This is a genomic window from Hylemonella sp. P2_B10 (genome assembly GCF_056404875.1).
This window is the reverse complement of sequence record NZ_JBFUDE010000001.1, coordinates 1286205-1401547: the sequence shown is the minus strand read 5'-3', so window position 1 is coordinate 1401547 and position 115343 is coordinate 1286205. Positions and strand designations below refer to the sequence as shown.

The 115343-nt window shown below is 66.7% G+C and carries 92 protein-coding genes and 1 tRNA gene (2 of these 93 cut by a window edge); 60 read left to right on the top strand and 33 right to left on the bottom strand.

The features are described 5' to 3' along the window. Positions 1-120: the 3' portion of a DUF1501 domain-containing protein gene (locus AC1DX2_RS06575; protein WP_477195485.1), read on the top strand. It extends 1230 nt beyond the left edge of the window; 120 of the gene's 1350 nt are visible here — the last part of the coding sequence; the start codon falls outside the window, past its left edge; the stop codon is at positions 118-120. Between the two features lie 7 nt (positions 121-127). Beyond that, a complete protein-coding gene (locus AC1DX2_RS06570) occupies positions 128-2782 on the top strand; it encodes an Ig-like domain-containing protein (protein WP_477195484.1) in 2655 nt (884 codons plus the stop codon). A gap of 15 nt (positions 2783-2797) precedes the next feature. On the opposite strand, the gene AC1DX2_RS06565 is transcribed toward AC1DX2_RS06570, so the two are convergent. After that, positions 2798-3391 (bottom strand): DinB family protein, encoded by a 594-nt coding sequence (locus tag AC1DX2_RS06565; RefSeq protein WP_477195483.1) that lies wholly within the window; start codon positions 3389-3391, stop codon positions 2798-2800. A 187-nt stretch (positions 3392-3578) separates the two neighbouring features. Between AC1DX2_RS06565 and AC1DX2_RS06560 the strand changes: the two genes are divergently transcribed. The 5 genes from AC1DX2_RS06560 (at position 3579) to AC1DX2_RS06540 (ending at position 11142) form a co-directional block, all read left to right on the top strand. Further along, positions 3579-4616, top strand: a complete 1038-nt coding sequence (locus AC1DX2_RS06560; protein WP_477195482.1) for an ABC transporter substrate-binding protein — start codon at positions 3579-3581, stop codon at positions 4614-4616. A gap of 14 nt (positions 4617-4630) precedes the next feature. Beyond that, entirely contained in the window at positions 4631-6982 is a 2352-nt protein-coding gene (locus AC1DX2_RS06555; RefSeq protein WP_477195481.1) for a PAS domain-containing protein, read from the top strand. Further along, positions 6979-7965 carry an ABC transporter substrate-binding protein gene (locus AC1DX2_RS06550; RefSeq protein WP_477195480.1) on the top strand — a complete coding sequence of 329 codons (987 nt, stop codon included), beginning with the start codon at positions 6979-6981 and terminating at the stop codon, positions 7963-7965. Before AC1DX2_RS06555 ends, AC1DX2_RS06550 begins: the two co-directional genes overlap by 4 nt. Before the next feature lie 108 nt (positions 7966-8073). Continuing rightward, entirely contained in the window at positions 8074-9912 is a 1839-nt protein-coding gene (locus AC1DX2_RS06545; RefSeq protein ID WP_477195479.1) for a TonB family protein, read from the top strand. Positions 9913-10158: 246 nt separating this feature from the next. Beyond that, on the top strand, positions 10159-11142 hold the full coding sequence (locus AC1DX2_RS06540; RefSeq protein WP_477195478.1) for a hypothetical protein: 984 nt from the start codon (positions 10159-10161) through the stop codon (positions 11140-11142). Here the strand turns inward: AC1DX2_RS06540 and AC1DX2_RS06535 are convergent. Next, entirely contained in the window at positions 11139-12116 is a 978-nt protein-coding gene (locus AC1DX2_RS06535) for an AraC family transcriptional regulator (protein WP_477195477.1), read from the bottom strand. The genes AC1DX2_RS06540 and AC1DX2_RS06535 overlap by 4 nt on opposite strands. Before the next feature lie 237 nt (positions 12117-12353). Here AC1DX2_RS06535 and AC1DX2_RS06530 point away from each other — a divergent pair, with 237 nt between their 5' ends. Further along, a complete protein-coding gene (locus tag AC1DX2_RS06530; protein WP_477195476.1) occupies positions 12354-12728 on the top strand; it encodes a nuclear transport factor 2 family protein in 375 nt (124 codons plus the stop codon). Positions 12729-12752: 24 nt separating this feature from the next. Here the strand turns inward: AC1DX2_RS06530 and AC1DX2_RS06525 are convergent, their stop codons facing one another. Beyond that, a complete protein-coding gene (locus AC1DX2_RS06525; protein ID WP_477195475.1) occupies positions 12753-16490 on the bottom strand; it encodes an ATP-binding cassette domain-containing protein in 3738 nt (1245 codons plus the stop codon). A gap of 54 nt (positions 16491-16544) precedes the next feature. Further along, positions 16545-16931 carry a VOC family protein gene (locus AC1DX2_RS06520; RefSeq protein WP_477195474.1) on the bottom strand — a complete coding sequence of 129 codons (387 nt, stop codon included), beginning with the start codon at positions 16929-16931 and terminating at the stop codon, positions 16545-16547. A 206-nt stretch (positions 16932-17137) separates the two neighbouring features. Here AC1DX2_RS06520 and AC1DX2_RS06515 point away from each other — a divergent pair, with 206 nt between their 5' ends. Genes AC1DX2_RS06515 through AC1DX2_RS06500 form a run of 4 tightly spaced genes read left to right on the top strand, consistent with a single transcriptional unit; the run spans position 17138 to position 19177 of the window. Further along, positions 17138-17704 (top strand): MarR family winged helix-turn-helix transcriptional regulator, encoded by a 567-nt coding sequence (locus AC1DX2_RS06515; protein WP_477195473.1) that lies wholly within the window; start codon positions 17138-17140, stop codon positions 17702-17704. Between the two features lie 57 nt (positions 17705-17761). Continuing rightward, the gene (locus tag AC1DX2_RS06510) at positions 17762-18082 is read left to right on the top strand and encodes a DUF3297 family protein (RefSeq protein WP_477195472.1); all 321 of its coding nucleotides are present in this window, start codon (positions 17762-17764) and stop codon (positions 18080-18082) included. Positions 18083-18110: 28 nt separating this feature from the next. Continuing rightward, positions 18111-18779, top strand: coding sequence for a DUF6151 family protein (locus AC1DX2_RS06505; RefSeq protein WP_477195471.1), 669 nt, complete (start codon positions 18111-18113; stop codon positions 18777-18779). Then, positions 18776-19177, top strand: a complete 402-nt coding sequence (locus AC1DX2_RS06500) for a VOC family protein (RefSeq protein ID WP_477195470.1) — start codon at positions 18776-18778, stop codon at positions 19175-19177. The genes AC1DX2_RS06505 and AC1DX2_RS06500 overlap by 4 nt, the downstream gene beginning before the upstream one ends. Positions 19178-19422: 245 nt before the next feature. Here the strand turns inward: AC1DX2_RS06500 and AC1DX2_RS06495 are convergent, their stop codons facing one another. Together AC1DX2_RS06495 and AC1DX2_RS06490 are read right to left on the bottom strand one after the other, a co-directional pair. Continuing rightward, entirely contained in the window at positions 19423-23613 is a 4191-nt protein-coding gene (locus AC1DX2_RS06495; RefSeq protein ID WP_477195469.1) for a pre-peptidase C-terminal domain-containing protein, read from the bottom strand. A 156-nt stretch (positions 23614-23769) separates the two neighbouring features. After that, positions 23770-26178, bottom strand: coding sequence for an alpha/beta hydrolase fold domain-containing protein (locus tag AC1DX2_RS06490; RefSeq protein WP_477195468.1), 2409 nt, complete (start codon positions 26176-26178; stop codon positions 23770-23772). Positions 26179-26314: 136 nt separating this feature from the next. On the opposite strand from AC1DX2_RS06490, the gene AC1DX2_RS06485 reads away from it, so the two are divergent. Further along, positions 26315-26833, top strand: coding sequence for a hypothetical protein (locus AC1DX2_RS06485; protein ID WP_477195467.1), 519 nt, complete (start codon positions 26315-26317; stop codon positions 26831-26833). A 108-nt stretch (positions 26834-26941) separates the two neighbouring features. On the opposite strand, the gene AC1DX2_RS06480 is transcribed toward AC1DX2_RS06485, so the two are convergent. The 4 genes from AC1DX2_RS06480 to AC1DX2_RS06465 form a co-directional block, all read right to left on the bottom strand. After that, positions 26942-27742, bottom strand: a complete 801-nt coding sequence (locus tag AC1DX2_RS06480) for a substrate-binding periplasmic protein (protein ID WP_477195466.1) — start codon at positions 27740-27742, stop codon at positions 26942-26944. A gap of 53 nt (positions 27743-27795) precedes the next feature. Continuing rightward, positions 27796-28365 carry a hypothetical protein gene (locus AC1DX2_RS06475; protein ID WP_477195465.1) on the bottom strand — a complete coding sequence of 190 codons (570 nt, stop codon included), beginning with the start codon at positions 28363-28365 and terminating at the stop codon, positions 27796-27798. 105 nt (positions 28366-28470) lie between these two features. Then, complete coding sequence (locus AC1DX2_RS06470; protein ID WP_477195464.1) at positions 28471-29856, bottom strand: M28 family peptidase; 1386 nt, start codon at positions 29854-29856, stop codon at positions 28471-28473. Positions 29857-29867: 11 nt separating this feature from the next. Further along, complete coding sequence (locus AC1DX2_RS06465; RefSeq protein WP_477195463.1) at positions 29868-32675, bottom strand: TonB-dependent receptor; 2808 nt, start codon at positions 32673-32675, stop codon at positions 29868-29870. Positions 32676-33082: 407 nt separating this feature from the next. Between AC1DX2_RS06465 and AC1DX2_RS06460 the strand changes: the two genes are divergently transcribed. The 5 genes from AC1DX2_RS06460 to AC1DX2_RS06440 all read left to right on the top strand — a co-directional run bounded on the left by AC1DX2_RS06460 (position 33083) and on the right by AC1DX2_RS06440 (position 39948). Beyond that, complete coding sequence (locus tag AC1DX2_RS06460) at positions 33083-34039, top strand: LysR family transcriptional regulator (protein ID WP_477195462.1); 957 nt, start codon at positions 33083-33085, stop codon at positions 34037-34039. Between the two features lie 128 nt (positions 34040-34167). Further along, entirely contained in the window at positions 34168-34827 is a 660-nt protein-coding gene (locus AC1DX2_RS06455) for a response regulator (protein ID WP_477195461.1), read from the top strand. A 1-nt stretch (position 34828) separates the two neighbouring features. Then, complete coding sequence (locus tag AC1DX2_RS06450; protein ID WP_477195460.1) at positions 34829-36226, top strand: ATP-binding protein; 1398 nt, start codon at positions 34829-34831, stop codon at positions 36224-36226. Between the two features lie 125 nt (positions 36227-36351). Continuing rightward, the gene (locus AC1DX2_RS06445; protein WP_477195459.1) at positions 36352-37974 is read left to right on the top strand and encodes a M20/M25/M40 family metallo-hydrolase; all 1623 of its coding nucleotides are present in this window, start codon (positions 36352-36354) and stop codon (positions 37972-37974) included. Positions 37975-38319: 345 nt separating this feature from the next. After that, entirely contained in the window at positions 38320-39948 is a 1629-nt protein-coding gene (locus tag AC1DX2_RS06440) for a M20/M25/M40 family metallo-hydrolase (protein ID WP_477195458.1), read from the top strand. Between the two features lie 207 nt (positions 39949-40155). Here the strand turns inward: AC1DX2_RS06440 and AC1DX2_RS06435 are convergent, their stop codons facing one another. Further along, positions 40156-40674 (bottom strand): hypothetical protein, encoded by a 519-nt coding sequence (locus AC1DX2_RS06435; protein ID WP_477195457.1) that lies wholly within the window; start codon positions 40672-40674, stop codon positions 40156-40158. 190 nt (positions 40675-40864) lie between these two features. On the opposite strand from AC1DX2_RS06435, the gene AC1DX2_RS06430 reads away from it, so the two are divergent. The 6 genes from AC1DX2_RS06430 (at position 40865) to AC1DX2_RS06405 (ending at position 50363) form a co-directional block, all read left to right on the top strand. Beyond that, positions 40865-42514: a Do family serine endopeptidase gene (locus AC1DX2_RS06430; RefSeq protein ID WP_477195456.1), complete on the top strand. Its 1650-nt coding sequence runs from the start codon at positions 40865-40867 to the stop codon at positions 42512-42514. A gap of 247 nt (positions 42515-42761) precedes the next feature. Next, positions 42762-44471: a methyl-accepting chemotaxis protein gene (locus AC1DX2_RS06425; RefSeq protein WP_477195455.1), complete on the top strand. Its 1710-nt coding sequence runs from the start codon at positions 42762-42764 to the stop codon at positions 44469-44471. Positions 44472-44499: 28 nt separating this feature from the next. Further along, entirely contained in the window at positions 44500-47211 is a 2712-nt protein-coding gene (locus AC1DX2_RS06420; protein ID WP_477195454.1) for a putative bifunctional diguanylate cyclase/phosphodiesterase, read from the top strand. 110 nt (positions 47212-47321) lie between these two features. After that, entirely contained in the window at positions 47322-48821 is a 1500-nt protein-coding gene (gene nirK / locus AC1DX2_RS06415) for a copper-containing nitrite reductase (protein WP_477195453.1), read from the top strand. A gap of 25 nt (positions 48822-48846) precedes the next feature. Next, positions 48847-49647: a formylglycine-generating enzyme family protein gene (locus tag AC1DX2_RS06410; protein ID WP_477195452.1), complete on the top strand. Its 801-nt coding sequence runs from the start codon at positions 48847-48849 to the stop codon at positions 49645-49647. Continuing rightward, positions 49644-50363, top strand: a complete 720-nt coding sequence (locus tag AC1DX2_RS06405) for an SCO family protein (protein WP_477195451.1) — start codon at positions 49644-49646, stop codon at positions 50361-50363. Before AC1DX2_RS06410 ends, AC1DX2_RS06405 begins: the two co-directional genes overlap by 4 nt. A gap of 4 nt (positions 50364-50367) precedes the next feature. On the opposite strand, the gene AC1DX2_RS06400 is transcribed toward AC1DX2_RS06405, so the two are convergent. Both AC1DX2_RS06400 and AC1DX2_RS06395 read right to left on the bottom strand, forming a co-directional pair. Next, the gene (locus AC1DX2_RS06400) at positions 50368-51171 is read right to left on the bottom strand and encodes a 2-keto-4-pentenoate hydratase (protein WP_477195450.1); all 804 of its coding nucleotides are present in this window, start codon (positions 51169-51171) and stop codon (positions 50368-50370) included. Further along, the gene (locus tag AC1DX2_RS06395; RefSeq protein ID WP_477195449.1) at positions 51149-51895 is read right to left on the bottom strand and encodes a hypothetical protein; all 747 of its coding nucleotides are present in this window, start codon (positions 51893-51895) and stop codon (positions 51149-51151) included. Before AC1DX2_RS06395 ends, AC1DX2_RS06400 begins: the two co-directional genes overlap by 23 nt. 319 nt (positions 51896-52214) lie before the next feature. Between AC1DX2_RS06395 and AC1DX2_RS06390 the strand changes: the two genes are divergently transcribed. The 4 genes from AC1DX2_RS06390 (at position 52215) to AC1DX2_RS06375 (ending at position 56794) form a co-directional block, all read left to right on the top strand. Next, complete coding sequence (locus AC1DX2_RS06390; RefSeq protein WP_477195448.1) at positions 52215-53288, top strand: NHL repeat-containing protein; 1074 nt, start codon at positions 52215-52217, stop codon at positions 53286-53288. 48 nt (positions 53289-53336) lie between these two features. Continuing rightward, on the top strand, positions 53337-54182 hold the full coding sequence (locus tag AC1DX2_RS06385) for an SDR family NAD(P)-dependent oxidoreductase (protein WP_477195447.1): 846 nt from the start codon (positions 53337-53339) through the stop codon (positions 54180-54182). A 68-nt stretch (positions 54183-54250) separates the two neighbouring features. Next, positions 54251-55723 (top strand): hypothetical protein, encoded by a 1473-nt coding sequence (locus AC1DX2_RS06380; RefSeq protein ID WP_477195446.1) that lies wholly within the window; start codon positions 54251-54253, stop codon positions 55721-55723. Between the two features lie 168 nt (positions 55724-55891). Next, positions 55892-56794 (top strand): alpha/beta hydrolase, encoded by a 903-nt coding sequence (locus AC1DX2_RS06375; protein ID WP_477195445.1) that lies wholly within the window; start codon positions 55892-55894, stop codon positions 56792-56794. A gap of 14 nt (positions 56795-56808) precedes the next feature. Here AC1DX2_RS06375 and AC1DX2_RS06370 read toward each other — a convergent pair whose 3' ends face one another. The 5 genes from AC1DX2_RS06370 to AC1DX2_RS06350 all read right to left on the bottom strand — a co-directional run bounded on the left by AC1DX2_RS06370 (position 56809) and on the right by AC1DX2_RS06350 (position 61740). Next, entirely contained in the window at positions 56809-58425 is a 1617-nt protein-coding gene (locus AC1DX2_RS06370) for a M56 family metallopeptidase (protein ID WP_477195444.1), read from the bottom strand. Positions 58426-58437: 12 nt separating this feature from the next. After that, positions 58438-59541: a M56 family metallopeptidase gene (locus AC1DX2_RS06365; protein WP_477195443.1), complete on the bottom strand. Its 1104-nt coding sequence runs from the start codon at positions 59539-59541 to the stop codon at positions 58438-58440. A 2-nt stretch (positions 59542-59543) separates the two neighbouring features. Continuing rightward, positions 59544-59933, bottom strand: a complete 390-nt coding sequence (locus AC1DX2_RS06360; protein WP_477195442.1) for a BlaI/MecI/CopY family transcriptional regulator — start codon at positions 59931-59933, stop codon at positions 59544-59546. A gap of 57 nt (positions 59934-59990) precedes the next feature. Beyond that, positions 59991-60740 carry a lysostaphin resistance A-like protein gene (locus AC1DX2_RS06355; RefSeq protein WP_477195441.1) on the bottom strand — a complete coding sequence of 250 codons (750 nt, stop codon included), beginning with the start codon at positions 60738-60740 and terminating at the stop codon, positions 59991-59993. A gap of 130 nt (positions 60741-60870) precedes the next feature. Continuing rightward, on the bottom strand, positions 60871-61740 hold the full coding sequence (locus AC1DX2_RS06350) for a helix-turn-helix transcriptional regulator (RefSeq protein WP_477195440.1): 870 nt from the start codon (positions 61738-61740) through the stop codon (positions 60871-60873). A 132-nt stretch (positions 61741-61872) separates the two neighbouring features. On the opposite strand from AC1DX2_RS06350, the gene AC1DX2_RS06345 reads away from it, so the two are divergent. The 4 genes from AC1DX2_RS06345 (at position 61873) to AC1DX2_RS06330 (ending at position 67453) form a co-directional block, all read left to right on the top strand. Continuing rightward, positions 61873-62253: a VOC family protein gene (locus tag AC1DX2_RS06345; protein WP_477195439.1), complete on the top strand. Its 381-nt coding sequence runs from the start codon at positions 61873-61875 to the stop codon at positions 62251-62253. A gap of 2 nt (positions 62254-62255) precedes the next feature. Then, positions 62256-62663: an SRPBCC family protein gene (locus AC1DX2_RS06340; RefSeq protein WP_477195438.1), complete on the top strand. Its 408-nt coding sequence runs from the start codon at positions 62256-62258 to the stop codon at positions 62661-62663. 284 nt (positions 62664-62947) lie between these two features. Next, positions 62948-66463 (top strand): response regulator, encoded by a 3516-nt coding sequence (locus AC1DX2_RS06335; RefSeq protein ID WP_477195437.1) that lies wholly within the window; start codon positions 62948-62950, stop codon positions 66461-66463. Between the two features lie 150 nt (positions 66464-66613). Next, a complete protein-coding gene (locus AC1DX2_RS06330; RefSeq protein WP_477195436.1) occupies positions 66614-67453 on the top strand; it encodes a universal stress protein in 840 nt (279 codons plus the stop codon). Positions 67454-67554: 101 nt separating this feature from the next. Here the strand turns inward: AC1DX2_RS06330 and AC1DX2_RS06325 are convergent, their stop codons facing one another. From AC1DX2_RS06325 to AC1DX2_RS06305, 5 genes are all read right to left on the bottom strand, one after another. Continuing rightward, entirely contained in the window at positions 67555-67917 is a 363-nt protein-coding gene (locus AC1DX2_RS06325) for a carboxymuconolactone decarboxylase family protein (RefSeq protein ID WP_477195768.1), read from the bottom strand. Between the two features lie 25 nt (positions 67918-67942). Next, the gene (locus AC1DX2_RS06320) at positions 67943-68137 is read right to left on the bottom strand and encodes a YgaP family membrane protein (RefSeq protein WP_477195435.1); all 195 of its coding nucleotides are present in this window, start codon (positions 68135-68137) and stop codon (positions 67943-67945) included. A 336-nt stretch (positions 68138-68473) separates the two neighbouring features. After that, positions 68474-68671, bottom strand: a complete 198-nt coding sequence (locus AC1DX2_RS06315; protein WP_477195434.1) for a hypothetical protein — start codon at positions 68669-68671, stop codon at positions 68474-68476. A 182-nt stretch (positions 68672-68853) separates the two neighbouring features. Continuing rightward, positions 68854-69342, bottom strand: coding sequence for a MerR family transcriptional regulator (locus tag AC1DX2_RS06310; RefSeq protein ID WP_477195433.1), 489 nt, complete (start codon positions 69340-69342; stop codon positions 68854-68856). Positions 69343-69349: 7 nt separating this feature from the next. Next, on the bottom strand, positions 69350-69646 hold the full coding sequence (locus AC1DX2_RS06305) for an SCP2 sterol-binding domain-containing protein (RefSeq protein ID WP_477195432.1): 297 nt from the start codon (positions 69644-69646) through the stop codon (positions 69350-69352). Positions 69647-69837: 191 nt separating this feature from the next. Between AC1DX2_RS06305 and AC1DX2_RS06300 the strand changes: the two genes are divergently transcribed. The 6 genes from AC1DX2_RS06300 to AC1DX2_RS06275 all read left to right on the top strand — a co-directional run bounded on the left by AC1DX2_RS06300 (position 69838) and on the right by AC1DX2_RS06275 (position 78660). Continuing rightward, the gene (locus AC1DX2_RS06300; RefSeq protein WP_477195431.1) at positions 69838-71448 is read left to right on the top strand and encodes an acyl-CoA carboxylase subunit beta; all 1611 of its coding nucleotides are present in this window, start codon (positions 69838-69840) and stop codon (positions 71446-71448) included. A gap of 13 nt (positions 71449-71461) precedes the next feature. Beyond that, positions 71462-73402, top strand: a complete 1941-nt coding sequence (locus AC1DX2_RS06295; protein ID WP_477195430.1) for an acetyl/propionyl/methylcrotonyl-CoA carboxylase subunit alpha — start codon at positions 71462-71464, stop codon at positions 73400-73402. 23 nt (positions 73403-73425) lie between these two features. Next, on the top strand, positions 73426-74313 hold the full coding sequence (locus AC1DX2_RS06290) for a beta-keto acid cleavage family enzyme (protein ID WP_477195429.1): 888 nt from the start codon (positions 73426-73428) through the stop codon (positions 74311-74313). 27 nt (positions 74314-74340) lie between these two features. Beyond that, positions 74341-74417 (top strand) — tRNA-Arg (locus AC1DX2_RS06285). 307 nt (positions 74418-74724) lie between these two features. After that, positions 74725-77274, top strand: a complete 2550-nt coding sequence (locus AC1DX2_RS06280) for a glycoside hydrolase family 3 protein (protein WP_477195428.1) — start codon at positions 74725-74727, stop codon at positions 77272-77274. 324 nt (positions 77275-77598) lie between these two features. Next, complete coding sequence (locus tag AC1DX2_RS06275; protein ID WP_477195427.1) at positions 77599-78660, top strand: LacI family DNA-binding transcriptional regulator; 1062 nt, start codon at positions 77599-77601, stop codon at positions 78658-78660. A gap of 20 nt (positions 78661-78680) precedes the next feature. Here AC1DX2_RS06275 and AC1DX2_RS06270 read toward each other — a convergent pair whose 3' ends face one another. From AC1DX2_RS06270 to AC1DX2_RS06250, 5 genes are read right to left on the bottom strand one after another with little or no spacing between them, the layout of a single operon-like run. Next, positions 78681-79439: an ABC transporter ATP-binding protein gene (locus AC1DX2_RS06270; RefSeq protein ID WP_477195426.1), complete on the bottom strand. Its 759-nt coding sequence runs from the start codon at positions 79437-79439 to the stop codon at positions 78681-78683. Continuing rightward, positions 79429-80196: an ABC transporter permease gene (locus tag AC1DX2_RS06265; protein ID WP_477195425.1), complete on the bottom strand. Its 768-nt coding sequence runs from the start codon at positions 80194-80196 to the stop codon at positions 79429-79431. Before AC1DX2_RS06265 ends, AC1DX2_RS06270 begins: the two co-directional genes overlap by 11 nt. After that, on the bottom strand, positions 80175-80618 hold the full coding sequence (locus AC1DX2_RS06260; RefSeq protein ID WP_477195424.1) for a cupredoxin domain-containing protein: 444 nt from the start codon (positions 80616-80618) through the stop codon (positions 80175-80177). Before AC1DX2_RS06260 ends, AC1DX2_RS06265 begins: the two co-directional genes overlap by 22 nt. A gap of 31 nt (positions 80619-80649) precedes the next feature. Further along, complete coding sequence (locus AC1DX2_RS06255) at positions 80650-81255, bottom strand: SCO family protein (protein WP_477195423.1); 606 nt, start codon at positions 81253-81255, stop codon at positions 80650-80652. A gap of 44 nt (positions 81256-81299) precedes the next feature. Continuing rightward, positions 81300-82352, bottom strand: a complete 1053-nt coding sequence (locus AC1DX2_RS06250; RefSeq protein ID WP_477195422.1) for an ABC transporter substrate-binding protein — start codon at positions 82350-82352, stop codon at positions 81300-81302. Between the two features lie 185 nt (positions 82353-82537). Between AC1DX2_RS06250 and AC1DX2_RS06245 the strand changes: the two genes are divergently transcribed. From AC1DX2_RS06245 to AC1DX2_RS06190, 12 genes are all read left to right on the top strand, one after another. After that, a complete protein-coding gene (locus tag AC1DX2_RS06245) occupies positions 82538-83755 on the top strand; it encodes an ROK family protein (protein ID WP_477195421.1) in 1218 nt (405 codons plus the stop codon). A 299-nt stretch (positions 83756-84054) separates the two neighbouring features. Continuing rightward, positions 84055-85362: a GH1 family beta-glucosidase gene (locus AC1DX2_RS06240; RefSeq protein WP_477195767.1), complete on the top strand. Its 1308-nt coding sequence runs from the start codon at positions 84055-84057 to the stop codon at positions 85360-85362. A 157-nt stretch (positions 85363-85519) separates the two neighbouring features. Next, complete coding sequence (locus AC1DX2_RS06235; RefSeq protein WP_477195766.1) at positions 85520-88543, top strand: TonB-dependent receptor; 3024 nt, start codon at positions 85520-85522, stop codon at positions 88541-88543. A 154-nt stretch (positions 88544-88697) separates the two neighbouring features. Further along, the gene (locus AC1DX2_RS06230; RefSeq protein ID WP_477195420.1) at positions 88698-90233 is read left to right on the top strand and encodes a tryptophan halogenase family protein; all 1536 of its coding nucleotides are present in this window, start codon (positions 88698-88700) and stop codon (positions 90231-90233) included. 17 nt (positions 90234-90250) lie between these two features. Continuing rightward, complete coding sequence (locus AC1DX2_RS06225; RefSeq protein WP_477195419.1) at positions 90251-90946, top strand: SapC family protein; 696 nt, start codon at positions 90251-90253, stop codon at positions 90944-90946. 4 nt (positions 90947-90950) lie between these two features. Next, entirely contained in the window at positions 90951-91946 is a 996-nt protein-coding gene (locus tag AC1DX2_RS06220; protein WP_477195418.1) for a cupin-like domain-containing protein, read from the top strand. A gap of 12 nt (positions 91947-91958) precedes the next feature. Further along, entirely contained in the window at positions 91959-94250 is a 2292-nt protein-coding gene (locus tag AC1DX2_RS06215; RefSeq protein ID WP_477195417.1) for a DUF6445 family protein, read from the top strand. A gap of 31 nt (positions 94251-94281) precedes the next feature. Continuing rightward, positions 94282-95514 carry an ABC transporter substrate-binding protein gene (locus AC1DX2_RS06210; RefSeq protein ID WP_477195416.1) on the top strand — a complete coding sequence of 411 codons (1233 nt, stop codon included), beginning with the start codon at positions 94282-94284 and terminating at the stop codon, positions 95512-95514. A gap of 13 nt (positions 95515-95527) precedes the next feature. Next, the gene (locus AC1DX2_RS06205; protein ID WP_477195415.1) at positions 95528-96424 is read left to right on the top strand and encodes a carbohydrate ABC transporter permease; all 897 of its coding nucleotides are present in this window, start codon (positions 95528-95530) and stop codon (positions 96422-96424) included. Continuing rightward, positions 96421-97314, top strand: coding sequence for a carbohydrate ABC transporter permease (locus AC1DX2_RS06200; protein ID WP_477195414.1), 894 nt, complete (start codon positions 96421-96423; stop codon positions 97312-97314). Before AC1DX2_RS06205 ends, AC1DX2_RS06200 begins: the two co-directional genes overlap by 4 nt. A gap of 3 nt (positions 97315-97317) precedes the next feature. Beyond that, positions 97318-98391 (top strand): ABC transporter ATP-binding protein, encoded by a 1074-nt coding sequence (locus AC1DX2_RS06195; RefSeq protein ID WP_477195413.1) that lies wholly within the window; start codon positions 97318-97320, stop codon positions 98389-98391. A gap of 40 nt (positions 98392-98431) precedes the next feature. Continuing rightward, a complete protein-coding gene (locus AC1DX2_RS06190; protein ID WP_477195412.1) occupies positions 98432-99436 on the top strand; it encodes a Bug family tripartite tricarboxylate transporter substrate binding protein in 1005 nt (334 codons plus the stop codon). 77 nt (positions 99437-99513) lie between these two features. On the opposite strand, the gene AC1DX2_RS06185 is transcribed toward AC1DX2_RS06190, so the two are convergent. From AC1DX2_RS06185 to AC1DX2_RS06175, 3 genes are all read right to left on the bottom strand, one after another. Then, positions 99514-99789: a hypothetical protein gene (locus AC1DX2_RS06185; protein WP_477195411.1), complete on the bottom strand. Its 276-nt coding sequence runs from the start codon at positions 99787-99789 to the stop codon at positions 99514-99516. 124 nt (positions 99790-99913) lie between these two features. Beyond that, entirely contained in the window at positions 99914-100798 is an 885-nt protein-coding gene (locus AC1DX2_RS06180; RefSeq protein WP_477195410.1) for a transglutaminase-like domain-containing protein, read from the bottom strand. A 107-nt stretch (positions 100799-100905) separates the two neighbouring features. Beyond that, the gene (locus AC1DX2_RS06175; RefSeq protein WP_477195409.1) at positions 100906-101127 is read right to left on the bottom strand and encodes a glycine zipper 2TM domain-containing protein; all 222 of its coding nucleotides are present in this window, start codon (positions 101125-101127) and stop codon (positions 100906-100908) included. Positions 101128-101314: 187 nt separating this feature from the next. Here AC1DX2_RS06175 and AC1DX2_RS06170 point away from each other — a divergent pair, with 187 nt between their 5' ends. From AC1DX2_RS06170 to AC1DX2_RS06150, 5 genes are all read left to right on the top strand, one after another. After that, positions 101315-103423 (top strand): response regulator, encoded by a 2109-nt coding sequence (locus AC1DX2_RS06170; protein ID WP_477195408.1) that lies wholly within the window; start codon positions 101315-101317, stop codon positions 103421-103423. Positions 103424-103481: 58 nt separating this feature from the next. Then, entirely contained in the window at positions 103482-104702 is a 1221-nt protein-coding gene (locus tag AC1DX2_RS06165) for a helix-turn-helix domain-containing protein (protein ID WP_477195407.1), read from the top strand. Positions 104703-104747: 45 nt separating this feature from the next. Next, positions 104748-105425, top strand: a complete 678-nt coding sequence (locus AC1DX2_RS06160; RefSeq protein ID WP_477195406.1) for an NHL repeat-containing protein — start codon at positions 104748-104750, stop codon at positions 105423-105425. Positions 105426-105582: 157 nt separating this feature from the next. Continuing rightward, positions 105583-106083 (top strand): SRPBCC family protein, encoded by a 501-nt coding sequence (locus AC1DX2_RS06155; RefSeq protein WP_477195405.1) that lies wholly within the window; start codon positions 105583-105585, stop codon positions 106081-106083. Further along, entirely contained in the window at positions 106080-107087 is a 1008-nt protein-coding gene (locus tag AC1DX2_RS06150) for a zinc-dependent alcohol dehydrogenase family protein (protein WP_477195404.1), read from the top strand. The genes AC1DX2_RS06155 and AC1DX2_RS06150 overlap by 4 nt, the downstream gene beginning before the upstream one ends. 9 nt (positions 107088-107096) lie before the next feature. Here AC1DX2_RS06150 and AC1DX2_RS06145 read toward each other — a convergent pair whose 3' ends face one another. After that, positions 107097-108602: an MBL fold metallo-hydrolase gene (locus AC1DX2_RS06145; RefSeq protein WP_477195403.1), complete on the bottom strand. Its 1506-nt coding sequence runs from the start codon at positions 108600-108602 to the stop codon at positions 107097-107099. A gap of 19 nt (positions 108603-108621) precedes the next feature. Further along, the gene (locus tag AC1DX2_RS06140; RefSeq protein ID WP_477195402.1) at positions 108622-109065 is read right to left on the bottom strand and encodes an SRPBCC family protein; all 444 of its coding nucleotides are present in this window, start codon (positions 109063-109065) and stop codon (positions 108622-108624) included. 166 nt (positions 109066-109231) lie between these two features. On the opposite strand from AC1DX2_RS06140, the gene pdxR reads away from it, so the two are divergent. The 5 genes from pdxR to AC1DX2_RS06115 form a co-directional block, all read left to right on the top strand. After that, positions 109232-110683: a MocR-like pyridoxine biosynthesis transcription factor PdxR gene (gene pdxR / locus AC1DX2_RS06135; RefSeq protein ID WP_477195401.1), complete on the top strand. Its 1452-nt coding sequence runs from the start codon at positions 109232-109234 to the stop codon at positions 110681-110683. Between the two features lie 224 nt (positions 110684-110907). Then, positions 110908-111459 carry a hypothetical protein gene (locus tag AC1DX2_RS06130; protein WP_477195400.1) on the top strand — a complete coding sequence of 184 codons (552 nt, stop codon included), beginning with the start codon at positions 110908-110910 and terminating at the stop codon, positions 111457-111459. A gap of 102 nt (positions 111460-111561) precedes the next feature. Beyond that, the gene (locus AC1DX2_RS06125; RefSeq protein WP_477195399.1) at positions 111562-114447 is read left to right on the top strand and encodes a TonB-dependent receptor; all 2886 of its coding nucleotides are present in this window, start codon (positions 111562-111564) and stop codon (positions 114445-114447) included. A 75-nt stretch (positions 114448-114522) separates the two neighbouring features. After that, complete coding sequence (locus AC1DX2_RS06120; RefSeq protein ID WP_477195398.1) at positions 114523-115317, top strand: cytochrome P460 family protein; 795 nt, start codon at positions 114523-114525, stop codon at positions 115315-115317. Between the two features lie 6 nt (positions 115318-115323). After that, on the top strand, positions 115324-115343 hold the start of the coding sequence (locus AC1DX2_RS06115) for a sensor histidine kinase (RefSeq protein WP_477195397.1). 907 nt of this gene lie beyond the right edge of the window; the window shows 20 of its 927 coding nt (coding positions 1-20); it begins with the start codon at positions 115324-115326; its stop codon lies off the right edge, out of view.

Genomic DNA, 115343 nt, shown 5'->3' with positions numbered 1-115343 from the left:
ACCGACCAGGTGGGCGCCACGGTGATGCAGTGGCTGGGCCTGCCGGCCGCAGCGCGCGCCAGCGTGTTCCCCAATCTGGCCAACTTCCAGGTGAAGAACCTGGGTTTCATGAAGGCCTGAGCCCCGCATGACCGCACCCCAAGTCAACGGCACCGACAAGGTCGACATCTTCGACCAGCGCCAGACCAGCTCACCCAACGACTACATCGACTACCGCGCCCTGGCCGGAGACGACCTCATCACCCTCATCAATGGACAGGTGGTCGGCGGCGCGGGCAACGACACCATCACCAAGGCGGACACCACCAACTGGTGGCAAAAGGTGTCGGTGGCCTACTGGGACGCACCGGCCGGCGTCACCGTAGACCTGCGCGACGGCTATGCGCTGGACGGCTGGGGCACCAAGGACACGCTGGTCAACGTGGACGACGTCAACTCCGGCGGCTTCAACGACACGCTGTACGGCAACGACAAGGACAACCAGTTCTCCCCCGGCGGCGGCAAGGACGTGGTGGACGGCCGGGGTGGCATCGACTCGGTGGTGTTGCCCTGGCTGGGCAACGGGCCGGCCAGCTCGCTGTCCGATATCAACATCACCGTCTCCATTGACGGGCGCAGCGCCGTCATCACCTCTCCCAAGGCCAGCAACTTTCAGCTCACCCTGACCGATGTGGAGCGCTTCAAGCTCGATTGGCCGCTGGACTGGATGAACCTGTCGGATTTCATCAGCCCGCTGGACATGGCGCAAAAAGGCCTGGTGGGTGCTGATGCGCAGCGCTGGAACGCTGGCGCGGCATTGGGCACAACCGCCAAGTTGACGTTCAGCTTTGTCACCACCGCACCCAGCAGCGGCCCGGGCGCCACTGGCTTTCGCGCTTTCACCGATGCTGAGAAGCAGGCGGTGCGCGACATCCTGACCAGCGTCAGCGCGCTTGCCAACATCACATTCACGGAGGTGGCGGACAGCGGCGCCGCCGGCAGCCAGATGCGCTTTGGCGTCAGCCAGCAGGCGGCCACCAAGGGGGTTGCCTACCTGCCCGATGTGTCGAGCAGCAACACCAATGCCGGTGACGTGTGGATGGACGTCGAATCCATGCTGGCCCTCGCCCCCGGCAGCGAGGGCTATGCCGCACTGCTGCACGAGATCGGCCACGCCCTGGGCCTGCGCCACCCCCGCAATGTGGACGCCGGTGACGCCTGGGCCCAGCAGTGGCGCGCGCAGGACGATGTGACCGCCTTCACCGTGATGTCCGAAACCGCCTCCGGTGACGGCCTGTTTCGCGCCGACTGGGGCCCGATGGATGTGGCTGCGTTGCGCTACCTGTATGGCAGCAAGGGCATCAACAGCGGCGACAGCACCTACCGCGTGGGCGGCGCAGACGCCCAGGCCGAGCGCAGCATCGTCGACGATGGCGGCACCGACACCATCGACGCGCAGGACTCCAAGGTAGGCGTCTCCATAGACCTGACCGTCGGCCACCGCAGCAGCGTGGGCGTCACCGCTGCCGGCATCGCGGGTGTCAGCAACCTGGCCATTGCCGTTGGCAGCCAGATCGAGAACGCCGCCGGTTCCAATTTTGACGATGTGCTGCTGGGCAGCGCCACCGACAACCGGCTCGAAGGCCGCCTGGGCAACGACTGGCTGGACGGCGGCGCCGGCACCGACACGGCGGTGTTTGCCGGTGTCCGGGGCGACTACTTCATCACCACCAGTTATGGCAAGGTGTACGTGGCGGCGCGCGACGGCAGCGGTGGTTATGACACGCTGATCAACATCGAGAAATTGGCCTTCGGTGCCACCACGCTGACGCTGGGCAGCAGCGCGCTGGGTGCCGACGCCAACATCGCGCTGGACCAGAACACCCAGACCAGCGGCAACTTGCCAGACCCCAGTGACGAGGCGCGCAGCCTGGTGACCTACAAGCTCATCACCGCGCCGGCCCACGGCACGCTGACGCTGGCCGCCAACGGCAGCTACAGCTACCAGGCCACTGCGGGCTATGTGGGGGCCGACAGTTTCAGCTACACGTTGAGCGATGCCAAGGGCGGGTTCAATAGCTACATGGGCTTCGTCAAGGTGCAGGCGGTGGTGCAGCAACAGGCGCCGACACCGCTGACGCTGGCCGGCACCGCCAATGCCGACAGCCTGACCGGTGGTGACGGCAACGACAAGCTCACCGGCGCCGCCGGCAACGACACACTGGACGGCGGCGATGGCACCGATACAGCCGTCTACACCGGCAAGTTCAGCGACTACAAGCTGGCGGCCGGCAGCTCCACCGCCGCCGCCAGCACGCTGACCGACAATCGCAGCGCCAGCCCCAACGACGGCGTGGACAGGCTGACCAACATCGAGCGCCTGCAGTTCAGCGACGAGGGCCTGGCGCTGGATTTGGGCGTGTCACAGGCCGGCGGCAAGGCGGTGCTGATGATGGCCACGCTGCTGGGCCCCGGCTTCGTGCAAGACAAGGGCTATGCGGGCCTGTTCCTCAAATACTTCGACAGCGGCGCCTCGCTGCAGGACGGTGCCAACCTGCTGATCAGCTTCGGCCTGGTGGCGGCCTTTGCCGGCAGCGCGGACAACGCCAGCTTCGTCAAGTTCATCTACAACAACGTCAACGGCAGTGCGCCCGACGCCGCCACGCTGGCCGCGCTGGTGGCGCCGCTGAATGCCGGCACCACCACGCAAGCCGCCTGGATGGCCAGCATGGCCGCCTCCAGCGTCAACCAGCAGCATGTGCAGTTGACGGGGTATGCGCAGAGCGGGCTGGAGTTCGTCTAGCGCGGCTGCTGCCTTCTAGCCGAACACGGCTTGTTCCGTCAGCCCCAGCGTGGCCAGGTCATCGGCGCGCAGTGGCGCGTCCAGCGCGCAGAAAAAATCGTCCAGCTGCGGCGGCTTCACCGCCGTGCCCGCCAGCATGGCATGCGCCTGGCCGCGGTGGTGGATCTGGTGCTGGAACACATGCGCCAGCAGCCGGGTGCGGGTGTCGCGCTGCGTACGGTCGGGCCCCCGGTTGATCACCACCAGGCGTTCCATGTCCGCATCCACCAGTGCGTCGCAATAGGCCAGCAGCCGGGCGTCCACCGCGCGCTGCGCCTCGTACAGCACGGCGGCACTGGCGCAGGGCTCGCGGTCCTGGAAAAAATTGCGCGGGGCSGGGTGGGGTGGGTCGTCGCGCAGCTCGCGTTCCAGCGCGTCCATGTAGAACCAGTCCACCGTCAGGTTGTGGTTCAGCGTCGCCTTCAGGCTGGGGAAGAAGCTGGTGCGCGTGGCCTCGAAATCGGCCTGGCTGAGCTGAGCGCAGGCGCTGATCAACCGGTGGTTGGCCCACAGGTTGTTGCAGGCCATGGTGTGGAAATGGTGGGCGAGGGGGTTGCGGGTCGTGCTCATGGTGTGGGGCGGGTGGGGCGCAGTGGCCGTCGATTGTGCCCCTTCTTGCCCGCGATGACGTAACAACCGGGTTTCACTTTTCATGGCTTACCCCCTTGGCGCGCGTACGCACCCCAAGGCATACTTGGCGGACTATCCAAAAAACCCCTGCGCGCGCGGCCCCGCAGAGGCAACGGGGAGACAGCCGATGCTTCAACGCCTGATGGATCAAGCACGACAGTTCTGCTACCCCCTGGTTTCTTGCCGCCGCCTGGTGGTGACGCATGCCGCGTGCTGGGCCGTGCTGGCAGCGCTGCTGGCCGGGGTGCCTGCCGCCGGGGCCGCCCCCCTGGTGGTGGCGGTGTCGCGCACCCCTCTGTCGCTGCCGCTGTTCGTGGCGCAGGAAAACGGCTACTTCAAGGCCGAGGGCCTGGACGTGCAGCTGACCGAGTGCGTGGGCGGCCACCGCTGCCTGCGCCAGGTGCTGGACGGCCAGGCCGACCTGGCGACCAGCGGCGACCTGCCGATTGTGGTCAACAGCTTCAGCAACGCGAATTTCACCGTGCTTTGCACCTTCGTCAAGGCGCATGACGATGTGAAGCTCGTCACCCACGCGCGTGCTGCCATCAAGGCCAGCGCCGACCTGAAGGGCAAGCGCATCGGCGTGGTGATGGGCACGGCCGGGCAATACTTCCTGGAGCTGTTCCTGCTGAAGGAAGGGGTGGACTCGCACAGCCTCACGCTCGTGGCCATGCAGCCCGAGGACATGACGGCGGCGCTGCAGTCGGGCAAGGTGGACGCGGTGTCCATCTGGCAGCCCTACGCCCATCTGGCGCAGAAGGCGCTGGGCCCGGCCGGCCATGTGCTGCCCGGCGGCAGCGCCTACATCCAGACCTTCAACCTGGTGGCGCACCGCAAGCTCACCGGAACGCGTGACGCCGAGCTGGCCAAGGTGCTGCGCGCGCTGCAGCGGGCCGAGCGCTTCATCCTCGAGCAGCCGGCCGAAGCCAAGGGCCTGTTGTCGCGCCGGCTGGCGCTGGACGCCGGCTTTGTCGACAACGTGTGGCCGGGACTGAGCTACCGCCTGGGGCTGGACCAGTCGCTGATCGCCACCATGGAAGGCGAGGCGCGCTGGGCCACCCGCGAAGGCCATGTGCAAGGGGGCGTGAAGCCCAACTTCCTGCAGTTGCTGTACCCGGCGCCGCTCAGGAGCGTGAAGCCGGACGCGGTGACGGTGGCGCGTTGACGGACTGAACAAGCATGCGCATACGCACCCTCCTGCTGGCTGCCACCATGGCCTCTGCGGCCCTGGGTCTGGGAGCCGTGGTGGCCGTGGTGCAGGCAGGCCGTGAAGAGTTGCGCACCAACGCCGTGCGCACGCAAGCGCAGGTGATGGCGCATGAGGTCTCCGGCCTGCTGGTGCTGACGCAAGACTACGCCCGCCACGCCGAGCCGCGCGCTGCCGAGCAGTGGCGCCGGCGCCATGCGGCCATTGCCGGCGTGCTCAGCCAGGGGGCCACGGCACCGGACGCCCCCTCGGTGCTCAACGAGTTGCGCAGCGTCAGCAGTGCGTTGCCCGAGCTGTTCAGCGCGTTGGAAAAGGTGCCCACCGATGGCTCGGCGTTCAGCCTGCGCCGCAAGGAGGTGCTGCTGGACCAGTTGCTGACCAGCACCCAGGCCATGAGCGACTATGCCTACCAGTGGTACCAGGACACGTCGCAGGCGCGCCAGCTGGCCGACGAGCGTTTCCAGGTGTATGCCTTTGCTACGGTGACGGGCATGTTGCTGCTGCTGTTGTTGCTCGTGGTGCTGGTCTTCAAGCGCGTGCTGGGGCCGCTGCAGCGTTTGGACGAAGCCACGGTGGCCATCAGCCGGGGTGAATTGCCGCCGCTGCTGCACAGCACCAAACAGGATGAGATGGGTGACCTCAAGCGCCGCTTCGACCAGATGACGCTCAGCCTGGCGCGCAGCAGCCAGCAACTGCAGCAGTCCGAGAAGCGCCTGCGCATGATGGCCGATAACCTGCCCACGCTGATCGCCTACATCGACCGCGAGGGGCGTTACCAGTTCGTCAACGACCAGTTCCACCGCATGTTCGGGCTGGACCCTGCCGCCCTGCAGGGCCGCACGGTGGCCGAGGCCCTGGGCCCAGCAGCCTATGCACCGCTGCAGCAGCGGCTGGAAGCGGCGCTGGCTGGCGAGCGCCAGCGCTTCGAGCGCGTCAGCGAGATCGGCGGGCGCGAACGCTGTCTGTTGACCGACTACATCCCCGACCTGGCCGAAGATGGCAGTGTCAGCGGCATTTTCGCCATGGCGCTGGACATCACCGACCGCAGGCAAGGCGAGCTGCTGCGCGAGCAGAGCGAGCAGCGCCTGCGCGCCATCACCAACAATATCCCCGCGCTGGTTGGGCACTTCGACGCCCAAGAACGCTGCCTGTTCGCCAACGAGACCATCCTGAAGCTGCGCGACATCGCCCCTGAGGACGCCCGCCGGCACACGCTGCACAGCGGCCTGGGCGACGAAAACTACGCGCTGCACGAGCCGTTCGTGCGCCGCGTGCTGCAGGGCGAGGCCTGCGGTTTCGAGGGGCGGGTGCAGCGCGACGGCAAGGACGTGTACTTCCAGGCCCACCTGGTGCCCGACCGCGGCGCCCAGGGCCAGGTGCAGGGTTTCTTCCTGATGTCGTTCGACGTCACCCGCGTGCGCCGGGCCGAGGTGGCCCGCAAGCGCAGCGAGGAGCGGCTGCGCCAGATCACCGACAACCTGCCGGTGCTGATCGGTTATTTCGACAAGGGGCTGCAAGTGGAGTTTGCCAATGCCACTTACGGGGCCTGGATGGGCGCCGATCTCAGCTCCAAGCTGGGCCAGCACGTCAGCGACTTCATCGGGCCGGCGCTGTTTGAGGCCAGGAAGACCTACATCGCCCGGGCCCTGGCCGGTGAGCGGGTGGAGTTCGAGAGCGAGCTGCCCGCTGGTCGCGAAGGCAGTGAGCCCCGGTCCTTGAGCACCGTGTTCATCCCCGATTTCGACGCCGATGGCGCGGTGCAGGGCTTTTATGCGCTGAGCTCGGACATCTCGGCCATCAAATCCTACGAGCGCCAGCTGATGGCCATGGCCCGGGTGGACACCTTGACCGGGCTGCCCAACCGCCTGCAGTTCAATGAGCGCATGGCCGAGACGCTGGAGCGCACCCGGCGCAACGGCGGCGCCTTGGCGCTGATGTTCCTGGACGTGGACCGCTTCAAGTCCATCAACGACACGCTGGGCCACGCGGCCGGCGACATCGTGCTGAAGGAGTTCGCCAAGCGTGTGCGTGGCAGCGTGCGCCAGGTCGACCGGGTGGCACGGCTGGCGGGCGACGAGTTCGTGGTGGTGCTGGAGGGGCTGCATGGCCGCGACGAGGCGTCCGCCGTGGCGCGCAAGATCGTGAATGCCGTGTCCCTGCCCATGGACCTGGACGGCCAGACGCTGCTGGCCACCACCAGCGTGGGCATCGCCTACGTGGAGCCGGGCGCCGCGGCCGTTTCCGCGGCCGAGCTGCTGGGCCGGGCCGACGCGGCGCTGTACGAGGCCAAGCGCGCTGGCCGCAACACCTTTCACCTGGCATGAACCTTTTCTTACCACGCACTCACGTCGCGCGCGCGCTGCTGGCGCTGTTGCTGTTCACTGCGGCGGCAGCGCAATCTCAGCCGCTGAGGCTGGCGGTCTCCAAGGGGCCGGTATCGCTGGCGTTCTATGTCGCCCAGGCCAAGGGCTATTTTCAGCGCGAGTCGGCGGACGTGGTCATCCAGGACTGCAGCAGCGGGCGCAACTGCATGGCTTTGCTGGCTGGTGGCAACGCCGATGTGGCCACCGCCGCCGATGTGCTGACGGCCTTGAGTGGCTTCACCCGCTCGGACCTTCTGGTGATCGCCACCATCAGCACCTCGTCGCATCAGATCAAGCTGGTGGGCCGGCGCAGCGCTGGCCTGGAAGACCCGCAGCAACTGCGCGGCAAGCGTGTGGGAACGGCGCCCGGCACCTCGGCCCACTATTTTCTGGACAGCTGGCTGGTCTTCCAGGCCATCGACCCCAGCGCCGTGACCCTGGTGCCCCTGGCACCCGATGCCCTGCCCGGCGCCTTGCAGCGGCGCGAGGTGAACGCCATTGCCATCTGGGAGCCCTTGGCCAGCAACGCACTGCTGGTGCTGGGCAGCGATGGCCTCATGCTGCCCAACCCGCGCATCTACACCCAGCACTTCAACCTGATCACCAGCCAGGGGGCCACCAAGAACCGCCGGTCCGAGCTCTCCAAAATGCTTCAGGCCCTGCTGCGTGCGCAGCAGTTCATACGCGACGAGCCGGCAGAGGCGGCCCAGATATTGGCCAACCGCATGATCACAGACCTGCCCACCGCCCAGGCGCAGATGAAGGAACATGATTTCCGCCTGCGTCTGGACCAGTCGCTGGCCAGCACGCTGAGCAGCCAGATCCGCTGGGTGTCGCAGTCCGGACTGGTGAAGCAAGGCAGTGCGCCGCCCAATCCGCTGCAACTGGTGGAGCCGGCGTTGCTGCGCGAGGTGTCGCCCAAGTCGGTGGACTTGGTCAAGTAGCGGCTTGCCGCCCGCATCCGCCACCGGTGCGTTGCGGTGAATGAGACAAAATAGGCCGCATGCGGTTTACAAAAATCCCGGGATGCCTGCAGGTCAGGTGGAGCGCCATTGAGCACGGGCGCTGAAGACAGGCGTCTGGCGCTTGGGTTGCTGGTCTCGCTGGTGGTCCATGGGCTGCTGCTGAGCCTGACCTTGGCCGGCCAGGGCTTGGGGCTGCCGAGCTTCGACTTCCTGAGGCAGGACAGGCGGGTGGAGGCGGCTGACCTGCGCGTCGTGCTCGATCCCGTACCCGCGCCAGCGCCGACGTCGGTGCCGGTGCCGGTCCCGGTCCCTGGCCCTGGACCTGCCTCTGTCCAGGTGGCAGAGGTCGCCAAGGAACAGCCGGCAGCGGTCGGTGGGGCCGAGCCCTCCTCCTGGGAGACCCCTGTTTCAACCCCGGGAGAATTCGTCGCAGCGATCTTGCCGCCAGCCGAGTCATCCGAAGAGGTGCCTGCGAAAACAAGCCCTGCCGCCGCTGCGAACCTTGCCGCGGCAGTGGCCCCACAGGCTCTCCCTGTCGCCCGCGCCACACCCGTCACCCCGGTGCGCCCCGCCGCGCCCCCTTTGGGCGCCGAACAGCCTGATGACAAGACGCCTCCCCCCGCGCCGACTGCGGAGGTGATGGCCTTGGCGCAGGTGGATCGGTCGACCTGGGCCGTGCCCGCCACGCCGCCGGCCTCCGCAACCGCCGTAGCGGCAGCGCCAAGCGCCTCGAGCCCGCAGGCCGCAGAGCCGCCGCAGCCTGTGGCCGACGACACTGCACAGGAACGCGCCCAGGAGCTTGCCAGGCGCAACCGCGCCAGAGAGGAAGCGCAACAGCGGCAGGCCCAGCAGCTGGAGGCCGAGCGCCAGGAGGCCGCGCAACAGGCGGCGGCCCAGCAGGCGGCGGTGCAGCAAGAAGCGGCGCGGGCCGAGACCGCCCGGCAGGAAACGGCACGACAGGAAGCGGCACGACAGGAAGCAACGCGTCAGCAGGTGGCCCAGGCTGAGACCGTGCGGCTGGAGTCTGAGCGCCAGGCTGCGGCGCGGCAGGAAGCCGCGCGACAGGAAGCGGCCCGTCAGGCCGCCGCCAAGCAGGAAGCGGCACGGCAAGAGGCCGCACGACAGGAAGTTGCCCGTCAGGCTGCGGCCAAGCAAGAGGCAGCGCGGCAAGAGGCGGCCAGGCAAGAAGCCGCACGGCAAGAGGCTGCGCGACAGGAGGCCGCCCGTCAGGCCGCCGCTAAGCAGGAGGCGGCGCGACAAGAAGCAGCACGGCAGGAAGCAGCACGGCAGGAAGCAGCACGGCAGGAAGCGGTACGGCAAGAAGCCGCGCGACAAGACGCCTCGCGGCAAGAGACGGCGCGCCAGGAGGCGGCGCGTCAAGAAGCAGCACGACAAGAGGCTTCGCGCCAGGAAGCTGCACGGCAGGAGACAGCACGGCAAGAAGCCGCCCGCAAGGCAGCAGCACCCACCGACGAAGAAAAGCGCGAAGCCAGGCTTCAGGCCATAGGCCGGCAGCTGAACGAAGAGGCCGACCGGCGCGACGCGGCCGCGCGCCGCTCACCCCAAGCCAGCGGTGTGCGTCGCGCCCGGCTTTTCGGCCACACCGACCCCAATGCCGACCTCATCCTGTACGCCGAAGCCTGGGCCCGCAAGATCCAGCTGAACATGACGTTCGACATGGCGCGCGAAGCAGCCAAGCAGCCGCACACCGATCCCATCGTCACCGTGGCCGTTCGCAGCGATGGGTCGGTGGAGTCGGTGGTCTTCGTCCGCTCCAGCGGTGTGGCCGCACTGGACGACGCCATACGCCGCATCGTGCAGAGCCAGGCACCTTACGAGGCGTTCCCGCCCGGCCTGCTGCGCGAGTATGACGTGGTCGAGATCCGTCGGACCTGGCACTTCGACATGGCGGTCCGGTTGTTCTGATCACTCCGACGGGGCCTGGTCCCATGCACGGTGCGCACGCCACCCGCCCGATGCGCGGACAGGACTGTGGGACAAGTTATGCGGCTGGCTTGAACAACGCCCCCCGGCCCGCTCTTTGAGAATTGACGCCATGCCCCGTCGTGCTGGATTGAACAGATCCGCATCGGGCGCAACATGGCGTGATGCGGGTCAAGTGCTGCTTCGCGCCACCTCATGACCACTTGACCACTGAAGGGATGTTTAAAAATGACTCAATCTGTTGCCACCCACTCGCCCTACGCCCGGGTGATAGAAAACTCCAAGCGCGTGCGCTGGGACATCGACAAGGACGTGATCCGCGGGCGGCGGTTCAACCTCAACGCCACCTTCCTGCCAGCCGGCCTGTCGCTGGTGAACGAGCTGGATTTCCTCACGCCCGCCGATCGGCGCCTGCTCAGCCAGGTGCAGGGCCGCAGCTATGCCTACATCTTTGGCCTGGTGGAGCGCTTCATCGGTGCCAAGGTGACCGAGATCAGCGCCCAGCACGCGCTGGGTGACCAGGCCGCGTTCGAGGCCCTGGTCCGCATGACCGACGAGGAACTCAAGCACCAGGAGCTGTTCCGTCGCATGGAAGAGATGATGGCCCAGGCCATGCCCAAGGGCTATGTGCCGGCGGCTGAGCCCAATGCGGTGGCCTCCGTGGTGCTGGGCAAGAGCACCTGGGCGGTGCTGGCCCTGACGCTGGACATCGAGCTCTTCACGCTGGCCCACTACCGCGCCAGCATCCAGCCGCAGGATGATCTGTGCGAGCTGTGGAAGGATGTGTTTCTGTTTCACTGGAAGGAAGAATCGCAGCACGCGCTGCTGGACGAGCTGGAATTCCTGCGCGAGGACGCGCGCCTGAGCGCCGACCAGCGCGACGTGGCCGTGGGCGACCTGATCGACCTGGTGGTGGCCGTCGACGGCATCCTGCAGGTTCAGGCCAAGGCCGACGCCCGCTACTTCTGCGCCAACGCCGCACACCCGTATTCGGACGAGCAGCGCACTGCGGTGAGTGACCTGATACTCAAGGCCTACCGCTGGCAGTACATCGTCTCGGGGGTGATGCAGCCGAAGTTCCAGAAGGTGTTGTTTGGCACCCTCAGCGACGCGCAGGCCGAGCGGGTGAAGACGGCGCTGGCCCCGCTGCAGTATGCGGTGCCCCAGGTGCCCACCACCGTGTGCCAGCCGGGCGCTGCTGTCGCCGCTTAGGCCGGCACGGTCGCCGCGGCCTGGTTGTGCTCACGCCGCCAGGCCGCTGGCGGCATGCCGAATTCGCGCTTGAAGGCGCGGCTGAACGCCGCGTCTGTTTCGTAGCCGACTTCCAGCGCGATGTTCAGCATGTTCAGCGAACTGCGGCGCACCAGGTTGGAGGCCAGCGCCATGCGCCACTTGGCCAGGTACTGCATGGGGGTTTGGCCCACATAGTGGGTAAACCTTTCCGCCAGCACGGAGCGCGACGTGCCCACCTCGCGCGCCAGGCCCTCCAGCGTCCAGGGCCGCTCGGGCCTGGCGTGCATCAGGGCCATGCACTTGCCCACGATGCCGTCGCGCAGGCCGGCGAACCAGCCGGTCTGCCCGTCGGTGATCTGCGAGATGTAGCGGCGCAGGGCCTCGACCACCAGCACCTCGGACAGCTTGGCCAGCACGCCCTCACCCCCGGGCGCCGTGGCACCGGCCTCAGCCAGCGCGTAGAGGAAACAGTTCTCCAGCCAGTCGGTCTGGCCACCGCCCCGCGTGCTGACCACCACCACCCGGGGCAGCGCCTCGAGCACGGGCCGGCACAGGATGGGATCGCAGGCTAGGTAGCCGCAGATGAAATGCGTCAACGCCCCGCCGCCGCCCATTTCAAGCTGGCCGGACTTCTCAAGCACCATTTGCTGCACGTTCAGCAGCGAGGCCGGGTCCGCCCACAGCGACGAGCCCATGGTGTGGGCATCACCCTGCGGGAAGAGGATGACATCACCGGCCTTCAACTGCACCGGCGCCATGCCCTCCAGCTGCACCGTGCAGGCGCCCTCCACCAGGAAGTGGTAGACCAGCAGCCGGCTGGAGCCCAGACGCAGCTGCCTGGCGCCCGATGCGGCGTCCGGCGCCGCGAAGCTCCAGGGCGCGGTGAACTTCGCGTTGAAGAAGACGGCGCCGTTCAACTGAACGACTTTCAATACTTCAGACAAGGCATCCATAGCGTTCGCCCGTTCCTGGTTTGTGCAAATGTTACAGGCGGCGCCAGGAATTGAACAGGCGGCCTCGCCACGCCGGCACAGCGCCGGCTCAGGGCGCAGATTGTCGGTGCTGCGGGGCCGCTTGCCTTGACCAACTCACCGGAAAATTTGCCACAGTGTCCGCCCGCCCCGGGCGGGGGGCGTGGCGTGGGGCGTGGCGCAGGCCGGCGCGGTTGGAGACCCCACATAATCGGGGTCATGCCCCAAGACCACCTCACACCCCGCCAGACCGTGCTGGCCTGGCTGGATGCCTTCAACCGCATGGACGTGGAGGCGCTGGCCGCCTTGTACGCGGCCGATGCCGTCAACCACCAGGTGGCCGAGTCACCGGTGACCGGCCGTGAGGCGATACGTCAGATGTTTGCCGACGGCTTCGCCTCGGCCACCATGGTGTGCATCATGGAAAACCTGTTCGAGGACGGCCAGTGGGCCATGCTGGAGTGGCGCGACCCGCTGGGCTTGCGGGGCTGCGGCTTCTTCCAGGTGGTGCAAGGGCAGATCGTGTTCCAGCGAGGCTATTGGGACAAGCTGAGCTTCCTGCGCTCGCAGGGGTTGCCGCTGCCCACGGCCTGAGGCGAGCCGCCGCCGGCAGCCTGCCTAGGCGGTTGCCAGCGCGCGCTCCACCACCACCGTCCTGCCCTGTTCCACCCGCACCCACTGGTCGCACAGCGCCAGCGAGCTGGGCCGGTGGGCGATCAGCAGAATGGTGGTGCCGCGCAGCTGCTGCTGGATGGCGCCACGTATCAGCTGGTCGGTTTCCACGTCCACGCTGGCGGTGGCCTCGTCCATCAGGATGATGCGGGTCCTGGACAGCATGGCGCGCGCCAGGCAGATCAGTTGCCGCTGGCCGGCGCTGATGTTGCGGCCACCTTCTTCCAGCGGTGTGGCCAGGCCCTGCGGCAGGCTGGCGATGAAGCGGCCCAGGCCGATGCGCCCCAGTGCGGCGTGGATGTCGGCGTCGCTGTGCTCGCCCGTCACGTCCAGCGAATCGCGCAGCGGCCCGAGGAACAGCACCGGGTCTTGCGGCACGTAAGCGATCGCCTGGCGCAGCCGCGTGTGCGGCACCTGCTCGATGTCCACGCCGTCGATCAGCACGCGCCCCTGCGACACATGTAGCGTGCGCAGCAGCGCCAGCACCACGGTGGATTTGCCGGCGCCGGTACGGCCCAGCAGCGCCACGTGGCTGCGTGCGGGCACGCTGAAGCTGGCGTCTTCCACGATGGCGGGCAGTTCGGGCGCGTAGCGCAGGCAGGCCTGCTGGAAGTCGATGCGGCCTTGCTGGGGCCAGTCGGCGGGCACGGCCTGCTGCACGGTCTGATGCGAGACGCCTGGTGCGGTGGGCGCGCTTGGTCGATTCCCCGGTTCTTCCGCCGGCAGCTCCGCCCATTGCTGGCAGCGTTCCCAAGGCACCATCACAGTGGCCAGGCCGAAGTAGTCGCGGCACAGCCGCTCGATGCGGCCCATCAGCCCGTACGTCAACGCCAGCAGCAGGCCCAGCGTGCCGGCGCTCATGGCGGGCAGCCAGGCCACCTTGCCGCCCCACACCAGTGGCACCAGCAGGCACACCATGACGCCGCAAGACACCAAGATAAGGCGCGCTGACAGCCAGAAGGCCAGCTCCCAGCGGCGCAGTTCGGTGTTCAGGTTCAGGTGGTTGGCGGCGTCCAGCGCGTGCGCGATGTGCGCCTCGCGGCCAAAGGCGCGCAGCGTGGCGTGGCCGCGCAGGCAGTCGTTGAAGAGCGAAAACACCGGCGAACGCGTCAGCGAGGCCAGCCGCGCCGTCTCGCGCACCGCCGTGCCATACAGCCGGGCCACCTTTACGGCCACCCACGTGGCCACCGTGAAGGGCAGGGCGGCCATCCAGGTCACAGCCACCACGCCCAATGCGCTGGCTGTGGCGGTGCTGGCGCCCTGCACGAAGCGGAAACCCCGGCTGGCCAGTTCCACATCCAGCACCTGGATGTCGGCCGAGAAGCGGTTCATCACCCGCCCTGACGGCGTGGTTTCAAAAAAGCGCAGCGGCGAATGCATCACACCGGCCAGCATGTGGTCATGCGCCTGCTGCGCGGCGTGCGCGCAGGCCTGGCGGAAGGTGGCCTGGGCGATGTAGGAGACGGTCAGTATCACCCCGGTGAGCGCCGCGAAGGCGGCAAAGAAGACGGCCGGCGTCAGCAGGCTGCCACCTTCGACACCGTTGCCGCCCATGCGCGACATCAGCCACTGCTGCCCCAGCGGCAGCACGCTGGCCAGCAGCATCAGGCCAAAGGCCAGCAGCGCGCCGCCCAGCGCGTGGCCGGCCCAAGTGCTGTCGCCCAGCGTGACCAGCATGTTGCGCCACACGGCGCCGCGCACCGCGCCTATGGCCTGCGTTTCGCGGCCGGTCAGCGCTTCTTCCTTGGCGGCCTGCTGCGCACTGGTGGCACCCAACTGGTGCAGCACGGCGTCGTGGTCGGCATGGCCTTCCAGCTCGATGCGCATGAAGTTGGCGAAGCGGGCATTGCCGGCGCGCAGTTCTTCCAAGGTGCCGAACTGCCACTGGCCGTCGGCATCCAGGAACAGGATGCGGTCAAACCGGTGCAGGCTGCCCAGCCGGTGCGTGGCGCAGATGCGTGACGCGCGCTGCCACTGGCCGAACAGCAGGTCATCCGCCACCCGGCGCTCGGTGCCCACGTCCAGCGCGGAGAGCGGGTCGTCCAGCAGCACCACATCGGGCTGGTGCAGCGCGGCCCGCGCCAGGGACAGGCGCTGCTTCTGACCGCCCGACAGGTTCAGCCCGCGCTCGCCGATCTCGGTGTCCAGCCCGGCCGGCCACTGCGCCACCTCGCCAGCCAGGCTGGCCAGGCGCAGCGCGTCATGCACGCGGCTGTCGTCGACGCCCTCGGCATACAGCGTCAGGTTGTCGCGCAGCGTGCCGCTGGCGACGAAGGTCTCCTGCGGGCAATAGGCAAAGCGCGGTGGGCGGCTCCAGCGCACGCTGCCGGCATCGGGCTGGTACTCGGCCAGCAGCAGGCGCAGCAGCACCGTCTTGCCTGCGCCCACGGGGCCGACGATGGCCAGGCTGTGGCCGGCTGCCAGTTCGAATGACAGGTCTTTCAAGATGGCCTGGCCGTGCGCGCCGTGGAAAGACAGGTCTTGCACTTGCAGCGCAGGCGGCGTGTCGCTGTTGCTGGCTGGCGGCGTGGTGAGCGGCTTGTCCTCCTCCTTCAGGTTGAAGAACCCCAGCAGCCGCTCGGCCGACACGCCGGTCTGCGCCAGCACGCCGGCCACGTCGCTGACCACCATGAAGGGAAACTCCAGCCCCTGGAAGATCAGCAGCGTGGGCAGCAGCATGGCCGCGTGCAACTCCCCACCCTGCAGGATGAACAGGCCATAGGTGGCCGTGGCCACCACCAGCCCGGCGCACGAGAACACCAGCGAGGCACGGGTCTGCAGCAGCATCACCGCGATCAGTTTTTCCACCTCGCTGGCGCGCTTGTCGCGCGTACGGGCCAGGAACACGTCCGACCAGCCCGACAGCTTGATCACCTTCACGGCCGACAGGATTTGCGACAGCAGGTCCAGCCGCGCATCGCGCGCCGCCAGCAGTTGGCCTTGCCTTTTGGCGGTTTCGCGCACGATGTACTTCAGCACCGGCACGCTCAGGGCCATCAGCCCCAGGCCAAAGGCGGCGGTGAACCCCAGGTAGCGCCACAGCAGCACGGCGGCGGTGCCAATGTGCACCACCACCATCACGCCGTCCACCACGCGCTCCACCACGTTGCTCACGGCGGGCACGTCCACCTGCATCAGGTTCTGGATGTTGCCCTGTGGCAGTTCGTGGCGCACCCGCGGGTCCAGCCGGAACCACTTGCGCGTGAAGGCCTGCAGCAAGGCGCTGCGTTGCAGCACGTGGGCCTGCATGAAGGCCTTCAGGTAGCGCTGGAAGCAGATGTTGTTCAGGTAGATGACGATGGGAAACAGTGCCAGCAGCAGCACATGCCCTGGCGCCCAGGGGTCGGCGCGTATCGCGTCATAGCGCGTCATGGCCTGCTCGATCAGCAGCGCCGGTGCGGCGGCAGCCAGCGTGGCCACCACCATGTAGATGAGGGTGCGCCAGAACTGCGGCTGCGTGGTGCGCACCAGGCTGGCGATGAAGGGCCAGGGCCCGCGGGTGGTCTCCAGCTTCAGCTGCGCGCGGCCGTGCTGCTCTTCCATTGCCTGCACCGCCGGCGCGATGTCCTGCACCCGCAGCGTGGCCTGCGGGTCGCGCGCCAGGCGCTGCAACTCGGGGGTCAGGTGGGCGTGGAAGTCATCGCGCAGCGAACGCAGCGCGAGTGCGGGAAACCTCAGCAACATTCAAGGGAGTATCGCATCCACGCCCCTCGGAATGGCCAGGGGAGGGCCGCCGCCTCAGTCCGCCGCGTTCCCCACTCGCCGCTGCGCCACATGCCACAGCACGCCCGAGGGGTCGAACACATAGGCCACGCGCAGGCCCCAGGGCTGCATCGCCGGCGGCAGCGGTGCGCGCACGCCGAAGGTTTCCGCCAGGTGCAGCGACTGCAGATGCTGCCACCAGGCGTCCAGGTCGTCCACCATCAGCTGCATCATGCAGTTCTCGGCCCAGCCTTGGTCGTAGTAGCGCTGCAGCACGAAGCTGCTGCTGCCGATGCCGAAGATGGCGACGTCGCCGTCCAGCAGCTTGTTGAAGCCCAGCGCCTCGTAAAAGCGCTTGCTGTTGTCAAAATCCTTGGCCGGCAGGAAGGGGCGCGCCAGTTCGGTGCCTGTGGGGATGTCCATGTCGAAAGCCTCTCAGGGTAAACACGCCGGTGCCAATGCATTTGTCCAAATACAATCATTGTACCGGCGCCGCTTTCTTGAGCGGGGCGGCACCCGGCCAGCGAGAGCAAGCTTCGGCCCTCTGAGCCCCCCTTCATCCCAGAGGCGGGGCTCTTTTTTGTTGCAGGTGTTTACAAGCTGCTTGCAGGGCGCGGCTATCATGGTGCATGGCATCCGCACAGCCCCCCGCGCGCCGCACGCGCGCCAGCGCCAAGCCCACGCCCCGCCTGGCCCGTGCCAGGTCGGTTGAGGTCAGGCCCGCTGCCGCACCAGTGGTTGAACCGGTGGCTCGGGTGCTGCGGCGCTTTCGCGTGGTGTTCAATGCCGTGCGCACGCACTTCAGCCAGGTGGAGAAGACCACCGGCGTTGGCGGCGCCTCGGTCTGGGCGCTGGGGCTGATACAGGCCAGCCCGGACATGGGCATGACGCAGCTGGCGCAGGCCATGGACGTGCACCAGACCACCGTCAGCAACCTGGTCAAGCAACTGGTGGCACGTGGTTTGATCGCCGCCGCGCGCAACGGGCAGGACCGCCGCGTCGTCACGCTGCGCGTCACGCCACAGGGCACGCGCCTGCTGCGCCGCGCGCCCGCCCCCTTCACCGGCGTGCTGCCCGAGGCCCTGGCCGCGCTGGAGCCGCGCGTGCTGGCCCGGCTGGACAAGGACCTGGGCGCGTTGATCGGCATGCTGGACGCCGACGAGCGTGCCGCCGGCATCCCGCTGAGCCAGCTGTAGCCCCTGCCATGGCCCACACCGGCGTATGACCTGCCTGCTTGAGCGACAATCCCCTGCATGACAGAAGCCACCCAAGCTAACCCAATCCCCGAAGCCGGCCCGTCCGCCGACACCGCCGGGGCTGCCGCCACACCGCCGCCGGCCGAGCGCCCGGCGCTGCCCGACCACCTCTCGATCGACCCGCGCAGCCGCTTCTACAACCCCGCCGTGTTCGAGCATGAGGTGGGCATACGCCTGAACGGCAAGCTGCGCGAAGACGTGGTCGAATACTGCATCAGCGAGCGCTGGGTCAAGGTGCCCGCCGGCAAAACACTGGACCGCAAGGGCAACCCGCTGCTGATCACCCTCAAGGGCGGCGTGGAAGCCTTCTACCTGTAACGGCACTCGCGCCGGCAGCGACCCCGCCATGTCCAACTCGGCCCATGCCCCGCTGGGCGCGCACGCCACGCCGGCCTCTGCGCCACGCCACGCCATGCGCTGCAGCTGCGGCAGCTTTCGCGCCGTGTTGCGCCCGCCGCGTGGCACGCGCGCAGTGTGCTACTGCCACGACTGCCAGGCCTTCGCCCACTACCTGGGCCTGCCCCAGGGCATGCTGGACGAGGCGGGCGGCACCCCCATCGTGGCGGTGCGCCCGCGCCATGTGGTGGTGGTGGCCGGCGCCGAGCACCTGGCCTGCATGGCGCTGACCGAGCGCGGCATGCTGCGCTGGTACACCCGCTGTTGCAACACGCCCATAGGCAACACGCCGCGCAGCATGCAGCAGCACCACCTGGGCCTGGTGCACAGCTGTCTGGAAGGCGGCAGCGCCGAGTTGGAGGCCTCTTTCGGCCCGGTGAAAATGCGCGTGAACCGCCAGAGCGCCAAGAGCCCGATTGCCCCGGTGCCAGCGTCCACCTTCGTGCCGGCGCTGCTGCGCTTCATGGCCGCCATGTTGTGGGCGCGCTTGAGCGGCAGGTACAAGTTCAACCCCTTTTTCGACTCCCGCAACGGTGCACCTGTGGTCAAGCCGCGTGTGCTCACGGCCGACGAGCATGCCGGGCTGATGCGTGCGGTAGAGGGTGGCTCGCGCCTATGAGCACCGCCCCGTCCCTGCCTGCACCCTGCGTTGTGCTGTTCGTGCTCGACGTTGCACAGATGGCCCATTTCTATGAGACGGTGGCGCAGATGACGCGGCTGCATGGCGACGCCGACCACGTCGTGCTGGGCACGCAGGGCCTGGAGCTGGTGATCCACGGCATTCCGGCGCATATCGCCGCCGACATCCGCATTGCCACACCCCCTTTGGCGCGCGAGGACACCCCCCTGAAGCTGTGCCTGCCGGTACCCAGCATCGCGCAGGGGCGCGCTGCGGCGTCCAGCCTGGGCGGACAGTTGAATCCGCCGGCCAAAGAGTGGGCCGCGCGCGGTTTTCGCGCTTGTGATGGCACCGACCCCGAGGGCAATGTGTTCCAGTTGCGAGAGTTGGCTGACTGAAATCGCACCGGTGGTGCGCAGGGTCGTGAAGAGTTATGAAAATGGTGCGTTGCAACACCGTTTTGGTGCCGGATTTCCCCTGAAAACCAGGCACGCTATTTGCTCGGTAATGTCAGGTCTCCTCTCGGGGCCGGCATGGTGCGGTTTACCGTGTTCATCATTGCCAGTTGCGAGTTCGCCCAGCCCTTGTGGCTGGGCTTTTCTTTGGGCGTTTGAAAACTGCGGGTGACGGCCTTGGCGCCGGCTCAGACGAACTGCCAGCCGCTGGCTGCAAAGCCCGTCAGCCCCACATGCGTCTGGTTGGTGGCCGATGTGGCCATGTCGGCCAGGAACTGGGCCTGGCTGGTGGTGTTCGCATTCAGCGGCGCCACCAGGCTGGCCAGCGTGGCGGCGTCAGGCGCCTGGCCGTACACGTTGCCGTAGATGAACTTGACGAAGCTGGCGTTGTCGCTGCCGCCGGCAAACGCGGGGATGATGCCAAAGGCCACCAGCAGCGTGGTGCCGTCCAGCACCGAGGCGCCGCCATCGAAATAGTGCATGAAGGCGCCGGCCCAGCCCTTGTCCTGCGTGAAGGCCTTGCCCAACGTGGCGCCCATCACCAGCATGGCCTTGCCGCCAGACTGGCCGGCGGCCATGTCCAGCGCCAGCGAGACGTCGGAGAACTGCAGCCGCTCCACATTGCTGACGGTGTCGGTGCCGTCGTTGGTGGTGATGGTGCGGTTGTCCCGCAGCTGGGTGGTGGCGCCGGTGCTGCTGCCCAGGGTCAGCGTGTAGTCCTTCAGCGCGCCGGTGTAGGCGGCCGTGTCGATGCCGCCGCCGCCGTTGATGACGTCGTTGCCGCCCAGGCCCTTGAGCAGGTTGTTGCCCTCGTTACCCAGCAGCTCGTTGCCCAGCGCGTTGCCGGTGCCCGCCAGGTTGCCGGCACTGCTGGCAATGCTCAGGTTTTCGACGAAATTGGTCAGCGTGTAGTTGATGGAGGCAATCACCTTGTCCACCGAGCGACCCACGGTTTGCGGGTCCACCCCCGGCGGCACGGGGAAGAAGGCCTCGAAGGCGGCGTTGGCGTCGTCCACCTCGGCCACGCTGTCGTCGGCACTGTCGACGTAATACACGTCGCTGCCAAAGCCGCCCGTCATCACGTCGTTGCCGCTGCCGCCGTCCAGCGTGTCGTTGCCGTAGCCGCCGTCCAGGATGTCGGCGCCCGAGCCGCCGTTGGCGTAGTCGTTGCCTATGCCACCGGCAAAGTTGTCCAGGCCCAGGCCCAGGTAGGCGCTGTCGTCGGCGGCACCGCCCAGCACCTTGTCGTTGCCCGGGTTGCTGGCGCTGGCGAAATTCAGGTTCCAGGCGCTGTACTTGGCACCGGGGTCGGCCGAGTTGTACACATGCTCGTACTGCAGCGACTGCCAGTCCACCAGGTTGCCATTGATCACGTTCCAGTCGAAATTGGTCCAGGTGGCCAGGTTCAACCCGGCCCAGTCCAGCTGGTTCCACTTGATGCCGGCGTAGCTGGCGCTGTTGCTCCAGGCCACCTGCGTCACGTCCACCGACTCGGCCGAATACAGGCTGTATTTGCCGGTGGTGGCCTGGTACCCCGTGACCTGGATGAAGTAGTTGCCGGTGCTGGGGGCCACGAACACCATGGTTTCCGGGTCGCCGGCATACCAGCCGTTGTCGGCGAAGCCGTTACCCAGCTTGTCGTACACCGGGTTGCCGTTGGCGTCGAAGATCTGCAGCTGGCCGTCCAGCGTGCCGTCGGTGCTAGTCAGGTAGAACAGGTAGCTGCTGCCCTGGTGCAGGCGGATGCTGAACCAGTCGGCATCGCTGGCCTGGTTGGGCGCCACCTTGTCGATCTGGTTGCTGGTGAAGCCCGGCACCTGCAGCTTCACGGTGGAGCTGGCATTGCCCGGCACATCGCCCACCACCGGGGCGAAGGCGGTCATGGTGAGCGCGTAGCTGCCGGTGGAGCTGGCGTAGCCCTGCACGTCCATGTAATAGGTGCCGCTGGCGGTGGGCGTGTAGAACAGCGTTTCGCCCTGGCCCACGTCACCATAGTCGGCTGAATCGACGTAGATGCCGCCGGGGCCAAACAGCACCAGCTTGGCGTCCAGGCTGTTGGCGCTCAGGTCCCACTGGTAGGTGGTGCCTGCCGTCAGCGCCACGCTGAAGAAGTCCTTGTCGCCGGCGGTGTCCACCGCGCTGCGCGTCGGCGCGCCGCCCGGCGTCAGTTGGTTGGCCGCCGCCGTCTGGTAGGTGCCGCCGATGTTGTCCACCGTGCGCACGATGGGCGTGGCCGACACGTCCAGCAGAAAGTCGCCCACTGACGGGCCATAGCCCGACACGGCGATGTAGTAGGTGCCGGTGGCGCTGGGCGTGAACACCGCCTGCTCGGGCGTGCCGCCACCCCAGTTGTCGTCCACATAGCCCAGCGACTTGCTGTTGGCGTTGAACAGTTCCAGCACGCCGTCCAGCGCTGGTGCGCTGAGCTTGAAGCTGTATTCGGTGTCGGCGCTCAGCGTCACCTTGTACCAGTCCACATCGCCACTGGTGTTGACGGTGCCGCTGACGTGGCCCGGCGCGGTGGGGCTGACCGCCAGCGCCGCCGAGGTGGCCGCTGTCTCGCCCACCGAGTCCGGCCCCGAGTTGCCCGACAGCGCCTGCGCCACCGACAGCTTGAACAAGCCCGTGTAGTAATTGTCGTAACCCGCGACCGTGATGTAGTAGTTTCCGCTGACGGTGGGCGTGTAGTAGAAGTATTCGTCCTCGCCCTGGTAGCCGTCGTCGGCGGTGCCGATCAGCGTCTTGCCGTCGGTGCCCATCAGGCCCAGCACGGCGTCCAGGTCGTCCGACACCTGCAGGTCCACCCGGTAGGTGGCGCCGGCGGTGAAGCGCACGTTGTACCAGTCGGTGTCCGCGCCGCCGTGGTTGCTCTTGATGTCGATCGCGCCCAGCGCACTGCTGGGCACGCTGATCTGCGCGGCGGTGGCGGCGGTGTCGCCCACCGAGTCGCTGGCCAGCGAGGTGTCCGCCGCCACGGCAAGCGTGAAGCCCCCGCGCGTGCCGCCAAAGCCCGCCACGGCGATGTAGTAGGTGCCGTCGGCGTTAGGGGTGTAGCTCAGCGTCTCGGGGTCACCCACGTGCACGCCGTCGTCGGCAAACACCTTCTGGTGGCCGCTGGCGTCAAACAGCGCCATCTGGCCGTCCAGGAAGGGCGAGCTGAGGTCGAACTTGTAGGTGGTGTTGGCCTTCAGGTGCACCTCGTACCAGTCCTGGTCCTCGCTGTCGTTGATGACGCCGTTGACCTGGCCGGGCACGATGATCAGGCTGGCCGTGGCGTCGCTGTCGCCCACCGTGTCGACGCCGCCGCCTATGGTGGGCTGCGTCATCTTCAGCGTGAAGTCGCCAATCGACACGTCGTAACCGGTCACGCCGATGTAGTAGGTGCCGTTTTGCGCCGGCGTGTAGACCAGCGTCTCGCCCTCGGCCTCATAGCCCTCGTCCACGCCGGTGATGTAGTCGCCTGCCGCGTTGTAGATGCTGAGCTGGCCGTCCAGCTTCAGTGCGCTGAGGTCAAACTGGTAGGTGACGTTGCCGGTCAGCGTGACCTTGTACCAGTCGCCAAAATCGGCCGTGCTGTTGATGGTGCCGTTCACCGTGCCACCCACCGCGATGGTGGCGGTGGTGCTGGTGTCATTGGGCACGGTGTCGGTGCCGATCGACGTGCCGGTGACCGGCTTCACCACCAGGCTGAAATTGCCCACCGAGCCGCCGAGGAAGGACGACACGGCCAGGTAAAAGGTGGCGGTGGACGAGGGCGTGTAGCTGAAGGTCTCGCCCTCGTTGGCGTAGCCAGTGTCCACATCATCGCCAAGCTGGGTGCCGGCAGCGTTGTAGAACCGCAGCACACCATCCACCGTGGCCGAGGTGAAGTCGAACTGGTAGGTGTTGCCCAGCGTCAGGGTGACCTTGTACCAGTCCTCGTCAATGCCGCCGGCCTTGTCCACCGGGTCGATGCGGCCCGTCACATTGTTGCCCACGGTGATGGCCACCGCACCGGCCGCACCGGCGGCCATGGTGTCCAGCGGTACCGTGCTGGAGGTCAGCGTGAAGTTGCCGGTGCTGCCCTGGTAGCCCGACACGCCGATGTAGTAGGTGCCGCTGGTGCTGGGGTTGAAGCCCAGAATCTCGGCCTCACCCGTGTCGAAGGTCTCGGCCATGGCCAGCTGGGTGCCGTTGGCGCTGTACAGCGTGAGCCCGCCGTCAAAGCCGCTGGCCGGCGCCAGGTTGAACTGGTAGCCCAGCCCGGCGGTGAGGGTGACCTTGTACCAGTCCGAATCCACGCCCCCGGCCAGGTCTGCCGTTTCGATGGTGCCCGTCAGCGAGCCCGGCACCGCCAGGCTGGCCGTGGTGTTGGTGCCGCCGCGTACGGTATCTGCCATGGTCGAAACGTCTCCTTTGTTGACCGTTGGGTCAGGGTAAAGGGGTCCAGTATGCGGGGTGGGTGCGCCCGGGTCAACCGCCGGGCGGGGCGGGCTGACACAATTGAAACATTGCGCGCCGGGCGTAGTCGTCAACCCGGGTCACATGGCCATGGCTCATCCCATCCGGTAGTCCCGCCCCACGTCCGGCGCACTCACCGCCTTCACATACTCTTTTGTAAAGCCCGGGAACAGCGCCGTGATGCGCCCGTTGTCCGCCCGGTACCAGCTGCGGCACAGGCTCCACACCGAGCCCTGCAGGCGCTGCTGCAGCGCCGCGTTGTGCTGGTGGTGCACCTCTTCGCGCACCTCTATCCAGCGCTGGCCGCTGGCGCGCACTGCCTGCATGCAGGCGATGCTGTGGCGCACCTCGGGCTCGATGTACAGCAGCGTGGAGGTGTGACCGGTGGCGGTGTTGGGCCCCAGCAGCAGGAACATGTTGGGAAAGCCCGGCACGGTGATGCCGTGGTAGGCCTGCGGGCCCTGGGCCCACGCCTGTTGCAGCGTGCGCCCCTGCGTGCCCACCACCGGGGTGTTGGCCAGCAACTGCACGGTCTCGAAACCGGTGGCGCAGACCAGCACGTCCAGCGCATGCGCCTGGCCGTCGGCGGTGGTGATGCCGGTCGGCGTGACGCGCGCTATCCCTTCGGTCACCAGCGCCACGTTGGGCTGGCTCAGCGCCGGGTAGAAGTCGTTGGAATAGATGATTCTTTTGCAGCCCAATGGGTAGTCGGGTCGCAGCCTGGTTTGCAGTATGGCGTCTGGCGCACCGGCCTTGAGGTGCCGCTCGGCCGTGGCCAGCATGATCTTGCGGGCTGCCGTGCCCTCGTCAAAGCCGCGCCGGCCCAGCTCCAGCGCGCGCGCCCAGCACGCCCTGACGATGCGTGGGTACAGTGGTAGGCGGGCCAGCAGCCGGTCCAGCGCGTTGTAAGGCCGGTCCAGCCGCGGCAGCACCCAGTTGGCGGTGCGCTGGAACACCTGCAGTTGGCCGGCCACCTGTGCGATGGGCGGTATCAGTTGCGAGGCGGTGGAGCCGGTGCCTACCACCCCCACGCGTTTGCCGGCCAGGGCCACGCCGTGGTCCCATCGGGCGGAGTGCAGGCGCTGGCCTTGGAACGTCTCCAGGCCCGGCAGGTCTGGCCAGCGCGGCTGGTTCAGCGGACCGGTGCTGCAGACAAAGAAGCGTGAGGTCAGCGTGTCGCCGCCCTCAGTGCGGAAGTGCCAGTGGCCCTCGGCTTCGTCAAAGCGGGCCTCGGTGATGCGGGTGTTCAGCCGGATGTGGCCCAGCAGGTTGAAGCGCTGCGCCAGCTGCTGCATGTAGGCCTGGATCTCGGGCGCGGCGGCAAAGCGCCGCTTCCAGTCGGGGTTGGGCGCGAATGACAGCGAATAGGCCGGCGCCGGCACGTCCACATGCGCGCCGGGGTAGGTGTTGTCCCACCAGGTGCCGCCCAGGCCGGGCTGCTTTTCCAGCAGCACGAAGTTGTGCAGGCCGGCGCGCTGCAACTGCACCGCCATGCACAGGCCGGACATGCCGGCGCCCAGGATCACCACCTCGTGCGAACTGTGGCGCGGGCCGGCCGCGCCAGCCGCCTGCACCAGGGGCTGATCCATGAAGCGCGCGATGCGGGCCAGCGCATCGTCCGCGCTGCGCAGCGCGCCGCCATGCACCTGGAACACATGCCAGCGCTCGGCGGTGATCTCACAGCGCACGGCCACGCCGGCCCGCTGCAAGGCCTGTTCCAGTTGCAGTGCCTGGCCGTGCAGCAGCTCATCCGTGCCGGCCTGGATCAGCACTGGCGGCAAGCCTTTCAACTTCGCCAGCAGCGGCGACACGCCTGACGCACTGGCCGGCGTCTGTTGTGGTGTACCTTGGGCCAGGTAGTGGGCAGCGCAGGCCTGCATCCAGGCCGTGCTGAGCATGGCTTCGCCCGGCGGCTCCGGCGGCAGTGGCTCGGGCGCACGCAGGTCCACCCACGGCGACAACAGCACCAGTGCGGCCGGCGGGGTGGCGCCGGCATCGCGCAGCGCCAGCGCGGTGGCCAGCGCCAGGCCGCCGCCGGCCGAGTCGCCGGCAATCGCCACCGGGCCTAATGCCGCCAGCGCGTGGTAGGCGGCCAATGCATCTTGCAGAGCAGCCGGGTGCGGGTGTTCAGGCGCCAGCCGGTAATGGGCCGCAAAAACCGGCAGCGCCGTAGCCAGCGCCAGCCGCCCGGTCAGCGCACGGTAGCCTTGTGGCGCGCCCACGCAGTAGGCGCCGCCATGCAGGTACAGCAGCGTGCCAGCGCGTGGCGGCTGCGTCATGCCGCGGCGGCGCAGCCATTCCCCGGGCACGCCGCCCACCTGCGCGGGCTCAATCGCCACGCCGCGTGGCGGTAGCGTGGTCTTGCAGATCCAGGCCAGCCAGCGGCGCTGGAAGGGGATGGAAAACCTTGGCGAGAACACCGGCTTGAGCAGCAGCCGCAGCGAGGCGCGCAGAACAGCGGCCACAGTGGCCTCGCGCAGGCCGCGGGGGTGGTAGGTGTGCATGGGGGGACTATAGGGCGAGGGCTCTATCTGCTAACTAGGGACTAGCCCTCGCGCCGCTGGAGGGCTTGCCAAGTGAGCGGGAAATTGCGACCATGCCGCTACGGATCAAGGGAGCGCGCAGAGTGGGTGGTGCGGGTTGAAATTCAAACTGGAACAGGTGCCCGGCTACGACTGGACGCTGGTGCTGCGCTCTGTCGTGGTGGCGGTGGCTTGCTACTTCGGCCTGGTGGCGCTGGGCGAGCGGGACCTGCCGCCGGTGGGCCACGTCTTTGAACGGCTGCCGCCGCTCAAGGGCATTTACCGCTGCTGCGGCAACTGGGCCAGTTGGGCCGGTGGTGAGTATTTTTCTTGCTCACTGCCCAATTACTTTCCATTTGCCTCAAGCCGGGGATCAAGCTGCGGCTTGCGGGAGCTGGAGGACAAGGTGGTCGAAGTGGGGCGTGTCAACTTGCCGGGTTTCAACGGACCGAACAGCGCGGTGTTCAGCATCGCTTCCGGCGGGAAGGTCTACTACAGCCGCAGCGATGAGGAGCTTCGCAGGTTGTGGCATTCAGGCGTGCAATCGGGCGCGTCGTTCTGGGCCTTCCAGGCGTTGTTGCTGACCCAGGGCATTTTGTACCTGCTGAACATCCGCTCGCTCAAAGCAAGGCGGTGAGTATGGACGATAGACCTGGCTTGTCACCAGTCCGTTGATCACTCACTTCTTCATCAAGCAATGACGGCTATTGATCAGCCGCGCAGGCGATGTGAAAACGGGTGACGCTTATCCCCCCGCCAACCCCGCATTCAACTTCTCCACCACCGCCGCCTCCACCTGCCGGCTGCACAGGATGTAGCGTTTCTCCCCCGCCGGCATGTCGGCGAAGCTCAGCAGCTTGAACTGCTGGGCGCTGTAGCCGGCCACCTTGGCGTAGTACTGGGCTTCTTCCAGCGGGAAAAAGGTCAATTGCGCGCGGCCGGCGTAGATCATCTTCACCATCTGGGCGAACTGGCCGTCGGTGGTGGCGCGGCGTGCCTTCATGGTGGCGAATTCACCTTCCAGGAAGGGGCCGTAGTTGACCGCATCGCGCAACAGCACTGTGACCTCGGGATTGGTCAGCAGCCCGTGCACGGTCAGCGTGGCGGTGCCGTTGCTGGTGGTGGGCGCGAAGCTGGTGTTGGCCAGGCCCACCATGGCCTGATCTTGCGACACCGGCTTGGTGTAGCGGGCAAACTGCTCACGCTCGGCCGTCTTGTACAGGCCTGACACGCACACGCGCGGTGTGTTGCGTTTCAACGCCTCCAACTGGCGCTGCAGCGAGGCTTCGTGCAGCTCAAAGCGCAGGCCGGCCTTGGCAAAGGCCTGGGTGACTGGCGTACCCACAATGCCGCTCAGCTTGCCGTCGGGCGTGCGGCTGTTGTAGGGCGGGCGCTCGCTGTACAGCAGCACGATGGGGGCTGGGCCGCTGCCCCCGTCGCCGGCCTTGCCGCTGACCTTGCCGCCGTGCTCCGGTTCGTCGAATAGCTTGGCCACGGCGCCATGGGCCGGCCCGGCTGCGCTGGCCACGGCCAGCAGCAGGGACACCACTCTTGCGGCAAGCGTGAAGGCACGCGGGGAAGGCAGTGGCTGGCCGCGCGTCATTTCAGCGCGGTCATTTCGGTGCTTGCGAAGCCGTCATCCGGGTGGGCGCCCTTGCGCGCGCGCGGGCGCTTGCGGCGGTCCAGGATGTTGGCGGGGGCGCTGCCATCGGCTGGGGCGGTCTCGGCCGGTGGCGCCGTCCAGGCAAACTTGGCCGGCAGCTCGGTGTAGGGGCAGCCGCAGTTGGCGCCGAACTGCCACATGTACTTGTAGCGCGAGTGGTCCACCAGCGGGTCAAACCGGTCCAGCGCGCGGCGCAGCGCCTGCTCCAGTGCCGGGCCGTGGCGCAGCAACTGCTCGTTCCACTGCTGCAATTGCAGTTGCACGGTCACCTCGTCGTCACGCTTGCGGTTGGGCAACACCAGCACTTCGCAGCCCAGCCAGTTGCCGGGGATGCCGTGGGCGCGCAGCAGGTCTTTGAGCACCACGCGCACCAGTTCGCGCTGGATGTCGGTGTGCTGCTGGGTGGCCAGCCGGTCCTGGCGGTGGGTGCCGGCAGGGGCGTGCGAAGACACCGAGGCGGTGCCCTCGGGCTTGCGCTTGCTGGTGCTGCCGAACCACCCGAACATGCTCTACTCCCGTGCGCAGGCTTTTTGCTGCCTTGTCGCGCTACTGTACTCCTTTGGCGGCTTTCTGTGGCGCTTTGCCCCGGCGCCGGGGGCTCAAAGGGCAACTCACCGCACCGGCACGGGGTAGCTCGCCACGCTGACGTTGCCGTCCTTGTCCACCGCCTGCACGCCGAAGAACACGTTGTCCTTGGACATCGGCACCACCACCCGCGTGACATTGCCCGCCCACAGCGACCCCTGCCACAGCGGCGCCGTGGTGTCGCGCCACACCACGCGGTAGCCGGCCAGGTCGGGCTCGGGGTTGGGCTGCCACTGCAGCTCGGTGTCGTTTTGCAGCCGGCTGGCTTTCACCTGCACCTGCTTGGGCGCGGCCGGGGCCAGGGCCAGCGTGGCCAGCGCGGCAGCGTTGACGCGTGCCACCTGGGCGATGTAGTCGGGGTCGATGAACTCGGGCAGGTCGCCGTATTGCAGGCCGTTCTCCTTGCGCACGGTCTGGTGCTGGTGGGCGAAGTTTTCGGCCGGCTCGGTGAAGCGCAACGCGGCGTAGCCCTGGTCCAGGAAGGGGCTGTGGTCGCCGCCGCGCAGGTAGCGGTCGCGCCGGTAGATGATGTTGACCTTGAAGCCGCTGACGTAGCGCTCGCCCATCTCCTTCACGTGGCGGGCCAGCTGGCGGGTGATGGAGTCGTTCTCGCCGCCGGTGCGTATCAGCGTGCGCAGCTCGTCGGGCATGTCCTTCAGCGGCGGCACACCTTCGGCGAACAGGCGCACCTGGCCGTTGTCCTGCTTGCCGGTGTCGCTGTGCGAGCTGCCGATGATGTCGTTGGTGAACATGCCGGCGATGTCCAGGTTGGCCTTGCGTGCCTTTTCAGCCCAATCGCCCGAGCCATACAGGCCCTGTTCCTCGGCCGCTACCGTCATGAAGACTATTGTGGCGTCGAACTTGTACTTGCTCATCACACAGGCCAGCTCCATCACCGCCGAGGTGCCCGAGCCGTCGTCGTTGGAGCCGGGGGCGTCATCGGTGAAGTTCATCACGTCGCCGTTGATGCTGTCGTAGTGGCCGCTGACCACGTACATGCGCTTTTCCGACTCAGCCTGCGTGCCCGGCAGCGTGGCCACCACGTTGACGATCTCGGTCGGCCGCGAGATGCGGTTGGCCACCGGGTGGATGTGGCTTTGGAACGCCACCTGCAGCCGCCCGCCGTTGGCGGCACCACAGCGCTCCAGCTCGGCCTTGATCCAGCGCCGCGCGGCGCCTATGCCGCGCGTTTCCGACACGGTGTCAGACATGGTGTGCCGGGTGCCGAAGCCCACCAGCTTGTCGTTGTAGGCCTTGATGCGCTGGGCCGAGATCTCGCGCATGATCTGGTCGATTTGCGGCTGGTGCGCCTGGGTGTTGGGTTCCGCCGGCTCGGCGGCGAGCGCCGGTGCGGTGGCGAAAAAGGCGGCGGCCAGGGCCGCCGCCAGCGTGCTTGCTTGTTTCAAAGACATGGGTGCTCGGTTCACTTGAAGGTGTAGGTGCCGCTCAGGTAGACGAAGCGGCCGCGCGGGTCAGCGTAGCTGATGTCGTAGCCGCCCAGGAAGTTGGAGGTCAGGTTGGTGTAGGGCGGCGTCACGTTGGTCAGGTTCTTGACGCCCAGCACCAGTTTGAGTGCCTTCACGCCACTGTAGGTGACTTGGCCGTCAAACGTCTGGTAGGCCGGCACGGTGGGCAGCGCGCTGCCCGCCGCCGCGCGGTTGCCGATCACGTCGGTGTAGGCCTTCTGGTAGTTCTGCGAGATGGATGCGCCCCACTCGCCACCCTGCCAGGCCAGGCTGGCGTTGTGCTTCCAGCGCACCGCCACGCCACCGTTGGCGGTCAGCGCGGTGTCCAGTTGGTTGGTGTAGGTGCCGTCGGGGTTCTGGCTGTCGTACTTGTCCAGGTAGGTGCCCGAGAAGTTGATGTTGAACTTGTCGCCGCTGTCCAGGCGCCAGTTGTATTTGGCATCAATGTCCACGCCGCCAACCTGGATCTTGAACAGGTTGGCGTTGGTCTGCTGGATGTTGACGATGGGGCCCACGCCGCTGGCATTGCCGTCCGGCGCGCCGCGCGTGATGAAGGACGCGTATTGCGCCGCCCGCTGCGCGTTGGCCATGAAGTACACATAGCTCAGGCCACCGACGGTGATGGCGTCCTTCAGGTTGACGCGGAAGGCGTCCATGCCGATGGACAGGTTCTTGATCGGCTCCCACACCAGGCCCAGCGTGCCGGACTGCGACTTCTCCGGCTTCAGGTTCGGGTTGCCGCCGGTGACGGTGGTGAACTGGAAGTTGCAGTCCGCCGGCGCGCCGGTGGCAATCACGGGGCAGCGTATCGGGTCGCGTGTGCCGTTGGCGGTGACGCTGGTGGCCTGCGGCGTGTACAGGTCGGTCAGCGAGGGAGCGCGGAAGCCCGTGCCCACCGAGGAGCGCAGCAGCAGCGAATCCAATGGTTGCCAGCGCACGGAGGCCTTGGGGTTCCAGGTGCTGCCCACGCCTTCGTAGTTGTCGTAGCGCAGCGCCAGGTCGAGGTCGAACTTCTTGAACAGCGGCAGGCTGACTTCGGCATAGGCTGAGGTGACGTTGCGCGAGCCCGTCACCGGGAACGAGTTGCCGCCCAGGCCGGCCACGTCACCCGTCTGCAATGCCAGCGAGGGGTTGTACTCGAACTTCTCCTTGCGGTATTCGGCGCCCACCGCCAGTGCGGCGGTGCCGGCGCCCATGGCCCACAGGTCGCGCGAGGCCTTCAGGTCGATGCCGGTGCTGGAGGTCTTGGTGGCAAAGGCCGTGCCGCGGAATTCGCCCGCCACCATGGCGGCCAGTGCGTTGGTGTCGGTGGTGTCGCCAAACGGGTTGATGGCGCCGCTGTTCAGGATCGGCATGATCTTGGAGTATTGCCCCCAGCCGGTCAGCAGGTCGTCGGTGACCTTGCTCTCGGTGTACAGCAGGCCGGCGTCCCAGTCCCAGCCGGCGGCCGTGCCCTTGATGCCGCCCAGCAGGCGCGTGGTGTCGGCGGTGTCGCGCGTGTTGCGCTCGCCGTTGGCGACATCGCGGTAGTTCATGGCCAGCGGCAGGCCGGTCATGTTGTTGGCGGCGGCAAAGGCGGCGGGGTAATAGGGGCTGGTGGGCGGCAGCAGGAAGCCGCCGACGCCGAACATCTTGACGAACGGCGTCAGACCCGGGTACTTGGCCACGTAGTCCTTGAACGCCTGCGCGTACGGGTTGGTGGCGGTGGTGATGGCGTTGTAGGCAATCGGCACCGGCTGCGTGGTGGACGTGGTCTTGGTGCGGGCGAAGCTGCCTTCGGCGTACAGCGTGGTGTCGGCGTCCAGCGCCTTGCGGGCGCCGAACATCATGTTGAACTTTTCGCTGTCGGGCTGGATGGAGTCGAACGGGCTGTTGTCAAAGCTGCAGCGCGTGGTGGCGTAGGGCGACACCAGCGACACCGGGCCGCAGTTAGGCAGCGTGGGGGCCTTCAGCGCGCCGCCGGTGTACACCGTGACGTTGGCCGGGAAGGTGATGGACGAGGTGACGTCGTTCAGGTTTTCCACGCTGATGCGCCGGGCATAGTCGCGGTCGCGGCCGAAGATGGGTTCCACCTTCTGGAAATTGGCGCCGTAGGTGAAGCTGTAGCCGTCCTTGGCGAGGTCGCCCGCGCCACCGTACAGCGAGGCCTTGCGGTCCTTGCCCGGGCCGCTGGTGGGGCTGCCGTAGCTGGCGGTCAGCTCCAGACCAGAGAATTCCTTGCGCAGGATGAAGTTCACTACGCCGGCGATGGCGTCGCTGCCATACACGGCCGAGGCGCCGTCCTTCAGCACCTCGACCCGCTCGATGGCTGACAGCGGGATGCTGTTGATGTCCACCGACGAGCCGGCAATGCCGGCCGAGCCACCGCCATACACCGTCATGCGCCGGCCGTTCACCAGCACCAGCGTGCGCGGGCTGCCCAGGCCGCGCAGCGACACGGTGGCGATCGACCCGGTGGTGGTGCCGGCCGTGGGCGCCACCGTGGTGGTGCTGCCAAAGCTGGTCAGCGAGCTGAGCTGTTTGACCAACTCCTCGGTGGTGGAGGCGCCGATGCGGGCAATGTCCTCGCGCTTGAGGATCTGCACCGGCAGCGCCGTTTCGGCGTCAATGCGCTTGATGGACGAGCCGGTGATCTCCACCCGTTCGAGCTTGCCGCCGTCGGCCGTCTGGCCCAGCGCCAGGCCGGTGGCCAGTGCGGCGGCCAGGGCCACGGCGGACTTCCTGGTCGTCAGGGGTTTCTTGATGGGGTGCGGGTATGCAGACATGGGGACTTTCCTTTGTTGTAAAGCGTGTGGAAGGCGGGAACGGGAATGCAAAAACGGGAGAGAAATGGCAGGCGCGGAAAAGTGGGTGTGTTTTGGCGTGGGCCCAAGCGAATCTGTTGCCGGCGAGCAACTCCTTAGCGCCGGGGTGCCCTGGCGGCCGGCGCGGCAGGCGCACCAACTGCGCGCGAGATCGCCTGTGCAGCGCCCAAGGCAGTGCGCCTTGCACCAGAGGGGCTCAAAGAAACCGGGCAAAGCGCTGCTTTCAGTGCACAACACATGGTCATATTCCGCAGGGTGGAAAAAGCGCCTGCTGCAGGCGCCTCTGAAACCAGTTTTATGGAGCTGTGGTGACCCGGCAAGCCCCTTCCGTTGAAATGATTGTTCAAAGCATTGAATAATCGGCAGCCATGAATGTGGAAAAACTCAACCTGTTGTGGAGCAGCCTGCACTGGCTCACCGTGCTGGACCTGCAAGGCAGCTACACCGCCGCCGCCAAGCGCCTGGGCGTGAGCACGGCGGCCGTGAGCCAGCGCATCAGCGAACTGGAGCGCATGGCCGGCATCCCGCTGGTGCTGCGCACCACCCGCAGCGTGCGGCTGACCGAGGCCGGGCGCCGCCTGGTGGACGACACGCGCGAACCCTTCGAGCGCATCGCCCACAGCTTCTCGCAGGTGCGCGACGAGGCCGGCAGCCCGCGCGGCGTGCTGCGCGTCACCTGCCCGGCGGCCTTTGCGCGCCAGCAACTGGTGCCCCGGCTGTCGACTTTTTTGCAGAAGTACCCCGACATCCATATCGAGCTCGAGATGACCGACCGCTTCCGCTCACTGGAGGTGGACGGGTTCGATCTCGCCATCCGCCACGTGGACACGCCGCCCGACAACTACGTGGCCTGGAGCCTGTGCACCACCCGCAGCGTGCTGGTGGCCAGCCGTGCCTACTTGCGCCGCAAAGGCAAGCCCACGCAGCCGCAGCAACTGGCGGAGCACGACTGCCTGTGCTACCCGCGCACCCAGGGCGCGCAGCTGTGGACGTTTGAGCCCTTGCGCGGCACTGGCGTTGCGCAGCGCCGCGTCACCGTGCCGGTGTCGGGCCTGCTGTCGGTCAACAACAGCGAGGCGCTGCGCGATGCCGCGCTGACCGGCCTGGGCGTGGCCGTGCTGCCCGACTTCACGGCGCAAAAGGCGCTGGACGCCGGCAAGCTGGTGCGCCTGCTGCCGCAGTGGAAGCCCATGGGCTCATTTGCCGAGCAGGTCTTCGCCTTCCGCCCCTACGCGGCCCAGGTGCCGCTGGGGGTGACGCTGTTCATCACCTTCCTGCGCGAATCGTTCGCTGAGGGGTTTGCGCACAAGCCGGTGGCGGCCTGAGCGTCGCCTGCCTGCCTGCCGGCTGGTTGCCAGCGGTGCGGCGGCCAACAGGAACTTGATGGGCATGGGGTGTATCCTTTCCACGTGGCCATACCGTTGCCGCCCGTGTTCCATTCCATTGCCCCACGATGCACCTCCTGCTGGTTGAAGACGACACCATGATCGGCGAGGCCGTGCTTGACGCCCTGCGCGCCGAGCACTACGCGGTGGACTGGGTGAAGAACGGCGACATGGCCGACACCGCGCTGCGCACCCAGGCCTATGACCTGGTGCTGCTGGACCTGGGGCTGCCGGGGCGTGACGGGCTGAGCGTGCTGCGCGAACTGCGCGCGCGCAAGGGTTTGGTGCCGGTGCTGATCACCACCGCGCGCGACGCCGTGCAGCAGCGCATTGCCGGGCTGGACGCCGGCGCCGACGACTATCTGCTCAAACCCTACGATGTGCACGAGCTGCTGGCGCGCATACGGGCGCTGTTGCGCCGCGCCGCCGGCCGCGCCGAGCCGGTGTACGAGCACCTGGGTGTGGCCATCAACCCGGCCACGCGCGAGGTGACGGCGCAGGGCGCGCCGGTGCAGCTCTCGGCACGCGAATGGGCCGTGCTGGAGGCCCTGCTGGCCCGCCCGGGCGTGGTGCTGTCGCGCCAGCAACTGGAAGAAAAGCTCTACAGCTGGAAGGACGAGGTCAGCAGCAACGCGGTGGAGGTGCACATCCACAGCCTGCGCAAGAAGCTGGGCAGCGAGCTGATACAAAACATACGCGGCGTGGGCTACATGGTGCCGCGGCAATAGCATGGACGACACCCCTGCCATCACACCTTCCCACTCGCTGCGCCGCCGCCTGCTGTGGCTGCTGTTGGCGGCCATCCTGACCACGGCACTGGTGCAGGGCGCCATTGCCTACCGCACCGCGCGTGCCGAGGCCGACGACATTTTTGATTACCACATGCAGCAGATCGCGCTGTCCTTGCGCGCCAGCCTGCCGGTGCAGGAGCTGGCTGACGATGTGGGGGTGGACTTCAGCGTGCAGATCTGGACCGAGAACGGCCTGCGCATCTTCCGCAGTCCGCATGCCGACCTGCCGCAGCGCGCGGTGTTGGGTTTCACCACTGTGAAGACTGGCAACAAACAGTACCGGCTGTTTTCGCTGGCCGCGCGCGACCGCGTTATCCAGGTGGCGCAGGACATGGCAGTGCGCCGCCAGATGGCCGGCACGCTGGCGCTGCGCACCGTGCTGCCCACGGCCGCCATGGCGCCGCTGCTGATGCTGCTGGTGTGGTGGGCGGTGAGCATGTCGCTGGCGCCGTTGAAGCGCGTGCGCCAGCAGGTCGCGCAGCGCCAGCCCGACGACCTGAGCGCGGTGGGGGAAGACCACGAGCTGCCCGACGAGGTGCGCCCGCTGGTGCGCGAGCTCAACCTGCTGCTGGGCCGGGTGCGCCGCGCGTTTGACATGCAGGCACGCTTTGTCGCCGACGCCGCGCACGAGCTGCGCACGCCGCTTGCGGCGCTGAAGTTGCAGGCGCAGAACCTGCAGCGCGCGCAGGATGGGGGCGACGATGCCGCGCGCCGCCAGGCGGTCGACAAACTGAGTGCCGGCATAGACCGTGCCAGCCGGCTGGTGGAGCAGCTGCTGGTGCTGGCGCGCCAACAGGCCGCACAACCTGCGGCGCAAGCTGCAGGCAGCAGCAACGGCGCGGCGCTCATGCCCCTGGCCGAGTTGCTGCGCACCGAGCTGGCCGAGCTGACGCCGCTGGCCCAGGCGCGGCGCATCACGTTGGGGCTGGAGGTGGCGGCGTCCGCCGCGCAAGCCGCCACGCCTGGCCAGCCAGAGGCGCTGCGCATCTTGCTTCGCAACCTGGTGGACAACGCCATCAAGTACACGCCCGAGGGTGGCACGGTGGATGTGGCACTGCGTGGGCAGGGCGGGCAGAGTGCCGAGGTGTTGCTGCTCAGCGTGGAAGACAGCGGCCCCGGCATCCCCGAGGACCAGCGCGCGCGCGCCTTCGACCGCTTCTACCGCGTGCCGGGCGCCGAGGCGACCGGCAGCGGGCTGGGGCTGGCCATCGTCAAATCCATTGCCGAGCAGATGGGCGCGCAAGTGCGGCTGGGGGTGTCGCAGCAGCTCGGTGGCTTGCGGGTGGAGGTGGCGTTTGAAGGCGGTTGGCCGCAAGGTATGGCCGTGTCGGCCTGAGCCAGCCTGAGGTGTTCGCGCCGGCTCCAAGGGCCGTGCGGCGAGCGCTGGTGGATGGCCTGCAGAACGATTTGCTGCGTGCTACCATGCGCCGCTTCTCAGCAACCAACCCGGGAGATCCCCTCATGCGTTTGCCCAAGACCGCCATCAGCGGTGCCTGCCTGTTCCTGTTTGCCGCGCTGGGCGCGCCGGCAGCATTTGCCGCCGAGCCCGACACCACCTTGCTGAACCGCATCGCCGACGCCGGCTTGAAGCACGGCGAGGTGGTGGACACCATCGCCCACCTGTCCGACCAGATCGGCGGGCGCATGACCAATTCGCCCGCCATGCGCAAGGCCGAGGCCTGGACGCAGGACAAGTTCAAAGCCTGGGGACTGACCAATGTGCACAAGGAGGGCTTCGAGTTCGGCCGTGGCTGGTGGATTGAGGCGCACCACGCCCGTGTGCTGGCGCCACGCCCGATTGAAGTGAAGTCCATCCCCATTGCCTGGACGCCGGCCACGGCGGGCGCCATCAAGGCGCAGGTCATCGTCGCGCCCATCCACGCCGAGAAGGATCTGGCCGAGTGGAAGGGCAAGCTCAAGGGCAAGATCGTGCTGGTGAGCTGGCCCGCGCCGCCCAAGGACACGGTGGAGCCGCCCATCAAGCGGCTGACCAATGAGGACATCACCAAGCTCGACAAGTACGAGCTGCCCAACTGGAACCCGGAGAACCGACGCGAGATGTTCAAGTGGGTCACCTTTGCCGCCAAGCGCGATGCCTTCCTGGCCGCCGAGGGCGCCGTGGCCTGGGCCCAGATGTCGCGCCTGGAAGGCCGGCTGGTGCACGGCGAAGGCTATGAGTACAAGAAGGGCAAGACGCCCAAGGTGCCCGGCGTGGAGATCGCCGCCGAGGACTACCGCCGCATCGCCCGCCTGGCCAAGGTGGGCGCTGTGACGCTGGAGCTGAACAACAAGGTGCACTTTGACGACAGCGACAGCAAGGCCTACAACGTGTTTGCCGACATCGCAGGCAGCGACGACAAGGCCGGCTTCGTGATGGCCGGTGCCCACCTGGACAGCTGGGTGGCCGGCGACGGCTCGGCTGACAACGGCGCCGGCTCGGCCGTGGTGATGGAGGCCGCGCGCATCCTGCAAAGCCTGGGCGTGAAACCCAAGCGCACCATACGCTTCGCGCTGTGGACCGGCGAAGAGCAGGGCCTGCTGGGCTCGGCCGCCTACATCGAGCAGCACCTGGCCAAGCGCCCGGCCGGCACCGACCCCGAGCTGGCCCAACTGGGCCCCTGGGCGCAAGAGACCTTCCCGGTGCAGACGCTGCCCGGCTTCAAGGACCTGGCGGCCTACTTCAACCTGGACAACGGCTCGGGCAAGATACGCGGCATCTACACCGAGGGCAACTTTGCCGTCGTGCCCACCTTCAAGCAGTGGCTGGCACCCTTTGCCAGCCTGGGCGCAGGCGCCGTGGTGGCCGCACCCACCGGCGGCACCGACCACGTGCTGATGCAGCGCCTGGGCCTGCCGGCCTTCCAGTTCATCCAGGACCCGCTGGACTACGGCACCCGCGTGCACCACACCGACCTGGACACCTTCGATCACCTGCGCATGGATGACCTGCGCCAGGCCGCCGTGGTGATGGCCGCCATGCTGTGGACCGCCGCCAACACGGCTGAGCCGCTGCCGCGCAGCGTGGTGCCCACCGAGCCGCGCGTGACCGACCCGTTCGCCTACCCGGACCCGGCGAAGAAGTAAGTGGCGAAGCCATGCAGCCGGTCGGCCTTGACATCGACCGGCTGCTGATTGTTCACATGGCTGAACAATCTTTTCACCGGCTTGCACGGTAAAAGGTTTGTAAAGCTGGTCCAGTGTTGCTCGGGCCGGCGGGCCTTGCCAGGACCGTCCTACAGAGTGAAGAATCAGCGACAGCGAGGACGCCATCAGGCACGGGCATCAGCTTTTTTCATCCAGGCATAACCCAAGTGACATGCTAGGATGACTCGCGTTTTTTGATAGCACCCCGTCCCCATCTGCCCGCATTCCTAGCCAGTTTCTTCCCCCTTTCTTCCACCATCCCTAACCCCTATCCGGAGTTGTTCGATGCGATTTGCCCGTAGCGCCATCAGCGCCAGTGTCCTGTCCTTGTTCGCGGTGTTCGCCGCCCAGGCCCAGCCCGCTCCGTCGGTAGACACCAATACCATCAACCGCATTGCCGACGCCGGCCTGAAGCATGGCGAGGTGATGGAGACGGTGCAGTACCTCACCGACCAGATCGGCGGGCGCATGACCAACTCGCCAGCCATGCGCAAGGCCGAGAAGTGGAGCATGGAGAAGTTCAAGGCCTGGGGCCTGAGCGACGTGCGCAAGGAGGGCTTCGAGTTTGGCCGTGGCTGGTGGATTGAGTCGTCCCACGTGCGCGTGGTGGCGCCCCGGCCGATCGAGGTCAAGGCCATCCCCATTGCCTGGACACCTGCCACCCCCGGCGTGCTGAAGGCCGCAGTCGCCGTGGCGCCGATGCGCGCCGAGAAGGACTTTGCCGACTACAAGGGCAAGCTCAAGGGCAAGATCGTGCTGATCAGCTGGCCGGCGCCGCCGAAGGACGATACCGACCCGGCCTTCAAGCGCCAGACAGCCGAGGACATCAGCCGCCTGGACCGTTACCGCCTGCCCGAGTACGACCCCGAGGGCATGAAGCAGCGCCGCGAGTTCATGGAGTTCCGCGCCAAGCTGCAGGATTTCCTGGTGGCCGAGGGTGCCGTGGCCTGGGCCAGCATCTCGCGCAGTGAAGGCCGGCTGGTGCACGGCGAGGGCAATGGGTTCCGCGTCGGCAAGACGCCCAAGCTGCCGGCACTGGAAATCGCCGCCGAAGACTACCGCCGCATCGCCCGCCTGGCCAAGGTGGGCGAGGTGCGCATGGAAGTCGAGAACAAGGTGCACTTTGACGACAGCGACACCAAGGGCTACAACGTGCTGGCCGACATTCCTGGCAGCGACCCCAAGGCCGGCTACGTGATGGCCGGCGCCCACCTGGACAGCTGGGTGGCCTCCGACGGCGCCACCGACAACGCCGCCGGCTCCGCCGTGGTGATGGAAGCCGCGCGCATCCTGCAAAGCCTGGGTGTCAAGCCCAAGCGTGGCATCCGCTTCGCGCTGTGGTCCGGCGAAGAGCAGGGCCTGTGGGGCTCGGCCGCCTATGTGGAACGGCACCTGGCCAAGCGCCCGGCGCCTACCGACCCGAAACTGGCCGAGATGGGCCCGTTCGCCACGCAGGACCTGTACCCCATCCAGACGCTGCCCGGCTTTGCCGACATGAAGGCCTACTTCAACCTCGATAACGGCTCGGGCAAGATCCGCGGCATCTACACCGAGGGCAATTTCGCCGTCGTACCTGTGTTCCGCCAGTGGCTGATGCCGTTTGCCAGCCTGGGCGCCAGCGCCGTGGTGGCCGCGCCCACCGGCAGCACGGACCATGTGTTCCTGCAGCGCCTGGGCCTGCCCGCGTTCCAGTTCATCCAGGACCCGCTGGACTATTTCACCCGCACCCACCACACTGACCTGGACGCGTTCGACCACCTGCGCGCCGACGATTTGCGCCAGGCCGCCGTGGTGATGGCCAGCGTGTTGTACCAGGCTGCCAACTCGAACGAACCGCTGGCGCCCAATGTGCTGCCCACGCAGCCGAAGGTGACGGACCCGTTTGCGTACCCGGACCCGGCCAAGAAGCCCTGAAGCTCAGTGTCCCTACGATGACGGCCGCTTTGTGCGGCCGTTTTTCATGGTGATGCCGGGTTCGCAGGATCAGGCCGACGCGGCACTCGGCTCCGCGGCTGTCCCCCGGGCCTTCGGCCCTCCTCCTTGATGCCGCTGCGCCGAATGCCGCATCGACCTGATTTTGCCAATATGGTGGGCGCTCGATCGCCAGTTAACTCGCTTGTCCTACCGCTGCAGCAGCAACGGCAAGAACCACATCGCGCCCATGTAAGCGCTGACCAGCACCTCCACCACGGCTGCGCCAAGCAGCAGTCGACGCGGGGTGGCAAAGCGCGCCAGCACTGCCGCAAGGCCCAGCGCCATGGCACTCAACGGAGATATCAGCAAGCGCAGCACCGAAAAGGCGGCCCAGGCGCCCAGCGTGGTGTGCGTGTCAGCCTGCCGGCCCAGTGTGAACAGCACGGCGGCGGCCACGCCGGTCAGCGCCAGCAGCAGGCCCAGCAGGCTCACCGCATTCCAGAAGCCTTGGTGTTGACGCAGCCAGTACAGGGCGGCACCGGTGGGCACCAGGCTGACGGTGCCGAACACGGCGACGAACAGCAGTGCGTCGCCAAAGGCCTGCATGCCGCCGGAGGCGTCGTTCGGGTCGGTCATGGCCACGTGCGCCGCCACCGCGCCGGTGGCCAGCGCGAGGGCGGCAGCGTAGCCCAGCGCGACCAGGGCGGCTTTGGACGGGCCTTTCATGGCCGCACTATAGCGTCGGCGCATTGCCGCCGGCAGGGTACAGCGCGCGTGCATACGGGCTTGTGTGCGCAATCCGTGCAGATGCGCGCGTCAACGCCGGTAACCGCGTGTAAGAGCGGTCTGCCTTAAGCCCCGTTTAAGTCACCGTCCCCACACTTCTGCTCAACCCATCCTTTTCAGGAGCATTTCAATGAGCAAGAGCACCGTGACAACCACTACGGCCAGCATGACACCCACCCGCCTCTTCGTGGCCCTGATGGCCGCCGGCTTGCTGGGGGGCGCTGGCGCCACCTTCGTGCTGGAGCAGCGCGCCCATGCGGTGAGCTCACCTGGCGTAACGCTGGCCGCCGCTCCGGTTACCAGTACTCCGGCGATTGCCGGTGGCACCAGCCCCACAGGCATCAATGTCGGCGGGCCGGATTTCACGCAGATCACGCAGCGCTATGGCGCAGCGGTGGTCAACATCAGCGTCAGCGGCACCAGGCATGTGTCGGCGAATGGCGAGGAGGCCGATGACGAAGACGACGCACCCGCCCCGGCGCCCCGCCAGCGTGGCCGGGGCAACAGCAGCGGTGGCAATGGCAACGGCGCCATGCCCAACATCCCCGGACTGGACCCCAACGACCCGTTCTTCCAGTTCTTCCGCCGCTTCCAAGGGCCGAATGGTGGTGGCCTGGGCATGCAGCCGCGCGACGTCCCCATGCGCGGCCAGGGCTCGGGCTTCATTGTCAGCGCCGATGGCGTCATCCTTACCAACGCCCATGTGGTGCGCGGCGCCAAGGAGGTGACGGTGAAGCTGACCGACCGGCGCGAGTACGTGGCCAAGGTGCTGGGCGCTGACGCCAAGACCGACATCGCCGTGCTGAAGATCGACGCCAAGAGCCTGCCCACGGTGCCACTGGGCAGCGTGCGCAACCTGCAGGTGGGCGAGTGGGTGTTGGCCATAGGCTCGCCGTTTGGCTTCGAGAACACGGTGACGGCCGGCGTGGTCAGCGCCAAGGGCCGCTCGCTGCCGGACGATGGCTTCGTGCCCTTCATCCAGACAGACGCAGCGGTGAACCCGGGCAACTCCGGCGGCCCGCTGTTCAATTCGCATGGCGAGGTGGTGGGCATCAATTCGCAAATCTACAGCCGCACCGGCGGCTACCAGGGCGTGTCGTTCGCCATCCCCATCGATGTGGCGCTGAAGGTGAAGGACCAGATCGTTGCCACCGGCCGCGCCCAGCACGCGCGCCTCGGTGTGTCGGTGCAGGAGGTCAACCAGGCCTTTGCCGACTCCTTCAAGCTCGACAGGCCTGAGGGCGCGCTGGTCTCCAGCGTGGAGCCCGGCACTGCGGCCGACAAGGCGGGGCTGAAGACGGGCGACGTCATCACCGGTGTCGTCATCGGTGCCAATAGCCAACCCATCGTGGCCTCGGGCGACCTGCCGGCCGTCATCGGCCAGGCGGCGCCGGGCGAGAAGGTCACGCTGCAAATCATCCGCCAGGGCAAGCGCGAGCAGCTCAACGTCACGCTGGGCAATGCCCAGGACAAGGCCCAGGTGGCACAGGCGGATGGTGCTGGCGCGGTGGCCAAGGGCAAGCTGGGCCTGGCGCTGCGTGAACTGGCGCCGCAGGAAAAGCGCGAGTCCGGCGTGCCCCAGGGCCTGCTGGTGGAGCAGGCCGGTGGCGCGGCCGCGCTGGCCGGCGTGCAACCCGGTGACGTGCTGGTGGCCGTGAATGGCACGCCGGTCAAGAGTGTGGAGCAGGTGCGTGATGTGGTGGCGCAGTCGGGCAAGTCGGTGGCGCTGCTGATACAGCGTGATGGCGCCAGGATTTTCGTGCCTGTACGTGTGGGTTAAGCGTGTGGGCTGAGCGCATGCGCTGACTGAAACAGTTGTGGAGTGACACCCCCGTCCGGTGGGGTGTTTTGAGGGCAGGGCTTGTAACAGGGCGCTGCCCTTTTTTCTTGGCAGAACTGTGTCAAGCGTGGCAGCGCGACGTATGCGCGGTTTCTTGCGCCAGATCATGGTTTTGGCTTGACGCTCGTCAAGCATCCTGCACGGTGGCGCACACACACTGGCTGCCATCCACACCCAAGGAGCCGCCATGCGCACAAACCTTCCCGTCTCGCAACAGGAATATCTGTTTCCCGCCGAGCAGACATTGGTGTCCGTCACTGACTTGAAGGGGCGCATCACTTACTGCAACCCGGCCTTTGTTACCGTCAGCGGCTACCAATCCACTGACCTGTTGGGCCAGCCGCACAACATCGTCCGCCATCCCGACATGCCAGAGGAAGCGTTTCGCGACATGTGGGCCACCGTGCAGGCCAGGCGGCCTTGGACCGGCTTGGTGAAGAACCGCCGCAAGAATGGCGACTTCTACTGGGTGCGTGCCAACGCCACGCCCATGGTGGATGGCGACCAGATCACCGGCTACCTGTCGGTGCGCACCTGCCCGGACCGTGCGTCTGTAGATGCTGCGGAGGGCTTGTACGCACGCATGCGCGGCGAAGCGCAGTCCGGTCGCCTCACGCATGTGTTGCGTCAAGGCCAAGTGGTGCGCCAGGACCTGGTGGGTCGCTTGCAGCGCCTGTTCAGGCCTGGGCCGTTGACCCAGCTGGCGTTGGTGCAGTGTCTGCTGCCCTTGCTGCTGCTGGGCGGCGTGGCACTGGCGCTGCCGTGGCCGGTGTTGCTGGTCATGGGCGGCGTCGCCGCCGCAGGGGCCGTGTGGACCATCTGGGCACTGGCGCTGCGCCCGATGCGCAGTGTGTTGGAAGATGCCAACCACCTGGCGGCAGGTGACCTGGCGCATGCGGTGCAGACAGGTGGCGCTGGCGTGGTGGGGCAACTGCAGCAGGCCATGATGCAAATGTCAGTGAACCTGCGCACCGTGGTCAGCGATGTGCGTGACGACCTGGACCAGTTCACGGTGGCTGTGCGTGAGATTGCCGAAGGCAACCAGGACTTGTCCGCCCGTACCGAGGCCCAGGCCAGTAACCTGGAGCAGACCGCCGCCTCCATGGAGCAGATCCACGGTACGGTGCAGCAAAGCGCGCAAGCGGCTGCCCAGGGCTCACGCCTGGCGGGCGAGACCAGTGAGGTTGCGCACCGCTCCAACGACGCCGTGCAGACGGTGGCCCGCACCATGGAGGCCATCGCCCAGTCTTCCGGGAAGATGGGCGAGATCATCCAGGTGATCGAAGGCATCGCGTTCCAGACCAACATCCTGGCGTTGAATGCGGCCGTGGAAGCCGCACGCGCCGGCGACCAGGGCCGTGGTTTCGCCGTCGTGGCCGCCGAGGTGCGGGCGCTGGCTGGCCGCTCCGCCACTGCCGCCAAGGAGATCAAGGGGCTGATCGCCGAGTCGTCCGAACGCGTGGCCAATGGCGGTGCGCAGACGCGTGAGGCACTGTCGCGCATGCAGTCGGCGCAGCAGGCGGTGCACAAGGTGAACAGCGTGCTTGACGAGATCGCCAACACGTCACGCGAACAGACGCTGGGCATCTCGCAGATCAACGATGCCGTCACGCAGATGGATTCCATCACGCAGCAGAACGCCGCCATGGTGGAAGAGTTGGCGGCCACCGCCGGCGCGCTTACCCAGCAAGTTGAGGGCGTGAGCAACGCCATGCGGCTGTTCCGGCTGAGGGCTGGCGAGTCCACCGTCGCCCAGGTGGATGCGGTGGACCTGCGCCGGGCCAGCAAGGCCGGCGCCTTGCATGCGGCTGGCGCGCCGCGTCCTGTGCTGCCGGTTGCCGGTGCTGGTCGACCTATCACCGCCAGTGCGCGGTTGCAATTGGCGCACGCGGCCTGAACTCAAAAAAACAGGGGGAGAACACACCATGCTGCGCAGCCCAAAATTCGGTTTTCACCTGCTGCCAGATACCCCGCGCGCCCGCTTCATCCGGGCCAGCACCGTGGGCTATTTCGTCCTCGCCTTGATCTGGATTTTTGCGTCGGACAAGCTGTTGGAAGGATTCGTCGACGCGCGTTCCATGCGGTGGTTGTCGACCGTCAAAGGCGTGTTCTTCGTGCTCGCCACAACGGCGCTGCTGCACCTCGCGTTGCGGGCGGTGGCCAATCTGCCGGAAGGGAAGGGTCAGGCCCCAGTGCTCAGTTTCGTGGCCCAGGGCGGCAGCACAGCGAGGCGCCCCAGCCTGGACGCCTATCTGTTGGCGCTGGCCTTGGCGCTGAGTGCGCTGCTGTTGCGCCAGGCGTTGGGGACCGAGCAGAAACCTTTGATGATCCTGCTGGTGTTGCCGGTGGTGCTTGCCGCCTTGTTTGGTGGCCTGTTGCCAGGCCTGCTGGCCACGGCTGTGACCACTCTTGGGGCGGGTGCCGCCGTGCTTTATCTGCACAACGTTCAGGCCGCCAATGTGCTGGCATTGACGGCGCTGGCCATCACGGGCGTGGCTGTCAGCCTGGTGACGGAGCTGCGGCGCCAATCGCAGGCCAAGGCCCAGGGCAACCGGGACCTGCTGGACGCGGTGGTGTCCGGGACTTCGGACGCGGTGTTCGTCAAGGACGCGCAGGGCCGCTACCTGATGGTCAACGAAGCCGGAGCGCGCATGATGGGCAAGCCGGCGCGCGAGATCCTGGGCCAGGATGACAGGGCATTGTTCCCGTCGCCCTTTGGCGCCCAATTGATGGAGGCAGACAGCGCCGTCATGCAGCGTGCGCGTATTCAGACGCACGAAGAGGCGCTGACTTTTCATGATGGTGTGGCACGCCATTTCCTGGTCACCAAGGGGCCGGTGCTGGACGACCAAGGGCGGGTCAAGGGGCTTTTTGGTATTTCGCGCGACATCACCGAGCGCCAGCGCGCCGAGTTGGGCTTGCGCGAGGCCGCCACTGTGTTCGACAGCAGCCAGGAAGGCATCATGGTGGTCAGCCCGCAGCAGCGGATCATCAGAACCAATCCGGCCTTTGCCCGCATCACCGGCTACGAACCCCATGAAGTGCTGGGCAACTCCCCGCACATGTTGTCATCGGGCCGGCATGACACTGCCTTTTTCAGTTCCATGTGGTCCTCCATCCAGGACCACGGCTTTTGGCGCGGCGAGATCTGGAACCGGCGCAAGAACGGCGAACTGTACGCCGAGCTGCTGTCGATCTCGGTGGTGCGCGATGCCGCTGGCGCACTACAACACTATGTGGGCATCTTCACCGACATCAGCAAGTACAAGTCGCATGAGGAGGAACTCAACCGCATTGCCCATTACGACCCGCTCACTGGTTTGCCCAACCGCCGCTTGTTGGCCGACCGGCTGACGCAAGCGCTGCTCAGTTGCGCCCGCAACAAGCGCATGATGGCCGTGTGCTTCCTGGACCTGGACGGGTTCAAGGCCATCAACGACCAGCACGGTCACGCTGCCGGTGACGCATTGCTGCTGGGCGTCACCCAGAACCTGCGCAAGGAAATGCGCGGCGATGACACGCTGGCACGCCTGGGCGGCGACGAGTTCGTGTTGTTGCTGACTGACGTGGATTCGCTGGAGGCCTGCGGCCAGGCGCTGGACCGCATCCTGCTGGCGGTGGGCAAGCCGGTGAGACTGGAGCAGCGTGACGTCAGCGTGACGGCCAGCATAGGCGTGACGCTGTTCCCTGAGGACGAGGCTGACGCCGACACCCTGCTGCGCCATGCCGACCAGGCCATGTATGTGGCCAAGGAGTCGGGCCGCAACCGGTATCACCTGTTCGACCACGACAGTGACCAGCGCGCGCAACAGCATCGCCAGATGCTGGATGTGTTGCGCACCGCGCTGCTGTGGCGTGAATTTGTGTTGTTTTACCAACCCAAGGTGGACCTGGTCAGTGGCCAGGTGGTGGGCGCTGAAGCACTGATACGCTGGCACCATCCCGAGCGCGGCCTGTTGGCGCCCGGTGTCTTTCTGCCCCATGTCAACGGCAGCAGCCTGGAGCAACCCTTGGGCCAGTGGGTGATAGAGGCTGCCATGGACCAGGCCGAGCAGTGGCATTCACAAGGGCTGGACTTGCGCGTCAGCGTCAATATCAGCGCCCATCACCTGTTGCATCCTGATTTCTACCTGCAACTGCAAGAGGCTCTGGGCCGACACCCCGGCCTGCCCCCAGGACACTTCGAGCTGGAGGTGCTGGAGACCGCCGCCCTGGACGACATGGAGCAAGCGGTGGCGTTGATGCTCCGCTGCAAGGCGCTGGGCGTGCATTTTTCGCTGGATGACTTTGGCACCGGTTATTCCTCGCTGTCCTACCTGCGCCGTTTGCCGGTGGATGTGCTGAAGATAGACCAGAGTTTCGTGCGCGACATGCTCACGGACGAAGACGGTGGCGGTATCGTGCAAGCGGTGGTGCAACTGGCCGGTGTATTCGGCCGCGAAGTCATCGCTGAGGGTGTGGAGACCATGGAACACGGCGCCGCCCTGCTGGCCGTGGGTTGTCGCCTGGCCCAGGGGTATGGCGTGGCCAAGCCCATGCCGGCGGCTGAATTCAAGCCCTGGATGGTGCGCTGGCAAGCCGATGCGCCGTGGCGGCACATCGCCATTGCGCCAGCGCTCAAGCTGGCCGTTGCCTGAAGCGGGCTCAGCGCCGATCGTGCCACTGCGTGCATTTCCCTTGCGCTGGATCAATGCACACGGCGCACCGGCAAATACCATCGCAGACATCCACAAGACAAGGATCAATCATGAAGATACATTTCAAATGCATATTAAAAGCGTTGCTGGCCACCAGCTTGGCGCTGGCGGCGCCGGCATTGGTGCTGGCCGCACCCGGCGCGAAGGCGCCCTACAAGGACGCGGGCGACTTCGGCCCGCCGCAGGGCGCTCCCATACAGGCCGTGCTGACCAGCCCGCCGCACGTGCCGCCACCCATCACCCGCAAGTACCCTGCCAAGGTCATCGTCAATCTGGAGGTGGTGGAAAAGCAGATGCCGATCTCCGAGGGCGTCAGCTACACCTTCTGGACCTTTGGCGGCACCGTGCCGGGCAGCTTCATCCGTGTGCGCCAGGGTGACACGGTGGAGTTTCACCTGAAGAACCACCCCAGTAGCAAGATGCCGCACAACATCGACCTGCACGGTGTCACCGGCCCGGGCGGCGGCGCCGCGTCGAGCTTCACCGCGCCGGGGCATGCCTCGCAGTTCACCTTCAAGGCGCTCAACGAGGGCATCTACGTCTACCACTGCGCCACCGCACCGGTGGGCATGCACGTGGCCAACGGCATGTACGGGCTGATCCTGGTCGAGCCGCCCGAGGGCCTGTCCAAGGTGGACCATGAGTATTACGTGATGCAGGGCGACTTCTACACCACCGGCAAGTACCGCGAGAAGGGCGAGCAGCCCTTCGACATGGAAAAGGCCATCGACGAGAAGCCCACCTATGTGCTGTTCAACGGTGCCGAAGGTGCGCTGACCGGCGACAAGGCCCTGAAGGCCAAGGTGGGCGAGAAGATTCGCCTGTTCGTCGGCAACGGCGGGCCCAACCTGGTGTCCAGCTTCCACGTCATCGGCGCCATTTTTGAGAAAGTGCGCTTCGAGGGTGGTACCAACTTCCAGACCAACGTGCAGACCACGCTGATCCCGGCCGGCGGCGCCGCCGTGGTGGAATACCGCGCCAAGGTGCCGGGCAGCTACGTGATGGTGGACCACTCCATCTTCCGCGCCTTCAACAAAGGTGCGCTGGCCATCATGAAGGTGGACGGGCCGGAGAACAAGGCCATCTACTCCGGCAAGGAGGTCGACTCGGTCTACCTGGGTGACCGCGACGCGCCCAACATGGCAGCCGTGACCACCGCCACCGCCAACGCCGCCAGCGGCAAGCTCACGCTGGCCGACCAGGTGAACGCCGGCAAGGCGCTGTTCAACGGCACCTGCTCGGTCTGCCACCAGGCCGACGGCAAGGGCCTGCCCGGTGTGTTCCCGCCGCTGGCGCAGTCTGACTTCCTGACCGGTGACCCCGCGCGCAACATCGGCGTGGTGGTGCACGGCCTGTCCGGCAAGGTCAAGGTCAACGGCAAAGACTATGACTCGGTGATGCCGCCCATGAACCAGCTCAACGACGACGAGGTGGCCAACATCCTCACCTATGTGCTCAACAGCTTCGACAACAAGGGCGGCCAGGTGAAGGCGTCTGACGTCAAGACCGAGCGCGCGAAGAAGCCCGCCAACAAGCCGGCCGAGCATTGAAGCCGCAGGCCCACCGGTGACCACCATGCGTACGCCAGTTCGTCCACACACCGGTCGCCGCCCGGCGCTGGCCGCGGTGTGCCTGCTGCTGGCGCTGGCCCATGGCACCGCGTCGGCTGCGGACTATGTGCCCATCCCTGCCGGCACGTTGCAAAGCGTGCTGGCGGCCGGCAGCGGCAATGCCGATGCACCCGTCAAGCTGGGTGCCTTTGCCATGCGCGCCACGCCGGTCACGGTGGCCGAGTTCCAGGCCTTCACGCAGGCCCGCCCGCAGTGGCAACGCGGCCGCGTGCCGGTGGTGTTTGCCGATGCCGGTTACCTGCGCCCAATGGCCAGCAAACCGGCTGCGGCCGCGCCCGTCACCAACGTCAGCTGGTTTGCCGCCCAGGCGTATTGCGAGAGCGAAGGCGCCCGCTTGCCCAGCTGGTACGAGTGGGAGTACGTGGCCGCCGCCGACACCAGCCGCGCCGATGCCCGCAAGGACCCGGCCTGGCGGGCCGCCATCCTGCACTGGTATGCGCTGCCGTCGGGCCAGCCGCTGGCCGCCGTGGGCGGCGCGCCCAACTTCTACGGCGTGCGCGATCTGCACGGCCTGTTGTGGGAATGGGTGGATGATTTCAACGCGCTCTTGGTCAGCGCCGACAGCCGCAACCAGGGCGACCCCGACCAATTGCAGTACTGCGGGGCGGGTGCCATCAGCCTGCAGGACCGCGAAAACTTCGCCGTGCTGATGCGGGTGGCGCTGCTGTCCTCGCTGGGCGGCGCCAACACCACCAACAACCTGGGGTTTCGCTGCGTGCGGCCCCTGCACAAGGAGACACCATGAACCTGATTCCCCACACCCCCCGCCATGACTTCGCGCAGTTGCCGCTGCCGTTGTTGCTGGCGGCGGCCCTGGCCGGCTTGCTTGCGGCCAGTCCTGTCGCGCGGGCGCAGGTACAAGTACAGCCGCAGGCGGCGGCCACCCTGGTGGCGGCGGCCCCCGCCGCCAAGGCGTTGCCCGGCAACTCGGTCTACCAGCTCAGCGCGCAACTGACCGATCAGGACGGCCACGCCTTTGCGCTGGACGCCCGGCGCGGCCAGCCGATGCTGGTCAGCATGTTCTACAACAGCTGCAAGTTTGTCTGCCCCATGCTGATGGACACCATGGTGTTGACCGAAGAGGCGCTCAAGCCGCAGGAGCGGGCCCAACTGTCCATGCTGCTGATCAGCTTCGACCCGGCGCGCGACGACGTGAAGTCGCTCAAGGGCATGGCCGAATCGCGCCAGCTCGACGCCACGCACTGGACGCTGGCGCGCACCGACGAGGCCAGCGTGCGCAAGATCGCCGCCACGCTGGGCATCCAGTACCGCTTGCTGCCCGATGGCGAGTTCAACCACAGCACGGTGCTGGTGTTGCTGGATGGCGAAGGCCGCGTGGTTGGCAGCACCCGCAAGATGGGCGCGCGCGACCCGGCCTTCATCAAGCTGGTGAAAAAGACCTTGCAAACCACCAGCCCGCGCGTCGCGGGCCGATCACTGCCCCAGCGCGCCGCGGGTTGAAGGCTTAGCGGAAGTCCACCTTCAGCGGCCCGTGCTGCCCCAGCGGCCCGCTGAATTGCGCCCGCCAGTGCTCGCCCGGCTGCACGGCCCAGGCGTCGGTCCAGGTGCCGGTGGTCACCACCTCGCCGGGCAGCAGTTCGGCGGCGCCGGGGCACTCGCGCAGCTCGGCCAGGAAATGCTGCAAGGCACGCAACGGGCTGTCCAGCACATTGCTGCCACGGCCTTCGTCTTTCAAATCATCGCCATGGAACAGCTGCACCGTGCTGGCGGCCAGCAGCGCGTCCAGCTCGGCGGCGCTGGCGGCCACCTGGCGCAGCGGGATTTGCCGGCCGACCAACAGGCGACCGTGCAGGCCGCTCTCGGCCGCGCCGTCGTCCACCGTCATCTTCCAGTCCAGGTGGCTTTGCACGATCTCGAAGCCCGGTGCCATCCAGGCGATGGCGTCAAACAGGTCGTCCAGCGTGGCGTTGGGCGCGGGCGTGGCGCGCAGGCCGAACACGCACTCGGGCTCGATGCGCGGCAGGCAGGTGGGGGTCAGGTCCAGCACGCCATGGCCGTCGCAGTAGCGCAGCGTGCTGTCGTACACCGTGCCCCAGATCGGCGCGAACACCTGGTAGCGTTCCCAGATGGTGCGGTTGGTGAAGCCAATCTTGTAGCCGCGCGGCAGCTCACCCCGTGCCAGCCGCAGCGCGCGCACGGCCAGGCCCAGCCGGTAGCCCGCAGCCAAGTCGCCACCGGCCACCCCGCCCTTGGGGCAGTCCCAGGGCTGGCCCGAGTCTATGTGTTCAAGCAGTTGTTGCGGGGTCACGGCGGTGTGCCGGCGCCAACTCGGCGTGACCGGCAAAAACCGCAGTGTACGGCGGTGCGCGCCGTTTGGGGGAACTGGCTGCGCTGTCGGCTCGCGCCGGCCCCATGCGCAGCCCGGGCTCGCGCCGGTGCAGCAGCGCCAGCACCCGGTGTGGTTGCGGCGGGGGGAAGAAGCGCGCGCTGTCGCCCAACTGCAGCGGCAAGTCCCACAGGCCATGCTCATACAGACCGCCCGGTCCCCATTTGGACACGCACAGGTCCATGCCCTTGTGGCGACCCAGGTACTTGCCCACATGGCGTGGCAGGCGTGCCCGCGGGTGGTCGCTGCGGCCGAAATACACCACCAGGTCGCCCGGCATGGCCTCTGCGAGACTGCGCTCGCCGTCTATGACACCCAGCGCCAGCGCCTGGCGCAGGAAGGCGGTGTCCACCACATAGCGGTACTCCAGCCCCTGCAGGCGCTGCAGCGGCGGCTCGAAGCGGCCCACCAGGTCCAGCGCATGCATCACGCAGTTGTACAGCGGCTGCGGCGGCGCGCCAGCCTCGGACAGGGCGCGCACATGGGCGCTGGCATGGGCTGCGGCCAGCCGCTGCACGCTGGCGGCGTGCAGGTGGCAGGGCAAGCGGTCGGTCAGCACCTGCAAGTGCAGCCGCAGGGCCTGGCGCATGGCTGGCCAGGGGCCGGGTGCGGCGGTGTGGTTTGTCGGCGGCGCGGCAGCCGCCATGGCAGCGGCAGCGGTGTGGCCGGTCTGAATTGCGCGAGCAGCGGCTTGGCCCATAGGCACCCCCATTTTTGTAATGCTCTCTTCCCTGAAGCAGCGATTTTGAGGCGCATTGTTGCGCCGCAGCGAAGCCGCCTGTGCGTATTTTGGTAAAGCGGCCGTAAATATTCAATGCATTTGTTACCGGCGCTGTGCTGCCGGTCACACCCTGGCTGGCGGCAGGACAGGCCCGCACCGGGCTGGGGCATGGTTGTGCCGCATAATCCATGCGTTGCCCGCCGGCCGTGCCGGCTGGGTGTATTGACTGAGGTGAAGTATTTTGTTGATCCACAAACCCCTATTCCGTACCCTGAGCCTTTCACTGGCAGTTGCCGCCGCGCTGACCGCCTGTGGCGGCAGCGACAACAACGGGCTGGTGAGCGTCGTTCCCACGGGCACCTCCGTCCTGGTGGGCATTGCCTATGACGCCGGCGCCAATTCGCTGACGGTGGCCGATTCCGATGGCCATGTGGTGCGCACCATCGGCATTGCCACCAGCGTCACCGGCGTGCCGGCTGGCGTGGCCTTCACCTCGGGCAGTGCCGACGGTACCGGCACCGCGGCCTCGTTCACCTACCCGTACGGCGTGGTCCGTATAGGCACCGACACCTATGTCGCCGACACCGGCAACAACACCATCCGCAAGCTGACCGCCACCGGCGTGGTGACCACCATCGCCGGCACCGCCAAGGCGATAGGCAGTGCCGACGGCACCGGTGCGGCGGCGTCCTTCATCAACCCCAAGGGCATCGCCACCGACGGCACCAACCTGTATGTGTCTGACAGCAACAACGACACCATCCGCAAGGTCACGCTGGCCGGCGTGGTGACCACCATCGCCGGTGCGGCCGGCCAGATCGGGCAGACCGACGGCACCGGCAATGCCGCGCGCTTCTACAACCCCTTCGGCCTGGCGGTGGACGGCGGCAACCTGTACGTGGCTGATTCGCTCAGCCACACGCTGCGCAAGGTGGTGATCGCCACCGGCGTGGTCACCACACTGGCCGGCTCGCCCACCGGCGTGGCAGGCAGCACCGACGCCAGCACCGGCGCCACCAGCACCTTTAACGGCCCCACGGGTGTGGCGGTGTATGGGGGCAATGCCTACATCGCCGATTCGCAGAACTACACCATACGCCAGGTCAACCTGACCACTGGCGCCACCACCACGCTGGCTGGCACCGCTGGCCAGACCGGGCTGGTCGACGCCACGGCGGCAGCCGCGCGATTTGGCAAGATCTACGGCCTGTGCAGCGACGGCCAGGGCAACCTGTACGTGGCCGACAGCGGCAACCGCAAGATCCGCAAGGTGGTGATCGCCACTGGCGCTGTCACCTCGCTGTCGCCGCAGTTCTGACCGGGCGGCCCGCCCGGCCACCCGGCGCGCAATGGAAGAGGTGGCAGCATGGCGCATTTCCCCCATAACGGCGCATTCGCCGGCAAGGTCGCGGTCGTCACCGGCGCGGCCAGTGGCATAGGGCGCGCGCTGGCGGTGCAGTTGGCGCAGGCCGGTGCGCAACTGGCCATCTCTGACGTCAACCAGGCCGGCCTGGCCGAGACACTGGCATTGGCGCAGGCGCAGTCACCCCGTCAAGGCGGTGCCCAGATGCGCGCCTATGTGTTGGACGTGGCCAAGCGCGAGCAGGTGCTGGCGCACGCCGCCGAGGTGCAGCGCGACTTCGGCACCGCGCACTTCGTCTTCAACAACGCCGGCGTGTCGCTGGTGGGCACCGTGGCCCATGCCACGCTGGACGAGATGGCCTGGCAACTGGACATCAACCTGTGGGGCGTGATCCACGGCACCAAGGCCTTCCTGCCCATGCTGCTGGCGCAGCGCGCGGGGCACATCATCAACATCAGCAGCGTGTTCGGCTTTGTCGCCATACCGGGGCAGGCGGCCTACAACATCAGCAAGTTCGGCGTGCGCGCGCTGACCGAATGCCTGTGGCAGGAGTTGCGGGGCACAGGCGTGCAAGCCACCTGCGTGCACCCCGGTGGCATACGCACGGCGATAGGCCACAAGGCTCGCATGTCGGTCAACGCCGACGCCACCGAACACGAACTGATTGCCCACACCGACCAGCTGCTGACCACGCCGCCCGAGCACATGGCGCGGGCCATTCTGCAAGGCGTGGCGCGTGGAAAGAAGCGCATCGTCTACGGCCGTGGAGCCTGGCTGCTGTATGGGCTGCAGCGGCTGTTCCCGGTGTCCTACGGGCGCATCCTGCAGGCCTTGAAGCCGCGCCGCTGAAGCGAGGCGGCCATGCCCGCCCGCGTGTATGCTCGCGGGGCATTGCCAGCCAGGGAGTCCACCAGAACATGCGCCCCACCAGTCCTGAGCCTCAGCCGGGTCGCCGCGCCGCGCCCCGGCGCCGGTTTCCGCTGTTCACCCTGATAACGCTGGCCGTGTTGGCGCTGCTGGGCTATGGCTTGTACCGGATGTACCGGCCGGTGGCCGAGCCGGTGCGCATGCTGTTCGGGCCGCGTCCGCAGCCCTGGCTGGGCACGGCGCAACCGGCGCCGCTGGTGGACTTTGCCGCCTCCGCCCCGGCCACCGCGCGGCGCAAGCCGGGGCCGGAGGAGGTTGAGCTGTGCGGCGTGGGCGTGTACAAGCTGCGCGACCTGATGGCCGGCCGGGTGCACCCCGATGGCCTGCCCGATTTGCGTGAAAGTGGCCAGGCGCTGACGCGCGAGCTGGCCGGTCGCCCGGAGCCGCAGGCGCGTGCAGCGGCCTTGCTGCTGCAAACCACCGCGCCGCTGTGGACTGGCATGCACGAGGAACTGGCCGCCACGCGCAGCGGTGCCTGCGAGTTGCCGGACATCCCCGGCGTCTCGACGTCCAAGCCCGCCAGCGCCGGCAACACCGCTAACGACCTGGCCTGCCGCGCCGAGCGCGAGCAGCAGGCACAGCTGTGGCAGGCCGAGGCCTTTGCCGCCACGCAACCGCTGACCCAGCTGGTGGGCATGGCCCAGCAGGGCGGTGACCCGGCCTTGCTGGCCCTGGCCAACGACCTGTGCAACTGGCCCACCTACAAGGGCGTGGCCGCCTGCAAGACCGACCTGCTCACCCAGTGGGCGCGGCTGGAACCCGACAACGCCCAGCCCTGGTTGCTGCTGATGGGCCGCGCCCAGGCGGCCAAGGATGCCGGCGCGCAGTACGAGGCGCTGTACCGAGCGTCACAAGCCAAGTACCAGCGTGGTTATACCGGCGCAGTGATGCCCTGGCTGCTGCGTGATGTGCCGCAAGCGCAGGGCAACGCCGCGGACCTGGTGCGCGACCAGCTCGCCAGCCGGCTCACCATGCTGCAGTTCGGCACCCAGGCTTTCAGCGGCACCCTGGCGGGCACTTGCAACCCCGCTAGCATGCAGGACGGCAACCGCCGCCAGCTGTGCGCCACGCTGGCCGACACGCTGAGCCGCAACACCGATAGCGCCATGGGCGCGCTGATCGCCGCGCGCGTGGGCCAGCAGGCCGGTTGGAGTGACGCGCGCTACCAGGCGGTGGCGCAGCCGCTGCGCGACACGCTGGCTGCAGCCATTGCCTTGCAAATGCGGACGCCTCAAGCCGACGAGATCAGCGGTCAATCCTGCGAAGCCGTGGTCGCGCATGGCACATGGCTGCGCGCCTTGGGCCGGCAGGGCGAGTTGCAGGCCATGCGCGAGGCTGTTGCGGGCAGCGGCAAAACGGTTGCGGAGTTGAAAGCGGAGTACAGCGACAACATGGCCAAAGCTGTGGCCGGGCTGCAGGCGCGCAAGGCATCCGCTGCGGCCTCGGGCTTGCTGCCGCCCTGAAACAGCCGGCCGCTGGAGCCGCGCCACCGCGCAGCCTGTTGCTGTGCAGAGGGTGTGGCGCTTGTGCAAGCTGCGTGTGCAACTCCAGTGCGGAGGCGGCCTGCTGCGCGCACGGTGCTTCAGTCGTTGAACACAATGGCCTTCCACAAATTTTCTGGGAGGTTTCCGATGAGAGCAAGCCAACGATGGCTGTCTGCGAGGCTGCTGCGCGTGGGCATGGCCCTGGCGCTGGCCGCCGTGCTGGGCGTGCTGGTGCTGTTGATTGCCGGCGAATGGTTCAGCCGCTCAGCCCGCCATCCGGTTGGCCCACCGCCCGCTGCGCTGGTCGGCGCCGAAGCCGTGACCATGGCCAGCACGCCAGGTCAATCGGTGCGGGGATGGTTCGCGCCCGGCCGGCCGGGTGGCGGCGCCGTGCTGCTGCTGCACGGCATACGCGGCGACCGCACGGCGATGCTGCCGCGTGCCTTGGCGCTGCAGCGTGCCGGCCATGCCGTGCTGTTGGTGGATCTGCCCGCCCACGGCGAGAGCAGCGGCGAGCGCATCAGCTTCGGCCTGCATGAGGCCGATGGCGTGCGCGCGGCGCTGGCTTGGCTGCGCGGGCGGGCAATTGGTGAAAAACTGGGCGTGGTGGCGGTGTCGCTGGGCGCGGTGGCCACCGTGTTGGCGCAGCCCCGGCCGGCACCGGACGCGCTGGTGCTGGAGTCCATGTTTCCCACCCTGGAGGATGCCGTGACCGACCGCATTGCCGCGCGCCTGGGCCGGCCGCTGGCTCGTCTGACGGCGCCGCTGCTGCTGTGGCAACTGCCGCTGCGCTTGGGCATGCATGCGGACCAGTTGCGGCCACTGGACCACATGGCCACGCTGAACACGCCGTTGTTGCTGGCCGCCGGTACCGAGGATGCGCACACCCCCTGGGCTGAAACGCAGCACTTGTTTGCGGCCGCGCGCCAACCCAAGACGTTGTGGGGCGTGCCGGGCGCCGGTCATGTGGATCTGCACACGTTCAATGTGCGGGCTTATGAGACCGCAGTGCTGCCGTTCCTGGCCGGCTACCTGCAGGCCAGGCCCTGATGGCCGATATGCGTTCAGGCGCTGGGCGCCACCACCAGCAATTTCAGCCTGTGCACGGTGCCGCCCTTGCTGTCGAACTCCACCGTGGCCGCTTCGCCCAGCCGGGTAATGACGCGCGGATGGCGTTCGCCATCGCTGCACTGGATGGGCATATCCAGGCCCACCAAGCCGTCGGCACGCGGCTGCAGCTTCAGCGTAAACCGGCATGAACGCTCGCCCTGGTTCACGGTGAAGGCAGCGTCTTGATCGGCAGTGAGCAGCAGTACGAAGTTGTCGGTATGGGCCTTGCCCGCCGTGGTGGCGGTGTGGTCCACCGCCACTTTGTAGCGCGCCGCGCCGCCGGGTGCGGGTGCAACATTCAGCGATTGCGCGGCATCTGCGGCGCTGGCATGTTGTCGCCCCGTGCTCATCACGGCACCGTCGGTGCTGAACTGGAAGCTGTTGCCCGCTGACAGTGGGGCCGCTTCGACGGCCGGCGCCACCGCAGCAGCAGCCTCAGGCTGCGCCAAGGCCACCCGTTCTGTCACCGGCGCGGCTGGCGTTGCTGGCGTAGCCGCCGTGGCGGCCACTGCTGCACGTGCTGCCAGCGGTGCCACCGGTTTGGCTGGCGCTGCGGCTTCCACCGGCGCGACTGCGGCCACCGGCGCCACGGCAGCGGTGGCCGTGACCAGCGTGGTGTCCAGCTCTGCCACCGTGGCCCAGGCGCCGTAGCCCGCAAGCAGCGTGACGCCCAGCAACAGGGTTTGCATGGCGCGGCGCTGTGTGTGGCCTGGGGTGGAGCGGGTGAGTTGCATGATGCGTTCCTTCAAGGGATGACGGGGCTGCCAATGGCAGGCCAGCGGCAGGCTGGGCGCGCCGCTGGCGGCGAGCTGGGTTTTCAGAATGGCGTTGGCATAGGCCTGGCGGCGGCGCGGGTGGCGGCGCAGCACTGCGTGGTCGCAAGCCAGCTCCTGGTCAAAGCGCAGGCGCGCGCTGGCCAGGTGCACCAGCGGGTTGAACCAGAACAGCACCTGCAGCGCGGCTGCCAGCGCGTTGATGGCCAGGTCGCCATGACGCAGGTGGGCTGCCTCATGCGCCAGCACCAGCGCCTGCTCGGTGCTGTTGTAGCGCTGGCGGAAGTCCGCTGGCAGCACGATGCGAGGGTGTAGCAGGCCCAGCACCAACGGGCCGGTGTCCGCGCGGCGGCTGTGCAGCACACAGCGCCGGCCGGTGGGTTGCAGCACGCCCAGCGCACGCTGGAACCGCCACTGCTGCCAGGCCATGGCAGCCAGCAGCAGCGCGGCGCCGCCGAGCCACAGGCCCAGCCAGGCGCTGTCGCTGAGGAACGGCTCCGAAGCCGCCATGGGCATGGTGACGGAACTGGGGTCCAGCGAGCTTGAGGTGGTCGTGGTGAACGCAGCCACAGTGGCCGTCAGCGCCGTCGGGTGCGGCAACGCGGTGGCCATCAGCGTCAGCGGCAGCAGTGCCCAAGCTGCATAGGCCAGCGCGGGCCCACCCAGGCGGCGCAGCAGCGGGCGCAGTGGCAGGATCAGCAACAACGCGGCGCTGCTGATGGCGGTGAGCGCCAGCAGCCACTGCAGCAGCGCGTGGGCGGTGGCGGCATCCACGCCGGTAGGGGTTGCCGTCACCATGCGCCGGCAGGCTCAGGCGATGATGAGCATGGGCTCTGCGTCCAATGCCTTTTGCAGGCGGCAGTCTTTGCCCACTGCGTTGGTGCGCATGGCCGCTGCCGCCGGCTGGGGCGCTGGCATCGCTTGCGTATGCTGCACCTTGCCGCGCAGCATCGGCACGGCGTCCAGATCGGCCACGGCGGCCCAGGCGCCGTAGCCGGTGAGCAGGGCGGCGCCCAGCAGCAGGGTGTGCATGGCGCGGCGTTGGGCACGGCGCGGGGCGGGACGGGCGAGTTGCATGATGCGCTCCTTCAAAGGGTGGTGGGGTTGCCAGTGGCAGGCCATGGGTGCCAGCACGGCGCCCATGGGGTGGCTGCGGCTGGCCTGGCCGGCGGCCAGTTGGGCTTTCAAGATCGCGTTGGCATAGGTGTGGCGCTGCTGCGGGTGGCGGCGCAGCACGGCGCTGTCGCAGGCCAGCTCCTGATCGAACCGCAGGCGCGCGCAAGCCAGGTGCACCAGCGGGTTGAACCAGAACAGCACCCGCAGCGCGCAAGCCAGTGCGTTGACGGCCAGGTCGCCATGGCGCAGGTGGGCCACCTCGTGCGCCATGATCAGGGTTTGCTCGGCAGCGCTGTAGCGTTGGTGGAAATCGGCCGGCAGCACGATGCGCGGGCGCAGCAGGCCCAGCACCAAGGGGCCGGCATCGGCATGCGTGGCACGCAGCACGCGCTGGGCTTCGGTGGGCCACAGCGCGCCCAGGCCGCGCTGGAAGCGCCGCTGCTGCCAGACCATGGCCGTCAGCAGCAGCGCGCCGCCCAGGAACCACAGCGCCAGCCAGGCGGCGTCGCCCAGCAGCGGTGCGGCGCTGCTCATTTGCGCGCTGCGCAGGCTGAACAGGGATAACTCGGCAAAGGGCATCTGTGCCAGTGGCGGGTGCGGCAGCGCGGTGGCCAACAGCGCCAGCGGCAGCAGCGCCCAGGCGCGGTAGGCCAGCACCGCGCCGCCCAGGCGGCGCAACAGGGGGCGCAGCGCAAGCACGAACAGCATCACCGCGCTGCTGACGGCTGTGAGCGCCAGCAACCATTGCAGCAGCGCGTGCGCCAGTGGGGCGAAGTCGGAGGGGATCGAGGGCAGCATGCTCATTGCTCCATCTGCGCGATCAGGCGCTTGAGTTCGGCCAGGTCTTTCTTGCTCAGCTTGCGGTGGCGGCCAAAGTGCGCCACCAGCGGCGCCACCTGGCCGTCAAACAACCGGTCCAGCAGGCCAGCGCTCTGGCGGTGCAGCCAGTCGTCGCGCCGCAGCACCGGGCTGTACAGGTAGCGCCGGCCCTGCGCCGTGGCGCTGATGGCGCCTTTTTTCAGCAAGCGGTTCACGAGCGTCTTCACCGTGGCCTCCTGCCAGTCCTGCGCCTGCGCCAGCGCGGCGATGATGTCGTCGGCGGCCAGCGGCTGCGGGTGGCGCCACAGCACCTCCATCACCACGGATTCGGCTTCGCTGATGGCGGCAATGTCGTCGTGGGTGTCAGACATGTCAAATAGTGTTTACGCGTGTAATTGAAATAATGATTACACGCGTAAATTGAGTTGTCAAGTGGGTTTGCGCTGGCCGGCGGCCAACCAACCAAAACACGTCATGCCGATGGCATAGGACAACATGCACACCGCGATAGGCACGGGAGACCTGAACCAGTTCAGCGACGGCAGGGCAAACAACACGTCATACGCCGTGTGCACGCCGATGGCCAGCAGCAGGCTGCCGGTGCGCGCGTACACCAGCCCGATGAAAACGTTGGCCAGGAAGATCAGTCCGTAGGACCACAGCGCGTGTTCCACCACGCCCACGTGCCACAAGGTGGCCAGGGCGGCGGCCAGCACCGCAGCCATGGCCTGGCCCATGCGCCGGTTCAACAAGTTCTGCAGCAGGCCGCGGAACAGCAACTCTTCCTTGATGCCCACCGGCAGGGCCGCGATGCCGAAGAACCAGGCGAAGGCCGGCTGCATCGTGTAATGCTGCAGCACCAGTGGCACGAGCAGGAAGAGCACCACGGCGCTGCGGAAGGCGGCACCGCGAAAGACCGAAAAGTCAGGCTTGCGGGCGGTGATGACGTCATGCATCAGCAGCCAGAAGACCAGCGCCGTCACGCAGCGAAACACGGTGCGCATGGACTCGGCCTGAAACGTGTCCCAGCTGAAGTGCTGCAGCGTGATGCGCGTGACCCACCAGCAGATGGCCTCCACCAGGGCGACAACCAGCAGGGTTTCCCTGAAGGTCAACCGTTCCAATAGATCGCGTACAGACAGCTTGCCGGCAAGCTGTGGCTTGTTCTCGTTGTTCAATTGCCTCTCCCTGAAATCGCGCCGCCCTTTTTATGGTGGGGTCGTGCGCCGCCGCTCACGCTAGCACCAGCGGGCGCAGCGGCATGTGACGGATTTCACGGAAAGGAGGGCTTTTTGGCCGGCCAGAACTTCACGCCATGCGCTGCCGGTAGGCCAGCGGCGCAGCGCCAAACACCTGGCGAAAGCGGGCGTTGAAGGTCGATAGGTCGCCAAACCCCGCGTCCAGCGCCACCTGCTGCACCGCCTGCCGGGTGGTTGCCAGGCCCAGCGCGGCCTGCTGCAGCCGCCGGTTCAGCAGGTACTGGTGCGGCGTCACGCCCACGGTCTGTTGAAAGGTGCGCAGGAAGTGGTACTTGCTCATCGCCGCCACGCCGGCCAGCGTGTCCAGGCCCAGGGCGTCGTCATTGGCGTTGGCGGCGATATGGTCGAGCGCGCGGCTGACGCGCTGCTCGTCGCGCGCGCTGGGCCGGCGTGGCGCGGCGGCGCTGGTGTGGCCTTCGGCGGCGTGCAGCAGCTCGGCCACCAGCAGGGGCACGGCTTCTTCCAGCGGCCGGGTGTCGCCGGCCAGTGCCCAGGCCTGCATCTGCGCCATCAGCGGCAGCAGCCGGGGCAGCGGCGGCAACGCGGCCAGCTTGAAGCGGTAGCCGCTCAGTCCGGTGCTGTGGGTGGCAATCTCGTCAAACAGCGCTGGCGCCACGCGCAGGCCCAGGCAGCGGTCACCGGTGCCGTGGTCGTGCCCGCACTGGTAGCAGCGCCCGTCGTTGCCCAGCAGCCAGGCGCCGGGCTGCAGCAGCGCGCGGCCGTTGTCGGTGTGGTAGCTGAACTGGCCCTGCATCACCGCGCCGATGGAAAACCACTGGTGCCGCTCCTCAAACGGCCGGTCTTGCGGGCCGCTGGTGCAGACGAATTCGGTGAACTGCCAGTCCGCCCCTTCGGCCACCACGCGGGGGATGGGCGCTGAGGCTGGCAACTCGGGCGGAATGCGGGCAGGGCGGCTCATGGGAACGTCAATGCTGGCGGCCATGTTAGCAATTTTCCCCAAGCCGCGCCGGTGCCAGCTTGGCATCATGGCCCCATGTGCAGACATTGTGTTTCGCCATCCATCGTGTCACTTGTTGAAGGAGTTCAGACCATGATCGACCATGCATCCATAGGCGTGCGCAGCATCGCCGCCGCCAAGGCCTTTTACGACGCCGTGTTTGCCCCGCTGGGCTACAGCTGCCAGAGCAGCGGCGACAGCTACCTGGGCTACGGCACCCCTGAGGGCACCCAACTGTGGCTGCTCGCTGCCAGCAGCCCGGTGACGCCTGACCCGAACTCGGGCCTGCATTTTTGCTTCCAGGCACCCACCCGCGCCAGCGTGGATGCCTTCCACAAAGCCGCGTTGGCCCAGGGCGGCAAGGACAACGGCGCGCCGGGTGTGCGTGCCGATTACGGCAGCAACTACTACGCCGCCTTCATCATCGACCCCGACGGCTACCGGATGGAAGCCTATTGCAGCAAGGCGGCCTGAGCATGGCGTCCATTCACCGGGAAATCGCCACCACCGCCACGCCTGCGCAGGTGTGGGACGCGCTGGCCGACATCGGCAACATCCACACTCGGCTGGCGCCCGGCTTCTTGACCGACACGCAGTTGTCGGCCGATGGCAGCGAGCGCCTGGTGCATTTTGCCAACGGCATGCAGGCGCGTGAGTTGATCGTGGACGTGGACGCCGCCGCGCGCCGCGTGGCCTGGAGCGTGGTGGGGGGCCGCATGAGCCACCACAACGCCTCGCTGCAGGTGTTTGCGCACGATGGCGGTGGCAGCCGCGTGGTGTGGATTGCCGACCTGTTGCCGCATGGGCTGAAAGATGCCGTCGCCGGCATGATCGATGCCGGCATGGCCGCGATGAAGCGGCAGATGGACACGCTGGCGCCCTGATGCTGTGCCAGGGCCGAAACCCACTTGGACTCGGGTGATGGCCTCTACAGGCCCTGTCTGACAGCACAACAGCGCGATGGCCTACAGAAAGCGCGCCGGCGCGTGTGCATACTGAAATGGCCATGTTGGCGTCTGGTGTTCCAGGTGTCCTTCATGGTTGACTTCTGAATCCCCGATGAGCTTTTACCCGGCCCGCGCGTTTAAATCGCCGGGCCGGTTTTCTTTTGTCCCGGCCGACTTCGTGCCATACCGGGTAATATGAGGCGTCAGGGGAGGGCAAGCTGATGCAGCAAGCGGAAGGTTCCACCAACGGGCGTGGCCGGGGCCTGGCCAGCTGGGGCATGCCCCTGCTGGCGGCGGCCTTGATCGCACTGCTGGCCGCCTGGGCCATCCACCGCGAATACGAGGGCCAGCGCAACCAGGCCATGGCACGGCTGGGTGCGCTGTCGGGCTTGCGCGCCGAGCGCCTGAGCGGTTGGATGGACCGGCAGATGCGCTTTGCCTACCTGCTGGACGACAGCACCGTGTATGCCGACATCTTCGAGCGCTGGCACCACGGCCACGACAGCACCGCGCTGCCCGAACTGCTGGAGCGCCTGGTCAAGCTGCGCAAGGCCACCGAGGGTGATCAGGCGCTGATACTGGATGCCGACGGCCAGCCGCTGCTGGTGGAGGCCGATGCACAGCCCGCCGTGGAGCCGGCTCTGGTGCAGGCCATGCGCAATGCGGTGGCGCGCGGCGAATCCGTCAACACCGGCATTTACGAGCGCAAAGGCCAGCCGATACCGCGGCGGGTGGACATTGTCATTCCATTGCTCAAGACCGGGCCGAAGCCGCATGGCGCGGTGGTGCTGCGCATGGATGCCGAGGCCATGATGCAGGCCGCAATAGGCCCGGGCGCCACGTTGCGCGAGGCGGAGTCCATTTTGTGGCGCAAGGCCGGCAACCACGTGGAATCCATCAGTGGCCTGCAACACAGCCCGGGCCTGGGCACGGTATCCGTGTCGCTGGCCGAGTCCCCGTTGCTGGTGGCACGCGTATTGCGCGGTGACCTGCCGCAAGACCGCGTGGTACGGGCGGTGGACTACCGGGGCGAACAGGTCCTGGGCCTGGTGACCCCAGTGCGAGGCACCGACATGTGGCTGGTCACCAAGATGGACCTGGCCGACGTGGACGCGCCAGCGCGGCGCACGGCCATCTACATTGTGGCGGTGGCCGCCATCCTGGCGCTGAGCATTGGCGTGGCCAGCCGGGTGATGCGCCAGCGCCGCGCGATACGCGACGTGGCCCGCCACCGCGAGGCGTTGCAGCGCGAAGTGGCGCAGCGCACCAGCGAACTGCAGGAGGCGCTGCGCTTCAACCGCGCCATCAGCGACGCCATACCCGGGCGTGTCGCCTACTGGGACAAAGACCTGCGCATCCAGTACGCCAACCTGGCCTACGCCGCCTGGTTTGGGAAGAGGCCTGAGCAGATCCTGGGCAAACCGGTGGCCGAGGTGCTCAGCGCCGAGGCCATGGCGCAACTGACACCGAGGCTGGACGCGGCACGCATGGGCCAGGCCCAGTCGTTCGAGATGACCATGCCCGGCAGGACCGGCAGCGACGGGCAGCCGATCGTGTTCCTGGTGCACTACATCCCGCACCGGGGGGCGAACGGCGAAGTGCTGGGCATCTACGTGATGGGCTTTGACGTCAGCGCGCTGAAGACCTATGAGGCGCAACTGAAGCGGGCCAATGACGAACTGGTGCGTGCCAAGGATGAGGCAGAGTCCGCCACGCGCGCCAAGAGCGCCTTCCTGGCCAACATGAGCCACGAGATACGCACGCCGATGAACGCCATCATCGGCCTGACGCACCTGATCACCCGCGACACCCAGGACGCCGTGCAACGCGAGCGCCTGCACAAGGTGGGCGACGCGGCCCAACACCTGCTGCAGGTGATCAACGACATCCTGGACCTGTCCAAGGTGGAGGCCGGCAAGCTGACGCTGGAGCAGGCCGAGTTCTCGGTCGAGGCGCTGCTGGGCGGCGTGGTGGACATGGTGCAAGCCAAGGCCAAGGACAAGGGGCTGGAGTTGGTGGTGGACCCCGACCACCTGCCCGAGCGGCTGGTGGGCGACGCCACGCGGTTGTCGCAGGTGCTGCTGAACCTGCTGTCCAACGCCGTCAAGTTCACCGCGCACGGCTGGGTGCGGCTGAAGGCCGATATCGTGCGCCAGCAGGGCCGCCAGCTGCACGTGCGCTTTGAGGTGCAGGACACCGGCCCGGGCATTGCGCCAGACCATCAGGCGCGGCTGTTCAGCACCTTCGAGCAGGGGGATAGCTCCATCAGCCGGCAGTTCGGCGGCACTGGCCTCGGGCTGGCGCTGTCGCGCCAGCTGGCCATCGCCATGGGCGGCGACGCCGGCATGCGCAGCGCGCCGGGCTTGGGCAGCACGTTCTGGTTCAGCGTCGATCTGCAGCGCGCCGAGGAGGCACGTGAGCTGCGGCCGGCGCCCGCCGTGGCCGGCATGCGCGCGCTGGTGGTGGACGATCTGCCGGAGTCGCTGCTGGTGATCGGCGAGCGGCTGCGCATGCTGGGCCTGACGGTGGACGAGGCCGCATCGGCCCAGCAGGCACTGGACACGGTGCAGTCGCGCATGGCGGCCAATCGGCCGTATGACGTGATGCTGATCGACTGGCGCATGGAACCGCTGGACGGCTTCGAGACGCGCGCGCGCTTGAGCGCGCTGCTGGGTGAGGGCCTGCCGCCGTGCATCATGGTGACCGCCTACGACGAAGCCGGCGTGGTGCAGCGCGCGCGCGGCGACGGTTTCGAGGCGGTGATGGTCAAGCCCTTCACCACCTCCACGCTGCAAGACACGCTGGCCTCGGTGCTGGTGGTCAAAGCGCCGCCGCCCGCACCCGGCCGCGAGAACGACGTCGGCGGGCATGAGCAGTTGCTCAAGAGTCGCCATGCCGGCCAGCGTATTCTGCTGGCCGAGGACAACCCGGTGAACCGCGAGGTGGCCGAGGCCCTTCTGCGCTCGTCCGGGCTGCTGGTGGAAACCGCCCCGGACGGCGCCCGCGCGGTGGAACTGGCGCTGACGCGCAACTACGACCTGATCCTGATGGACGTGCAGATGCCGGTGATGGACGGCCTGGAGGCCACTGCCGTGCTGCGCCACAAGCTGGGTCGTGCCACGCCGATACTGGCCATGACGGCCAATGCCTTTGCCGAGGACCGCCAGGCCTGCCTGGACGCCGGCATGAACGACCACATCGCCAAACCGGTGAACCCGCCGCAGATGTACGCCACCCTGTTGCGCTGGCTGCCGCTGCCGCAGCAGCAGGCCGCGCGTGACCCGACCTCGGGTTTTGGCGCGCTGGAGGGCGGCGCCAGCCCGCCAGCCCAGCCCCAACAACCCGCGCATTCCCCCCGGGCGCCGCTGGAGCAGCGGCTGGCCGCCATACCCGGTTTTGACGCCACGAACGCGCTGGCCAACCTGGGTGGGCAACTGCCGGTGCTGGTGCGCATCCTGCAGCGCTTCGTGGACACCTACCGCGATGGCCTGCCGGTGCTGCTGGACAGCTCCGGCGACGAGACTGAAGGCGCGCAGAAGTGGCGCGCCTGCTGCCACTCGGTGCGCGGGGCGCTGGCCACCATAGGCGCGGTGGCGCTGGAACGGCAGGCGGGCGAACTTGAGCAGGCGGTGAAAGTGGCCAGCACGCGCGCGGGGCTGACCGATGCAGCACAACAGCTTCACCAGGGCATGCTGGACTTTGTCCAGGGGCTGCAGCGCGAGTTGTCTGACCAGTAACGCGTGCGGCGCTGCCATGGCCCGCTTGATGGTGGCTTGACCTGAGTCAAGGGGTTTCTGGAGATGGCTGGCTAGACTGGTCCAGCCATCACCCAAGACCGTGCAACACGGTGGGCAATGGCACCCATTCACCCAACCCGGAAGGCAGCCATGGATTCAGCGCTGAAGCAAATACTGGTGCATGCGGACGGCTCAGACCGTTGCGGCATGCGGCTCGAAGCGGCATTTCGCCTCGCGCAGGCGCATGGTGCCAAGGTGCGGGCCCTGTATGCGGTGACGCCGGCCGAGGTGTCGGTGCCGGCCGACGGCCTGTCCATGGACCTGTCAGTCCGTATCCATCAGATCGACGACAACCGCCGCCGGCAAGCCCGGCGGGCCTACGACCAGAGCTGCGAGGCGTTGGGTGCCGACGCCAGTTGGGACGAGTTGGAGCCGTCGCAGGTGGTAGATGCCTTCGTGCGGCAGGCCTGGTTCGCCGACCTGATGGTGCTGGGCCAGCATGACGGCAACCGCTCGCAGATGGCCCAGGTGCCGCCGGACTTCGTGGAGGCCGTGGTGGTGGCCAGCGGCAAGCCCGCGTTGGTGCTGCCCTATGCCGGCAACGTGGAGCGCATCGGCAGCAAGGTGGTGATCGCCTGGAAGGCCTCGCGCGAGGCCGCCCGCGCCGTGGCGGCCAGCTTGCCGCTGCTCAAGCAGGCCAGGGAAGTGCATGTGCTGACCTGGGCGCCACAGTCCGACGCCCCGGCCCAGGCGCCTGGGCTGGACTTGGCGGGTTACCTGCGCAGCCACGGCGTGCAGGCCCAGTGGCAGTGGCAGGGACCGGAGCGTGGCGGCGTGGGGGACATGCTGCTGTCACGCTGCTATGACATGCAGGCCGACCTGCTGGTGATGGGATGCTACAGCCACAGCCGCACCCGCGAATGGCTGCTGGGCGGCGCCTCGCGCACCTTGTTGGCCACCATGACACTGCCGGTGCTGATGGCGCATTGAAGTCCAGCGGAGCCAGGCCAAGTCTGGCGCTGGCGGGTTGTTGCTGCCCAGCCCGGGCGCTACCTGGCCATTGCCGATTTCGTACCTCGTGCGCGGCTGAATCAGCCCTTGTTCGCCTCGGCGCTGAACTCGGCAAACGCCGCCAGCGCATTGGCCGAGTACATCAATGACGGGCCGCCCCCCATGTACACAGCCACGCCCAGTGCTTCCTCCACCTCCTGGCGGCTGGCGCCCAGGCGCACCAGCATCTGGGTGTGAAAGCCGATGCACGCATCGCAGTGGCCGGCCACGCCCAGGGCCAGCGCGATCAGCTCCTTGGTCTTGCTGCTCAGCAGGCCTTCCTGGGTGGCGGCGCGGGCCAGGTCGCCAAAGCCCTTCATCAGCTCGGGCGTGTCGGCGCGCAAGGCGCGCAGGTTCATGGTGACGTCGTGCGTCAGGGTAGAAAAATGGTCGGGGATATGCATGGCCATGGCGGCGCTTCCTTGGGGCTCAGTTGCCTGACTTTTTGCAGGTGCTCAGGCCCAACGGCAGGTAGATGGGGCAGAAGCGCACCAGGCCGGTGGCCAGCGGCACCAGACCCAGCCAGCCCCAGGGGCCGATCAGGCCGGTGAGGGTGGCGATGATGAGTGCTACGCCCAGCACGACGCGCAGGGCGCGGTCCATGGTTCCTACATTGGCTTGCATGGTGTCAGCTCCTAGGTTATTGAAGATCTCAGTTGCTGGTCCGAATACTGCCAGCCGCGCGCCGCAGTGAGGTTGATGCGGGTCAATGAAGCGCGTGCTTGCTCGCTCTTTTTATGCCTTCAAAGTAATATATGCGCAATTAATGAAATAAGGCAGTCACATGGACATGGTGGGCGTGCTGGAGCGCTGGGGCAGCGGCCCGGTGCTGACGCGTGGCTGACCTTGCTGTGCATGTGGCTGGGCGCCGGCGTCACCGACCGCCTGGTGGACCACCACCCGGCGGCACACCCCTCAAGCCACGGCGAACCCGCCATGGCCGCGCGCGCGACGTGACGGCTAACCCCCGGGCGCGCTGAAAGCCCCCAGGCGCTGCACCTTCACCTGGTCCACAAACACCTCGTCGCCCCGCACCTCAATGACCATGGTGCCGAACTGGTGGCGCCATTCCCAGCGCTGCACATCGGGCGCTGCGGCCGTGCGGATGACGTCTTCCGCTTCGCGGCGGAAGGCTTGCAGGGGCAGGGGGGCGCTCATGGTGGGGTTTCCCGGCCGGGCTCACATCCACAGCCACACCCGACGCAGCCATTGGGGCATGCGCAGCGTGGCGGGCTTGTAGAGTTGGCGGAATTCGTGTTTCAGTGAGGTGTCCATGTGAATACTGTACATAAAAACAGTATTCATGGCAAGCCCCTCAAAAAGAGGGCGCTGATGGGGTGTCAGCCCCCGGATCGCTTGCGCGCCGCCAGCTGCTTCTTGCAGTTGGCGTTGATCACCTTCAGCTCCGCCAGCGTGGTGTCGATCTGCGCGCGCTTGGCCTCCAAATCGGCAATCGCATCATCCAGCCGCTTGACCACGTAACCCAGCTGCTTTGCATGGCCTTCGCCATGGTCGCCATACATGTCCAGCAGGCGCTTGATCTCGGCCAGCGGCATGCCGAAAGCCTTGCCGCGCAGGATCAAGGCGAGGCGCGCGCGGTCGCGCCGGGTGTAGACGCGCGCACCGTTGACGCGCTGCGGGGTGATCAACCCCTTGTCCTCGTAAAAGCGCAGCGCCCGCAGCGTGATGCCGAACTGCTGGCACAACGCGTTGATGCCAAAGAGTTCGGTGCTGCCCGGAGCCTCACGGTGCAGGTCGACGAAAGCCTGGGCCCCGGGCGCGTCACCCAGGGTGGTTTCGGCGGCGGGTTTGCCCTTGGCCAAAGTCATTACACGCTCAAAGCACCCGCTGCAGGCGCATGGCCACGCCCATGTCGCCTTCCACCTTCAGTTTGCCGGTCATGAAGCCGGTGGTGGGGGCCAGTTCGCCGCGGATCATGGCGCCCAGGTTGGCCAGCGAGATGCCGATGGTGCAGTCGGCGTCCTTGTTGTCGTTGCTCACGCTGTTGGGGGTGGACTGGCCGTCGACGTAGATGGCGCCTTCGGCGCCGCAGTCGAACTTCAGCGTGGCGTTCAGGCCGCTGTCGGCGCCGACCTTGTTGCGTATGGTCTCGGTGCAGGTTTGCAGGTCCATGGAGGGCTCCCGGAGGTGGTGTGTGGATGAAAAAAAAGCAGGCCAATGCAATACGCCGCCATCCTAGTGCCAGTGGCCTGCCCGATGGATCAGTATAAATCCCAATACGGCAGTTGGTTGACGTTAACGTCACCCTGGCTTCTAATGCGTCAATCGTCACGCCCCAGCCCTCCAACCCCTTCACCCCCGCCATGCCCGTTCTGCGTTCCCGCATCACCGCCAAATCCGCCGCATTCGCCGCCAACACCCAGCGCATGCAGGGCCTGCTGGATGAGGTGCGCCGCCTCGAAGGCCTGGTGATCGCCGAGTCCGAATCCAAGCGCGCCAAATTCGAGCAGCGCGGCCAGCTGCTGCCGCGCGAGCGCGTGGCCCGGCTGCTGGACCGCGACTCGCCCTTCCTGGAGTTGAGCCGCCTGGCCGGCCTGAACATGCACGACGACGACGGCAAGAAGTCGGTGCAGGGGGGCGGCTCCATCGTCGGCATCGGCAAGGTGGCCGGCAAGATGTGCGTGGTGTCGGCCAGCGACAGCGCGGTCAAGGGCGGCACGGTGGCGCCCATGGGCCTGCGCAAGGCGCTGCGCGCGCAGGAGATCGCGCAGCGCTGCAAGCTGCCCATGCTGCACCTGGTGGAAAGCGGCGGCGCCAACCTGATGTACCAGGCCGAAATCTTTGTTGATGGCGGGCGCAGCTTTGCCAACCAGGCCCGCATGTCGGCCATGGGGCTGCCGCAGATTGCCATCGTGCACGGGTCCTCCACGGCCGGCGGGGCCTACCTGCCGGGCCTGTCGGACTACGTGATCCTGGTGCGCGGCCGCTCCAACATCTTCCTGGCCGGCCCGCCACTAGTGAAGGCCGCCATCGGGGAAGACTGCACCGAGGAAGAGCTGGGCGGTGCCGAGACACACGCCCGCGTCACCGGCTTGGGCGAGTATTTGAGCGAGGACGATGCCCATGCCATCGCGCTGGCACGCGAGCTGGTGGACAAGCTGCAGTGGGACAGCGTGCCGGCCCCGGGTGAATTCTCCGAGCCCTTGTTTCCTGCTGAAGAGTTGCTGGGCGTGGTGCCGGCGGACGAGCGCGAGCCGTATGACGCCCGCGAAGTCATTGCCCGGCTGGTGGACGGCTCCGACTTTCTGGAGTTCAAGCAGCTCTTTGGCGCCGAGACGCTGTGCGGCCACGCCCGCATCCACGGCCAGCTGGTGGGCATCCTGGGCAACAACGGTCCGATACAGCCGGACGGCTCGGTGAAGGCGGCGCAGTTCATCCAGCTGTGCGACCAGAGTGGCACGCCACTGGTCTTCCTGCAGAACACCACCGGCTACATGGTGGGCGCGGTGGCCGAGCGGGCAGGGGCCATCAAGCACGGTTCCAAGATGATCCAGGCGGTGGCCAATGCGCGGGTGCCCAAGTTCACCATTGTGCTGGGTGGGTCGTATGGCGCGGGCAACTACGGCATGTGCGGGCGCGGGTTCGACCCGCATTTCATCTTTGCCTGGCCCAGTGCGCGCACCGCAGTGATGGGCGGCGCGCAGGCCGCCAAGGTGATGGACATCGTCAACCGCGCCAAGCTGGAGCGTGCCGGTCAGCCCATCAATGATGAGGCGCTGCAAGCCATGTCCGATGGCCTGCGGCTGCGGCTGGACAAGGAATCCGCCGCGCTGTTTGGCACTGCGCGGCTGTGGGACGACGGCATCATCGCGCCGCAGGACACGCGCCGCGTGCTGGGGCTGTGTCTGATGCTGGCCGCGCAGGCCGAGAAACGTGTGCTGCGGCCCAACGCCTTTGGCGTGGCGCGGATGTGAGGGGCGCCCGACCATGAGCTTCTCAAAAATACTGATCGCTAATCGGGGTGAAATCGCCTGCCGCGTGATCCGCACCGCGCGCGACCTGGGCTACCGAACCGTGGCCGTGTACAGCGATGCCGACGCACAGGCCTTCCATGTGCAGCAGGCCGACGAGGCGGTGCGCCTGGGCGGCCCGGCACCGGCCGACTCTTACCTGAACGTGCCCGCGCTGCTGGTTGCAGCCCGCGTCACCAGTGCCGATGCGGTGCATCCCGGCTACGGTTTCCTGAGCGAAAACGCCGCCTTCGCCCAGGCCTGCGTGGAAGCGGGGCTGGTCTTCATCGGCCCGCCGGCCGCCGCCATCACCGCCATGGGCGACAAGGCGCTGGCCAAACAGCGCATGCTGGCGGCCGGAGTGCCTTGCGCGCCCGGCTACCTGGGTGATGCGCAGGACGATGCGCTGCTGGTGGCCGAAGGGCAGAAGCTGGGCTTCCCGCTGCTGGTCAAGGCCAAGGCCGGCGGTGGCGGCCGCGGCATGCGGCTGGTGCACCAGCCCAGCGACCTGGCGCAGGCCATCGCCGAGGCGCGGCGCGAGGCGCAGAGCGCCTTTGGCGACGGCGCCGTGATGCTGGAGCGGCTGATCACCGATGGCCGGCACATCGAGATCCAGGTGTTTGCCGATGCCCACGGCAACGCCGTGCACCTGGGTGAGCGCGACTGCACTGCGCAGCGCCGGCGACAAAAGGTGGTTGAAGAAGCGCCCTCCCCCGTGGTCAGCCCTGTCATGCGCGACGCCATGGGGCGCGACGCCGTGGCCGCCGCGCTGGCGGTGGGCTACCGGGGCGCGGGCACGGTGGAGTTCATCGTTGATGCAGACCTGAAGCACTACTTTCTGGAGATGAACACGCGCCTGCAGGTGGAGCATCCGGTGACGGAACTCATCACCGGGCTGGACCTGGTGGCCTGGCAGTTGCGCGTGGCCGCCGGTGAACCGCTGCCGCTGAAGCAGGAAGACATTCAGTTCCAGGGCCACGCGATCGAGGTGCGGCTGTACACCGAAGACCCTTACGCCGGCTTTGCCCCACAGACCGGCCGCATTGCCTGGTGGCGGCCCGGGCGCGCGCTGCATGCGGGCGTGCGCGTGGACCACGGCATCGTGGAAGGCGGCAGCGTCACGCCACACTACGACGCCATGGTGGCGAAGGTGATGGCGCACGGCCGCGACCGTGAAGACGCCATACGCCGTCTGCGCGCCGCCTTGCAGGACGCGCCGCTGCTCGGCCTGCGCAACAACGGCCGCTTTCTGGCCGACCTGCTGGACCACCCGCGCTTTCGCGCCGCGCAGATGACCACGTCACTGCTGGACGAGTGGCAGCAGGCGGGCACCGAACCCTTGATGCAGCGCCCGCAGCCCGACGACGCGGCCTGGGCGTTGGCCGCCGCGGTGTTCGCGCTGCAGGGGCAGGGCGGTGCGGCGCCACTGCGTGCCAACAGCGTGGCGGCGTATGACGTCACCCTGGTGTGCGATGACGCGCTGCGCGTGCAGCGCGTGCCCGGCGCCGCCGTGCGCGTGCTGTCCTTCACCGAAGGCCTGCTGCGCTACGAGTGGGGTGGTGTGCAGCGCCAGGCCATCGCCTGCTTCGGCCATGACGGCGCGCTGCACCTGGCGCTGCAAGGCCACGGCTTCACATTCACCGAGCGCAGTGCCTGGCCCGATGCCGGTGCTGTCGGCGATGCGCGCGAGGTGCGCGCCAACGTGGCCGGTCGCGTCACGCAGCTGGCGGTGTCGGTGGGCGACACGGTGCAACCCGACCAGCCGCTGCTGTGCGTGGAAGCAATGAAAATGGAGATGTGGCTCAGTGCCCAGGCGGCGGGCCGCGTGGTGGCCCTGCACACCCGCGTGGGCGAGCAGGTGGATGCCGGCGCCGTGCTGGTGGAGCTGGAACTGGACGCGCCGGCCGCCAAGGGCTGACCCCGACACAAGGAGAAAAGACCATGGACAAAGCCATCCTCACCTGTGCGCTGACCGGCGTGCTGACCAACCCGCAGCAGCACCCGGTGCCCGTCACGCCGGCGCAGATGGCCGCCGAGGCGCGCGACGCCTTCAACGCCGGTGCCAGCATCATGCACGTGCACCTGCGCCGCCAGGAGCCCGGCATGGGCCACCTGCCGTCGTGGGACCCGGAGGTGGCCTGGACCATCACCGAGGCGATTCGCGCCGCCTGCCCCGGCGTCATCATCAACCTGACCACCGGGGTGGTGGGCAAGGACATCGATGGTCCGGTGGCCTGCATACGCCGCGTGCGGCCCGAGATTGCGGCCTGCAACGCCGGCAGCCTGAACTATTTGAAGATCAAGGACGACGGCCAATGGGCCTGGCCGCCCATGGTGTTCGACAACCCGGTGGCCAAGGTGCAGCAGTTCCTGGACGTGATGGACGCGTGCGGCACGCATCCCGAGTTCGAGTGCTTTGATGTGGGCATCATCCGCAGCGTGGGTATGTACCTGAAGGGCGGCATGCTCAAGCCCCACATGGGCCGGCCCGAATACAACCTGGTGATGGGCGTGGCCTCCGGCATGCCGTGCGACGCCGACCTGCTGGCTTTGTGCCCCAAATGGATGGCCCCGAGCAGCGTGTGGCAGACCACGCTGATAGGCCGCGCCGAGATCTGGCCCGTGCACCAGAAAACCGCCGACCTGGGCGGCATGCTGCGCACCGGCCTGGAAGACACCTTCTACCTGCCCGGCGGCGAGCGTGCCAAGGGCAATGGCGAGCTGATCACCGCGTTGGCCCGGTGCGCCCAGAACGCCGGCCGCGCCATTGCCAGCCCGCAGGAGGCGCGCGCCTGGCTGGGGCTGAAAGACCAGCCGGTGGCCGCCTGAAAAACCTGTGCTACAATCTGTGGCTTCGCGGCTGTAGCTCAGTTGGATAGAGTACTTGGCTACGAACCAAGGGGTCGTGGGTTCAATTCCTGCCAGCCGCACCAGAATTTACGTTCTAGAACAACAGCTTAGAGGCGCAAGCCCCTAAGCTGTTTTTCTTTGCTGCGAGGCTTTCGCGGGGGCTGCGTGTCAGCTTTGGGCCCGAGGTAAAACCCTTGATCCCCTGCCGCCCACCCTGCATACAATGCCAGCACCCCAACATCGAGGGGAGGTTGTGGCGTTCCAAAGCTGCAATGACGGCTCGGTGGCGTTGAGCACGCTCAATTCCGCCCAAGCGCTCCACACCTTCACCTCGACTGCCGCGCACTCTTGTCCGAGTTCGCAGACCTTGAGCACGCTATAGGGAACAACATGGCTATCAAGTATTGGCTGCTGCGCGCGGCCGCTTTGGTTGCGCTGGTTGGGGGAAATCTGCAGGGCGCTGCCGCCGCCGCGCCACCTGCACAGCAGGGCGGCTGGCCCCGCGTGGCCTCTGCCATCGCCCGGGATGCTGACATCGAAAAGCAGGTGGCCAGCATCGTGGCGGGAATGACGCTGGCGCAAAAAGTCGGTCAGATGACGCAGGCCGAACTCAAGTCCGTCACACCGGCCGATGTGTCGCAGTACTACCTGGGCTCGGTGCTCAACGGCGGCGGCAGCTGGCCCGGCAATGACAAGCACACCAGCGCCGCCGGCTGGGTCGCCTTGGCCGATGCGTTCTACCAGGCATCCATGGCCACCGACATGGCGGTCAAGGTGCCGGTGATCTGGGGCATAGACGCTATGCATGGCAACAGCAACGTCTACGGCGCCACGCTGTTTCCGCACAACATCGGCCTGGGCGCCGCGCACAACCCGGCGCTGGTGCGCCGCATGGCGGTAGCGGTCGGCAAGGCCGTGCGGGCCACCGGCATCAACTGGGTGTTCGCCCCCACGCTGGCCGTGGTGCAAGACGTGCGCTGGGGCCGCACTTACGAGAGCTTTTCACAAGACCCGGCCCTGGTGCGCCAGTATGCCGGTGCGTATGTCAGCGGCTTGCAGGGCAGCTTCAAGGACGATGGCAATGTGATCGCCACCGCCAAGCACTACATCGGCGACGGTGGTACCGACCAGGGGAAGGACCGGGGCGTCAACCTCTCCAGCCTGCAGCAGATGATCAACATCCATGGCGCCGGCTACTACCCCGCGCTGGCGGCGGGTGCGCAAACGGTGATGGCTTCCTTCCACAGCTGGAACGACGTGGCTGCGGGCGTTGACCATGGCAAGGTGCACGGCAGCCGTTACTTGCTGACGGACGTGCTCAAGGGCAAGTTGGGGTTTGATGGTTTTGTGGTCTCCGACTGGGACGCCATTGGCGAGGTGCCTGGCTGCACCACCGCCAGCTGTCCGCAGGCCATCAATGCCGGCATCGACATGGCCATGGTGCCCAACGACTGGAAGGCCTTCATTGCCAACACCATCGCGCAGGTGCAAGGTGGCCAGATTCCCATGGCCCGCATCGACGATGCCGTGAGCCGCATCCTGCGCGTGAAACTGCGCGCTGGCATGTTCGGCAAGCCGCCGTCGGCCAATGCCTATGCCGGCAAGGCGCAGGCGCTGTTGGCGCGCGACCTGGCACGCCAGGCGGTCCGCGAGTCGCTGGTCTTGCTGAAGAACAATGGCGGCGTGTTGCCGCTGGCCGCAGGCAAAAAGCTCCTGGTGGTGGGCAAGAGCGCCGACAGCATGTCCAACCAGACCGGCGGCTGGTCGCTGACTTGGCAGGGCACGGACAACACCAATGCCGACTTCCCCAATGGGGACACGCTGCTGGCGGCCATACGTGCGGCCAACGGCGCGGCCAATGGCGACGCCAACGTGACCTACCGCGCTTCCGTGGACGCGATCGATGTGTCGCCGTTTGACGCCGTCATCGCCGTCATTGGTGAAACGCCCTACGCCGAAGGCGACGGCGACATCATTCCGTCCGGTACGCTGCGGCTGTCCAGCCGATACCCGGAAGACCTCGCCGTGCTGCGCGCCGTGGCTGGCCAGGGCAAGCCGGTGATCACCATCCTGCTCTCCGGACGGCCCCTGTATGTCAACGACCTGCTCAACCTGTCTGACGGCTTTGTGGCCGCCTGGCTGCCAGGCACCGAGGGAAAAGGCGTCACCGATGTCTTGTTCCGCAATGACAAGGGCAGGGTGGCGCACGACTTCAAGGGCACGCTGTCATTTGCCTGGCCCGGATCAGCCTGCGCAGCGGTGGGTGGGCGTGACGCGGCGAGCCATCCGCCGCTGTTTGGGCTGGGTTATGGTTTGCGCTATGCCCGTGCCGCCAAGCTGCCCAACCTGGATGTCAGCGCCCCGCTGGGTGGTTGTGGCAAATCGAATCTGCTGCCGGTGTTTGACAGCTCCGACCGCGCGACCTTTCCCCTGTTCATCTCGAACGCCACCCAGAGGCTTGCGCTGGGGGTGGACCTGAACAACGCGGTCGAATTGCCGAACATCCGGGTGGAGATTGCGCAGTTGAACACCCAGCAGGACGCCAAGCTGGTGTTCTGGTCAGGCCCGGCGCGCCTGGAAGCGCGTGCCGACAAGCCGGTTGCCTTGCCGGCCTACGCGACGGACGAAGGGGCACTGCAATTTGACGTCGCGGTCAAAACCGCGCCACAGACGCCCGTGCTGGTGGCCATGGATTGCGGCCCGGGCTGCCACGCCAGTGTCAATCTGCAGGCCACTTTCCAGGCGCTGGCAGGCAAGGCCAAGCAAACCCTCACCATTGCGCTGAAGTGTTTCACGGACAAGGGCGTGAAGCTGGATGCCATCGCCACCCCGTTCAGCGTGTCGGCGGACAAACCATTGGTTGCCGCCTTTGCCAACATCCGCATCGTCGCAGGAGCGGCCAAAAACGCCGATGCGCTGGCGTGTGCGGCGTTGAATTGACGAGCCCGGAAGAAAAAAGTCGCCGGGGATGAGCCGGCGACAAACAACAGATTCACACTGAATCTGGTCCCCCAAAACCTGCCAACTGGCGTTGCCCGTGCTGGGCCAGTGCCTTGGCTGTGGGCTGGATAGTCGCGAAAATAGATAGCGCTGTCAATTACTCGTTTAACACACTAGACAGCGCTGTCAAAAATTGCCAGAATGGAGAGTTGTTGGCAGGCTGCAGACCGTAAAAAGGGCCTGCGCCGGTGCCGCCAGCGTGCAGCAGCTATCATCAAGCCGTACGTCTGACGTCGTTGTTTCACAAAGAGAATCTCCACCTACATGGCAATCGGCAAGGCCAACTCCGCGCCCACCATCACCGACGTGGCCCACAAGGCAGGCGTCTCCATCAAGACCGTGTCGCGGGTAATGAACCAGGAGCCCGGCGTGCACCCGGAAACCCGCGAGCAGGTGCTGGCCGTGGTTGCCGAGCTGAAGTACCGCCCCAAGCAGTCGGCGCGCAGCCTGGCCGGCGCGCGCTCTTTCCTGATCGGTCTGCTGTACTACGATCCCAGCGCCGCCTTTGTGGGCGGCGTGCAGCAGGGCGCCACGCTGCGTTGCCGCGAGGCCGGCTACCACCTGGTGGTGGAGTCGCTGCATAACGACGCGCCCGACCTGCAGCAGCAGGTGCACCACATGGTGTCGGCATTGCGGCCGGACGGCATCATCCTGACCCCACCCTTGTGTGACAACCGCCAGGTGCTCAAAGCGCTGACCGAAAGCCAGACCCCCTGCGTGCTGATTTCGTCGGAGCGCACCATCAAGGGCACGCCCAGCGTGCGCATGGACGACACGCTGGCGGCGGAGGAAATCACCAACCTGTTGATTGGCCTGGGCCACCAGCGCATTGCGTTCGTCAAGGGCGCGGCAGACCAGATAGCCTCCGGCCTGCGCTACCAGGGTTACCTGCGGGCCATGAAGACGCACGCCATCGCGGTCGACCCGGAACTGGTTCACCAGGGCGAGTTCACCTTCGCCTCCGGCGTGGCGTCGGCCCAGCACCTGCTGGGTCTGCGCGTGCGCCCTACGGCTGTGTTCGCCAGCAACGACGACATGGCCCTGGGTGTGTTGGCCGCCGCCCACCGACTGGGCCTGACCGTGCCCGGTGACCTGTCCGTCGCCGGTTTTGACGATTCCAACGCGGCCAGCCTGGTGTGGCCGCCGCTGACCACCGTGCGCCAACCCATGGATGAAATGGCGCGGGTGGCGGTGGAGATGCTGATCGCCATCAACCGCAACGATGCGCAGCCCCTGCCCGAAGCGGCCCTGCACCGGGTCCTGCCGCATGAGCTGGTGGTCAGGGAGTCGACCAGCAAGCCGGGGGCGGGCAAGCGCAAGGCTTGACCGCGGCCTGGTAACAGGCCTTAGCCCACGCCCAGTTCCCGCAATATTGCCTCGCGCAGCGCCTGTGCCTGCGGGCTGGACAGCTTGCGCGGGTGCGGCATGTCGACGTGGAACGTCGCCTGCACCGCAGTGGGCCGCGGTGACAGCACCATGATGCGGTTGGCCATGTAGATGGCCTCTTCCACGTCATGGGTGATCAGCAGCACGGTGTGTCGCTCTTCTTCCAGGATGCGCAGCAATTCGGTGCGCATGCGCAGGTTCATCAGCGCGTCCAGGGCCGAAAACGGCTCGTCCATGTAAAGGATTTCGGGCTTGACCACCAGAGCCCGGGCCAGTTCGACGCGCTTGAGCATGCCGCCCGAGAGCTCGTGCGGGTAGGCACCCTCGAAGCCCTTGAGGCCCACCATGGCCGCATAGTGGTCGGCCAGCGCGGCCCTATCCCCGTGACCACCATGACCGTCCGCGTTCAGGCCGAACATCAGGTTTTGCCGCACCGTCAGCCAGGGAAACACCGAGCCGTGCTGCGAGATGACGATGCCTTTGGCGCAGGGGCTGGCCATCGGCGCGCCGTCCACATGCACCATGCCCTGGTCGGGCCGCTCGAAGCCCGAAATGATGTTCATCAGCGTGGACTTGCCGCAGCCCGATGGCCCGACGATGGCGACGAACTCGCCGTCGGCCACCGTGAAGCTCACGCCGCCTATCACCGGCAGAGGCCCCTTGGCCGTGGCAAAGCTCTTGGTGACGTTGCGGACTTCTATCTTGTGCTCAGCGGACATAACGCCATCTCACGATCTTCAGTTTCTCCAGCAGGCGTGTTGTGCCGTCCAGCAGCAGGCCGATCAAGCCGATGATGATCATGCCGGCGATCACCAGGTCGTAGCGGTTGCCGGCGTTGCGCGAGTCCATGATCATGTAGCCCAGGCCCGAGCGCAGCGCAATCATCTCGGCCGCCACCACCACCAGCCAGGCCACGCCCAGGCCTATGCGCATGCCGACGATGATTTCGGGCAACACGGCCGGTATCACCACCTGGCGGAACAGCACCGCGCGCGAGACGCCAAAATTGGCTGCTGCGCGCAGGTAGCGGCGCTCTATGGTGTGCACGCCCGACGTAGTCTGCACGATCATGGGGAACACCGAGGAGATGAAGATCAGGAAGATGGGCGACACATCGCCGACCCCAAACCACAAAATGGCCAGCGGTATCCAGGCGATGGGCGAGATCGGCCGCAGCATCTGGAAGATGGGGTTCAACGTGCTGTACGCGCCGGCCACCCAACCCATCCACAGGCCCAGCGGGATGGCCAACAACATGGCCAGGCCAAAGCCCGTGCCGACGCGGAACAGCGAGGCGCCTATGTGCTCCCACAGCGTGCCGTCCTGCGCCAGCTCCCAGGCGCCGGTCAGCACCTGCCAGGGGGTGGGAAAGATGGCGCTCTCGGTTTGCACCACGGTGACCCACCAGACGGCCACCACGGCGGCCAGCACCGCCAGCGGCGGCAAGATCTGCTTCAGTTTGTTGCTGCTTGCCACCACGGCCCTTTCCTGTTTTGCCAATGCTGGATGCGCCAGCGCAGCATCTGCCAACCCGCTTCGGGCCTGGGCGCCACCACCACGCTCATTTGTCCGCTGGCGTGGGCGGAACAGGCAAAGCTGTAGGTGGAGGCCACTTCGAACGGCAGCCGAAAGCTTTGCCCCGGCATGATCAACGTGGGCCCGAAAATCTGCGGCACATCGTCCTGGTTGCGCAGCAGCAGCACATCGTTGGCACCCAGGGTCAGGTGGATGGTGTCGGGCAGGATATCCACCTTGTCGCCGGCCATGCGCCGGGCATAGGTGCCGTGTGGAATTTCAAACAACTCGTCGCGCGAGTCTATCGACAGAGGCGCCAGCGCGGCCCAGGTTACTGCAGCCAGCACCAGGCCCAGCACCGACCCGAACGTAAGCCATGCCAAGCGGCGACGCGCACTCATGCCAGAGTCGACCCTACTTGCCGGTGGGCGGCTGCAGCAGCAGCGCCACATCGTGGGCGAAGTCGTCGGCCGTGCGGCCGTAGGGCATCATGGCGCGCAGCCTGCCGTCGCGGTCTATCAGGTAGGCCGAGGAGGAATGGTCAACCGCATAGCCGCCGCTGGGCATGGGCACCTTGTTGGCGGTGATGCCATAGGCCTTGCGCACGGCAGCCAGCGCCTCGGGCTTGCCGGTGCCGCCTATGAAACTGGCATCGAAATTGGCCAGGTAGCTCTTCATGCGTGCCGCATCGTCACGCTCGGGGTCCACCGTCACGTACACCACCTGCATCTGGCTGGCGTTGGCGCCCAGCTTTTTGCGCGCCTGGGCCAGCACGGCCAGGGTGGTGGGGCAGACCTCGGGGCAGTGGGTGAAACCGAAGGCCATCACCACCACCTTGCCGCGGTGCTGGGCCAGTTTGAGTTCGTTGCCATCGGAGCCGCGCAGCGCAATCTCCGGCGCCATGCGCGGCGGCGAGAACACGCCGGCCTTCAGCTGGCCGGCCGCGTCAGCAGCAGCCGACATGGCGGGGTAGCCCAACAACAAGGGCGACAGCAACAGGGCGGCAAATAAGCGGTGCATCTGCGGTGATGAAAAGAGATTCACAGGGAGTATCAAAGGGGGTATCACAGAGGAATCACGGTGGCGCGCGCCGCCTTGACGAAACTCTCGTCCATGTAGCGCTCATAGGCCACGGGCTGCTTCAGCGTGCCGGCGGCAATGGACAACTGCATCAACTCTTCGAACTCGGCACGAATCATCCGCAGGTCGCCATAGGTCACGCGGTCGGTGGGGTTCTCCATCACGAAGCGGATGATGTTGGGGTCCTGGTTGAAGAACTTGCGCCCGGCGGCAATGGTGACCGCCTTGTTGCGGTTGTCCTGCTTCTGGTCCAGCCATTGGCCGGCGCCCAGGACATGGTTCACCAGGTCCTGCACCAGCGGGCGGTTCTCCTTGATCAGCTCTTCGCGCACCGTGAGCACGCAGCAGATGTAGTTGCGCCATTCGTCGCGCGTCATGCGCAGCGCACGCGCATAGCCGGCGCGTTGCGCGGCGGCGCCAAACGGCTCGCCCGTGCAATAGGCGTCCACCGCCTTGGCATACAGTGCCGCCGGCATGTCGGGTGGCGGCATCTCCACCAGCTCTATCTCCTTGGGCGTCATGCCCTCTTGCGCCAGCATCTTGCGCAGGAACAGGAAGTCCACTGCGAAGCGGCTGGGAATGGCGATGCGCTTGCCGGTCAAATCCTTGAAACGTTTGTAAGGCGAGTCTGTGCGCACCATGATGACCGCACCGGAGCGGTGGCCCAGCGAGACGATCTTGACCGGTATCTTCTTGTCTGCCAGGTCCATCACCAGCGGCGCCAGCATGTAGGCCGCCTGTATGCGGCCGGCCATCAGCGACTCCTTGATCTCTGGCCAGCCGTTGTACTTGCTGTACTCGAACTCGAAGCGCGGGCCGCCGCTCTTGTCTTGCGCGTTGGCGGTGGCGCGGGCCACGCAGGCCACGGGCAGCGTCAGGTTGCAGGTCACCGGCAAGCCGCCGACCTGCAAAGGCGTGGAGGACGCGCCGGCCGATGCCGGCAAGGCCAACGCGGGCAGTGCTGCTGCCACAGCGCCGCGTAGCAGTTGCCGGCGTTGCAGGAACTGCGCTGAATCGGGGCAACGTGCTGTCGACATATCGCTGAATTCTACAAAGGCCAACCAGATGCCGCGGTCATGCGCGCGGCTCGGCGTGAAAGGCCGATGACGGTCTCGACCCACACAATCTCAATTGATTTGATCACTATACTAATTAAATTGCAATGTGTCGTGTGGCCCCCACAAGAGGCCCGCTGCCACTTCTACAGGCATGAGGGCCCTCCATGTTGAAGACGGGTGACCAACAACTTCTGCGCCAGATCAACCGCATGGTGCTGGTGCGCAAACTGCTGCGGGTGCCTGGGCTCTCGCGCGCCGATCTGGCCGAAGCGGTGGGGTTGACCAAATCCACGGTGAGCCTGTCCGTGCGTGAGCTGGTGGAAGAAGGTTGGCTGTGTGAGAGTGATCTGATGGTCACCGGCAGTCTGGGTCGCCGGCCAACCCCCTTGCACATTGACCGCTCGCGCCTGGCCTTGCTGGGCGCCGAACTCGGCATTGACGAGATCCGCATCGTGGCTACCGATCTGCTGGGCGACGTGCTGGAGCACCAGGTCGTTGCCTACCAGGATGTGAGCAACGCCCAGGCCAGCCTCAAGCTGGCGGCAAAGCACCTGGTCCAGGTGGCTCGCAAGTGCGTGACAGGGGGGCGCCAGGTGCTGGGCGTTGGCGTCGGCCTGCACGGTGGGGTCGATGAGAACGCCGGTGTTCTGCACTTTGCGCCCAATTTGGGCTGGAAGAACATCCGTGCCGCTGCGCTGTTGACGGCCCAATTCGAGACCAGCCCGCTTCGGGGCTTGCCGCTGCATGTGCAAAACGAAGCCGATGTCGCCGCACTGGCCGAATTTGAGTTTTCGCCACGGCCGGGGGCCGACCCGCTGGTGTACCTGAGCATCGGGTACGGCGTGGGCGCCGGGGTGGTCGTTCGGGACAGCCTGCTAACAGGCCACCGTGGTTTTGCCGGCGAGGTCGGTCATTTCGTCCTGCAGGCGGATGGTCCCTTATGTTCTTGCGGCCGCAAAGGGTGTGCGGAGGCTTTGATCGGCCTGGGCAGCCTGCTTGGCTCTGCAGGCCTCGCGCCGTCGCGCCGGGGCCAGGCGCTGAAGAGGTTCTACAAGCAGCTTCAATCGGGGGCGCAAGCCCCCACACAGGCGGTGCAGGTGGCTGGCCGGCACCTGGGCGTGTTGTTGAACAACCTCTGGGTGGCCTTCGACCCTGTGCGCATCGTGATCGGCGGGCCTGCGTTGGCGCTGGGAGATACCTTTTTGCAACCGGCGCGCGATGCCCTGAATGCCTATTCGGCTGCGGCGCAATTGCCGGCGCCTGCCGTCGGGACGGCGTATTTCGGCGAGGATGCCGTCGCCATTGGCGCTGCGGCGTTGGTTCGATACCACCTCACCCGGCCTTTGTCGGCAACCAGCCCGACCATACCGCCCCCGCGCTGACAGTGTCCCCAGCCCGAGGGAAGGGCAGGCGGCTTTGCCGGGGGCAGTGCGCCCCGGCCGCCCGACGCGGGAAAACCCCTATTCCGATGATTTAGACAGCGTTGTCAAATTCGCATGCGGACCGGTTATTGGGCTATTCCGGGTGCATCTATTTCCAGCAGTGCCGCGATAGCGCCCATTTAGTTCGTTTGTCGAATTAATGTAGAGAAAACCATACAGTTATGCGAGTGAGTTCACGATGGGGGCAGGAGCGTCCTGCCAAGGATCAGTCAGCACTGGGCGCGAGTGCGCGTGCGCTTCTGTGCGACAACTTCATCTGGGGGGTGGCGACAGCGGCCTTCCAGATCGAAGGCGCCGCCCGGCAAGACGGGCGCGGACTGTCCATCTGGGACACGTTTTCGCATACGCCCGGCAAGACCGAGAACGGCGACACCGGCGATGTGGCCTGCGACCACTACAACCGTTACGCCAGCGACGTGGACATGATCGCCGACCTGGGCGTAGACGCCTACCGGTTCTCGATCGCATGGCCACGCGTGCAGCCCACGGGGCAGGGCGCGTGGAACCAGAAGGGACTGGATTTTTACGACCGTTTGGTGGACGCGCTGCTGGCCAAGGGGATTGCTGCGCACGGGACCCTGTACCACTGGGATCTTCCGCAAGCCCTGCAGGACACGGGCGGGTGGGGCCAGCGGGCGACGGCCAGCCGTTTTGCGGATTACGCCGACAAGATGGGGCGCCTGTTGGGGGACCGGCTGGCCAGTCTGGCCACCCACAACGAGCCCTGGTGCACCTCGGTGCTGGGCAACGAGATCGGCCGCTTTGCGCCCGGCTTCAAGGATCCGCAACTGGCCGCGCAAGTCTCGCACCACCTGTTGCTGTCGCATGGCCTGGCCCTCAATGCCATGCGCGCGAGCAAGGTGAAATGCCCGCTGGGCATCGTGCTGAACCAGTCGCCGGCCACGCCGGCCACGAGCTCGGCCGCTGATTTTGCGGCGGCCCAGACCGAATACGCACGCCTTGTCCGCTGGTACATGGACCCCATTTTCAAGGGGGACTATCCGCGCGATGTGGGCATTGCCCACTATCCGCAGGTTGAGCCCGGCGACATGGCCACGATTGGCGTGCCGCTCGATTTTCTCGGCATCAACTACTACACCCGGATCTGGGCCAGCGCGGCGCAGCCGCCCATACCGGCGCCCCATGTGCAGGGTGTCACCGACATGGGCTGGGAGATCTATCCGGATGGCCTGCGCGACCTGCTGATGGGCCTGGACAAGACCTATACGCTGCCGCCGATCTACATCACGGAAAACGGCATGGCCAATGCCGATGAAAAGGTGAACGGGCACATCCATGACGAAGCCCGCATTGCCTATGTGCAATCGCATCTGGAGGCGTTGGCGCAGGCGCGCGCTGGCGGTGTGGATGTGCGCGGCTACTTCTACTGGAGCCTGATGGACAACTTTGAATGGGAGCGCGGCTATGCCAAGCGCTTTGGCCTGGTCCATGTGGACTACCAGACGCAGGAGCGGACATTCAAGGAGAGCGCGCACTGGTTCAAGCAAACCATCGCCTCGGTGCGGGAGGCGAAGGCCCATGCATGAGCTCAAGACACATCGTCGCAGTGGCAAGCCGGCAGGTCTGCCGACGCCGCCGATCCGCTTCCCCCGCCTTGTCACCAAGGCCTTGTTCGCCCCGTGAGTGCAGTCATCTTTCTTGCCAGTCAACCGTAAAACAAAAGGAGATTTCACAGTGAAAAAAATGCATATAGGCAGATCACCTGTGCCGCGCAATGCCCACTTCAGGGTCAACCCGGTGGCCGCCGCCTGCGCGACCATGATGGCTTTGGGCATGCCTTTCGCCAACGCCCAGCAGGCCACTGATCCCAAGACGCTGGATACCGTGGTGATCACGGGTATCCGCGGGTCGCTGAACACCTCGCTCGATCTCAAACGTTCCGCGCGCGGCGTGGTCGATGGCATCGTGGCCGAAGACATCGGCAAATTCCCGGACACGAACCTCGCCGAATCCATGCAGCGCATCGCCGGCGTCTCGATCGACCGTGCGCCCAGCGGTGAGGGCTCCAAGGTCACGGTTCGCGGCATCGGTCCCGACTACAACATGGTGCTGCTGAACGGCCGCCAGATGCCGACCTCGGTGATCAACAATGAACTGGGTGGCACCAACGGTTCGCGCGCCTTTGACTTCGCCAACCTGTCGTCGGACTCGATCTCAGCGCTCGAGGTCTACAAGACTTCGCGCGCCGAAAACGCCACCGGCGGCATCGGTGCAACCATCAATATCAAGACGGCACGCCCCTTGGACCTGAAGGAGCGGGTGGCGGCCTTTTCCATCAAGGGCAACTACGACGATTCCAACAAGCGCCTGCCCAGTCCTTTCCAGGGCAGCAGCGTCACGCCGGAACTGTCGGGCATCTACAGCGAGACCTTCAACGATGGCGCCTTCGGTATTGCCATCAGCGGCAGCTATTCCAAGCGCGATTCGGGCTCCAACAAGGCTTACACGCCAGGCGGCTGGCGCACCTTCACGCCAGCCCAATCGGCCGAAGGCGGTGATTGGGGTGCCATTCCCAGGAAACCTGCCACCGGGGCTGATCCCATTACCAACCGCCCGACCAGCCTCTACGCGACGTCAGTGGACATGCGCTATTCGCTGACCGCGCTGGAACGCGAGCGCATCAACGGCCAGGTGACGCTGCAGTTCCAGCCGAGCAAGGACCTGCGGCTGACGCTGGACTACACCGGCGCGACCAACACCATCAACAAGAAGAACGCCGAATTCTCCAGCTGGTTCAACTTCTCATTCGGCCCGACCACCTTCAACAGCGCCCAGGTGCCGTCGCCTACCATGATGACGTCGCTGTTCCCCGGCAACGACCATGACGTCGCCATCAACAGCGGCCTCTACGGGGAAAAGACCAGGCTGAACTCCACCGGCTTCAACGTCGACTGGAAGATCAGCAACGACCTCAAGGCGGTGATCGACGCCCACCATTCCACATCCAACACCGGGCCGAACAGCCCCTTCGGCACGTACTCGGTGATGGATTTTGGCTTGTTCGCGCAGGGCAACGCCATCGCCTATTACGACCAGAAGTTCCCCATCTTCTCGCTGCCGACCACGGTGTTTGACCCGAAGAAGCTGCAGATGACGGGTTCGCAGTTCAACAGCAACCTGAGCGACCAGACGGTTGACCAGTTCCAGGCCAGCTTCTCCTACAGGCTCAATGCCGACAACAAGCTGAACGCCGGCCTGGGGTTCACCAAGGTGAACAACCGGGCAGCCGGCTACACCAACGCGAACACCGACTGGGGTGGCATCGCAGGCGACTATTCCCAAGTGGCGACCCGCACGGAAAACCTGCCGAGCTTCTTCACCCAGATCCCCGGCAGCGGCGATCCGCGGCTGTTCCAGAACTTCTACATGGCCGACTTCAACAGCTTGCGCGCGCGCGTCATCGAGGTGCTGATCGCCTCGAGGGGCTATTCACGCGCCCAGGCCGAAGCCTACCTCTCTGCCGCACCCAACTACACGCTGGGCAATGACTGGCGCACGATGGAGAAGTCCTCCAGTGCTTTTGTGCAGTGGGACCATGTCTTCGATTCGAAGATTCCGATGAACATCTCACTCGGGCTGCGCTACGAGAGCACCACGGTGGAGTCCTCTTCCCAGATCACGCCCGTCACGGCGACCTCGTGGGATTCGCAAAACGAGATCAACTACACGCGCGGCGGGGCGAGTTTTGGCACCGCCACCGGCAGCTACCACTATTTGCTGCCGAGCATTGACTGGGATGCGGATCTGACTTCCGACGTCAAGGTGCGCGCCAGCTACGGCGAGAACATTGGCCGCCCCGGCTGGAACACCTTGCTGGGTGGCGTGAACATCAACGGATCCTTTGCTAACGCCGGCGGTGGCGCGGGGGGTACCGGCAATGCGGCCTTGAAACCGCTGCTGTCGAAGAACCTGGACTTCTCCGCCGAGTACTACTACGCCAAATCCAGCTATGTCTCGGCCGGCCTGTTCTACAAGGACATCAGCAATTTTGTTGGCTCCTCGAGCATCAACATGACGATCCCGGGGGTCACCACGCCTATCGGGGGCGCCTATTACAAGGCTGCCCAGGCGGCCTGCGGCGCCGGCGCCCAGCCGCTGTGCCTGCGCAACTACATCTTCACCAACTTCAAGGGCCAGCCGGGTGTGACCGTCACCGGTGTCAACGCCTCCGGAGAAATTCAGGGCAAGATTGCCGGCCTGCCCGGCGATCCGGCGTTGAATTTTGTCGTCAACACGTTCGCCAATGGGCCCGGGGACACCATCAAGGGCCTGGAGTTGAACGCGCAGCACGTGTTTGGCAAGACTGGCTTCGGTGTCGCTGGCAATTACACCTGGGTGAGGACCGGGCTGCAGTACGACAACACCAGCACCGCCACGCAGGCCGCGCTGTTGGGCGTCAGCAACTCCGCGAACCTGGTGGGCTTCTATGAAGACAACACCTGGTCCGTGCGCGCGGCTTACAACTGGCGCGGCGAGTTCCTGGCCGCCACCAACGATGGGGCCGGCGGCAACCCGGTCTACACGGAGCCCTACGCGCAGATCGACATGTCGATTGGCTACAAGGTGGGCAAGAACCTGACGATACAGGCGGACTTGATCAACCTGAACGACGGCTATATCCGCCAGCATGGCCGGTCGGTGGATCAACAAATCTCGGCCACGCAGACCGGCCGCCGCTTCCTGATTGGTGCGCGCTACCGGTTCTAAGTAGTACGATTGTCTGGCCTGCGCGGCCCCTGGTGGCTGCGCAGGTTCGGATTGGTAATTTCTGCCCTGAGCGATCACAAAATCGACCACCTTGGCCGATTTTGTTTTATGGGGGCCGCGGTTTTATGTGGCGGGACTTGATGTGACGGATGCGGTGAAGCACGTTGTGGTGTTGGGTGGTGGCTCGGCGGGCTGGATCACCGCCGCTTTGCTGGCCGCCGAACACTGCGCAGCGGAGCCCGGCGCGCTCACGGTCAGCCTGGTCGAGTCGCCAGACACGCCGGCCATAGGCGTGGGCGAGGGCACCTGGCCTTCCATGCGTGAGACCTTGCAGCGCATTGGTTTGAGCGAGGCCGACATGGTGCGGGAATGCGATGCCGCGTTCAAGCAAGGGTCGTGTTTTGACGGCTGGGTGAACGGCGGCGACACGGACCGCTACTACCATCCGTTTTCACTGCCGCAGGGCTATGGTGAAGCCGACCTGGTGGGAGCCTGGCTGCACGAACACGCGGACCGGTCCTTTGCCGATTGTGTCGGCCCCCAGCCGCAGTTGTGCAACGAGCGCCTGGCGCCCAAGCAGGTGTCCACCCCAGACTTTGGCGCCGTCGCCAACTACGGTTACCACTTCGATGCCGTCAAGATAGGCCTGCTGCTGCGCCGGCACGCGATCGAGAAGCTCGGCGTGCGGCACGTGCTGGACGAAGTCGTTGCGGTGCGTTCGCATGACAACGGCGACATTGCCGCGTTGCAAACCCGCGGCCACGGCGACATCACGGGTGATCTCTTCATCGACTGCTCCGGCATGCCCTCCGTGCTGCTGGGGCAGCATTACGGCATTGCGCTGCAGTCGCAACAGCACGTGCTGTTCAACGACACGGCCTTGGCCTTGCAGGTGCCTTATGCTGACAGCAAGGCGTCACTGGCCTCGGCCACCATCGCCACGGCCCACGCAGAAGGTTGGACCTGGGACATCGGCCTGCCCACCCGGCGTGGCGTGGGCCTGGTGTATTCCAGCGCGCATACCAACTTTGATGCGGCAGTGGCAGCGCTGCACCGGCACATCCGGCGCAGCGGCGGCCCGGCGGACCTGCCTGCGCCCAGGCAGATCCGCTTCACGCCCGGCTACCGCGAACGTTTCTGGCACCGCAACTGCGTGGCGGTTGGCCTGTCGTCGGGCTTCATCGAGCCGCTGGAGGCCTCAGCCTTGGCGCTGGTTGAACTGTCTGCCGTGATGATCCGCGACGAAATGCCCGCCAACCGTGCCGACATGGATCTGGTGGCCAAGCGTTTCAACGACGCCTTCAGCTACCGCTGGGCACGCGTGATCGACTTCCTGAAGCTGCACTACGCGCTGAGCCAGCGCGACGACTCCGACTATTGGCGCGAACATCGCCGCCCCGAAACCCAGCCCGAACGCCTGCGCGAACTGTTGCAGCTGTGGCGGCACCGGGCGCCCTATCGCAACGATCTGTTCCGTATCGAAGAAGTCTTTCCCGCCGCAAGCTACCAGTACGTGTTGTACGGCATGGGCTTCAGGCCGGAGCTGGCGCTGCCGCGCCCGGCACGGCTGGCCCGGGCGCAGGAGTGCTTCCGCAACGCGGCCACCATCACCAAGCGGCTGTTGGGTGGTTTGCCGCGCCACCGCGATCTCATCAACCACATCCATCTTCACGGCGTGCCCGCAGCGTGAACCAACAACCCGCCCCCATGCTCGAACTACTCAACAACATCTCGCACAAGGATCTGCGCGTCATCACCCAGCGCGGCGCCCAATGGGGGGACGACGTCATGTCGTGTCCCGTCACGCCAGATGAATTCAGAAGCCTGCAGGCGCACTATCCCATCGTGTTCCAGCCGGACGGGCAGGGTGGGTTCCTGCCCGTCGCGCTGTTCGGCCTGCAGGACGGCCAGAACCTCTTCCTCACCGAACAAGGCTGGGACGCCGACTACCTCCCGCTGGCGATGCAACGCATGCTGTTTTCCATCGGCGTCTCCGCAGACGAGATGCGCATGCTGGTCGACATGGCAAGCCCGCGTATCAGCCATGGCGCCGAAGGCGAAGCTGTCTTCCTGCCGCAGGGCGGCAACACGGAATTGCTGGAGAAGGTCAATTCCGTCCTGCGTGCGCTGCACGAAGGGAACCAGGTGATACCGGATTTCATCCAGGCGCTGGTGTCGAACAAGCTGCTGGAGCCCTTCGTGCTGGACGTCGAGCGGCCGGACGGGTCGCATGGCCAGCTGGTCGGCTATTACATGATCCACGAGGAGCGCCTCGCGGCCCTGGCCGCGGATGCGGTGGGCTTGCTGCACCAGGCGGACTATCTGCAGCCCATCTACATGGCGATCGCATCAATGTCCAACCTCGCCAAGCTGGTTCGCCGCCACCTCGCGCGCGAGGCCTGAAGCCATGCTGGAGCGCACGGATGTGAGCCCCGACGCGTTGCCGGACGATGTCTTGCAGTCCACCCAGCCGGTGCTCATGCGCGGTCTGGTGCGGCACTGGCCCATCGTTCAGGCGGCCCTGCACTCCGACCCGGCCTGTTGCGATTACCTGCGCCGCTTTGGTGAGCGCTCCAAGGTGGGGCTGTGGCGCGGGCCGCCGGAGATAGAAGGGCGTTTCTTCTACAACGCCGACTTCTCGGGTTTCAACTACCAGCGGGAAGTCGCCCCCTTCGGTGCTCTGCTCGATGAACTGCTGGCAAACGCCGGCAACGCCAGCCCGCCTGCGCTGTACCTCGGCTCGACGGAGCTGGAAGGATCGTTCCCCGGCCTGCGGCAGGAGAACGACCTGCCGGCCTTAAGCCACCTCGATCCGCTGGCCAGCCTGTGGCTCGGCAACCGGGTCCACGTCGCCACGCATTTCGACGTGCCAGACAACATCGCCTGCGTTGTGTCCGGTCGCCGGCGCTTCACGCTTTTTCCGCCCGAGCAGGTGGGCAACCTGTACGTCGGTCCGCTGGACCTGACGCCGGCAGGCCAGCCGGTCAGCCTGGTCGACACCTCCCGGCCGGACCTCACCCGCTATCCGCGCTATGCGCAAGCGCTCGAGCACGCCCAGGTGGTCGAGCTGCTGCCGGGCGACGCGCTGTTCATTCCCAGCCAATGGTGGCACGGCGTCGAAGGCCTGGAACCCGTCAACGCGCTGGTGAATTTCTGGTGGCGGCAGTCCCCAGGGTACATGGACACGCCGCTCAACACCCTGATGCTGGCGCTGCTGACCCTGCGCGACCTGCCGCCGGCACAGCGCGATGCCTGGCGAGTGCTGTTCGACCACTACATCTTTGGCGCCGGCGAGCACACGGCGGCGCACATTCCCCCGGCCGCGCGCGGCGTGCTGGGGCCTTTGACGGATACCAGCGCGCGCCAGCTGCGCTCGGTGCTGCTGAATCGACTCAACCGCTAGAGGAGGCCCGCCATGACCATGGACACAGATCAAACCCAGCATCCCGCGAAGCCGATACGGCGCATCGTCATTGCCGGCGGCGGCACCGCCGGCTGGATGGTGGCGGCTGGACTTTCCAAGAGCCTGGGCAAGCAGTACGACATTCGCCTGGTCGAGTCCGAGGAAATCGGCACCGTGGGTGTGGGCGAGGCAACCATCCCGACCCTGCATTTCTTCCACCAGATCCTTGATCTGGACGAGCGGGAGTTCATGCGCGCCACCCAGGCCACCTTCAAGCTGGGCATCAGTTTTGAGAACTGGCGCAACGTCAAGGAGGATTACTTCCACTCCTTCGGCAAGACTGGCAAGCCGCACTGGACGGCCGGCTTCCAGCACTTCTGGCTGGAAGCGCGCAAGCGGGGCCTGGCCAGCGATTATGGCGACTACTGCCTGGAATTGCGCGCCGGGCTGGACAACCGCTTCGCGATATTGCCCGACAACGGCCTCAACTACGCGTACCACCTCGATGCGACGCTGTACGCCGGTTTCTTGCGTCGCTTTTCCGAGGCCTTGGGTGCGCAGCGCATCGAGGGCAAGATCGGCAAGGTCCACACCGACCCGCAAAGCGGCTACATCACCGCGCTGACGCTGGACAACGGCGCGCTGCTGGAGGCTGATTTCTTCATCGACTGCACCGGCATGCGCTCGCTGCTGCTGGGCGAGACCCTGGGCGTGGGCTACCAGGACTGGTCGCATTGGTTGCCCTGCGACACCGCCGTGGCGGCGCAGACCACGTCAACCGGCGACCCCGTGCCCTACACCCGCTCCATTGCCCATCCCTGGGGCTGGCAATGGCGCATCGCCCTGCAGCACCGGGTTGGCAATGGCCTGGTCTACAGCAGTAAGCACCTCAGCGACGACGAGTCGAAGGCGACGCTGCTGGCCAATATCCAGGGCGAGGTCATCCGCCCGCCCAGGATCATCAAGTTCAAGCCGGGCCAGCGCGACGTGGTGTGGAAGAAGAACTGCGTCGCCATCGGTCTGGCCAGTGGTTTCCTGGAGCCGATCGAATCGACCAGCATCCACCTGATCCAGAAGGGCCTGATGCGGCTGATCCAGCTGTTTCCCTCAGACGGCATCTGCCAGAGCGACATCGACGAGTACAACAACCAGACAAACACCGCGATCGAGGTCATCCGCGACTTCATCATCTTGCACTACCACGTGCAGAACCGGACCGATTCGCAGTTCTGGCGCGATTGCCGCGAGATGGAGATCCCTGCGCTGCTCAAGCACCGCATCCAGCAGTTCCGCGACACCGCGCGCGTGGTGCTGACCGCTGACGAACTGTTCGCCGAAAACTCCTGGGTCCAGGTGATGATGGGCCAGGGCATCATGCCCAAAGCACACCACCCCATCACCCGCCAGATGGAAGACCACAGCCTGGCGGATTTTCTCGGTGAGATTCGCAAGGAGGCGGCGCGCACCTTCATGAGGTTGCCCAAGCACCAGGACTTTGTGACGCAGTTCTGCGGCACCCCCAAGCCGTCGGAATCCGGCATGGCCAAGGGCACAGCCCCGGCCGGCCAGCCGCCGCCACCACCGTCGCCGATCTTGCCCGGGCTCTTCAATCCCAACCCGACGGTTCAGGCCATCGCGTTGGCCAATGGCCAGCAGGTCTACGTCATCGATGATTTTGCACAGGACCCGGACGCACTGGTGAAACTGGCGCAGTCCGCATCGGAGCGCTTTCAGGCTCGGCCAGGGCACCCTTATCCGGGGCCGCAGCTGGACCTGCCGGCCGACCTGTCAGCGCAGCTGGATGCTTATTTCCGCCACCACTTGGGCCCCCGGCTGCAGACGGGTGTGGCGCTGGGTGCGTATGGCCGCTTTTCACGCGTCACTCAGGACAGCGCGACCTTGGATGCGCGCCAGCGCATCTGCCATCGCGACGATTCCGGCCTGGAGCCGGGGCAGGTGATGGCTGCGACCGTCCATTACCTGTTCCGCGACGAGCAGCTCGGCGGCACGGTCTTTTTCCGCTCACTCATGCCGGATGCGCAAACCCAGCAATTCATGCGTGACGCCAGTGCGATGGATGCCAGCGCGTTTGCTGACAAGTACGGCATTCCCGCCGGCTACATGACCCAGAGCAACCGCTATTTCGAGGTGATAGGGCGGGTGGGCGCCAAGTGGAACCGAGCGGTGTTCTACGACGGCAGCATCTTCCATTCCGGTGACATCCAGTGGTCACCGGCCAGCTACCAGGCGGGCGCGGGCCGCCTCACCGTCAATGGCTTTTTCAAGAGTCAGAAATCGAACTGACCGCCCCCCGCTTCAACGACCTGGAGACAACATGCGCAACAGACAACTTTTCGCCGCGCTGGCCACGGCGGCCGCCGCCCTCGGCGCTGCCCATGCGGCAGGCCCGAAGGCCGAGGTGATCCATCAGTGGACATCCGGTGGCGAATCCGCGGCGGTCAAGAAGTTGGCGGAGGCCTACACAGCCACTGGCGGCACATGGGTGGATACCGCCATCTCCAGCGGTGAGCAGCAGCGTTCTGTCGCCATCAACCGCATGGTCGGCGGCAACCCGCCGGCGGCGGTGCAGTTCAACATGTCCAAGCAGTTCCACGACCTGGTGGACCAAGGCATGCTCAACAACGTCGACGAGGTTGCCAAGCGCGATGGCTGGGACAAGTTCCTGCCAGAGACCGTGCTCGATATCGTGCGTGTCAAGGGCCACTACTACGCCGCCCCAGTCAACATCCATGCGCTCAACTGGTTCTGGTACTCGAAGGCGGCCTTCAAGAAGGCCGGCATCACCACTGAGCCAAAGACCATGGACGAGCTGTTTGCCGCGTTGGACAAACTGAAGGTTGCGGGGCTGATCCCGCTGGCGCACGGCGGGCAAGCCTGGCAGGACAACATCGTGTTCTCCGCCGTTTTGGCCAATGTCGGCGGGACCGATCTGTACTTGAAGTTCTTCCGCGACCGCGACCCCAAGGCCATGCAGAGCGAGGAGTTCAAGAAGGTCCTGACCGTTTACAAGCGACTGCAGTCGTATGTGGACAAGGGCTCCCCCGGTCGCAACTGGAATGACGCCACGGCGCTGCTGATCACTGGCAAGGCCGGCGTGCAAATCATGGGCGATTGGGTCAAAGGCGAGTTTTCCGCCGCCAACCAGTTGCCCGGCCGGGACTACGGCTGCATCTCCGGCTTTGGCCCCAAGTCGCCCTATGTCATCCAGGGCGATGTGTTTGCCTTCCCCAAGACAAAAGACGCCCAGATGGTACAGGCCCAGAAAACCTTGGCCACCGTGATGATGGCACCGGCAACGCAGGTGGAGTTCAGTCTGCGCAAGGGCTCCATCCCCGTGCGGTCCGACGCCGATGCCGCGAAGATGGACATGTGCGCGCAGCAGGGCATCGCCGTCATGAAGGACAAGTCGCGGCAACTGGCCAACGGCGAGGTGTTTCTGACCCCGGACCAGAACGGCGCGCTGCAAGACCTGATGACGGCCTTTTGGAACAAGAGCATCCCGGTCGAGAAGACCCAGCGGGACCTCGCCGCGGCATTGAAGAACTGAGGGCCACGCTGTCATGAAACTCCCTGCGCGCCGCTGGTTGCGCCACGGCATGGCCTGGATCGCGCTGCTTCCGATGGCGGTGACGGTGCTGGTGGCCTACCTGGGCACGGTGCTATGGAGCCTGAAGATTTCGGTGAGCAACTCGCGCACCTTTCCGTCCGACGAATTTGTCGGGCTGACGCAGTACGAGCGGCTGTTCGCCAATGACCGTTGGCTGCTGTCGCTGCAAAACCTGGCGCTTTACGGCGTGCTGTTCATCGCCATCTGCATGGTGCTGGGCTTCCTGCTGGCGGTCTTCATTGACCAGAAGGTCATGGGGGAGGGCGTGTTGCGCACCATCTACCTGTACCCCTATGCGATGTCTTTCGTCGCCACCGGGCTGGTCTGGCAATGGCTGCTGAACCCCAGCAACGGCATACAGCAGGCGGTTCGCCTGATGGGCTGGGAGGGCTTCAATTTTGACTGGATCATTGACCAGGACATGGTCATGTACACCATCGTCATCGCCACCGTGTGGCAGACCTCAGGCCTGGTGATGGCCCTGATGCTGGCCGGATTGCGCGGCATCGACGAGGACATCTGGAAGGCCGCGCGCATGGACGGCATACCGACCTGGCGTGTCTACCTGTCCATCGTGCTGCCCATGCTGGGGCCGTCGCTGGCCACGGTGTTCGTGCTGCTGTCTACCGCCGTCATCAAGCTGTTCGACGCCGTGGCATCCATGACGCAGGGCGGCCCGGGTACCGCCAGCGAGGTGCCCGCCAAGTTCATCATGGACCATTTGTTTGGCCGCGCCAACCTCGGGCTGGCTTCGGCAGGGTCCATCGTGCTGCTGATGACCGTGCTGGCGCTGCTGGCACCGTATGGGTATCTGCGCGCGCGCGCGCAGCGGGCGGAGAAGAACCGATGACCAGCGCCGCCCTCAAACCAAGAGCCGGCGCAAGACGCGGCGCATTCAAGCCCGCGCGCTGGAGCGTGTATGGCTTCCTGCTGGTGTCGGCGCTGTTCTTTGCCATGCCGCTCTACGTCATGCTGGTCACCTCGTTCAAGCCCATGGCCGAGATTCAGCTGGGCAACATTTTTGCCTGGCCGGTCAGCGTCACCGTGGAGCCCTGGGTCGCCGCGTGGAGCACCGCATGCACCGGCGTTGCCTGCGAGGGCATACGCGGCGGCCTGATGAACTCGGTGGCCATCGTGGTCCCCAGCACCATCCTGCCCATTCTGCTGGGCGCGCTGAATGGCTATGCCTTGTCCTTCTGGCGCTCGCGCGGCGCCAATGTGCTGTTTGGCATCCTGCTGCTGGGGGCCTTCATTCCGGCGCAGGTGATGATCTTTCCGCTGGTGCGCATTCTGGCGTCGCTGGGGTTGTACAGCTCGCTGCCCGGCATCGTGGTGGTCCACATCATCTTCAGCATGCCGGTGATGACGCTGCTGTTCCGCAACTACTACCTGTCCATTCCACACGAGCTGTTCAACGCCGCGCGCATTGACGGTGGCGGCTTCGTGCGCATCTTCGTTCAGCTGATGCTGCCCATGTCCACGCCCATGATCATCGTGGCCGCCATCATGCAGATCACGGGCGTCTGGAACGATTACCTGTTTGGCCTGGTATTTGCCGGGCGGGAGAACCTGCCGATGACGGTGCAATTGAACAACCTGATCAACACCACGACGGGCGAGCGCTTGTACAACGTCAACATGGCCGCGACCATACTCACGTCGCTGGTGCCGCTGGCGATCTATTTTGTGTCGGGCCGCTGGTTCGTCAGGGGCATCGCTGCCGGTGCTGTCAAAGGGTAGAAGATGACCAGCGTAGAAGTTTCCAATCTGTGCATCAGCTTCGGCAAGACCGAAGTCATCAAGGACCTCAACCTGCAGGTGCAGGCCGGCGAGTTCCTGGTGCTGCTGGGTCCCTCGGGCTGCGGCAAGTCCACGCTGCTGCACAGCATTGCCGGGCTGATTGATGTCAGCGGGGGCACGATCGCCATCGGCGGGCAGGACATGACCTGGGCCGACCCCACGGACCGCAACATCGGCATGGTGTTCCAGTCCTATGCGTTGTACCCGACCATGACGGTGAAGGGCAACCTGTCCTTCGGGCTGCGCATCAGCGGCACGCCCAAGGCCGAGATCGAACGGCGCGTCAACCGCGCGGCGGACATGCTGCAGCTGTCGCCGCTGCTCGATCGCAAGCCCTCCCAGTTGTCGGGCGGCCAGCGCCAGCGGGTGGCCATAGGCCGCGCGCTGGTGCGCGAAGCCGGGGTGTTCCTGTTCGACGAACCCTTGTCGAACCTGGATGCCAAACTGCGCACTGAATTGCGGCGTGAACTCAAGCTGCTGCACAAGACGCTGGGTTCCACCATGGTCTACGTCACCCACGACCAGGTGGAGGCGATGACGCTGGCCACCCGCATCGTCGTGATGCGCAACGGCAAGATCCAGCAGATTGGCGCGCCGGGTGAGGTCTACGACAAGCCCGAGAACCTGTTCGTCGCCGGCTTCCTGGGCGCGCCCGGCATGAACTTCCTGCACGGAACGCTGTCGCAACGCGACGGCGGCACGACCTTCGAGTCACCGGCACTGCGGCTGGATGCGCGGGCCTATCCGTTGCGCCAACCGCTGGCCGCCGACCAAGAGGTGATCCTGGGGGTTCGGCCGGAAAACCTGTTGTTGTCCAGAACGGGCGCGCTGGAGGCCAAAGTGTCCCTGATCGAGCCCATGGGAAGCCACCAGGTGGTGTGGCTGGCGTTTGGCGGTGCTTTGTGGTCGTCCACCGTTTCCGCGGAACTTGACGTGCGGGTGGACGAGACCGTGCGGTTCGACATCGACCTGACCAGGATCACACTGCTCGACCGATTGACCGAGCAGCGCCTTTAGTGGGTTTTTGTGGGTATCCTTGTGAACAACAGGAGACCCCATGCACACCCGCAGAACCGCCACCCCGCACAACGTGACCCGCCGTACCCTTGTCAGCGCCGCCATCGCATGGGTGGCCTTTGCGGCGGGGCCGCTGGCTGCGCAAGAGGCCTTTCCGGCCAAACCCATCCGCTTCATCGTGCCGTACACCGCCGGTGGCACCACCGATCTGGTGGCGCGAACGGTGGGTGCCCATATGGCCCAGACCCTGGGGCAGCCGGTGCTGATTGACAACCGGGGTGGTGCCGGCGGCAACATCGGCATGGACGCCGTCGCCAAGTCCGCGCCGGATGGCTACACGGTGGGCATGGGCGCCATCTCCACCAACGCGCTGAACCCGCACATCTACAAGAAGGTGCCGTTTGATCCGCGCAAGGATTTCACCGCCATCGGCCTGCTGGGCAACTCCACCATCGTGCTGGAGGTGGGCTCGACCCTGCCGGTGAAGAATGTGGCCGAACTGCTGGCCTATGCACGCAAGCAGCCGGGCGTGCCCTATGGCACCGCCGGTGCCGGCACCTCCATGCACCTGACCGGTGTGCTGTTCGCACAGCTCAGCCAGACCGACTGGGTGCATGTGCCCTACAAGGGCAGTGCGCCGCTGGTCACCGACCTGATCGGCGGCCAGGTGCCGGTGGCGTTCGACAACCTGCCGGCTTCGCTGCCGCACATCCAGGCTGGCAAGCTGCGCGCGCTGGCGGTGGCGGGCTCCCAAAGGTCGCCGGCGTTGCCCGATGTGCCCACGCTCGCTGAGGCGGGCCTCCCCGGTGCCGTGGTCGAACCCTGGTTCGGCGTTTACGGTCCGGTGGGTGTTCCCGCGCCGGTGGTCCAGCGTCTGCAAAAGGCGCTGCAGGCCGCGCTGGGGGACCCCGGCGTGCGTGACAAGCTGCTGGCGGCGGGCTTTTCGCCACGCAGCTCCACAGCCGCAGAGCTGGAGGCGTTGTCGGCGCGCGAGTATGAACGCCTGGGCAAGGTGGCGCAGAGCGCGAAGATGGCGGCTGACTGACTGACTGACTGACGGGCCGCATGGCGGGGCAAATCGTCGTCTGAAACCAGGGTTGCTGGCGTTCTCGTGTCGCGCAGTCAGCCTTTTCCGGCCTTGCACTGCGCCACAAAGGCGATCAACTGGGCCAGACGCACGTCAACACATCCATCGTGGCCATCTTCCATGCCCCCCATCTCGTACATGGAAACCGCATCGGATGCATAGTCCGCGCGCGCATCGGTGGACAGTGATGCATCCCGTGAGTGCAGGAAAAACGAATCCCCCATGGCGCAAAACGCGGCTTGTCGCTTGCGCAGGCTGGCGTCCACCGAGGACTGGGCCCTGCCAGCGTCTCGTTTGGTGTCGTTCGGCATGTTCTGCCCCTGTGTCGGTCTGGCAACGGCAGTGCTGGGGGCGACTGCAAGGCAAGCGGAAGCACTTGCCTTAAGACCATTGAACCCACAGGGTCGGCATTTGTCTGCTCGGTAGCGAACACAATCAGGTCGAAAGGCTCATTTCTTCCCGGTCGGTGGACAGCCCCTGGGGCACCCGCTGAGGCAGATGCAACTGCCCCCGCGAATCCGGCACCGCTTCGATGTGCAGCACCGGCGCGCTGCCTACCACCGCGCCGAACATGGTGGCGAAAGCGGTTTCCGCGGCGTCACGGCCGACGGCAAAGCGCACAAAGCCCATGGGTATGGCGGTGGCAGACGGGTCGAAGATGTACCAGCTGTCGCCCAGAAACACCTCCACATAGGCATGGAAGTCGGTCGGGCCCAGGGCGGGGTCGGCGCCGTAGTCAATGCCGGTGACGAAGCGCGCCGGGATGTTCAGCGCCCGGCACAAAGAGATCATCAGGTGGGCAAAGTCGCGGCACACGCCCTTGCCGTCCAGCAGCGTGTCCAGCGCGGTGGTGGCGCCGGTGGAGCTGTTGGAGCGGAATTGCACGTTGGTACTCACCCATTCGGCGATGGCCTGCACACGCGTATAGCCCATGGGCAGGTGGCCGAACAGCTTCATGGCCAGATGGCCCAGCCGGTCCGATTCGCAGTAGCGGCTGGGGTAGATGTAGGGCAGCACCTGGCCAGGCAACTGGGCCACCGGCACCTCGGGCACCAGGTGTGGTTGTGCGATGTGGTGGTCCAGGTCCACGGTGGTCTCGCTGCGCACCGTCAGGGCACCGGCAACGGCTTGCAGGCGCAGGAAGCGCGTGTGGGTGACCGGATCGGTGTACAGGTGCGGCGTGATGGCCTGGCTTACATACAGCGCTTCGCGCACCACCGTCTGGTGCCGCGTTTGCGCTGCATGGATGCTGAAAATGAAGTCGCCACCCGGTGGGGCGATCTCGTACTTGAGTTCGATGGTGAAATTCAGTCGGGTCAAAGGGGCGCTTTCAGGGGGAGGGCAGCGCTGCCCCGGCAGTGGGCGTGCGCTGATGCAGTATGCGCCCGCGTCGGCTGGCGCGGGCGTTTTCTTTTGCCGCTTGAGGGTTAGCGCTTCTTGCCGACTTCGTCGCCAATCACGCCGCCCACCACGGCGCCGCCCACGGTGCCAACGCCGCTGCCGCCGGTCAGGACCGAGCCGGCCACTGCGCCAACGCCAGCGCCCACAGCAGTGCTCTGCTCACGGGGGGTCATGTTGCTGCAACCCGTGGTGCCCAGCAGGGCGACCAGCGCCAGAGAGGCGCAAGACAAGGTGTAAGTGGATTTCATGGAATGCCTTTCAGAGTGTTGAAAAGGCCATGGGTTCACGGCCATGCACACAGCTTGCGCCTTGCGGCGCGCCCCGTCTGTGTGCTGGCGCACTTGGTGCTTGTAAGGGCTCAAGGCAGAATGACCGCCAAGGCCCCAGGGACCAGCCTGGGATCGATTTTGCGGCTTTGTTATTCTGATACCTATCTTGACATCTCCGGCAGCCCCTCACAAGACACAACGCCAGATCCAACTGCTGGGCATCCTCAGCGTGGCAGTGCCGCTGTTCATCTTCGCGCTGTTCGGGTTTTCGGAGTTCGTGCAGACACGCCAGGACGCCGAGTTGCGTGTCAACCGGTCGTTGCGCGTGGCCCATGAACACGCCAGCAAGGTGCTCAGCGGCGCCGAGGAACTGGCCGATCGCCTGCACGACCTGGTGGATGGCCGCGCCGTCGCCGAGTTGCATGCCGACGAAGGGCGCCTGCACGCCATTCTGGTGCAGAAAATGCAGGACCAACCGCAACTGCAATCCATCTGGATCATCGGTGCCGATGGGCGGGCGATTGCCACCAGCCGGTTCGCCAAGGTGAGCCAGCAGCTGTCCTTTCTTGACCGTGACTACCTGCAGTTCCACCAGCAGGGCAACGCTGGGCGCTTCCTGTCACAACCTCTGGTCACCAAGACCTCCGGTGAGAAGATCATCAACCTGAGCGTGCGCTTCGACACGCCGGACGGCAATTTCGGTGGCGTGATCTGTATCAGCCTGATGACCAACTACTTTCGCCAGTTCTACGAAGACCTGGTGGCTGACGAGCCCGGGCTGGCCATCACGCTGTTCAGCCAGAGCGGTGCGGTCTACACCCGCTACCCCGATCTGGTAGAACCCGGCGCGCCCTCCATGGCGCCTGCCAGCGGCACCCACGCCAGCGGCCGCGGCCAACCGGACCGCCTGCCAGCCACCCGGCGCGTGGGCAGCTACCCGCTGTATGTGGAAACGGCGATGAACCTGGCCCAGGTGCGCAACGAGGTGCTCAAGCAGCTCGGCGTCATGCTGGCCTTCGGCCTGCCGCCGTTTGCCGCGCTGTTTTTCACCGCCCGGCTGGCGCAGCGGCGCAGCCGCGAGACGCTGGAGGCGGCGCAGCGCCTGGAGCAGGAGATGGTGACGCGGCGCAAGGCTGAGGACGCGCTGCTGCAGGCGCAAAAGCTTGAAGCCCTGGGCCGGTTGACCGGCGGCGTGGCGCACGACTTCAACAACGCGCTGATGGTGATCAACAACAGCGCCTACCTGCTCAAGCGTTTTGTCTCGGAAGCCGGCCAGCGCCCACTGGACGCCATCGGCCGCGCGGTGGATTCGGCCACCAAGCTGACCCGCCAGTTGCTGGCCTTCTCGCGCCGCCAGGCGCTGGTGCCCGAGTTGCTGAGGTTGCAGGACCGCCTGCCACCGGTGAAAGACCTGCTGGGGCCGGTGCTGGGCAGCCAGGTGGCGCTGACGGTGGAGGTGGCGCCCGACACCCGGTTGATCACCGTGGACGCGGCCGAGCTGGAGCTGGCGCTGTTGAACCTGGGCATCAACGCGCGCGACGCAATGCCGTCGGGTGGCGCCTTCAGCATCAGCGCGCACAATGCCGACGGCGAAATGCCGGGCCACCCTGGCCAGCGTGCGGTGGCCATCGTCGCCGTCGACACCGGGCTGGGCATAGACGCCGCCGTGCTGGCGCGCGTGTTCGAACCCTTCTTCACCACCAAGCCGGTCGGCCAGGGCACCGGCCTGGGCCTGAGCCAGGTGTATGGCCTGTGCCAGCGGGCCGGTGGCGTGGCCGGCATCACCAGTGTGGTGGGCAGCGGCACGCAGGTCACGCTGTACTTCCCAGCCGCCGACACCACCGAGACCACGCCCAACCCCTCCCAGCCCAGTCTGAGCCGCGCCTTGGGCAAGAGCGTGCTGCTGGTGGAGGACAACGACGACGTGGCCGCCACGCTGCTGCTGCTGTTGGAGGCGCTGGGCTGCAAGGTGACGCGGGTGGACCGTGCGGTGGCCGCGCTGGAGTGGCTGGAGGCACGCCAGGCGCAGGGCCAGCTGCCCGACCTGGTGCTGACCGACGTGGTGATGCCCGGCGAGTCCGATGGCGTGGCCCTGGCACGCCATGTGCGCGACACCTGGCCGGCGCTGCCGTTGCTGTTGATGACCGGCTATGCCGAGCAGATCGAGACCATCACCCGGCACGGCTTTGCGGTGCTGCCCAAGCCCTGCTCGCCGGAGCAGTTGAGCGCGGCCATTGCACGGGCGACGGCACCGCCCACCCCACCCACCGCCTGAGCGGGCTGAGACCGGCCGTGCCCGGATGGCCCCGGGTCGGCTGAGGTAACCTGCGCTCATGGATTCCCTGATTGCCGCCTCCGCGCGCGCCTTGGCCGCAGGCGACGCGCTGGGTGCGCTCAAGCGCGTGGCCCTGCGCGATGACCCACCGGCCCTGGCCCTGCGCGGCATTGCCATGGCCCAGCTGGGCGAGCATGCGCGGGCGCGCGAGCTGCTCAAGCGGGCCGCACGCGCCTTTGGCGCCCACGAGGTGCTGTCCCGTGCGCGCTGCGTGGTGGCCGAGGCCGAGGTGGCACTGGCGGTGCGCGACATCGCCGGCTCGCCGCGTCCGCTGGCTGCCGCCCTGGCCACGCTGCAGGCGCATGGCGACCACGCCAATGCGCTGCAGGCGCGGCTGATTGCGGCGCGCCGCCTGCTGCTGCTGGGCCGGCTGGACGAGGCCGCTGCGGCGCTGGCGCCGCTGGACGGCATGCGGCTGGCGCCACCGCTGGCCGCAGTGGCCGGGTTGACGGCGGCCGAGTTGGCGTTGCGCTCGCTGCGCGTGGGCTTGGCCCGCAGGCTGCTGGCCAGCGCGCAGGCGGCGGCCGAACGCGCGCGCATCCCGGCGCTGCTGGTCGAAGTGGCCCAGGCCCGCACCGCGCTGGAGCGCCCCGCCGCGCGGCGCCTGTCCGCCAGCGGCGAGCAGCCACTGCGGCTGGACGAGGTGGCGGCACTGCTGGCGTCGGACGCGTTGGTGGTCGATGCCTGTCGCCGGGGCCTGGCCACCGGCAGTGCCTGGCGGTCGCTGGCGCGCCGGCCCATCCTGTTTGCATTGGCGCGCGCGCTGGCCGAAGCCTGGCCCGGTGATGTGGCGCGCGAGGCGCTGATTGCCCACGCCTTTCGCATCCGCCGCCCGGACGAGACGCACCGCGCCCGCCTGCGGGTGGAAATCGGGCGGCTGCGCGCACTGGTCAAGGCGCAGGCGGGCATCGAGGCCACGGCGCGCGGCTTCGCGCTGCGGCCGCTGGACGGGCGTGCGGTGGTGCTGCTGGCGCCCCCCATTGATGGCGAGCAGGCTTCGCTGGTGGCGCTGCTGAGCGACGGCGCGGCGTGGTCCACGTCGGCGTTGGCGCTGGCGCTGGACGCCAGCCAGCGCACCGTGCAGCGCGCGCTGGCCGAGCTGGAGGCGACTGGCCGCGTGCGGGCCATCGGCCAGGCGCGTGCGCGCCGCTGGCTGGCGCCGCCGCTGGCCGGATTCACGACGATCTTGTTACTCCCCGCTGCGCTGCCAATCGAATAAAGTGCCTTCACCGCGCCATCACCGGCGCCGCAACAGGAACGCACGATGAGCCGCAACAGCCAAGCCAACAACCCGCCAGCTCCGGCGCCGGCGCGCCCGGCCGAGATCGTGCGCGAGTACGGTCCGTTTGCCGAGCAGGTGCACGGCATCACGCACGATGGTGAGCGCGTGTGGGCCGCCTTGGGGGACAAGCTGGTCGCCTTCGACCCCGACAGTGGGGAGCTCACGCGCACGCTCGCCTGTGCGGCCCATGCCGGCACTGCCTTCGACGGCCGCTACCTGTACCAGATTGCCGAAGCCCGCATCGACAAGATCGACCCCATGACCGGCACGTTGCTGGCGTCCATCCCCGCACCCGGCCAGGGGCGCGACTCCGGCATGGCCTGGGCCGAGGGCTGCCTGTGGGTGGGCGAGCACCGGGCGCGCAAGATCTACCAGATCGACCCGGCCACAGGCGCCATCCTGCGCACCATCGCGTCCGAGCGCTTTGTGACCGGCGTGACCTGGGTGGACGGCGAGCTGTGGCACGGCACCTGGGAGGGCGACGTCAGCGACATCCGCCACATCGACGCCAAGACCGGCGCCGTGCTGCAGCGGCTGGAGATGCCGGCCGGTACCGGCGTCAGCGGGCTGGAGTCCGACGGCGCCGAGCTGTTCTACTGCGGCGGCGGGCCCAGCGGCAAGGTGCGGGCAGTGCGCCGCGCACCAGGGGCCGTGGCATGACACTGCCCCGCTAGCCGCCCGGCACCGCCCGGCGCTGGCCAGCGCCGGCACCCCAACGAATCACCGCCAAACATCTCGCCGACACCGGCGGGCTGCCCGCACTCGCCTGCAGACGAGTGGGGATTTTTCAACCGCAACCCTGAAACAGGACCACACCATGAGCAACGACAACCGCAACTTCACCACCGGCTTCACCGTGGCGCAATCGCCCGAGGCCGTCACCAGCGCCATCGCCAACGTGCGCGCCTGGTGGTCTGCCGGCATCACCGGCAGCGCCGACAAGGTGGGCGACACCTTCACCCACAACATCCTGGGCCTGCACCGCTGTGACCTGGTGGTGCGGGAGATCGTACCCGGCAAAAAGATGGTGTGGCATGTGCTGGACAACCACTTCAGCTTCACCAAGGACAAGACGGAGTGGAAGGGCAACGACATTGTGTTTGATATCGTCAGCAAGGACGGCCAGACCGAGCTCACCTTCACCCAGATCGGGCTGGTGCCCGAGTACGAGTGCTACCAGGCCTGCTTTGACGGCTGGACCACCTACGTGCGCAGCCTGCACGACCTGATCGCCAGCGGCCAGGGCAACCCGAATTTGAACACTGCCATCACCGCCAGTGAAAAGGCACTGACGGCGCAGGCCCAGGCCGCTGCATGAGGGTCATCCGGCTGCGCGCCCCTGCGGGGCTGGACCGCCTGGATCTGGTGCATGAAGCGGACCCGCCGCTGCCCGGCCCGGGCGAGCTGCTGGTGCGCGTGCGCGCCTGTGCGCTGAACTACCGCGACCTGTTCGTGGTGCACGGCAAGGTGCCGTCCACCGACGGCCGCGTGCCGCTGACGGATGCCGCCGGTGATGTGTTCGCTGCCGGCGAGGGCGTGACCGAGTTCAAGCCGGGGGACGCCGTGGTCAGCACCTTCTACCCGTGGTGGCTGGGCGGCGACATGACACCGGCCACCCGGCGCGATGTGCCGGGCGACAGCTTCGACGGCTATGCCCGTGATTGTGTCTGCATGCCGGCCCATGCCTTCACCCACGCGCCGGCCGGCTGCTCGATGGCCCAGGCAGCCTCGCTGACCTGCACCGGCGTCACTGCGTGGCGCGCGCTGATGGTCAGCGGCCGGGTCAAGCCTGGGGAAACCGTGCTGGTGCAGGGCAGCGGCAGCGTGTCGCTGTTCGCGTTGCAGTTCGCCAAGGCGGCGGGCGCCCGCGTCATCGCCACATCCTCGTCGGATGACAAGCTTGAGAAGCTCCAGCGCCTGGGGGCGGACGAGCTGATCAACTACCGCGCCGTGCCCGATTGGGGTCGCCGCGCCAAGGACCTGACCGACGGTTGGGGCGTGGACCATGTGGTGGAGGTGGGCGGCCCGGGTACGCTGGCCCAGTCCATCACCGCCTGCAGGGTGGGCGGGCACATTGCGCTGGTGGGGGTGCTGACCGGCTTTGCGGCGGAGGTGTCCATCCCGGCGCTGTTTTCGAACCAGATCCGCGTCAGCGGCATCTCCATCGGCAGCCGCGCAGACCAGCAGGACATGGTGCGCGCCATCAGCACCAACCGCCTGCAACCGGTGGTGGACAGCTGCTTTGAGCTGGAAGACATCGCGGCGGCGTTCCGCCATTACGAATCACAGGCGCAGTTTGGCAAGGTCTGCCTGGCGCTGTGAAGCGCGGGCTCACCAGGCCTTGCCGCGTACCGTGAGCAGTTCGGCCCAGGGCGACACGCCCAGGTGCATCATGTAGAAGCGGTCCACCGCCAGTTGCTCGCGGGCCACGGCCTGCACCAGCTCGCTGACGGTTTGCGCCGTGAAGTAGCTGCCGTCGCGCGACTTCTGAAACGGGTCGCTGCCATACAGCAGCCTGTGCTGCGGAAAGTACACCATCAGCTGGCGCTCGCTGGTCATGCCACGCAGCGGGTACAGCAGCACCCGGTTGGGGCCGCTGCCCACGGCCAGCCGGTCGCGCAGCAGGTGCAGGCGCGGCGCGCGCGGTTCGCGTTGCAGCTGGTCGGGCCGGCTGGTGTGGGGGGCAGCCAGCAGGCGGCGCAGCGCTGGTTCGTTCAAGTCCAGCGCGTACACCGGTATGCCTTGGGCCACATATTCCCGCACGCCGGCCAGGTGCGGCCAGGAATCCGACGTGGTGACCATGCCCACAATGGGCTTGCCCGGGTAGCGGCGTCGCGCCTCGGCGATGACCTTGGCCGAATAGGCGGAAGAGATGGGCGCCTCGATGATCAGCACGCCCTCGTCCTGCAGCACGATGCTGACGTTCCATGCGCCTTCGATCAGCGTCACCCCTGGCACCAGCTCGGGCGTTGGTTGGCCCAGCGGCATGTCAACGGAGCCAGCGGCCGCGCCAGCAGCCTTGGCGAATTGGTCACGCACCGTGGCCGGTATGGCCAGGCGCTGCTCATCCGGGGGCTGGTTGATGCGCAGTTCGCGCAGCATCCACACCCGGTCGTCCAGGCCATTGAGCTGCAGGTTCCACTGCATGGGAAAGCGCAGACCACTGGTGTCCAGCTGCCAGAAGCTGTAGAGGGTGCGCTGCACGGCGTCCCCCAGCAAGGCCGCGTAGCCGGCGCGCGCCAGGGGGCCGGCGTAGTCCACCGCGCTGGGCAGGTGGGTGTGGGCGTTGAGCAGGATGCGCACCGGCGCGCCGTCCAGGTGGAAGCCCAGCACCTGGTGCGGCACGCCGTGCAGCACGGTGTCCGCTTCGCGCCGCAGGTCGGGCGCGGCCAGGGCGCTGAGCAGAAGGCGCTCGGGGCTCAGTGCCAGGCGCTCGGTCTCCTGCTGCACCTGGGCGGCGCTGGCGGCGGACGCGGCCCCGTTGCGCAGCGCCATGCCCACCTGGTCGGCCATCACCACAGTACTGCTGCCAGGGGGCAGCGGCGCGATGCGTGTGTCCACCTGGCGCCAGCTGCGCTGGCGGGCCAGGTCATGTTCCTCGGCCAGTTCGCTGAACTCGGTGATGTAGGGCCCTTCGGGCCGTTCCGACTGCTCCAGCGCATTGCGGTAGCCTGACGCGCGCCAGGCGATGCTCTGCACAGTGCGCAACAAGGGCTCGCCGCCTTGCGCGTCCAGCGCCTGTTGCAGCAGCACCCGGGCGGAAGAGGGTTCGGCACCTTGCGCCGCCGCGCCTGCCAGCAGCACCAGGGCCAGGCCCAGACGTCTGAGATGGTTCAAGGGTGTCTCCGTGGGCTCATCACGCCTTGGTGATGCAGTCCTTCAAGCTGTTGTTGATGATAGAGCCCCAGGCGCCTGAACAGTCGTCGTAGCAGGCCTTGGGTGGCACCAGCCCTTCGTGGGTGAAGCGCAACTCCGTCTGGCCTCCTCTGTCGCTGATGTCGAAGATGACGCGGGTGCCGTCCCACTCGGCCTTGTCGTCCACGAAGTTGATGCTGCCTTCCACCACCAGCCACACCACCCGCTGGCCCGGCACGGACTCCACGACACGCTGCCTGGAATAGTGGAAGTTCTGGAAGTGGTAGGTGAACTCATCGCCCACGTGGTGGGTCTTGCCCGCAATGTCGCCAGCCCACCAGTCGCGTACGTTGTTGATGGCGGCAAACACCTGCAGCGGTGTCTGATTGACGGTGAAGCAGGTTGTGAAGTCCTGAGTGATTTCTTGTATGTCGTGGGTTGTCATGGCTGTCCTTTAGATGCAAATAAGGCAGGTAAACACCTGCATGATAATCGAAACTCTGAACAGAGTGCCTTCCTCCGCATAATAGGAATTGCAGTGGGTCCTACCAGGCCCAATTTGGAGTGGGCCCATGGGCCCACTTGGTCAATTTGCCGGAGAAACTTGCAGCATGTTTCTTCAACTTGATGGCAAGGGTGCCCTGTACCGCCAGCTCACCCGGGCATTGGAGGCCGCCGTGCTCGACGGCCGGCTCAAGAGCGGCGCGCGCCTGCCTTCCACGCGCACATTGGCGCTGGAGCTGGGCTTGTCGCGCAATACCGTGCGCCAGGCGTATGACCAGCTGTATTCGGAAGGTTTTTTCCAGGGCCGCACCGGCGCCGGCAGCTTCGTCACCCAGTCAGCGGTGATGCCCAACCGCAAGAAGCCGGCTGGCATGGTGGGGCCGCAGTCGCAATACGCCCGGCGCCTGCGCACGCTGAAGGTTTTCGGCGTAGGCGCCCTGCACCGGGGGCTGCGCTTCAACCTGCAGTATGGCGAGCCCATGCACGACGCCTCGGCCATCGATGCCTGGCAGCGCGAGCTGGTGCGCGCGGCGCGCCACACCTCCATCAACTACCCCAGTGCCCAGGGCCTGCTGCCACTGCGTGAGAAGGTGTGCGACTACCTGATGCGCCGCCGCGGCGTGCACTGCACGCCCGACGATGTGCTCATTGTTCACGGCACCCAGCAGGCCATGGCGCTGACGGCACAGGTGCTGCTGGATGTGGGCGACACCGTGGTGACGGAGGACCCGTCCTATTTCGCCGCCCACGGCGTGTTCGATGCCTGTGGTGCGCGCGTGGTGCCGGTGAGCACCGACGAGCAGGGGCTGGTCGTCGGCGCCATGGACAGGCTCTCGCCCAAGCTGATCTTCGTCACGCCTTCGCACCAGTTTCCGGGGGGCAGCCTGATGTCCATGCCGCGGCGCATCGCGCTGCTGAACTACGCCGACCAGCGGCGCTGCTGGATCTTCGAGGACGACTACGACAGCGAATTCCGCTACGACGCCCGCCCGCTGCCAGCCCTGAGCGCACTGGACCTGGCCGACAAGGTGATCTACGCCGGCACCTTCTCCAAGGTGCTGTTTCCCTCGCTGCGTCTGGGTTACATGGTGGTGCCGGCGGCGCTGCGGCAGGACTTCATCGTCGCCAAGCGGCTGATGGACCGGGGCTGTGGCGCCATCGAGCAGGCGGCCATGGCGCGCTACATCGGGGGCGGCGGCTTCGAGCGCCACCTGCGCCGTGTGGTGCAGATCGGGCGCAAGCGCCGCAAGGCGCTGATCGACGGCCTGGCGCGCGTGGGCCGGGGGCATTTCCAGGTGCAGGACTCCAGCGCCGGCATGCACCTGGTGGCCTGGCTGCCGCACATGAGCTATGAGCAGTGCACGCAGCTGGTTGACCTGGCCAGCGCGCGCGGGCTGGGCCTGCACCCCATTGCCCCGCTGTACCACCGCAAGCCCAAGATGCCCGGCCTGTTGGTCGGCTACGCCGCGCTGTCGGTGGTGGAGATCGAGGCTGCGATGAAGGTGTTGGACAAGTGCCTGGGGGAGTGGGAGCGGGTGCAGCGCGTTGGCATCAGATAGGCCCTGACCCGTTCAGACATTTTCAAAGGGCCCGTTGGGCCCTTTTTTCATGCTTTTCCAGGCCCATTCATTCAAGTCATTGCTGCGGTTGGGCAGGCCCATTCGGGTCGAGGGAGTGGGCCCTTAAAAACCTGCTGGATTGGGACTGTCAAAGGCACACCGCCGTTCGTAGACTGCGCCTCGAACCTCATGCAGAGCGCTGATGCCTGCCAACCACCGAGCTTATGACCACACTGGGCGAACACCGCACATACACCACCGCTGACATCACCCTCACCGGCACCGCAGGCCGCTCCGGCATCAACCGGGCCGTGCTGCTGGCCTGGCTCACCGCCGGCACGCTGGACATCCTGGCCGCTATCGTCAGTTCCATCCTGAAAGGCGGCAGTGCCCTGGGCGTGCTGCGCGCCGTGGCCAGCGGGTTGATTGGCGCCCGCGCCAAGGGGGCCGGCTGGGACGTCGGCCTGCTGGGCCTGGCGCTGCATTTCGCCATCATGCTGGGCATCGTGGTGGTCTATGCCGTGGCCAGCCGGCGCCTGCCACTGCTGCTGCAACGGCCGTTGCTGTGCGGGACCTTGTATGGGGTGGGCGTGTACGCGGTGATGAACGCCGTGGTGCTGCCGTTGTCGGCCATCTTCTTCACCCCGTCGTACCCGCTGCAGGCACTGCTGACCGGCCTGGCCATTCACGTGGCGTGTGTGGGCCTGCCGATTGCGCTGATCCTGAGCCGCGCAGGTGCCGCCGCCGGAACACCCACCGACAACAACCCGAATTGAAAAGGGGGCCAGACAGCGATGGACTGGCCCAGTTCAAGAGCCGGCAACGGGCGGCATGCGAGGCCCAGCCACAACATCAACTACCACAAGTAGGAAAACCCCATGAAAAAAAGCAAGCGCATACCCGTGCTGACGAGCTCGCAACCCACCCCCTTGTCCCGCATGCTGGCCGTCGCCTTTGGCGGCACCGCACTGGCATTGAGCACGGCCGGCCCGGCGCTGGCGCAAAGCAGCACCGGCAGCCAGGAACTGCAGCGCGTGACGGTGACCGGCTCCAACATCCCGCGCACTGACAAGGAAGGCGCCAGCCCGGTGCAGGTGCTGACGGCCGAAGACCTGAGGCAGTCCGGCTACACCAGCGTGTCCGAGGTGCTGCGTGACCTCACCGCCAACGGCATGGGCACGCTGAGCCAGTCCTTCAGCGGTGCCTTTGCCACCGGCGCCAGCGGCATCTCGCTGCGCGGCCTGACCGTGGGGGCCACGCTGGTGCTGATCGACGGTCACCGCATGGCGCCGTTCCCGCGCTCCGACGACGGCCAGCGCCCGTTTGTGGACATCTCTTCCATCCCGTTCTCGGCGGTGGAGCGCATCGAGGTGCTGAAAGACGGCGCCTCGGCCGTGTACGGCTCGGACGCCATCGCCGGCGTGGTCAACGTGATCCTGAAGCGGGCCATCAAGGGCACCGTGGTCAGCCTGGACGTCGGCAACACCTCGCACGGCGGCGGCGCCAACTCGTCGTTCGCCATCGCACACGGCTTTGGCAGCACGGCCGACCCGCAAAGCGGCTACCTCTCGCTGGAATACAAGCGCACCAACCCGATCGCGTTGAGCCAGCGATCGGGCGACTGGACGCGCCTGAATTGGGTGGCCGAGGGCGGCCAGGACCGCCGCCCCGGCGCCGCCTTCCTGCCCACCACGCTGCCCAACCTGCCGATACCTTATCTGCAGCGGGCAGGTGCCTCCGCCGTCGATCCCACTGGGTATGCCTTCCTGGCCAGCAATTGCAACTACACCATGCTGAAGGCCAGCCAGTGCGCTTTCACCGATTTCTACACCAACCTGCAGCCGCCGACCGAAAACCTGAACCTGATAGGCCGCTTCAACGCCCGGCTTGGCAGCGACTGGGATATGAACCTCACCGGGTCCCACTTCGACAGCCGGGCACAGCAGAATGCCACGCCGCTGGCCATTCCAGCCGGCACATTCATCGGTGTCACGGCCATCGGGCCGGGGCAGATCCCCACCATCGTGGGTGCCAACTCCGCGTACACCGTACCCGCCAGCTACCCCGGCAATCCGTTCGCCACGCCGGCCAACATCCGCGGCTTCGTGCCCGGCATAGGCGGGCGCACCAACAACGCCGATACCAAGTCAACCCGCCTGGTGGCAGAACTCGACGGCACGCTGGGCGGTTGGGACTTCAAAGGCTCGGTCGGCTACACCCGGGTGGAGACCTACCTGACCTACAACGGCTACATCAACTTCGCCAACCTGTACGCCGCAGTGAACAACCCCACCAACCCCTTCCCGCTGAACGGCACCGCGACCGAAGCGCAGCGGGCCTTTGTGTCGCCGACGGTGAAGAACCTGGTGACCGACACGCTGAGCTTCGCCGATGCACGCTTCACCAAGGAGTTGATGCAGTTGGCTGGCGGGCCGCTGGGCCTGAGTTTTGGCATCGGCTATTTCCGCAAGGACCTGAATGCACCGAACCCCAAAGAGGTGCAGCAAGGCCAGATGTCTATCAACGGCGCCTATGCGATGGGCATTGAGAGCAACACCAACGCGTTCGTCGAAGTGGCGGCCCCGGTGACAAAGTCGCTGGAGCTGAGCGCCGCACTGCGCGTGGACCATTACGACACCTATGGCACCTCCACCACACCCAAAGTGGGCTTCAAATTCACGCCGAACAAGGAGTTCGCGTTGCGTGGCACGTTCTCCGAGGGCTTCCGTGCACCGTCCGCCACGGAGAACGGTGTGGCGGGGCTGACCTTCGGCTTCAACAACATACGTGACCCGCTGCTGTGCCCGGTGGTGAATGCGAGCGGAAGCCCCGTCAACAGCGCGCCGCAAAATGTGCCGGCGTTCTGCAGCTTCGGGCCGACCTACCTGCAAGTCACCACGCCGGGCATACAGCCGGAGAAGTCCAAGTCGTTCACGCTGGGCGCGATCTTCGAACCGGTGACGGGCTGGTCGACCACGCTGGACTATTACCGCATCAAGATCGACAACCAGATCATCTCGGCCTCCGCCACGCCGGGCTTCAACCCCACGGACTTCATCGTGCGCGGCACGCCGCAAAACGTGGTGTTCGGTGATGGCCGCTCTGGTCTGAGCCCGGTGGGTCCGATCGCTTACATCGCCGCGCCGTACCTGAACGCACAATCCTCGCAGACCTCCGGCATGGAGCTTGAGACGCGCTACAAGTTCAAGTTCGCCGATGCCAGCAGCCTGGCGGTCAACTTCCAGGTGACGCACTTGTTCAGCTATGAGCTGGCGGTTGCCGGCCAGGCGCCCATTCAGTTGGCGGGCACCCACGGGCCATCGTCCGTGGGCGGCGACACCGGCAGCCCAAAGAACCGCGCCCAGTTGACATTGACCTACAACAACGGCCCGCTGATGCTGAGCGCCAACACCAACTACATCAGCAGCTATCTGGTGACAGAGCCGGCACTGGGGTACGACACCTGCATACAGGGCATCTACCAGCAGGGCGGAGCGGTGGGCACGGGCTTCAGGTCTGCGGGCACCACGCCGCCTTCGCAATACTGCACCATCCCGTCCTTCACCTACACCAATGTGACGGCGGCTTACAAGCTGAGCAAAGACCTGACGATTCGGGGTGCCATCACCAACCTGTTCGACAAGGCGCCGCCAGTGGACTTGGGCACTTATGGTGGTACCGGCACCACGCCGTACAACCCGTCGCTACACCAGATAGGCGCTGTCGGTCGCGCCTACCGCCTGGGGATGGATTACACGTTCTGATGCAGCTGTAGGCCACAAGCCTGAGCCCGCGGGCCTGTGCCCGCGGGTTGCTGCACACAGCAAGCAAAAAAAGCCATGATCCAAAGCCCTCTAACTCTGCACCGTCTGGTGCGCACCGTCTGCCTGCTGTGGGCGTGTGTCGCAGCGGCCCACGCCGCCGACGGCATGCCTGACAAGCTGCCGGCCTGCCAGACCTGCCATGGGCGCGACGGTGCCAGCGCGGCGTCCGACATACCCAACCTGGCCGGGCAAAAGCATGCCTACCTGGTCAAACAGTTGACGGCCTTCAAGGACGGCAGCCGCAAGAGCGAGCTGATGCGCAACGTTGCCGCGCAGTTGAACGACACCGACATACGCGCGCTGGCCACCTACTGGAGCGCGCAGCCGGCCATGCCAGCGGCTGGCAGCCCACCGGTGGTGCCGCCTGTCGTGTCGCGCATGGCGTTTCCCGCCGGCTTTCCGCAGGGCTATACGGAGTACCACCGCAAGGACGACGCCGAGAAGAAGCTGGTCAAGATCAGCTATGCCAACGCCGTGGCATTGCAGGCTGCGCGCGCCGGCCAAGCGCTGCCCGACGGCTCGGTGATCATGGAGGCCAGCCACGCCGTGCTGCTGGATGCCGACGGCAAGCCGCAGCTGGACGACAAGGGCCGCATGCGCTTTGGCAAGGTGGTGGTCTACGACGGCATGGAGTCGCGCGCCGGCTGGGGCGAGGCGGTGCCCGAACTGCTGCGCAATGGCAACTGGCACTATGGCCTGTTCACCCCTGAGGGCAACTCGCGCCTGGGCGCCGCCCAGCCGCGCTGCCTGGCCTGCCACAAGGGGCAGGCGCAGGACGGCTACCTGTTCGGCCTGGGCCATCTGCGCTGACAAACCATGCAGGCACCAGCGCAAGC

Excerpts from the sequence above, each read along its gene's own strand:
- AC1DX2_RS06570 (WP_477195484.1), top strand. The coding sequence starts at position 128 with ATGACCGCACCCCAAGTCAACGGCACCGACAAGGTCGACATCTTCGAC.
- AC1DX2_RS06560 (WP_477195482.1), top strand. The coding sequence starts at position 3,579 with ATGCTTCAACGCCTGATGGATCAAGCACGACAGTTCTGCTACCCCCTG.
- AC1DX2_RS06555 (WP_477195481.1), top strand. The coding sequence starts at position 4,631 with ATGCGCATACGCACCCTCCTGCTGGCTGCCACCATGGCCTCTGCGGCC.
- AC1DX2_RS06550 (WP_477195480.1), top strand. The coding sequence starts at position 6,979 with ATGAACCTTTTCTTACCACGCACTCACGTCGCGCGCGCGCTGCTGGCG.
- AC1DX2_RS06540 (WP_477195478.1), top strand. The coding sequence starts at position 10,159 with ATGACTCAATCTGTTGCCACCCACTCGCCCTACGCCCGGGTGATAGAA.
- AC1DX2_RS06535 (WP_477195477.1), bottom strand. The coding sequence starts at position 12,116 with ATGGATGCCTTGTCTGAAGTATTGAAAGTCGTTCAGTTGAACGGCGCC.
- AC1DX2_RS06530 (WP_477195476.1), top strand. The coding sequence starts at position 12,354 with ATGCCCCAAGACCACCTCACACCCCGCCAGACCGTGCTGGCCTGGCTG.
- AC1DX2_RS06525 (WP_477195475.1), bottom strand. The coding sequence starts at position 16,490 with ATGTTGCTGAGGTTTCCCGCACTCGCGCTGCGTTCGCTGCGCGATGAC.
- AC1DX2_RS06520 (WP_477195474.1), bottom strand. The coding sequence starts at position 16,931 with ATGGACATCCCCACAGGCACCGAACTGGCGCGCCCCTTCCTGCCGGCC.
- AC1DX2_RS06515 (WP_477195473.1), top strand. The coding sequence starts at position 17,138 with ATGGCATCCGCACAGCCCCCCGCGCGCCGCACGCGCGCCAGCGCCAAG.
- AC1DX2_RS06510 (WP_477195472.1), top strand. The coding sequence starts at position 17,762 with ATGACAGAAGCCACCCAAGCTAACCCAATCCCCGAAGCCGGCCCGTCC.
- AC1DX2_RS06505 (WP_477195471.1), top strand. The coding sequence starts at position 18,111 with ATGTCCAACTCGGCCCATGCCCCGCTGGGCGCGCACGCCACGCCGGCC.
- AC1DX2_RS06500 (WP_477195470.1), top strand. The coding sequence starts at position 18,776 with ATGAGCACCGCCCCGTCCCTGCCTGCACCCTGCGTTGTGCTGTTCGTG.
- AC1DX2_RS06495 (WP_477195469.1), bottom strand. The coding sequence starts at position 23,613 with ATGGCAGATACCGTACGCGGCGGCACCAACACCACGGCCAGCCTGGCG.
- AC1DX2_RS06490 (WP_477195468.1), bottom strand. The coding sequence starts at position 26,178 with ATGCACACCTACCACCCCCGCGGCCTGCGCGAGGCCACTGTGGCCGCT.
- AC1DX2_RS06475 (WP_477195465.1), bottom strand. The coding sequence starts at position 28,365 with ATGTTCGGGTGGTTCGGCAGCACCAGCAAGCGCAAGCCCGAGGGCACC.
- AC1DX2_RS06470 (WP_477195464.1), bottom strand. The coding sequence starts at position 29,856 with ATGTCTTTGAAACAAGCAAGCACGCTGGCGGCGGCCCTGGCCGCCGCC.
- AC1DX2_RS06465 (WP_477195463.1), bottom strand. The coding sequence starts at position 32,675 with ATGTCTGCATACCCGCACCCCATCAAGAAACCCCTGACGACCAGGAAG.
- AC1DX2_RS06460 (WP_477195462.1), top strand. The coding sequence starts at position 33,083 with ATGAATGTGGAAAAACTCAACCTGTTGTGGAGCAGCCTGCACTGGCTC.
- AC1DX2_RS06455 (WP_477195461.1), top strand. The coding sequence starts at position 34,168 with ATGCACCTCCTGCTGGTTGAAGACGACACCATGATCGGCGAGGCCGTG.
- AC1DX2_RS06450 (WP_477195460.1), top strand. The coding sequence starts at position 34,829 with ATGGACGACACCCCTGCCATCACACCTTCCCACTCGCTGCGCCGCCGC.
- AC1DX2_RS06445 (WP_477195459.1), top strand. The coding sequence starts at position 36,352 with ATGCGTTTGCCCAAGACCGCCATCAGCGGTGCCTGCCTGTTCCTGTTT.
- AC1DX2_RS06440 (WP_477195458.1), top strand. The coding sequence starts at position 38,320 with ATGCGATTTGCCCGTAGCGCCATCAGCGCCAGTGTCCTGTCCTTGTTC.
- AC1DX2_RS06435 (WP_477195457.1), bottom strand. The coding sequence starts at position 40,674 with ATGAAAGGCCCGTCCAAAGCCGCCCTGGTCGCGCTGGGCTACGCTGCC.
- AC1DX2_RS06430 (WP_477195456.1), top strand. The coding sequence starts at position 40,865 with ATGAGCAAGAGCACCGTGACAACCACTACGGCCAGCATGACACCCACC.
- AC1DX2_RS06425 (WP_477195455.1), top strand. The coding sequence starts at position 42,762 with ATGCGCACAAACCTTCCCGTCTCGCAACAGGAATATCTGTTTCCCGCC.
- AC1DX2_RS06420 (WP_477195454.1), top strand. The coding sequence starts at position 44,500 with ATGCTGCGCAGCCCAAAATTCGGTTTTCACCTGCTGCCAGATACCCCG.
- nirK (WP_477195453.1), top strand. The coding sequence starts at position 47,322 with ATGAAGATACATTTCAAATGCATATTAAAAGCGTTGCTGGCCACCAGC.
- AC1DX2_RS06410 (WP_477195452.1), top strand. The coding sequence starts at position 48,847 with ATGCGTACGCCAGTTCGTCCACACACCGGTCGCCGCCCGGCGCTGGCC.
- AC1DX2_RS06405 (WP_477195451.1), top strand. The coding sequence starts at position 49,644 with ATGAACCTGATTCCCCACACCCCCCGCCATGACTTCGCGCAGTTGCCG.
- AC1DX2_RS06395 (WP_477195449.1), bottom strand. The coding sequence starts at position 51,895 with ATGGCGGCTGCCGCGCCGCCGACAAACCACACCGCCGCACCCGGCCCC.
- AC1DX2_RS06385 (WP_477195447.1), top strand. The coding sequence starts at position 53,337 with ATGGCGCATTTCCCCCATAACGGCGCATTCGCCGGCAAGGTCGCGGTC.
- AC1DX2_RS06380 (WP_477195446.1), top strand. The coding sequence starts at position 54,251 with ATGCGCCCCACCAGTCCTGAGCCTCAGCCGGGTCGCCGCGCCGCGCCC.
- AC1DX2_RS06375 (WP_477195445.1), top strand. The coding sequence starts at position 55,892 with ATGAGAGCAAGCCAACGATGGCTGTCTGCGAGGCTGCTGCGCGTGGGC.
- AC1DX2_RS06370 (WP_477195444.1), bottom strand. The coding sequence starts at position 58,425 with ATGGTGACGGCAACCCCTACCGGCGTGGATGCCGCCACCGCCCACGCG.
- AC1DX2_RS06365 (WP_477195443.1), bottom strand. The coding sequence starts at position 59,541 with ATGCTGCCCTCGATCCCCTCCGACTTCGCCCCACTGGCGCACGCGCTG.
- AC1DX2_RS06360 (WP_477195442.1), bottom strand. The coding sequence starts at position 59,933 with ATGTCTGACACCCACGACGACATTGCCGCCATCAGCGAAGCCGAATCC.
- AC1DX2_RS06350 (WP_477195440.1), bottom strand. The coding sequence starts at position 61,740 with ATGAGCCGCCCTGCCCGCATTCCGCCCGAGTTGCCAGCCTCAGCGCCC.
- AC1DX2_RS06345 (WP_477195439.1), top strand. The coding sequence starts at position 61,873 with ATGATCGACCATGCATCCATAGGCGTGCGCAGCATCGCCGCCGCCAAG.
- AC1DX2_RS06340 (WP_477195438.1), top strand. The coding sequence starts at position 62,256 with ATGGCGTCCATTCACCGGGAAATCGCCACCACCGCCACGCCTGCGCAG.
- AC1DX2_RS06335 (WP_477195437.1), top strand. The coding sequence starts at position 62,948 with ATGCAGCAAGCGGAAGGTTCCACCAACGGGCGTGGCCGGGGCCTGGCC.
- AC1DX2_RS06330 (WP_477195436.1), top strand. The coding sequence starts at position 66,614 with ATGGATTCAGCGCTGAAGCAAATACTGGTGCATGCGGACGGCTCAGAC.
- AC1DX2_RS06325 (WP_477195768.1), bottom strand. The coding sequence starts at position 67,917 with ATGCATATCCCCGACCATTTTTCTACCCTGACGCACGACGTCACCATG.
- AC1DX2_RS06320 (WP_477195435.1), bottom strand. The coding sequence starts at position 68,137 with ATGCAAGCCAATGTAGGAACCATGGACCGCGCCCTGCGCGTCGTGCTG.
- AC1DX2_RS06315 (WP_477195434.1), bottom strand. The coding sequence starts at position 68,671 with ATGAGCGCCCCCCTGCCCCTGCAAGCCTTCCGCCGCGAAGCGGAAGAC.
- AC1DX2_RS06310 (WP_477195433.1), bottom strand. The coding sequence starts at position 69,342 with ATGACTTTGGCCAAGGGCAAACCCGCCGCCGAAACCACCCTGGGTGAC.
- AC1DX2_RS06305 (WP_477195432.1), bottom strand. The coding sequence starts at position 69,646 with ATGGACCTGCAAACCTGCACCGAGACCATACGCAACAAGGTCGGCGCC.
- AC1DX2_RS06300 (WP_477195431.1), top strand. The coding sequence starts at position 69,838 with ATGCCCGTTCTGCGTTCCCGCATCACCGCCAAATCCGCCGCATTCGCC.
- AC1DX2_RS06295 (WP_477195430.1), top strand. The coding sequence starts at position 71,462 with ATGAGCTTCTCAAAAATACTGATCGCTAATCGGGGTGAAATCGCCTGC.
- AC1DX2_RS06290 (WP_477195429.1), top strand. The coding sequence starts at position 73,426 with ATGGACAAAGCCATCCTCACCTGTGCGCTGACCGGCGTGCTGACCAAC.
- AC1DX2_RS06280 (WP_477195428.1), top strand. The coding sequence starts at position 74,725 with ATGGCTATCAAGTATTGGCTGCTGCGCGCGGCCGCTTTGGTTGCGCTG.
- AC1DX2_RS06275 (WP_477195427.1), top strand. The coding sequence starts at position 77,599 with ATGGCAATCGGCAAGGCCAACTCCGCGCCCACCATCACCGACGTGGCC.
- AC1DX2_RS06270 (WP_477195426.1), bottom strand. The coding sequence starts at position 79,439 with ATGTCCGCTGAGCACAAGATAGAAGTCCGCAACGTCACCAAGAGCTTT.
- AC1DX2_RS06255 (WP_477195423.1), bottom strand. The coding sequence starts at position 81,255 with ATGCACCGCTTATTTGCCGCCCTGTTGCTGTCGCCCTTGTTGTTGGGC.
- AC1DX2_RS06250 (WP_477195422.1), bottom strand. The coding sequence starts at position 82,352 with ATGTCGACAGCACGTTGCCCCGATTCAGCGCAGTTCCTGCAACGCCGG.
- AC1DX2_RS06245 (WP_477195421.1), top strand. The coding sequence starts at position 82,538 with ATGTTGAAGACGGGTGACCAACAACTTCTGCGCCAGATCAACCGCATG.
- AC1DX2_RS06235 (WP_477195766.1), top strand. The coding sequence starts at position 85,520 with ATGCATATAGGCAGATCACCTGTGCCGCGCAATGCCCACTTCAGGGTC.
- AC1DX2_RS06225 (WP_477195419.1), top strand. The coding sequence starts at position 90,251 with ATGCTCGAACTACTCAACAACATCTCGCACAAGGATCTGCGCGTCATC.
- AC1DX2_RS06220 (WP_477195418.1), top strand. The coding sequence starts at position 90,951 with ATGCTGGAGCGCACGGATGTGAGCCCCGACGCGTTGCCGGACGATGTC.
- AC1DX2_RS06215 (WP_477195417.1), top strand. The coding sequence starts at position 91,959 with ATGACCATGGACACAGATCAAACCCAGCATCCCGCGAAGCCGATACGG.
- AC1DX2_RS06210 (WP_477195416.1), top strand. The coding sequence starts at position 94,282 with ATGCGCAACAGACAACTTTTCGCCGCGCTGGCCACGGCGGCCGCCGCC.
- AC1DX2_RS06205 (WP_477195415.1), top strand. The coding sequence starts at position 95,528 with ATGAAACTCCCTGCGCGCCGCTGGTTGCGCCACGGCATGGCCTGGATC.
- AC1DX2_RS06200 (WP_477195414.1), top strand. The coding sequence starts at position 96,421 with ATGACCAGCGCCGCCCTCAAACCAAGAGCCGGCGCAAGACGCGGCGCA.
- AC1DX2_RS06195 (WP_477195413.1), top strand. The coding sequence starts at position 97,318 with ATGACCAGCGTAGAAGTTTCCAATCTGTGCATCAGCTTCGGCAAGACC.
- AC1DX2_RS06190 (WP_477195412.1), top strand. The coding sequence starts at position 98,432 with ATGCACACCCGCAGAACCGCCACCCCGCACAACGTGACCCGCCGTACC.
- AC1DX2_RS06185 (WP_477195411.1), bottom strand. The coding sequence starts at position 99,789 with ATGCCGAACGACACCAAACGAGACGCTGGCAGGGCCCAGTCCTCGGTG.
- AC1DX2_RS06175 (WP_477195409.1), bottom strand. The coding sequence starts at position 101,127 with ATGAAATCCACTTACACCTTGTCTTGCGCCTCTCTGGCGCTGGTCGCC.
- AC1DX2_RS06165 (WP_477195407.1), top strand. The coding sequence starts at position 103,482 with ATGGATTCCCTGATTGCCGCCTCCGCGCGCGCCTTGGCCGCAGGCGAC.
- AC1DX2_RS06160 (WP_477195406.1), top strand. The coding sequence starts at position 104,748 with ATGAGCCGCAACAGCCAAGCCAACAACCCGCCAGCTCCGGCGCCGGCG.
- AC1DX2_RS06155 (WP_477195405.1), top strand. The coding sequence starts at position 105,583 with ATGAGCAACGACAACCGCAACTTCACCACCGGCTTCACCGTGGCGCAA.
- AC1DX2_RS06150 (WP_477195404.1), top strand. The coding sequence starts at position 106,080 with ATGAGGGTCATCCGGCTGCGCGCCCCTGCGGGGCTGGACCGCCTGGAT.
- AC1DX2_RS06140 (WP_477195402.1), bottom strand. The coding sequence starts at position 109,065 with ATGACAACCCACGACATACAAGAAATCACTCAGGACTTCACAACCTGC.
- pdxR (WP_477195401.1), top strand. The coding sequence starts at position 109,232 with ATGTTTCTTCAACTTGATGGCAAGGGTGCCCTGTACCGCCAGCTCACC.
- AC1DX2_RS06130 (WP_477195400.1), top strand. The coding sequence starts at position 110,908 with ATGACCACACTGGGCGAACACCGCACATACACCACCGCTGACATCACC.
- AC1DX2_RS06125 (WP_477195399.1), top strand. The coding sequence starts at position 111,562 with ATGAAAAAAAGCAAGCGCATACCCGTGCTGACGAGCTCGCAACCCACC.
- AC1DX2_RS06120 (WP_477195398.1), top strand. The coding sequence starts at position 114,523 with ATGATCCAAAGCCCTCTAACTCTGCACCGTCTGGTGCGCACCGTCTGC.